The sequence below is a fragment of the uncultured Aquimarina sp. genome, assembly GCF_947492115.1.
Taxonomy (GTDB): domain Bacteria; phylum Bacteroidota; class Bacteroidia; order Flavobacteriales; family Flavobacteriaceae; genus Aquimarina.
This window is the reverse complement of record NZ_CANLMM010000001.1, coordinates 57,672-173,014: the sequence shown is the minus strand read 5'-3', so window position 1 is coordinate 173,014 and position 115,343 is coordinate 57,672. Positions and strand designations below refer to the sequence as shown.

The following is a 115,343-nucleotide window of genomic DNA, read 5'->3' as shown; positions in this document are numbered from 1 at the left end:
ATGCTTATACGCATATCGAAGAGACGCTGTTCGTATCATAAAAACATTTTGTCAAAAGTAGAGAAATTATATTAACGCAACAACGTTGCAATTATAAAAATAGTAGTATATTTGCCGGGATTTAAATGTGCACCTCAGTTGAAATTATTAGATATACAAAATAACTCAGACAAACTAGGTATATTGGCTAGTAGCCTCTGCCTGATACACTGTATCGCTACTCCTTTTTTATTTCTAGCGCATACTGCTTCACACGTAGCAGATCATCATGGTTCTAAACCTTTATGGTGGAAAAGTTTGGACTTTATTTTTTTAGCATTATCATTTATAGCTGTATACCGATCTACCCAGACCACTAGCAGACCTATCATGAAATATCTTTTTTGGAGCTTATGGGGTATTTTATTTGCTAGTATACTTAATGAAAAACTCGAACTCATTCACTTAGGAGAAAGTATAATATATGTGGTAACACTTTCTTTGGTCGCTTTGCATTTTTATAATCAAAAATATTGCAAATGCGACAATGAAAAATGTTGTGAAAACTAATGAATATAGGATTATGAGTACAATGAACAAAGAAGAAATAGAATCTATCGGTGATGCGCACGCTTCTAGTGCTACAGAAACTCCATTGCGAGTGGATGCTTTTGACAAAAGTGATGATGAAAAAATAAAGAATATACAGCATCATTTTGCAGAAATCATGAAAGAACTGGGTCTGGACTTAACTGATGATAGTCTTTCTGGAACGCCTTATCGCTTTGCAAAAATGTACGTAAAGGAACTTTTTTACGGCCTTAATCCTGCTAATCGACCGAGAACATCAACTTTTGAAAATAAGTACGGATATCAGAAAATGCTCGTAGAGCAAAATATTAACATCGACTCTTCTTGTGAGCACCATTTTCTTCCTATAGTTGGCAATGCCCATGTAGGATATATCCCAAAAGATAAGGTAATAGGATTATCAAAAATCAATCGTTTAGTTGATTATTATTCTCATAGACCACAAGTACAGGAAAGACTATGCCTGCAGATATTAAAGGATCTACAAAAAACCTTAGGTACCGATGATGTTATTGTTGTTGTAAATGCGAAACATCTATGTGTTTCTTCTAGAGGAATCAAAGACAAAAATAGTTTTACCACTACTATCGAGTTTGGTGGCAAATTTGCTGATCCTATATACCGAAATGAATTTTTAGGAATTATAGCAAAAGGTGATAATTAATTTATAATGAAACGAATACTAAAGATATGTGGATTTTAATACATAAAATTATTGCTATGTATCTATCCGCTACTAATATTTATAAGTCACAAAATTCACAAGAAAGTAAGACATCTTTTTCTTGTGAATTTTGTGGTTTACTATATAAACCTCCTCCAATGTAATTAAACTTCAATTTCTATAGAATTAACAGTTAATTCTTATAAAATGAAAACACACACAACTCATTAACTCTATACTACTCTATACTATGCTTACAGCAATAAATCTCACCAAAATATATGGTAAGCACCAGGCTCTTAGTGATTTAAATTTATCCGTTGATAAAGGAGAAATTTTTTGTCTACTTGGTCAGAATGGTGCAGGTAAAACAACTACCATCAATCTATTCTTAGGTTTGATTGAAGCCACTAGTGGTACAGCGCAAATAAATGGGGTAACAGTAACTCCGAATAGCAATAAAACCACCCAGATGATTGCCTATATTCCTGAGGTAGTTCAACTCTATGGAAACTTATCTGGTCTAGAAAATCTTAATTTTTTCAGTAGACTCGCCGGATTTAAATATTCTAACTCTGAACTATCTAATTTTTTAGCAAAAGCTGGTCTTCAGGAAAGCGCTCATCAAAACAAACTTGCTTCTTATTCCAAAGGTATGCGCCAAAAAGTTGGTATCGCCATTGCTCTTTCCAAAAATGCGGATTACATATTTATGGATGAACCTATTTCTGGTTTAGACCCTAAAGCCACTTTAGAATTCACCAAAATATGTAAAGAACTAAGCAATGAAGGTAAAGCAATTTTTATGGCTACTCATGACATCTTTAACGCTGTTAATGTAGGTACTAAAATTGGTATCATGAAAGAAGGAAAACTAGTACATACCTCAAACACTGATGCTATCACAGCAGAAGAATTACAGGACTTATACCTAAAAACTATCTAAACGTAAAACAAATCAATTCACACAATGAAACTTTTTAAATTATTACCCAAACTATTCTTTCTGATTTGTAGTTGTGCTGCATTTGCACAGGTACAAGTAACAGGAACCATCGTCGATTCTCAAAACACACCCATCGTAGGAGCTACTATTTCTTTAGAAAGCAACGCAAATACTTTTGGAAAATTAACAGATGATTCTGGAAAATTCGAAATCGATGCTCCTTCGGGAAATTATAAAATTGAAGTACGCTATTTAGGTTTTCAAGCATATAAGAATACTATAGAAATTGGTAGCTCTTCTTCATATGATATAGGTACTATCCAATTAGAAGAAGGAACAGAACAGCTACAAACTGTAGAAGTTGTTGGACGTGTTAGAAAAGATTACAATAGTGATTATTCTTTTTCTGCCACTAAAATCGCGATCAAAAATAAAGAACTGCCACAGGTAGTAGCAGCTGTAACCAAGGAACTTATTGCCGATCGACAAGCGTTTCAATTACCAGAAGCAGTAAGAACGGTTAGTAACGTTGCTATCACTGGTTTGTATAACCATTATAACATTAGAGGTATTACACAGGCAGATGATGGACAAGTACTTAATGGTATGCGTACGCGCCAGTACTATTTTTTACAACCAATCACCTCTCACTTAGAACGTGTAGAAGTAATCAAAGGACCTTCATCTGTAACATTTTCTAGTGCTGATCCTGGTGGAACTGTAAATATGGTAACTAAGAAACCATTAACTGAAAACCGTAATGAAGTATCTGTTTCTGCAGGTAGTTTTGGAACATTAAGAGCTACTGCAGATTTTACGGGTCCTTTAAACGATTCTAAAACGTTATTATATCGTTTTAATGCAGCAATTCAGGAAGCTGATTCTTTTAGAGACATTGTAAACAACAATGCTATTTTAATTTCTCCATCTTTAAGTTATATCCCAAACGAAAGTACTTCGCTTAATGTAGAAATGATATATAATAATGCTGAAGGTAACTTAGATCGAGGTCAGCCAATTTTTGACGCTGTGGATGATAATTATGATCCAAACAGCACACCAACTACTTTAAATCCTGGTGCAATTAACGACTTCTACAAAACTAAAGAATTCATATTTATGACGAGCTTTAGTAAAAAGTTTACGAAAAACTTTGGTTTCAATGCTCAGTATATGAAACAAACTTGGGATGAAGATTTACAAGAACACAGAGCGGATGCATTCCGTCAGGCGTATGACATTAATGGAGATGTGGTTCCTAATCTTGTAGCCATGAGATACGCTGAAAGACAACAAAACTGGAATACTGATAATTTCAGTGGATTTTTTAATTACGATATAGAAAAAGGAAATATCACTAATAAAATTTTAGTAGGATATGATGCCTCCAGATGGGAAAGAAGAACCGGTGGAGCTAATAGTTCTAGAGACTATTTACTAAATGATGGATCTACAGCTAGATTTAGACCTGGGACAAGTGACCCTAATGATTTTCAGCAAACTGCAGATGGATTATTAGTTCCTGCCGTTCCACATTTAGACTTAACAAATCCTTTTAATGGAATAAGAAACACCAGTAATTATGTGCTTTCACAATTTGAAATTCCTGCAAACTTAACAACTTCTAATGGTGTTTACATTCAGAATCAATTTAAGATTGGGAGGCTTTCGGCTTTAGTCAACTTACGATATGAATGGTTTAAAGATATCTTTGATTATGAAGGTGATGAACAAGAGTTTACTACTAATGCTTTTGTACCTAGACTTGGTGTAACTTACGAGGTTACTGATGACATAAGTGTTTATACCACCTATTTAGAAGGGTTCCAACCGCATACCAATACAGTATCGTTATCCCCTTCTGCAGAAGGATTCTTTTGGTCCGCATCACCTGGTAGATTCGATCCATTAGAAAGTAGTTTAATCGAACTAGGTGCTAAAGGAGAATTTTTAAACGGAAAAATATTTGCCAACTTAGCAATCTTTAACATTACTCAAAAGAATATCTTACTTGGAGACACTTTTGATTTAGATAACTTAACCACAAGAGGAGAACAACGAAGTAGAGGTTTTGAGGCGGATATTTCGGGTTATGTATTACCAAATTTCCAATTAACTGCTTCTTATGGTTATACGGATGCTACTATTGAAGAAGATGCCATTGCAGAATTTGTAGGACAACGAATTGGAGGTGCTCCTAAGCATAATGCTAATTTTTGGGGTAGATATGATTTTACCACTACTCCACTATTAAAAGGAATAGGAATTGGTTTCGGTGCTCAATATGTAGACGAGAGATTTACTTGGTATAATCCTACTTATAATACCAGTAGAGTATTATTACCAGAATATACAGTATTTGATGGAGCGATTTATTACAAGCCAAATATCATAAATATGCAGTTAACTTTAAAAGTTAATAACATCTTTAATGACACATATTGGTTAGGTGGTCTTAGTCCAAATAGATTAGGACCTGGTGCTCCCAGAAACTTTTTGTTAACCGCAACCTATAAATTCTAAAAAGATGCAATGGGCTAATATTCGATTATTCGCAATTCACTTTTGGCGTAATGCGACTACTCCCAAAACTTTTTATGTATTGTATGCAATTTTTATACTACTAACAGCGTATTCCGCTGTTAGTGGTATAAACAACTATATCACGCAAAATGAGATTCGCCAAGAACATCAGGAAAAAGCGAGACAAAGTTGGGAAGCAAATCCAGATAAGCATCCTCATAGAATGGCACATTTTGGAACTTTTGCCTTTCGGATCCCTTCCACCTTAGGAATATTTGATTATGGATTAGAAAGTTTTACTGGGAATACGGTTTTTTTAGAAGCGCATCGACAGAATAGTGTTAATTTTTCTGAAGCTACATTTTCTACAGGAATGTTGCGATTCGGTGAGTTAAGTCTTGCTCTATTATTACAATTGGTATTACCTATTATTTTATTTTTTATTGGTTTTTCTGGAGTTGCAAGAGATAAACAGAACGGAACTTTGAAAATACTATTATCTCAAGGAGCACGCTGGAAAGAGATCCTATTTGGGAAATCTATCGGTCTTTTCATGATTTCTTTATTGTTTTTTGCTCCTATCTTATTATTGGTAATTATTGCTCTGTTCTTTTTAGAAAGTCCAATATCACAAGATTTTAGATGGTTACGCTTGATAATCATTGCGGTAAGCTATTTGGCTTTCCTATTTATTTTATCTGCTATCACTATCACAATATCGACTTCTAGTAATTCTCCTAAAAATGCTTTATTACGTTTATTAGGTATTTGGTTACTCTTGGTTATTTTATTACCAAAATCTGCACAAGCTATGGGAAATTATTGGTTTCCTACACCAAGTAAGTTAGCTTTTCAATCCGCTATTGAAAAAGAAGTTATACAAAAAGGAGATAGTCATAATCCAAATGACCCTCATTACAATGGTTTAAGAGATTCGGTATTAACCGTTCATAATGTTAGTAAAGTTACCGATCTTCCCTTTAACTATTCAGGTTTTGTCATGCGTGAAGGTGAGAAAATCACTTCGGCTCTTTACAAAAAACATCAAGCAAGATTGGTTGATATCTATAAAAGTCAAAATGATGTCACGCGATTTTCATCCTTTATCAATCCGTTTACAGCAATTAAATTAGTATCCATGACGATGTCTAGTACGGATTTTTCATCGTACATGGATTTTCAGGATAAAGCTGATAACTATCGATATACATTAGCGCAAACCATGAATGAATTACAGATGGAATATATCAGTCCAAAAAAAGAAAGTGGTTCTGAAGGAAAAACACATGTAGTAGATCACGAGCACTGGGAAGAGTTTGAAGATTTTAAACACGAGCCCATAACTTTTTCTAAATCTATGAAAGAAGCGCTTCCTGCCCTACTATCCATTATTTTTTGGACAATAGCTGCAATCGGTTTATTGGTATTCACTTCTAAAAGAGCAAGAGCCATATGACATTATATAAATTATTATTTCAGCAATGTATTCGATCCAAAGAAGTTTGGATAAGCCTTGTACTACTAATTTTATTAGGTGTTGTAGGAATTATTATTGGAGATAAACACCTTAAGAGACAACAAGATGCGATTACCGAAGTAAAAGAATACCAAGAGCAACACTTCAATCGACAGGTATCTTTGCATAATGATGATTTAGGTCTCTTATTATATTATGCCAAGTTTGCTTATATAAACTCATTAGACCCGCTGGCAGGATTATCCATTGGACAATCTGATGTTAATCCAACCGTAAAACGAATTACAATTAAAACTTTTGAGGCACAAAAATATGATACCGATCTCATAAATCCTATGAACCTGCAATCTGGTAATCTAGATCTTTCTTTTGTGATTATTTATCTTTTTCCGCTACTCGTAATTGTTCTTAGTTTTAATGTGCTTTCTGAAGAAACAGAAACAGGAACTTGGAGACTTGTTGCCATTCAATCTAGATCAAAACTTGGTTTTATTATTTCCAAGCTTCTGATTAGGTTCATCTTATTATCAGTAGTGTTAGTCATTCTTTTTACTGTAGCAAAATTAACTCTGGATCTACCATTCAGTCAACATTTCTTTTGGATGTTTAGTTTATCCTTGCTTTATGTTGTTTTTTGGTTTACCGTAAGTTTTTTCATTATAAGTTTTAAAAAATCTTCTGGATTTAACGCCCTATTACTTTTATCAGTTTGGTTAATATTAATCATCCTTGTACCAGCAGGAATAAATGCCTATGTTTCTTCTAAATACCCTTTGCCAGAAGCGTTAAGTACTGCTATAGCACAAAGAGATGGTTATCATGTAAAATGGGATACTGATAAAAAGGAAACTATAGAGAAATTTTACAAGCATTATCCTCAGTTTAAAAGCTATGGGTATCCAACAGATGGTTTTAATTGGTTATGGTACTATGCTATGCAACAAATGGGAGATGATGATTCTAAAAAACAAAGAGATGCTTTTAATGAAAAAATTAAATTGCGCGAACAAACTAGTGACCAAATTGCATCTATAATTCCAAATATGCATTTGCAATTGGCTTTTAACCAACTAGCAGGAACCAGTATGAACCAACAAATGGGATACTTAAATGCTACTGATGAATTTCATGAAAAATTACGTTTATTTTTCTATCCCAAGATATTTGAAGGCAAATATGCAGAGACTATAGATTGGAAGCAATTTGTTCCTGAATATTATACCACAAAAACGTCATTGAGCCCTATAAAAGGTATTGCTCCGTTGCTTATTGCATCGATATTGATGATATTAATTTCGATACCCATGACAAAAAAATTGTAGCTAAGATCATTCAGGTAACACGCCTACACTCATAAGTGTTTCATCTTTATTAATCGGTGGAGTACCAATCATATAAAGGATTACTCCACTTTCTGAAGCTATTATTTTTTCTAAGGTATTACCAAAAAAATCAGTTGTATAGCCCATAAGTTCTCCTTTTTTAATAAGATCACCGGCTTTTTTTTCTGTGTAAAAGAGGCCGGTTGATTTGCTTTTCAGGGTTACTCTTTTTGCAATAATTGTTGGTTTTATTTTAGATTCGGAGGATATGCCATCAAACATTTGCAAATGCTTTAATAAAGAAATCATACCATCTAAAATTCTTTTTGTTTCTACTTTACCAGGAATACCAAGTCGACCACACTCTATATCTACTGATGGGATCTTACGATGAAAAGCTTCTTGAGAACAATATATACTTGGAGTTTTCAATCTCTCTTCTTTGATATTAAAAATTATAGAATAATCAAATCCCATAGCTAACGCCATTTCTTTACCTTTTTTAGAAACTTCTGGTAGTGCTTCGCTCTGATACCAAGCATTATAAGCGCGTAAATCTTCTGGAGCATCTCCAGCATGCATATCCACAAAAAAATCAGATTTAGCTATTATATCAGTCGTAATCATATGCGCGATACGTTGAGTAATTGTTCCATTAGGATCTCCTGGGAAAGAACGGTTTAAATTTTTTCCATCCATAGGATTTACATAGGGACTTCTTCCTAAAAAAGCTGGCATATTAGCTAACTGTACTAAAATGACTGTCCCAGACAATTTTTGAGGGTCTATTTTCCTATTTAATTCTTGAGCTGCTAATATCGGAGGATATTCATATCCATGTACTCCTGCTGTTATTCCTAATACAGGTCCAGATTTTATGCCATGAAATATGGTAACAGGCACAAATGTACTATCCTTATCAGATCTTACGGGAACTTTAATATGACTTTTGGTTCCAGGAGCAATTGATTTATTTTGAAAAGAAAAAAGACTTTGTGCTAAAGCATGAATATGTAGTATTACAAGTAAACTTATGGAAAATGCTCTTTTCATAAAGATATATTTTAGCATCTAAAGGTACTGGTTTTATTGGCTAAAACTTAGAAATAAAAGCGCTCATTTTTAACATTAACAGTTAAGATAATGACCTATATACTTATAATAAAACAGAAAGATTCTCTCTATTAAAAAGAACCTTTCTTTATTAGAAAATCGAATCCAAATTGATGTATCATGTCTATTTTTTATGCTCCTTTTCCAAACATGATTAATATTACTTCTACTGCCTCATCCTTTTCATTCCACCATTTATGATTTACATTGGCAGGAATAAATACTGTATTCCCTTCAGATACCGTTATTCTTTCTCCATCGACTTCTCCTTCAATAGTACCTTTAATGGTAACTCCCAACATTGGAAACGGAGCTGCTTGTTCTCTAGCATCATCTCGTACTCGTTCGCCTGGTAAAATTCTGTACCAAGCTGTTCTTAAGCCTTTTTCATAATAAAAAATTGTAAAATTAGAACCATGTGCCTTTCTAGTGGTACTCTCTTTAAAGGGAATGATTTCAGGAAACCCTTTTGTCCAAAAATGAAAAGAAAAGGCATTAAGATTACTATCATCAATTTCTGATGGAGTAAATCCATCCATTTCTCGTACACTCATTGGTGTATAATCTCCTGCAAATGCTTTTCCTTGTGCAGTTAACGCATTGATCGTACCATTATGAATTGCTTGTAAAGTTTCAAATTCTATGGAGTATACATATGTTGGTTTTTTAGGCAAACCTTTTTCCAGAGTCACTCCCCATTTCTCTTTGATTTTCTGACCTGTAATCTCAACGGTCCAAGAGCCATAATCGGAAACTTCAATTCCAACAATTCTGCGTTCTGATGCATATCGATCTTTTGTATAATCATCTATAAAAGACCTCAAAATTAATTCGGCATCATTATCTGTAATATTGTAAGAGTGTCCAAGTCCTCCATTAGAAATTGAATTCTCGGTAGCTAGTAAATTTTGAACACCTATCAAAGATAGTACGGTAAATAAATAAGTTTTTAATGTTTTCATTTGATTAATGATTTTAAAATTACACAAGGCAAATGAATACAAAAACAACTGCAAAAATCAGTATTTATAGGGGTTTGTGGGGAAACTACAAGTTTTAGGGGTTAATTCGCAATAGATTTAAGATGTCTTCATAATACTTTTCAGAAACTGGAATTTCATCTTCGTAATCCAGAAGCTTTATAATCGTATTTCTTCGCTTATCATTTTTAATACTAAAGCAATTTATGTTCACTAAATATCTTCGGTGACAACGATAAACTGGTGATATTGGATTTACTATTTGATCTTCTATATTCTTTAGACTAGACCTAAGAACAATTTTTTTACGAAGTCCATCTTCTATTTTATGAATATCTACATAATTATCATCACTTCTTATGTATAAAATCTCATTAAGACTTAGATCTAACTGTTTTCCATTGGAAGAAGTTATGCGATACGTTTCTTTTGAAGATATAGAGGCTATACTCTGGCGATTGAAATAACTAAAAATCCCAACAACAAAAAAGGACACAATAATACCTATTCCTAAAAGTCTTCCTATCACGAGGAAATACTCGGTAAAAGTAAAATCTCTAAAACCACCCAAAAAACTCTTGTATAAGAACATTACTCCTCCGACAAAAAGTATTACCAAGGAATACCACAATAGTGCTTTGGCAATATTCCATTTTTTGAAAAAGTTATTAAAAAACTTAGGAATCAAAAACTCTATAAAAAAAATAGCAGAGGAAAAAACAACTCCCATGCTGATAGCAATAAGGTTATAGTACCAAATACCATTTTGATTAATTATATTAAATGGTTTAAAGAGAATAACGAATACACTGGCCAAAAATCCTATTAAAAATACCCAAACAATATTTCTGGTAGTCATTTTTGGTCTTGGAAAGGGAGTTCGAAATAATTTAAACATTAGAATTGCTATTTACCATTTTCCTTTCTTTTGCAACTAAGAATATATTTTGTGCCGCAATGAAGATAAACAAGAATATATTAATCTTCCAAAAATGCATATTTTAAAAACCTTTCTTTATAAAAGAACAAGCCAAATCATATAACAACAAATAAGAGAATAATTCTCCCAAAACATATAAATCATTCTTGGCATACAAGTTGATATCGCAGAGTGGTATTATAAAATAATAACATTAGAGTTCTTATTTTAAAAAAATAAATATCTTTAACCCAGTTAAAAAACCTAATTATGAAAAAACTATTACTAGTAGCTGTTCTTATGGCCACGACTGTTGCTTTTGCCCAAAAGAGAAAAGATCAAGAAGGAAGCATCAAAAATCTAAAAGGAATTTCTGAATACACACTTGTATTTAACTATGACAACCTTAAGGTTCATAAGTTCGATACTGAAGAAGAGTTCCTAAAAGATAAAATGGAAAAAAGAGAAAAGAAACATCCAGGAGAAGGAAGAGGTGAAAAATTCAAAAAATCATGGTTTGGTGATAGAGAAGAAAGATATGAGCCAAAATTTATTGAATCTTTCAACAAGCGTTTTGAAGATGGTGAAGTAAAAGTTGGAAAAGACTTTTCTAGTGCTACGCATACTATGAAGGTAAAGACAACTTGGATATATCCAGGTTACAATGTTGGTGTTTCTAGACAACCGGCAAAATTAAATGCTACTATTATTGTTTATGAAACTGCAAATCCTGATAAAATCTTATTCTCTACTAATTATATAAAAGTTCCTGGTGGAGGTGCTTTTGGTAATGACTATAACTCTGGTTATAGAATTTCTGAAGGATATGCTAAACTTGCAAAAGAACTTGCAAAATATATCAAGAAAAAGGCGAAATAAACATTTATTCGACATAAAGGAAAAGCTGTAGTAAGAGGTTACTACAGCTTTTTTTATTACAGTTTTTAATGGATATCAAAAGATAAAAGGAAAAGAACAAATAATACATTCAATTACAATTATTAATATCATTACGATTATCGATTGCGATCAGACATAGAAAAAAATATGGCTTAAAACATTTGAGTTATCACTTCTGTTATTTTAATAGCAATCTCAATTATATAATTCCGAATACATCTAAAAATTCCAAAAAAATTTAATCAAGTTGGATACAAGATATCTTTATTTAAAAAACAATCAATAAAAAAACCTGTAGCACATGCTACAGGTTTTCTTATTAGATGATCACAATTCACTACTTAATTGATCGTAGAAAATTGGATTGTTTCTGTATTTTCAGAAGTATCACCTTTCAGTACTAAAATATAGTTCATCATTGGTTGAATGTTTGCTTGTGAAGCCATATCTATAGTAAGTGTATTACAACCAGGATCTAGACTATCGGTCATTAATGGTCCTACTGCATTACCTTCCATGGTATAAATTTCGCATGTCACAGTTTGCGCTCTATCTACTTTAATATCAACATTCATTTGTCCGGTTCTGCTAACCGGTACTGGGAATGCAGTAGCCTCAAAAGCACTACTTAAACAAGGATCTGATGTTACAGATACAGTTACCGTATCTTCCACTGTACAACCGTTTTTGGTTACAGTAACACTATAAGTAGTTGTTTTCGAAGGCGAAACATTGATCGTATTTGTAGTCTCACCTGTAGACCAAAGATATGAGTCTACATCACCAGATACTGTTGCGGTTAGCGGAACTTGAATTGTTCCAAATTCTATTGTAATGTCATCTCCAGCATTCACTGAGATCTCTGTTACCATAACTGCTACCTCATCAGAAGCTTCACAACCATTTTGAGTAACTGTTACTGAATATATGGTATCCACTAAAGGAGCGACGGTAATATATCTTGTAGTTTCTCCGGTAGACCATAGATATGCATCTGCAATTCCCGCATCTAACTGAACTGTTTCTTCTACACAGATATACTGATCAGCTCCTAAATCTACGTTTGCTTCATTAACAAATACTGTTACCTCATCTGTATTTACACAGTCTGCACAATTCGAAACAGTTACTGTATAGGTAGTATCTTCTGTTGGCGATACTGTAATACTAGAAGTTGTTTCTCCAGTAGACCATAGATATTCTACACCATTGGTTTGTACATCAACACATTCTCCAATATTTATATTAAAATCTCCGAAAGAAGTAGGATCTCCTTCAATATTAAACCATCCAGAACCTCCATAAACTGCTGGAGTATATTCGAAAGTATTTGCTCCATTTCCTAGCTGAAATGCTTCTCCTCTTCTAGAGATATCATAACTTAAAGACCCATTAATTTGAGTTACAGTACCACTTAACTCTGTATAATACACCCAACCTGTTGGATCTTCTGTTTGACAAGAACTAGCTTTTGGACTTCCCACTGGTGGTACTGTCGTAAAACCTGTAAAAGTAGCATCCACCATAAAATAAGTATTGGTAGAATTATATTCAAAAACTTCTCCTTTTAAGGTTGCAGTTCCATCTGCATTCTCACTCCAAACTAAATCGACGTTTCTAAACCATAATCTCTTTCCTTGATCATTTATAAATACTACAAACTGATGATGTCTTCCCCTACAATAATCTGTGTCTTTGATACTATATCCAACACATTCTTCACACTCACCTTCTCCTGTAACTTCAGCCGTTAATGTAATTTCGTCTCCTTTACACATAAATTCATCCGTACCTGCATCTACAATCAATACTTCAACTTCTTCAATTGTAAACGTCCCTAGATCAACTGGGCAGTCTTCATTACCCCAACGTACCCATAAGTTATAATCTCCAACTTCTAAATCATTAAAACTATAAGAACCTGAATCATCTGGTACTTCAGTATATGTAAGACCTCCATCAATGGAAAATTGAATATGTGTACGATCAACAGTATCCTCAAAAACAAGTTGTATATCTCCTGTTGGATTAGTACAGTCTGCATTGGTAAGAATTACTTCGGCAACAGGCGCTTGTCTTACATGTAAATCTACGCTGTTAGAATATACATATTCTCCACACTCTTCGCTTTTTGCCGCTCTTCTATACCATAAAGAACCTGACTCAATTCTTGGTGGTAAATAGTTTATTCCGTTTGCCCCATCAATATCTTCCCAAGCTTGTCCTTGTTCTCTTTTTACCTGCCACTGATATACCACTGTTAAACCAGTTTCTTCGGCAAGGTCGGTTCCTGTTAACTCTTCTGGATCAAAAGCTTCACAGTTGATTTGCGTTTCTTCTATTTCTCCTCCATCTTCAAGCTCGTTCTTATAGGTTACTGTAACAACATCTGTTGCTTCACAATCGTTACAATTTTTAACCGTAACTGAATATTCCCCAGCTTCAGTCACAGTAATACTTGATGTATTTTCACCTGTTGACCATAAATACGTTAGATCATTTTCATCTGTAGCGATACAATCACCAAAATTAATGTTGAAATCACCTCTATCGTATGTTTGGTCAGTAGTATCAAACCATCCACAAGCACCAAATTTACCTTTTTCAGCTTCTGTTTGATTTGCTCCATTACCCATTTGGAATGCTGGTCCTCTTCTGGACAAATTAACAGACCAAGAACCATCTGTACTTTTTACTGTACCTACTAATCCTGTGTAGTATATCCAATCAGAACTATCCTCATCATTACAGATATGATCTTTTGGACTATCAGCAGGTGTATTCACTACTTTTCCAGTAAATAAGGCATCTACTTCATATGTTTTTTGTTCTAAAGTGTGATCATACACTGTTCCAGAAAGTTTAGCAGTACCATCGGCAAACTCTTCCCACTGAAGGTCTACATTAGAAAACCATCTTGGATTCGTTCCATCTGTTAACCACATCACATAATTTTCATTTCTATTACAATGATCTGTATCCAAAATAGTGTAACCAACACAATCGCTACAATTCTGGTTACCATCTACAGTAGCTGTTAAAGTTACTTCCTCGCCTTTACAAATTTCTACATCTTCTCCAGCATCTACAGTAATCGTTTGATCTTCAATAGTTACTACTCCTAAATCTACAGGACATTGATTATTCCCCCAACGTACCCAAAGATCATAACTTCCTGCTCCTAATCCTGTAAAGGAAAAGATTGCAGAATCGTCTGGTACTGTCTTATAAGTTGTACCTCCATCTTTAGAAAATTCGATATGAGTTCTTCCGTTAGTATCACCAAAAGTAAAAGTAATGCTACCGTCATTCTTTTCACAATTAGCATTCTTTACACTAACATCTACATTTGGCACTTCTTTTACATGAATATCAACTACATTAGAATATTTGTAAGTATTACATCCTTCTATTTTTACAGCTCTTCTGTACCAAACCGAACCAGAATCTCTAAATGGTGGTTGGTAATTTTTGGCATTAGCTCCTTGAATATTTTGCCATTGTCCTCCGATATTCTCTTTTATTTGCCATTGGTATTTCACATTTCTGTGATCTCCACTACTTACTGCAGTACCGATAAACTCTTCTGGCGTAAAACCACCACAGTTCCACTGTGTTTTTTCAATCTTTCCGGCATTCAATTCGCAATTATTATAATGAAGAACTTTAACCTTAAATTTCTCCCAAGAACCAATTCTTGATCTGTTACAGATCATCGGTTTCTTACCATTTTCAGAAGAAACATATTTACCATTACTTCCTTTTAAGGCAATTCTACCATTTCCTAACTTAACAACTTTAAACTTTTGCCAAGCCCAAACGTTATTTACGTTGCAATACATTCTTTTTTCTCCATTTTCTGAAGAAAGGTATTTCCCATTGTTTCCTTTTAAAGCAATTTTACCATTTCCAGCATCTACTACTACAAATTTTTCCCAAGAACCAATTCTAGTTCTATTAGCATTAATAGGTTTCTTTCCGTTCTCTGAAGAAACATATTTACCATTATTGGCAATTAATACGATTGTTGCTCCAATAGGAACATCCGTATACGTTTCAAAAGCTTCAAAAGCCTTCTCTTCATTTTTGGCTTGTGTGGATAAAGACACAAAACATAACAAGGCTAGTAATACACTAGTGATATTACGCCTTTTTGATTTGTACTTTTCTAAAGTAATTTTCATCATAAGGTTGGTTTTTGTTAATGATTTTAAGTTAGTTTGTCTTTACATAAATTATACTCTACATGTAAAAAATGAAGAGTAAAAAAATGTAATAATGAAAATTGGAAATACAGTGAAAATCTAAAAACTAAGCACTAGTTTTTAATGTTATGCTAAAGCAATAACATTATGAAGTTTAACCCCTATCCCCAGCGCAAATATTATAAATTATGATATGTCTGAGAAGAAAAAAAAACGAAAAACGTTGAATAACAGATTCCTCCTATAAAATGTTAAAATCTCTTAATAAGTGTTAAATTGTAGTATAAGACTTACTTTTCTTAAAAAGATTACATTTCATCGAAAAATATCACTCAAACATCTAACTCAAAGGTTATTATTGGACAGTCTATTCGAAAAAAAACCATCAAAACAGACTCAAATAACTACAAAAAAGAAAAAAGTGATTTGAGCTATTCAAATCACTTTTTTATCTCAAATGAGAAACCTGTATTATATTTTTACCAATTTGAAACTTCGTATTTCGCTTCCATTATATAATCTCAAAAAATATATCCCTGTTGGGTTTTTACGCATATTAAATTCGAGTTCTTGTTGTTTTGAATCTATCATTTTATCCAAAACCACTTTGCCAGAAACATCCATGATCCGGTATCTAAAATAATCATGTTCCTTAGGTAGTGTCATATATGCTTTTTCCAAAAAAGGATTTGGGTACATCACAATGTCAGTTTCTACATCAGGAACCTCTGATATTCGGTTTTGATCACATGCTCCTACTATAAAATCATGTTTAGTAGCTGCAGTGTTATTTTCTCCTCCCGTTGGAAGACTATAAGTATAGTAGAAATAAATCTGCTCTCCACTATTGGCATTGATCTGAAAAGGTACATTAGGTGTTACCAAATATCCTGGATATGGACCTGAAGTATTTGTACTATAATACAAAATACAAACTCCATCACCTACGCCATTAATCTCTGGTATAAAGGTAATCGTAGGATTAGATGTATCCGATGAAATTTCATAGCTATATTGGTTGTTAGCAGCTAATCCAGTACAGTTATCAATTGTAACTATCTCAGATTCTTTAAATTCTATATAATTCACATTTAAACCATTTGAATCGAAAACTAATCTTAACTCATGATTCCCTTCCGCAATAGTAATATCATTTACAGAAACTGTCTCATACTGTTGCCAACTTCCTGTATTAGGCACTGATATAACATCTGTAATCGCAACACCATCAAGCTCTAAATGGAACTGACCATTTCCATTAGGTGAAGCTACACGAAACTCTATATCGTAATTAGATGAAGAAGCTGTAGCAGAAATATCGTAAGCCAACCACTCGCTTGCTCGTATCCAACCAACATTATACGATCCTCCTAAAACGTCTCCTGTGTTTTCTATATCTACATCATCCTGCCGATATGCCCCTCCGGTATTCCCTGATGTAAGATCATGATACCCAACTCCTTCTCCTCCATCTTTATAATCCTCTGCTTCAATTATTCCTGGGATAATTTGATCATTATTTGGAGGAACAATAATTTCATCACCATCTGTTGTTAATAATGTATTTGCCGGAACAACAAATGAATCTATCTCTATATTATCCTTAAATACAATACATGTCTGATCTATATTCTTAGGATTATACACCACATAGGTTATCTTTCCATCTTTCTGAAAAGTACTACTTAATGGTAAACTTAGTCGATAATTTGATTGTCTTAATCCAAGGTTTTGAGAATTATGAGCATAGTAATATGTTAAGGCACTTTCATTCGAATTATGAGCGACACCATATTCTTGAGATCCTATCGCACTATCCCAAAACTCATCAAACTTACTGGTAACACCTTCTGGATCAAAAAATAGTTTAAAACCCCAACAAACATTCATCCAGTCTCCACTTAAATTCCCTAAATCACTCTCCATATTACTGATAATCGGATCTACCAAAGCATTTACTTCGTTTGTCGTTAAGAAGTCATTCCAAAAGCTATATGTTGGTGTAATCGGCAACCATTGTATACCATGAATATAAGTGTCTTGCGCACCAAAAAAAGTTCCATAAACGTATCTATTCATTTCTAAAATACCAACTATAGGTTGCTCATATCCGATTTCTTCAAATACACCACTTTCATTATACCAATAATCAGCTATGGCTCTTCCTTCCATTACGTATCCATAGGCTGCAGCATCTCTCATTTCAACATTTTCAGTTATTTCTCCTGTCATAAACATTCCGGCCCAAGACTGCATTGCTTCTGAAGTAGATTCTTGATTGTTTCCAATAGCATTTCCTAAACCATTAGCAAAAGAATGCCCCATCCAAGGACTAAAAGTTCTCAAATAAGGGAAATCTGTATCATTTCTATCCCAATTAGCATACGTTTTTATAACTTTTGTAAGCATAGGCCAATATGCATCCATTGATCCTGGTTCTGCCATTTCTAATAATGCTCCAGCATGTGCTAAATATCCATAGTGAAAATGATGATCGGTAAAAAGTCCAGAGAAAAATTCCTCATTAAACCCTACTAATGCTTTCCACGCTGGATAGTATGCATAGTAAAAAGATGTCTCCCCTGGTGTATAAGTAAGCCAATCATATGTTCTCTCTTTTGCAAAATTCAACAAATCTTGATAGTCTGGATGATTGATTTCTTTGGCAATAAGAACATATTTAATTAGTTGGACCAAATATTTTCCTCCCCAATATGTGCCATCAGCAAAATTATCTCTATCTAGGCGAGCATTATAATTATCGATCATTTCGATCAATTTAGCACGCTCATAAGGAGTTATATCACCATTATCGGTTATAGGTTCATTAAAATGTGGTAAAAGATTTGCGTTAAACTCATAATTAAAAGAAAAACTAGTTCCTTCAGCTAATTTTAATGTTCCTCTGGGTGTAGCGCTATATTCCCTATTATTAAGAAACGAAAAATTGTTTGCGTTTCCTCTATAATGATGTGGGATAAAACCTTGTAAAACATTAGGCTGATTACCGATTATATTTATTTTTTCAACATTGTAGGTGACATTTACCAGACCATTCTCGGGTTGATATTCATATGTCGCTTTTGTATCCACAGGTTTCGAAAAAGCATAATCATGTAAAAAATTTAGATCTGATATTTCTGTTAATGCCGAAAAAACAATGTACTTACCATTACTATTTACTAGTTCTAGATCTCCTTCTATCCCATTTCTTGGAATGATGCTCGTACTTTCGGTAAGGTGGACACCGTACAAATTTCCATCATATTCGATAATAAATCGATCTAAGGTTGCAGGAAAAACGAGTGGATTTCCATTAGCATCATAATAATTTCTAACACCAGTATGAATAGATTGAATAACAGCATCAAACCCATTTGGTTTTGTCCAGACAAATGGCATTCCTTGTGCTAAAGTAACATCAATGGTCTGATTACTGGTTGTACTTTGAACTTCTAAATCTACATGCCAATCAGACCAATTTATCGCTGATGTTTTGTTAGCTATAAAATCATTTCCAGTTAAAGTTACCAAGTAATCAACACTAACACCAACACTTTCATTACCTCCCCAGTCTTTTGCCGTTCTGTGACCAATTTGATATCCATTGTCATTTGCTCTTGATAATAGTGGGTATGTCCAAAGATTTCCTCCATTTCGGGCTCCATCAGCATTTTCGTTATACAAAACACTCGTCCACCAATCATTTGTAGGTATTGGCATGCCTATCATATCAGGACCAAGATCTAGTGTAGGATTTAGTGCTATACTCTGAAATGTTCCATTTTCGGGATCGTTTCCTATATATTCATGAGCAGGAGGATATTCTGCATAGGATCCTGCTCCCACGGGAATTACATTTTGGGAATAAAGCTCTGTATATGGAAATACTAGATACAGTAATCCCAATATTATTTTGGTGCATATTGTGGTTTTATTCATGAGTATGGTATTTGTGTGAATTCTAAATGAGTATGATATCTTGAGTTTTTATGTTGGTATTCATAAATATTGCATTAGAGTCTAATCTCATCAACAACTTCTTAAACAGTTTTTTTTCGATGAGATAAAGATGAATACTCCAAGAATTCGATTTTTGATAGTAAGAAAATATTAGGAGCAACTTTTAATAAAGTCGCTCCTTTTGGTAGATTAGTTTTTAACTATTTTAGAGATAAAAGGTTCTGTATTTTGACCATAAGCTTTTATGATATATACACCTTTAGCTAATGAGCTAATATCTAAATTCAATGCCGTTGCGGTTTTATCAAGTTGTTTTATGAGTACTGCTACACCTTTAATATTGTACAAGTGAATTTGAGATATTCCATTAATGTTTGATAATTCTAAAACATCATGAGCAGGATTTGGATACATGACAATATTTGTTTCTTTATCCAGAATATCTGACGTACGATTTTGATCGCAATCGCCTACTACAAAATCGTGTCTAGAAGCTGCTGTGTTATTTTCTCCTCCCGTTGGAAGACTATAAGTATAGTAGAAATAAATCTGGTCTCCACTATTGGCATTGATCTGAAAAGGTACATTAGGTGTTACAAGATATCCTGGGTATGGACCTGAAGTATTTGTACTATAATACAGTATACAAATTCCATCACCAGCGCCAGCAATCTCTGGTATAAAGGTAATCGTAGGATTAGATGTATCTGATGAAATTTCATAGCTATACTGATTGTTAGCAGCTAATCCCGTACAATTATCAATAGTAATTACCTCCGATTCTTTAAACTCTAAGTAATTCACATTTAAACCATTTGCATCAAAAACTAACCTTAACTCATGATTCCCTTCTGCAATAGTAATATCATTTACAGAAACTGTCTCATACTGTTGCCAACTTCCTGTATTAGGAACGGATATAACATCTGTAATCGCAACACCATCAAGCTCTAAATGGAACTGACCATTTCCATTAGGTGAAGCTACACGAAACTCTATATCGTAATTAGATGAGGAAGCTGTTGCGGATACATCATATGCCAACCACTCGCTTGCTCGTATCCAACCCACATTATACGATCCTCCTAAAACGTCTCCTGTGTTTTCTATATCTACATCATCCTGTCGATATGCTCCGCCGGTATTACCAGATGTAAGATCATGATAACCAACTCCTTCTCCTCCTTCTTTGTAATCCTCTGCTTCAATTATTCCAGGAAGCGTATATAATGATATATCGTTCTCTAAAACAGTAATTGTAGCAGATCCAGATACGGATCCACTAGATGCCAAAATGGTATACATACCAATATTGGAACCAGTATATAAACCATCCGAATTAATGAAACCTCCAGTAGTTGTCCAATCAACATTAGTAACAAACGGTTCTCCATTTTGATCAAATCCTTGTGCTTGAAATTGTAAGGAATCTCCCTGATATATTTCTGTAGCGCCAGAAGAAACAACAATAGAAGACAATACTGGAGTTTGCACCTCATCTTCTTTTTGTAACGATCTCAAATTATCAAAATAAAATATGTGATCACTTTCGTTATTAGGATCAAAAAGTAATACTACATTATCTATTTGTGCATCATTCACCACTAAATCGGGTGTTGCGGTTAATACAAATTCTAATGTATGCCAATTGTTTTGTGCTTGCACTACAGCTTGGTAAACACTATGTCGTCCTGTTGGATAGTTAGCTGGAGTTGCCATTGTACTTGATTCTAATTGCCAACTAATTACCGTTCCAATCGGAGCATCAGTATAAATATCCATTGCAAATCTTTTCTCTTCAGAAACATACGAACTAGCATCATTGATAAAATTTGTTTCAAAAAACAAAACATCATATAGCTCAACACCATTTCTAGCATAACTTCCTACTTGTGCTGATGAATTAATTTCGTTTCCTTCTGGGTTTTCTGAAGGAGCCTGATATACTCCTGTTGATCTGGAATCAAAAGTTAAATGATCGTTACCATCATAATCCTGAATCATTTCCGAAAAAATATATGATGCCGGTAGAGAAGTAATTCCATATCTAAAATTATCAAAATAGTAGGTATCAGAAGTATTGGAGTTTGGATCAAAAAGTATCGAAATTTCATCGACGGATAAATTAGACGTTCCTCCATCTGGTGATGCAGCATGTGTAAATGCTATGGTATGCCAAGCATTTTGTTCTGAAACTATTCCGATATACTGACTGTTTCTTCCTAATGGAAAATCGTTTTCCGATGTTACTTGATTTTCTAAACTAATAGTAATTTCTGTTCCAACTTCTGCTTCTGTGTAAACATCCATAAAGAAAATTTGATCTCCTTCTTTAAAAGGATTACTATCTGTAATGATTGATGTAGAAAAGCTTACTACATCATATTGTGACGAAGCATCTCTAACATAGCTAGCTACGTTTGCGCTATTATTTATATTATTTATATTATTTACAGAAGGGTTAGAAACATCCGCTGTATATACACCATTCTGAAAAATAGCATTTAACTCATTTACTCCATCATAATTAGCAATAATAACCTCATCTATTACTGGTACTTCTCCAGCTATCATACTTCTCATATTATCTAAATAAACAATATGATTTGTATTACTGTTAGAATCTATTAATAAAGCAAATTGATTTACTTCTAGAGCTCCAACGGTTACATCGGGTCTATCCAACAATTCAAATTCTAAGGTTTCCCACTGATTTTGGGTAGTAGATCTGGCGGCATATCGACTATGTCTTCCGATTGGCCAATCTCCAGACGATAAATTTCCATTTTCTAATTGTAAAATAAACTCAGTTCCAACCGGTGCCTCTGTATATACATCTATCCAAATAGATTTCTTTCCAGATATAAAATCTAGAGCATTTCCTATATCCGAAGATTCCATAAACAACACATCATACTGTGATCCTCCGTCTCGTTGATAGCTACCTACTAATGATGAATTGTTAGTGTTATCTGTCTCGGGATTAGTAATACTTTCTGTTAATACTCCCGAAGTAGTACTACCATAGATTAGGTTTCTATTTGATTCAAAATCTTCAAAAACAAAGTCTAAAGTTCTTGGTGGTTCTACAGTTACACTTATGCTATACTCATTACTCCCACAATTGGCGGTATTAACTGAAACTGAAACATCGCCACCAGTATTCCCCCAATTTACGGTGATCGAATTTGTACCTTGACCAGACACAATCGTGGCATCTGATGGCACTGACCAATTGTAAGAAGCACCCTCAGTTGGTGATATAGTGTATACCTTATTGGTATCACCTTGATAAACCGTATTATCTCCAGTGAGTTGTGTGTTAAAAGTTCCACTATAGACTCTTACATAATCTACCTCCATTTGTGTTGGATAATCTGATGGTGTAGGTGCTATAAATCCGGTATATGGAGTTCCTGGACCACCAACGGCTACATTAAGAATAATATACCAATCTCCTTGATTAAATGGCCACGGATCCACAGTATTAGCAGGTGTAACAGCATGATATAATTGATCATCTACATACCATCTTATTTCTGTTGGCTCCCATTCCACTGCATATTCATGAAACCCTTCCGAAAGGTCCAAACCTGCATCATATTCTCTACCATTAAATTGATGACCTCCATTATTATAATGTACAGTACCACCAATTGATTCAGGATTTTTATGTTGGGATTCCATGATGTCAATTTCTCCAGTAAAAGGCCAACTTCCATTTTCTGGAAGCATCCAGAATGCTGGCCATATGCCACCTGCCGACGGTAATTTTATACTCGCTTCATATCTTCCGTATCGTGCATTAAATTTACCAGAAGTTATTAATTTAGAAGAAGTATATTGTTTTCCTCCAAAGGATTCATTTTTAGTTGTAATTATTAAATTTCCATTTTGTACTGTTGTGTTTTCTGGTCTGTACCACTGCTCTTCTGCATTACCCCAACCACAGAGTGTAGGGCATCCATCTCCATTATCAAAACTCCATTTGGAAAGATCTACAGAAGTACCATCGAATTCATCGTTAAATATTAATTCAGAACATTGGGAATAACTAGTATTTAAGCAGCATATAAGAAAACTGCATAGTAAAATGGTTTTAAGAAATTCATTTGTTTTCATCATTAAAATGTTTTGTGTAAATAAGTTAGTTGTAAAATTTTTACATAATAATTCTATGCTATATGAATTTCTTCATATAGCTTTTCTTCTCTGCGTATTCGCATTATTATCAATAAATAATGGATACGCTAATTATGTTTTTCCCAAGTAGTCCGTGATACATAGAAACATTTAATCGGTTTCTATGATCTATTTCCAAGTGATATTAAAATATCGTAGTCTTAAATCTAGTTTTAGCTGTACAATGAATTTATACATAACTGAAACTAAGGGTAGAATAATATATATTAATCTATAAATCAGTTTTATTGCCAGATTTTGATATAATCGATTTCAAATTCTTTCGGAAAAATCGAATCGTCAACTTCTGGTCCCCCAAAATTACCACCAATTGCAAGATTAATAATTATATAAAATGGTTTATTAAAAGGCCATGTTTGATCATTTTTTATTTCTGGGGAAAATGTATAAACCAGTTGGTCATCTAAATAAAATTCTATCTTTTCGGCTGTCCAAATGCACTTATATATATGAAAACCTTCTTCAATACTATAATTAACAGTTTTCTTAGAGTTGATTGTATTTCCATGACTATCTCTAGTATGTAAAGAAGTATAAATCGTATGAGGTTCCTTACCAACATATTCTAAAATATCTATTTCTCCGCAGTCTGGCCATCCAATTTCATCAATATCTGATCCTAACATCCATACTGCAGGCCATAGACCTTGACCGGTAGGTAATTTTGCTTTTACTTCTATAGTACCATACTGAAACTCTATTTTATCCTTAGTAGTTATTCTCGTAGATTTATATACATCTCCTTTTTTAGTCGCTGTAATAATTAAATTTCCATTTTGTAGTTTGGCATTTTCTCTAGTATAGATTTGTCTTTCATTATTACCCCAACCGCATAAATCGGGACAACCGTCCCCTAGTTGATAGTTCCAAAAAGATTCATTTAACTCTGTTCCATCAAAATTTTCTTCCCAAATAATAGATTTAGAGTCTTGGCAAGACACTAGAAAAAGAGAAATAATAATATAGGTTAAGAGATTTTTCAATTTATTTAAGCTCAAAAGTTGATTTTATTGTTTTGTCAGAACTACCACCCACGAAAACTTCAAATTCTCCAGGTTCGATAATCCAAGTATTTTTATTATCGTAGAAACCAAGCGTTTCCTTATCTAATTCAAAATTTACTGTTTTCGTTTCTCCTGGTTTTAAGGAGATCATCTCGAATCCTTTCAGTTCTTTTACAGGTCTCGTAATACTTGCAAAAAGGTCTCTTATATACAATTGCACCACTTCTTTTCCTTCATAATCTCCAGTATTAGCAAGCTCAATAGACACTAATACTTTTGGATCATTATATGACTGATTTTCTGTAGTAACTTTTAAATTCGAATACTCAAAAGTTGTATAACTTAATCCATGACCAAAAGCATAGAGTGGAGAATTCTTTTGATCTGAATAATGTGACCAGAAAACAATATCTGGTGCTGGTTCCGTTGGCCGACCTGTATTTTTATAATTATAGTAAATAGGTACTTGCCCAACATTTCTAGGAAATGACATTGGTAATTTACCGCTTGGATTATAATCCCCATATAAAACTTGAGCAATAGCGTTTCCACTTTGTGTTCCTAAATGCCAAGCTTCTACAATAGCTGGTATATGTTCATCTGCCCAAGGAATGGCCAAAGGTCGTCCGTTATTTAGCACTAAAACAATATTCGTATTCACTTTATATATTGCTTCTAGTAATTCTTGTTGAACTCCTGGTAAATCTAGTTCTGTTCTGCTTCTACCTTCTCCACTTTGAAAACCAATTTCACCTAACACCATAACCACCACATCTGCATCTTTAGCAGCTTTTATGGCTTCACCAAACTCACCCTTATCAGTGGTATTAATTTTAGTTTCGGTAACAAAAGCAGTATTCCCGATAGAAACATCAGCACCTTTTGCATACTTCAAAGAGTTTCCTTTATACTGCTGCATTCCTTCTAAAACGGATATAGCTGTATTATCATCTGCCGCTATTCGCCAACTTCCTAACGGACTATTTTTATCACTTGCTAATGCACCTATTAAAGCTATTTTTTGTCCTTCTTTCTTAAGAGGAAGTAATTGATTTTCATTTTTAAGTAATACTATGGATTTTTTGGCTATATCTAGAACAGCATCATTATTTTCTGAACTACCTAATACTTCTTTTTCTCTTTTTTCATCACAATATTTATAAGGATCATCAAATAATCCTAGTTCGTACTTGACTCTAAGAATTCTTCGGGCAGTATCGTTAATCAGTTTTTCTTCTACTTTCCCTTCTTTTACTAAATCTGCAAGATGCTCTACATATAAATAGGATTCCATATCCATATCAGATCCAGCATTCGCAGCTAATTCAGCTGCTTTTTTGCCATCCTTTGCATATCCATGTGCTATCATTTCGGTAATAGAACCCCAATCGGAAACTATAAAACCTGTAAAATTCCAATCTCCTTTTAAAACATCTCTTTGCAGCATCTTATTACCCGTAGCAGGAATTCCATTAAGTTCATTAAAAGAATTCATAAAAGTCTTTACTCCTGCATCATTAGCAGCTCTAAATGGAGGAAAAACAATATTATTTAAGGTAGAAGTACCAATGTCTACGGTATTGTAATCTCTACCAGATTCTGAAAAACCATATCCTGCAAAATGTTTTGCACAAGCAGCTATCGTATAGTTAGCAGATAGATCTTCTCCCTGAAAACCTTGTACTCTGGCAACACCTATTTTAGCACCTAAAAACGGATCTTCGCCACCACCTTCCATAACTCTTCCCCATCGGGCATCTCTAGAGATATCAATCATTGGTGCAAATGTCCAATTAATTCCTGCTGCGGATGCTTCTAAGGCAGCTACCTCAGCAGACTTTTTAATTGCTTCCATATCCCAACTTGCAGACTCTGCCAAAGGAATAGGACTCATTGTTTTATATCCGTGTATGACATCAAAACCTATAATTAAAGGAATTCCTAATCTAGATTCTTCAACAGCAATTTTTTGTACAGCTCTAACATCTTTTACTCCTCGTACATTTAACATCGATCCTACCCAGCCTTTGCGTAAATGTTCATACTTCTTAGCAGCAGCTCCTTCTTTAGGTTGAGGACCTGTTAGATCCCAGAATCCATTATATTGATTCATTTGTCCTATCTTCTCTTCCAAAGTCATAATACCAAGCAGAGAATCTAGTTTTGATTCAATAGCTTGATCTAATCCTAAATAAGTATTAGGGCTAGCTCCTGTATTTAAATCCAATGTTTTTTCTGATGAAGATGTACAGCTCATTATTAATAAACTAGATAGAATCCCTATAAATATGCTACTTCTCTTTTTCATGCTCTTATATTATTGTCCTAGAGGTCATGTAGAACTCAACAACAATCATTTGTTTGTATGTCAAATTTAATTCAGACTTGTTTCGTTATAAAAGATCTAAGCCTTTTTTTCATAATCTTTGTTTATAGGAAGGCTATGTGTGGTAAATAGCCTTCCCCACAAAAAACAATTTAAAAACTAACTTTAACTTTAGTTTTACTGATAAACCCTTACATAATCAATTTCCATTGTGGATTCTACAAAAGCAGGATCAATAGTTCCTCCAAAAGTTCCTCCCATTGCTACATTTAGTATCAAAAAGAAATCGTTATTATAAAAAGGTAAATTATTAGCATATGGAAACGTATGATATACGGTACCGTCTATAGAAAAGACTATTTCCGTTGAGGACCATTCTACACTATACACATGAAAGTCATTTGATGCACCTGAAACAGTAGTTTCTTCAAAAATTGCATTTCCTGCACTATTTCCAGGAAAGTGAAGTGCACTAGAAACAACATCCTGATTATTCCCTACGTGTTCCATAATATCAATCTCACCACAATTTGGCCATCCCACTTCGTTAATATTTGCACCTAACATCCATATGGCAGGCCACGTTCCTCCACCTGTTGGTAATTTTGCTCTAACATCTACTCTACCATAGGTAAACTCAAACAAATCTTGTGTTCTTATTCTAGAGGATGTATATCCTCCATTTTCTGCTCTCGCTGTAATTTTTAGTACTCCATCTTCGACTAAAACATTAGAAGGATCATCGGTATAAGATTGAGACTCTCCATTTCCCCATCCATTATCTCCGGTTCCTAAATCATATGTCCAATTTGCTGGATTCGGAGCTCCATTAGCATCAAACTCATCTGACCATACTAAAGTATCAAATGGTGGTTCTCCTACATTTCCAGATCCAGAATCTTCTGGAACAAAAGTATGATACCATGCTAATTGTCCTCCACCAAAATCGCTAGAGACATCCTGAATTCCTCGAATACTTAGTTTGTCTGCAGTTAATTCTATTACTTCATATTCTACAGCTCCAGACCAGTAAGACATAGTGCTATTTTCTACACTAATAACTCTTTTCCCTTCTTCATTTTCGAAAATAACGAAACTACTATTCGTTGCTATCTGATCTGTAATATCTCTACATTCATCTACAAACTGAGTTGGAGTATCATTAGGGAAAAACCTCGGAATCTCTGCCCAGTTAATGAAAGTTTCGTTCGCATCGCCTGTAATTAATTCGAAAGTATAATTATCATTAGCGTCATAACTAAATACCAAAACATCATCATAGAGACATGAATTTAATTGGTTAGGCGAAGCAGAAAAGAATTCTGGAAAATCATTTGTAATCGGTCCTACTCCAAAATGTCCTCCTACACCGCGGTCCCAAACCCATCTTTTACTACCGTCTCCACCAATCATTTGTAATGTTGCTTGATCAATAAATAGCCTTACGTCCAAATCCAATTCTATCGTTTGGGAAGAAGAAGTCCCTCCTGTCCCAAAAGCTACCACGGTAATTAACACCGAATATTGACCAGATTGTGTATATCTAAATGTTTGTGATTCTCCAGGCAATGCTACTGTGGGTTCTCCATTTTGCGTAAAGAAAATATGAAAATTCAACGCGTTATCAGCCTGCGGTGTAATAGTTACGTTTCCTGTTTGTCCGTCTTCGATGATTGCATCAATCTGAAGATTAGAAGGTGGAATAATTGCACTGAGTTCCGAATCATCATCTTGACAACCTACACACATCACTAATACAATTATTATTACTATTTTTCTATAAATCTGTATCATTAGATTACCTTTTATTATCTTTTTATTTTTTCTTTCTAATCCTCTATATCAACTCTAAAAACAACTGATATTTATTTTTTTGATATAAGAGATCAAAGGCGTATTAGTCTGTATTGCCAAAATACCCCAGAACCTGCTTCAACAATTACAGACATTGTATTGGTATCTGGGAATGTAACATCATAGGTAATAGCTCCAGGAACTGCTACGTTAGGAAGCTCTCCTTGATTATTTGCCTTAGCTAAACCTATATAAGCTCCGGTTCCTGTAATTGTTACTGTTCCAGCACTTTGATCATATGTATATGTAGCAGGATTTGATCCATCATGAGGTGCAACAGGAGTACCACAAGCATCGGATCCTCCTTGCCATCCTTCAATCCAAGATTCGCCATTTAATACATTACTAAAAGTACCATCTGCACTAAAAACATATAAATCATTATAATAACATGCTCTTTCTGCAACACAGGCATCATCACAAGCAAACCAACTTGTATCTCCTGGAGCTGGCCCAACTCCCAATGCTCCCGCTTCTGGTGCTAATTTCCATACTCCTTCTATTGGCGTGGAATACGTTTCTCTAATTAATCTATATTGCCAAAACACACCTGCTCCAGACTCTATAATGACACTGATTGTATTATTATCAATAAAGGAAATATTATAGGTAATTGAAGAGGGCACTGCTACATTAGGAAGTTCTCCTTGATTATTAGCCTTTGGCAAACCGATATAAGCGCCAGTTCCATTTACTGTTAAAGTACCAGCTGCCTGATCGTAAGTATAAGTCGCTACGTTGTTTCCATCATAAGGAGCTACAGGTGTTCCACATGCATCACTTCCACCTTGCCATCCCTCGATCCAAGTTTGATCACCAAGTACATTACTAAATGTCCCATCGGTGTCAAATACATACAAGTCATCATAATAACAAGCTCTTTCAGCAACACATGCATCATCACAAGCGAACCAACTTGTATCTCCTGGAGCAGGTCCAACACCTAAAGCCCCAGCTTCTGGTGCTAGTTTCCATACTCCCTCTATACTTGCTGTCATATTTGTTGTTAAGGTAACATCATCAAATAAGTATACAGAATCATCACCTGCTACTCCAAAATCGAAGAAAATCACCACCTTTTGATATTCATTATTGGTATCAATTGCACTAAAATCAAACTCTAATTCTTCCCACTCATTAGCAACGGTATTTATAACATCAACTTCATAACCAATACTAGCATCTGTTGCATTTTCAACTTTAAGTTTTACCGTAATTCCACTTTTAGGAGCAAATACTTTTACTCTAAATAATTTATTAGTAGAAAAATCTATTGGGTTTTCTAATTGCAAAAATGTTCCTGCCCATACTTCAGCTCCTGTTGGTTTCGTTAATTGTCCAACTCTGGCACTAGTATTAATATCCAATTGATTAGGATTATCTATAACCTGTGCAGTTGCATTTCCAAAACTTGTAAATCCGTAATTAATAGTAAATGATTCAAAATCTATTGGCAATGTTACCGGATCTGTAGCTGCTGTTATGGTTACTAGTTGTGTAGTTTCTGTTGTAGCTGCTCCTGCACCTCTGGCAACTACTCTTACGGTATAATCACCAGGGTTTTCATAGGTGTGTTCAACCGTTTCACCTGGCATTATTACTGTTGGTTCCTCATTTTCAACATCACCAAAATACACATCAAACAAAGTAGCAAAATCTGCGCTAGCACTCACTCTTACTATTGCAGGATTAACAGTATCCTGATCTAAGGTTACTACCAAATTTTCTGGTGCTCTGAAAGATACTACTACTACTTGCGAAAACTCACTAGTAAGTCCAGTTGCTCCAACAGCTACTACTCTAGCAGTATATGTTCCTTCTTGATAAATATGCTCAGCAGTGCTTCCTGGTGATATTACAGTAGCTTCTTCATTATCCGTATCACCAAAATATATTTCGAAAGAAGAAGCACTTGTAGCACTTGGTGTAATCGAAACCAATCCAGTATCGTCTTGTGTAATATCAAAAACTGCATTTACATTTGTAGGTGCTGATATTCCTTCAAATGCGTAAGAAATATCATCATCATTACATCCAACAAAAATAGATGCAAGTATCGTTAGTATTGGTATAAATTTTAATAATCTCATTTTCTTATCATTTTATTTTTTTAGTATCCTGGATTTTGTTCCCATCTATTTCCTGCTAATTGTATTTCTATCAATGGTATTGGAAAAACCTCATGTTTTCCAGTAACGAAACCATCAATTTCTGTAGCCGCGCGTCCTGTTCTTACCAAATCAAAAAAGTGATGCCCTTCTCCCACTAACTCAACTCTCCTTTCTTGATAGATAGCATCTGTTAACGAAGTTCCTGTAGCAGTTACACCCGCTAGTTGTGCTCTTGTCCTTACTCTATTCAAATAGGTTTGTGCAATACCATCGTTACTTGGAGATTTTCTGTTATGTGCTTCTGCTGCCATTAATAGAACATCTGCGAAACGAATAGCTCTATAGTTATTAGGATTGGTAAGATTAGCATCTCCTGTATTCAAATCTCCCTGACGTGCAATGTATTTTCTATTATAATATCCTGTATGCTCAAAACCTGTAGAAAAAGTAGCCCCTTGTGCTGCTGCCCAAGCATCAATATCCAGGATAGCAACATCTAACCTTATATCGCCAGCTTCGAAAGTATCCACAACTTCTTGAGTAGGTATATTAAAACTAAAACCAGAATCAAATAGTGGTCCTGAATAATTTCTAATTCCATTGAAACCAACTGCTACATTCCCTTCGCTACACTGCAAACAACCAAAACCTGCTCCTTCGACATCTGTATACTGAACTTCAAAAACGGATTCTATATTATTTTCACCTTCTTGTTCAAAAATAGTATCGTAATCATCTACTAAATCATATGGCCCAGCGATTACTAAGTCTAAAACATCTGCAGCTTCACTAAACTTATCCTGAAACAAATAGACTTTACCCAGTAATGCTCTTGCAGCACCTTGTGTTACTCTACCGATTTCTGATTGAACTGCTGGTAGATTTTCTGAAGCGAATAACAAATCTTCTTCTATAAGTACATATACATCTTCTTTTGGAGAGCGATCTATTTCAGTTTCTTCTCCAAATAGAATTCTTTTATCTATCGCAAGAGGAACATCTCCAAACCATTTCACCAATTCGAAATAATAATAAGCTCTTAGAAAACGGGTTTGTGCAATCACCTCTTCTTTTCCCGGAAAATCTGTTTTATCCTGAAACTCCATGATATAATTGGCTCTATTTACTCCAGCATACATCCAATTCCAAATATCTCTTAATTGTGCATTTACAGGAGTATGTATCATATCATCTATCTCCTGTATTCCTGGTACATCTGTAGCACTTTCTCCTCCCGCCAATGTATTATCGGATGCTATCTCACCTAACATGACATTTATGTAAGTAGACTGTAATAGATCATATGCTCCAATTAAAGCACTCTGATAGTCCTCTTCGCTGTTAAAAAAGTCTTCTGAATTCTCATCTTCTGAAGCTACATCCACAAAATCATCACTACATCCCATAAGAACAGATCCTATTAATACTAGGGACATGATTAATTGTTTGTGATACTTTATCTTTTTCATGTTTGACTAAAATTTAAGATTAACACCTAATAAATATGTTCTTGGTACTGGATAAAAACCTTGGTCTATTCCTCCACCGATAGGCGCACCGGAAGATGCTGCCGGATCATACCCTTGATATTCTGTAAATGTGTATAGGTTATTTATAGAAGCATATACTCTAAACTTATCGATACCTATAGGTTGCATATATTGATCAGAAAAAGTATATCCTAATTGTATATTTTGAATTCTTAGATAAGATCCATCTTCTACGTAAAAACTTGAGAATAAATTATTAGAATTGGCACCTGTTGTTACTCTAGGAAACTCATTAGTAGATCCTTCTCCAGTCCAACGATCTAAGAACCCTGTTCTTCTGTTCACTAAGGGCTGATTACGTTCATAATTTCTGATAATATCATTACCTAATGATGCGAATGCATATGCTGTAAAGTCAATATTCTTATATTCGAAACCAATATTTAATCCCATTGTTACATCTGGGATAGGATTTCCAATATCTGTTCTATCATCTGAATTAATTTCTCCATCACCATTTACATCTACATATCTAAGATCTCCTGGTGCTGCATTTGCCTGAGTCGCATGAGCATCTACTTCTGCTTGATTCTGAAAAACACCATCGGTTTGTAATCCGAAGAAATATCCTATAGGTTTACCAGCTTCCATTCTTGATGGAGGATCCTGTCCTACTCCAAATGAACCTCCTGCGATAAAACTATTATCACTATTTACGGCTATTACTTCATTATCAATTGTCGTTAAATTGAAACTTGCATTTAATTTGAAGTTTTCAGAAAAACGATCATTATAACTAATCAGGAATTCATATCCTTTATTTTCCACAATACCTGCATTAATGATAGGAGGAGCTGATCCAGGAGCAGCTACTCCTAAAATTCCTGAAACGGGTGCAACTACCAACAAATCTTCTGTACGCTTTTTGAAATAATCAAAGGTGATATCGATTTTATTATCCCAAAATCTGGTATCAAAACCAATATCTAATGTTTTTTGTTGTTCCCACTTAATTTCTGGGTTAGAAAGTTGTCCTATTGCAGTACCAAATAATAACTCATCGTTAATTACGTAAGCTCCTTCTCCATTTAATAAAGAAACAAATCCAAAATCTCCGATTCTATCATTTCCTATAACTCCATAACTTCCTCTAATTTTTAGAAAGTTTAACCAACTACTATCATTCAGAAAGGATTCATCAGATACCACCCATCCTACTGAAGCAGAAGGAAAATATCCGAACTTATTTTTGGGACCAAATTTTGTAGAACCATCCCTACGCAAAACGGCAGAGAATAAATACTTTCCTTTATATCCGTATTGTAATCTGGTAAAATATGATAAGAGTCTACTATCAAATTCATTTCCTCCATTCTGAAAATTATTTACCACATCAGAGGCCTGAGAAATATTAGCATTTGAATAAGAATTGTCTATAATATCAAAACCTGTGAAACTTGTAAAAGTTCCCGTTGTTTTAAAAACTGACATTCCTAATAATACCTTTACATCATGATCATCTGCAAATATCTTTTCGTACTTTAAAAAGTTATCCCAAGTAAAATCTCTAAAGAAATTTTTGAATTCCGTAACGTTACTTCTATCTACATTAAATACCTTTCCTGATCCATAAAATACTTCTGGAGAAAATACTTTTCCGTCTACCTCGGAATAATTAAACTGAAACTTCGATTCTGCTGTGAAATTATTTAGAAAATCATAACGAAGACCAAATGTAGCTCCTATTCTATTTACTTGTGTCTTATTGAATGTGTTTTCTATCTGAGCTACAGGATTAATAACTTCATTTCCTAAACCTTCCGCCAATGTAAAATCTCCATTCTCGTCTCTAACAGATAAAGTTGGAGCCATATTTAAGGCATTAAACAATACCGATCCCAATGTATTTTCTAATAAAGTTTTTCTATTTGTTTGTGTAAAAATCCCGGAAGTTGTGAACTTAAAGTTTTTGGCAAAATCTAAACTATAATTTAATCGTCCTGTAAAACGATCAAAATTAGCATCAGAACCACCTACAATCCCATCTTGTGATAAATAAGAAACTCCTCCCGCATATGTAGATTTTTTTCCTCCGCCAGATAGGTTAAAATTAATATTGGAAATCGCAGCGGTTCTAAAAATTTCATCTTGCCAATCAGTACCTTCTCCCAATGCTGTAAAGTTTGGAAAAGGTGGTGTACTTCCTCCAGCTGCAAATGCTTCGTTTATAATAACCCCATATTCTGTAGCATTTAGTACGGGTAATCTTCTAGTCGTTTCTTGAAAACCCGCATAAGAATCCAATTCAAACTTTAGATCTGTATTTTTATATCCTGACTTCGTTGTTATCAGAATAACACCATTTGCGGCTCGTACTCCATAAATACCTGCTGTAGCATCTTTAAGTACATTAATACTCTCTATATCATTTGGGTTTAAAACACTTAGATCCTCTATCACATTACCATCTACCAAAATCAAAGGTCTACTATCGCCATTCGTAGAAATTCCACGTATAGAAATGGTAGAACCACTTCCTGGAGAACTTGATTGTGTGGTAATATTTACACCTGCTACTTGTCCTTGCAACGCTTGCTCTACCCTAACAGGGTTTAACTCTTCTATCGTTTCAGAACCAACTACAGAAACCGCTCCTGTAATTTCTTTTTTAGTTTGAGAACCATATCCTATAACGATTACTTGTTCTAAAGATTGACTATCTTCTTGCATGGTTACATTAATCTCAGAATTCTGTCCTACCTTTATTTCTTGAGTTGTAAAACCGATATACGAAAAAACTAATGTGCTTCCGATGGAAACATTATTTAGTGTATAGTTTCCATTAAAATCAGTAACTGCTCCATTAGATGTGTTTTTCACAATTACGTTCACACCTGGCAATTCTAAACCAGTTGCATCTTTTACCTTCCCATTAACATTAATTTCTTGAGCACTTATAACTGTTGTCAAAAAAACAACAATTAAGAAATATGCAATTTTCATAAGCTTTTTTCTTTGAATTACTCAAATTTAGCCACGAATGTTAAGAAATCATTAATAAGAAGCCACAACAAAAAACATACAGTAAAGAAGTTTTTTTTAATAATATCTTATGAATTTATCATAAAACGCAGTAAAATCAATAGCTGTTAAGGGTTCGAAGACTTTTGAAAAAAGCGGAACAAAATCTAGTTTGTATACGTACTACAACGTTAGAGTATAGGTAATGTTGAGGTGATTTTTAAGGATGTTGTAGTCTTAAATTTCTAAGATGTAGTTTACCAAACTATCTGAATGCTCTAACTCCAACTTTTTTCTTAAACGATATCGTTTAATTTCGACACTTCGCACAGAAATATTTAATAATGGTGCAATTTCTTTAGATGATAAATTGAGCCTTAAATAGGTGCAAAACCTTAAATCATGAGGCGTTAAATTCGAATGTTTGGCTTTTAGTTTTTTTAGAAAATCTTTATCCACATTATTAAAGGCCTCTTCAAAATGTCTCCAATCGTCTTTATTGTTTAAATTTCTGTCAATAATACGCTCTACATTTTTTAAACCATTAGTCTCTTGATGTGATTTTTGAAGTTCTTTTTTAATCGTATTTAAGATTTCATTCTTTTTAATAATACTCATTGTCGAAGACGCCAACTCTCTATTTTTACTTTCAATATCCTGAGTTAACTTTTCATTATTCAATTTCATTATCTCTCTCTCATTCTCTAACTGTCTAAGCTCTAACTGTTTTTTATTTTCCTCTACCAGTTTCTCTTTCTGCTTAGTATAATATCGATTATAAGCTTTATTAATAGCAAACAAAGCAGCCAAAAACAGGATTGAATATAATATAATGGCAAATACCGAAAAATACCATGGTCTATCGATAGTAAACTCATAAATCATTTCTTCAGTAGTTACATCGTTACCAATTTTAGCTCTTACAACAAATTTGTATTCTCCAAAAGGCAAATTCTCAAAAACCTTACTAGTCTCTGTTGTCCATGCACTCCAATCCTCATAAAACCCTTCTAGTTTATATTGAAACTTCGAGATGAGATATTTATCATATTCTGGGATGGTATACGAAAAAGAAATTGTATTAAGGTTTGATCTAAAAATTGGATCTTCTTGAGAAATATCTACTTTTTCAAATTCGGTATCTTTTTGTTTTACTTCTACGTTCTCCAGAATAATAGTATGATTTTCTGAGTGAACTTTAGAAATATCTAGCACGATATACCCATCTGTAGTACCCAATAAGTAAGTATCATCCTTTAGATGCAACATATTCTCATAACCTATCATTTCCTTTCGCAAAGTATACGGTATTGGTATTTTTTTAGCATCCAAATTTTCTGAAAATTGACTTTGAAAAATGTAATTCAATTCATTTTCTGCAAAACTCCAAAGCCCTCCTTTATTATCTTTTACCAATCTCCCTACATTATCTTTTTGAACACCAAAAGCTTCATTAATTATGTTGGTTTTATTAAATTTTTGTTCCTTCTTATTGTAGTGAAAGACACCTTTGTCATGAACATAGAAAAAATCATCTTTGTAGGTTATTATTCTGGAGTTCTTTCCTTTTGGTGTTAGCGTATCTTTAGATACTGTTTGTATTCTAGTAAAGTTAGTATCAAGTGTTAATTGAAAAAGTCCCTTATATTCATGATTAATCCAAAACTTATCATCATAAAATTCTAAAAATCTAGCAGAATAATCAAAGCCTTCTATTTTATGTTTAAGTCCCCAGCTGTCATTCTTTTTTTCTAAAATACTAAGCCCCGTATAATGCCCCTGTAACAACCAATTTGGATGATTTGGCAAGGTTCTAAATATCCATGTCCCTCCTACTTCACTAATCAATTTAGAACTACCTTTATTTATAAGAAAAGTACCAGCGTCGTGTCCGCAAAATAATGTGTTATCATACGTAAAAAGATTCCAGACCTGCCCATTGGTTCCTTCTACAAATTTAAACTCTTCGGTTTCATCAAGTTTTTTATAAAACAAGCCTTGATTTGTTCCTAAGTATAAATGGCCGTCAAAAATGATCGTTGTATAAACAGTTCCTATTACTCCTTTATCGTCATAAAAACTTTGTACCGCTGATTTTATATTTAAACAATTAATCCCTTTATCTAAACCTAACCAAATGTTTCCTTCTACATCCTCAAAAGATGATAAAACTGTATTATTACTTAAGCCTTTGGCTTGATTAATTTGAAAAACAATCTCTCCTTTCGGATCAAAATACATTACTCCTTTAGAAATTGTTCCCAATACAAAACCTCCATCTTTAAGTATCGTACAACTATAAACTGTGGTATTCTCTAATAGATTATCCGACGGTATTTCCCATTTATTTATATTATCACCGGAAAGAGTAAAAAATCCTTTAGTAGCAGTAAGTAAAATGATTTCATTCTGATATTTTGAAATACTAACTATTTTATCGTTTATAATTTCGGGATTATCTATAACTAGTATTGGTTTCCCTTTAACTATCTTATAGATTCCGTGTGATACATCCTGATAATAAATACTTCCATTAACATTAAATATATTGGTAATAGTAAGATTAGCATCTATAAATGAAATTTCCTCTGTATTAGTATTATAAAGATAAATTCTGTTTAATGACTGAAATAAAATCCATTCATCCTGATTAATGATATGCCAAAATTGCTCATCCTCGATAAGTTTGTCCTGAAGTTTTTTTGTTAAAGAGGAATATTCTAGTTTGCCAAAGTTATTTTTTTTCCAGTATCCAAAATCCATATAGAAGCCCGTATAAATACGATCGCCTATTACTTTTACAGATCGCATTACGGTTTCATTTGGTGTAGAATACAATTCCCAATTGGCTCCATTATATTCTAACAGTCCTTTATTATTGGCTATATAAACATACTTATTAGCAGCCTGGGAAATTGACCAATTTTGAGTTTCTGCACCATAAACTTCGGGCAAATACACCTCTATTGGAGGTAACTCCTGACCAACTATAAAAGTCGGAAGTACATAAAATAGGATTAAAAATATGCTTTTTCTAATACTCAATTAATTAAAATAGATGTAAGTAGATATCACTATTAAACATATGACAGCTCCTACCACTTTGGTATATTTCCAAGGAGTAATATCTACTTCTTTCGTATACTGCTGTTCATACGCCTCTTCTCTAGGATACAATTTACCAATAATTAACATGATAATTATATTAACCACAAAAAGAATCGCCATCACATGTAAAAAATGAGGAAGTTCTTTATTTATAAAAACGAACTCATCTAAAAGTATATAAAGCACATATAATAGTACTCCAGAAACCAAACCAACTTTAGCAGCAATAGAAGGAACCTTCTTGGTAAGATATCCCACAACAATAATTGTTAAAATAGGAATACTATAACATCCATTTATTTTCTGGAGATACGTAAAGATACTTTCTGCTTGTGCTAAAAAAGGAGCAACTAACATTGCCAATATTGCTAAAACAACACCAAAACTTTTTCCTGCTTTTACCACTTGCTTTTCACTTGCATTTTTATTGAAATATTCTTTATAGATATCTATTCCAAAAAGTGTCACGGAACTATTTAAGGCGCTATTAAAAGAACTCAAGATCGCTCCAAATAATACTGCAGCAAAGAAACCAACTAAAGAAAGAGGCAATACTCGGCTAACTAACTTTGGATAAGCTTCATCTGCAGTAGTGAGCTCTCCTTTAAAAATATGAAAAGCGATTATTCCTGGTAATACCACAATAATTGGCCCTAGTATTTTTATAAAAGATCCTAATAATAGTCCTTTTTGCCCTTCTTTTAAATTTTTTGCTCCTAATGCTCTTTGTATAATAGCCTGATTAGTTCCCCAATAAAATAACTGAACTAACATCATTCCTGTAAAAATAGTTGCAAAAGGAATTGATGATTCATTTGAACCAACTGCATTAAATTTTTCTGGATGAGATGTCATAAGAACACTAATCCCTTCAGTAATACTTCCTTCTCCTATTTCTAGTAATCCAAAAACAGGAATCATAATACCCCCTATTAATAATCCAACTGCATTAATTGTATCCGAAACTGCCACTGCTTTTAGTCCTCCAAAAATTGCATAAATGGATCCTATAATTCCAATACCGAAAACACAAATCCAAATAGATGTATCTTTAGAAACCCCCAACATTTCTGGAACATTGAACATAGTGGTGATAGCAAGAGAACCTGTGTACAATACCACCGGTAAAAAAACCACAACATATCCTGACAAAAACAGTACAGAAGTAAAAGCTTTTGTAGTTGTATCATAACGTCTTTCTAAAAATTGCGGTACTGTAGTGATTCCACCTTTAAGATATCTTGGTAATAAAAAAATAGCAGTGATCACCATAGCAATAGCAGCTAAAGTCTCCCATGCCATTACCAAAATCCCTTCTGAATAAGAAGATCCATTTAAACCTACTATCTGTTCTGTAGACAGATTGGTTAATAATAATGACCCTGCAATGACAACAGCTGTTAAACTACGTCCACCTAAAAAATAACCATCCGAAGAAGTTTCGTCTGTTTTTCTTGTAGCTAAATAAGAAATGACCGCAACTAAAAGTGTGAAACCTACAAAAGAAATGATACCCATTTTATAATTTTAATGATTTGTTAACACCATAAAAATATCAGTTATCATTTAATACTATTAAAGATTATATTAAAAAAATACGAATGTATAGTTTTTGTATAGGTCTTTTTGCGAATAAACCAATGAAATACAAATTGTTATAAATTATGCTTTCTTGTAGTGTATTGTATATCTCCAATAAGAAAAAGCACCTAAAACTGCCCATGCTATAAAACTATAATACACTGCACTCGGAGTTACAACTTGATCTCCACTTGCATAGGAATGCAACCCTTTTAAATAGAAATTCACTCCAAAATAAGTCATCAAAATCGATCCTACGGCCAAAACTGACATTAAGTTAAAGAACCACCTACCTCTTAAACCAGGAACTAATCTCATATGTATTACAAAAGCATATACCATAATACTCACTAATGCCCATGTTTCTTTAGGATCCCATCCCCAGTAACGTCCCCAACTTTCATTTGCCCACATTCCACCTAAGAAATTACCGATGGTTAACATCACTAACCCTATGGTTAAAGCCATTTCATTGATAATAGTAATCTCTTTGATTGTTAGGTCCATTCTCTTTTTGTTTGACTTTGTGGTTAATACCATCAATAAAAGCGAGAGTATTCCTAGAATTGCTCCAACAAAGAATGGTCCATAACTAGCAACTATAATAGACACATGAATTAGTACCCAATACGAATCTAATACCGGTTGTAGGTTAGCGATCGCAGGATCTGTCCAGTTCTCGTGTGCAAAAAATAGTATAATTGCAGCTACGAAAGCGGTTGCAGCTACAGTAAGATTACTTTTCTTACCAAATGCCAATCCTAAAGCCATAGTAGCCCAGGCGACATATATCATGGATTCGTAAGCATCACTCCAAGGAGCATGACCTGAAACATACCATCTAATAATTAAACCAGAAGTGTGAATCATAAAAATAAGTACGGTAATTCCTGTAAAAACCTGTATTAAGAACTTTACGAACTTATTCTTGTGGAAAAATATTCCAAAAATGATGATTAAAATGAATAAGACACTTGTTAATCCATAATAGCGATATAAAGTTCTAAAAATATCGTATTTATTAAGAGCTATTTCCGCTTGTATCTTTTCGTCTTTTGGCATTACTTCGCTTCCAAACTTATTCTGGAATGATTTAATACTTTCTATATACTGTTCTGGTTTACTATAATCTCCAGTTTTTCTTGCTTCCTGTAACGACTGTATATAGATTGGAATGATCTGTTTAGTGTATACAGAATCCATCCCCGTAAACTTATACTCATTTAATTGAGGTACAGAAACCCACTTATTACCTTCGTCATTAGGTACAGGAAAAATTCTAAGAATACCGCCACCTAGCGCTTGATTTAATAAATAAAACTTATCATGGGTTTTCAAAAAGTCTTTTTCAAAACTACTCGGCGTACTTGTACTACTTGCTTCTTCTAAGTAAGGATCTAATTTATACGATCCATCTTGCTCTACCAAGTCAATTAGAGACACTCTTCTTTCTGATTTAGAAACTCCTAAAATCTTACGTATACTATCATTTTCTCTTTGAATCTCTATAATCGGAATACTATACCATATAAATGGATTCTCTAACATGGAAACAAATACTTGATCTGCTGTTAATCCTTCATACGTATCCTTTTTGCTAAGCTTTCGAAGTAACTCGGAAGAAAATGTATTTACAGGTTTCATTCTACCACGCTCATCCTGAATAACAATACTTCCAAATTTTGCAGCATGTTCCTTGCTTACAGCATTTGCTTTAATAATAGAATCAAGTTTCGCTTTACTCGGTAGCGTTTGCAAATGATTTACATGGTCTATTTGTTCTTGAGCAAAAGAAAAACTACTGGTCACCAATGCTAGTAGGATAGCTAAATTTTTCTTTTTAGACTTTACCTTATTCAACATCTTCTCAAGATCTTTAAATCTAGATCCTCTTGTAAATAAAATTAACATGAGCCCAAGATATAATAGCATATATCCAGCATAAGTAACCTTTGTTCCCCAATAATCATGATTTACAGATAACACCGTTCCTTTTTCATCAGGATCAAAAGACGCTTGAAAAAAACGATATCCTTTATGATCTAATACATGATTCATATAAATATCATAAGGCTCCGGAGTTTTATTTTCTTCTACAATATCAACCTTGCTCATAAATGACTTATATACCTTTTGAGTTCCTGGCTGTTTCTCAGCAATGAAATCATTAAGTTTTAAAGCAAAAGGTAGCTCCAATCGCTTCGATCCATAGCTGAAATACATATCCAAACCACCAAGAGAAACTTTTTGCATATCATTAGCATATCCTTTTCCTCCTAGCAATTTCACCTCTTTTGTTTCTCCCTTAGTAGTAACATCCAAAATTAACGCATCTTGTTGTCCTTTGTCTTTTACTTCGATAGGAACCACATCGTATATCCCTGTAATTACCGGATCAGGAATTACAAACTGCATTCCTGCTGTTTGATACAATGACCGTAACATTAAGGGCTGTAGACTATCTTTAACTACCAAACCTTGTTTTTGATCAGCCATTCTCAAAAATGAACCATCAAAAGGAGATTCTATATAATACTCATCGTCCTTATAAGTGATGTTAATAGCTCCTTTTGTAGGTACATTAAAAGCTACTAAAATATTGTGTATGTTAGAAACCTCCCCTTCTTTTAAGTAATGCTCATGTCTGCTTCCATCACCTGCTTCCACGATCTTTAGATAATTATCACCTTCTTCTGTTTCTACTAAGCCCATTTCTGCGCCAGTGATATAATCTTTATAGGTTATGGTAACAGGCTGCTTGTTATAATCGGTATTTATAACAAAATGGTTATTTGTTGCTTCTGTAAGTTCTAATTGCTCAGAAAGAGGTCTTCTTCTTGGCTCTCCATTTATTTCACCGTCCAAAAAAATAGTTAGGTAAGTTCTTTCTGAAAGAAATTCTGAAGTAGTTTCTCCCTCTCTTATAGGCATCACACCTTCATAACTAATATATCTTGTGATAAAAGCTCCTAAGAGAATTAAAATAAAAGAAAGGTGTAAAAGCAATGTTGCCCACTTCTCTTTCTTATATAATTGATAACGAACAATATTCCCGCAAAAATTAATCATAAAAAAGGCCATAATTGCTTCAAACCACCAAGTATTATATATCCAAATCCTTGCTGCTGTTGTTCCATAGCCATCCTCTAAAAATGTACCCACTGCCATAGCAACAGCGAAAATTATAAACAGAATTGCCATTAATCTTGTAGAAAATAAAATACTTGCTAATCTCTTTTGCATTGTAACTTTTTTAGCTCGGCAAATTTAATGTTTTTGAAAGGATAATTGTATACGATCACATTCCTATTTTGATCCTTTTAACAGAACTATAAAACTTGTCTAATTTTTGAAGTATCTTCCTTATTTTAGCCAAATGATTACAATAGTCCTTCTTGGTGCCGGAAACGTGGCTAAACATCTTTATGAAGCCTTTTTGCCGCTAAATTTAGTAAAAGTCATACAATGTTATAACCGAAAAGGAATACCTATTCACGAAAACCAAGAAGATGTTTTCGTAACGGATAATCTGCAGAATTTAAAAAAAGCGGATTTATATATATTAGCCATAAGTGATGATGCGATTGTAGAAGTTTCTGATCAACTTCCATTTCAAAATCGGTTAGTTGTTCATACTTCTGGTAGTGTTCCGATGAAATTTATGAACGATAAGAATGTAAGAGGTGTTTTCTATCCTTTACAAACATTTAGTGCCACAAAAGAGGTAGATTTCACCAGTATTCCATTTTGTATCGAATCTGAAGAAGAAAATAAGCTTATGCTATTAAAAAATGTAGCTTCTCAACTATCAAAAAAAGTTTATGAAATAAGTTCTGATCAGCGAAACACATTACATGTTGCTGCAGTTTTTGTAAATAATTTCACCAATTATCTATTTTCTTTGGGGAATGATATATGCAAAGAAAATGATGTTCCGTTTGAAATATTACATCCGCTAATTCAAGAGACTGCGAATAAAATAACAGAAATGAATCCGGATAATGCTCAAACAGGACCTGCGATACGCAATGATATACAGACCATTAACAGGCATTTAAAGCTCTTAAACAACGACTCTCAAAAACAATTATATACCGCGCTTACAGAAGCAATACAAATAAAATATGGAAAAAAGTTATAAAGAATATTTACAGCATATTACTACATTTATTTTCGATGTAGATGGTGTTCTCACCGATGGAAATGTTATCATCAATACAGAAGGGGAATTATTAAGAACAATGAACGTCAAAGATGGTTATGCATTAAAAGCTGCTGTACGTCAAGGGTTTAATTTATGTATAATTTCTGGAGGAAAAAATGAAGGGGTTAGAAAAAGACTGGAAGGATTAGAAATCACAGATATTTATTTAGGTGCTCACCATAAAATAGAGCAGCTAAAAGAGTATATGAACAGAAAAAACATCAAGTTAGAAAATGTATTATATATGGGTGATGATATTCCGGACCTACCTGTTATGGAAATGGTAGGACTACCCACATGTCCTCAGGACGCTGTAGCCGAAGTTAAAGAAATTTCGAAATACGTTTCTTTTAAAAAAGGAGGAAAAGGATGCGTTCGAGATGTTATCGAACAAGTCCTGAAAGTTCAAGGGAAATGGATCCAAAATTACAATGCAAAAGCTTAGCCAATAGAATTGAAATTAATAATATTTAGAACTGCTCAATAAGCAAGACTATCTATGATTTTAAATTAGCCAATAGCATGATGCGTTCTTTTCTGAACCATTGAACCATCGATAATTAAAAAATTTAAAGCTGTGAAATTAGTATTCGCTACTAACAATCTCAATAAATTAAAAGAGGTACAAAAACTATTACCAAGTCATATTACGTTAATAGGACTTTCAGAAATTGGATGTACCGAAGAAATTCCAGAAACCTCTGATACTATAGAAGGTAATGCCATCCAAAAGGCTACTTATGTAAAAAAGAACTACGGATATGATTGTTTTGCCGATGATACTGGTTTAGAAATAAAGGCACTAAATGGTGATCCTGGTGTTTACTCTGCGAGATATGCGGGAGCATCTAAAGATGCTGAAGCCAATATGAAGAAAGTGCTAGAAAATCTAAAAGATAAAGATAATCGTGAAGCACAATTTAAAACGGTAATTTCATTAGTCATTGGTGAAAATATGGATACATTTACTGGTATTTGTAGAGGAAGTATTATTTCTGAAAAAAAAGGAGCTCATGGTTTTGGGTATGACCCAATTTTTCAACCAGAAGGTTACGACCAAACTTTTGCTGAGCTAACCTTAAGCGAAAAGAATTTAATTAGTCACAGAGGAAAAGCGATCAAACAACTAGTAGAATTTTTAACTAATTAATCTGCTCCGGGAAACGCAAGCATATCCCCCATGCCAACAGTAAAAAGCCAATTCCCATAGATAGCATGTTCTATGGACACTAGTGTTGTGGATTTTGTTCTTTGATACGTAAATGCAAATAATAAACCACCAATAAACGTAAGTAATTGCACTAGAAAACTTCTTAGAAAAATATGCGCTAGTGAAAATAATATGGCGTTAATAAATATGAATAACCATTTGTTCTTTAATAACGCTTCGTACCTATCGTAAAAAAAGGTTCTATAGATAATTTCTTGTGGCCATACGGACAAAAACGTATAAATAAATAGAATCATTAACCATAATCCCGGTTTCTTTAGTAAAACCGAAAATAGTTTATCTGGTGCTATCCAAAATACATAGAGGCTTGTAACAATTATTATAATGGCTAACTTTATGATTGTTTCTTTCCAAAATGGCTTCCAATTAAGTTTATTCGGTTTCTTAAGCTTTAAAAGGCCTGATCTCCGAAGATGCAAAAGTATATAGATGAAACCGACAAGCGTGATTCCAACTTTTATCAAAATATGATAATCAAATAGAAAACTAATTGGTAGCAAAACAAATAAAAAAAGTAGCTCTAAACCTCTGGCTAAAGTAGATGACATTATTTCAATTTTATACTAATTTCAGCATAAAATTCGAAACAACTTATTTTTTAACAAATAAAAAAGCCTCTGGGCAAGAGGCTTTTTTGAAACAAATCAAATTTTGGGAAAATATTTAATTACTGAGGGTAATTAAAATTAGTATTCAACAATACTTTAACAACTAAATTTAATTTATATCAATCTTAAACAACACTTCAAATATACAGGATAAGTACATATAAACCTGAAAATAAACGATAAAAAACACTAAAAATGTCGATTAAGTGCTTTTTTATATCGATTAAGTGCGGTTTTCCAGTAAATTCGCTATACATTTAGTTTGTTTCCCAATCTTTAGAAAAACATGAAAAGAGTTTATGCATAAAAAAAAGCCTCATGGGGTACGAGGCTTATTGGCTATTGGGGCGAAATAAATTTGGGGCTAAAAAGGTAGTTCGATAGGTTCTGAAGAACCTTTTTATAATGGGGTAACATTAAAACTAATTCAATAAAAACTTTAATTATTTCACACTTCAAATTTACATGATACATCAATATTTAACCGATTATTACATATCAATATTTATTAAAACATCGATAAAAAACCGTTTTTATCGATGAAAGTAATTTTTAGTATCAAAAAATCAATTTATTCCTATAAAACTTAAAAAAGACTTACGCTCATTTAACTTTGAAATATGTGCAAAAAAAAGCCTCATTTCTGAGGCTTATAATTTTCAAATTTAACTTTAGGGGGGATTAAATTTGTTGGGGACAAAAAAACGTAACAATCAATTCCAATTTTTCTCTTTCGGTATATTTTAATAAATCAATTCTCTTATTTGATATTTCAAAGGTATTTTAAATACTCATTTATCAACGAAATGATGATTCAAATATAAAACAAAATATCGACAAAAAACAAATATAATCGATAAAAAACATAATTTATTTCGATAATGAATAGAAAAGTAATTTTTATCCTGAAACAAAAAGATTACGTTGCATAAAGTATATTAATATCGTAACATTACATTCTTAAATTTTGAATACAATTTATGGACAGTCAGCAAATCAATCCTACCAATCCCCAAAACGAAGAAATTATTGAAAATAAAGAATTGAATATTTGGGAAGCTTTAATTCCAATTATTGCTTTAGTAGGAATGTTATTCTACAATGTTTACTACGCTTTCGGCGATGATGCATTAAGTGGTAGTAATCAATTTATTTTACTTTTAGGAGCTGCTGTTGCAGCTATTGTTGGTTTCTTTAATAAAGTATCCTACAAACAGATGATGGAAGAAGTAGCTAGAAATGTAAAATCTACTACAGGTGCATTGCTTATTTTGTTAATGGTAGGATCTCTGGCTGGTACATGGCTCATTAGTGGTATTATACCAACAATGATTTATTATGGTCTACAAATTCTAAGTCCTAGTATATTTTTGGCAGCTTGTGTAGTTATATGTGCAATTATATCGATTGCTACGGGAAGTTCTTGGACTACTTCAGCAACCGTAGGAATCGCTTTAATCGGAATCGGTGATACCTTAGGAATCTCTTTAGGTATGACGGCTGGAGCTGTAATCTCGGGAGCGTATTTTGGTGATAAAATGTCTCCTTTATCCGACACAACTAACCTAGCTCCTGCAATGGCAGGTGGAGAATTATTTTCTCATATAAAATATATGACCTATACGACTGTTCCTACCGTTATTGTTACGCTTATCGTATTTATTATTATTGGTTTTACTTTAAACACTTCGGGAACACCAGAGATTGATCAACAATTGCTAGCGATAGATAGTGCTTTTACCATTTCGCCATGGTTATTTATTGTACCGATAATAGTAATTGGTTTAATCATCAAAAAAACACCACCTCTTATTGCTTTATTAGCAGGAACATTGTTGGGTGGAATAGCAGCTATTATCGCGCAACCAGAAATCGTTATGAATATCGCTGGTAGTGACACCTTGAGTTTTAATTCAGCTTATATTGGCGTTATGAAAGCGATGACAGTAGATACAGCTGTAGAAACTACTAGTAAAGAATTAAACGATTTATTTACTGCAGGAGGTATGTCGGGTATGCTCGGTACCATTTGGTTAATTGTTTGTGCTATGGTATTTGGAGGTGTTATGGATGCGATCGGAGCATTAGCAAGAATTAGCAAAGCACTATTAAGTTTATTCGATTCTGTATTTGGTCTTTTTGCCAGTACTGTAGCTAGTTGTTTAGCTTTAAACCTAACCGCCTCTGATCAATATTTGGCGATCGTGGTTCCTGGTAGAATGTATGCGCAGGCTTTTAAAGATAAAGGACTTGCTCCAGAAAATTTAAGTAGAACGCTCGAAGATTCAGGAACTGTAACCTCTGTACTAGTTCCTTGGAATACTTGTGGAGCATATCAAAGTGGTGTTTTAGGAGTACCAGTCGTTGATTATTTCTTTTTTGCCATATTTAATTGGCTGAGTCCTTTTACTACATTGCTTTTTGCTGCTTTTAGAATAAAGATAAAGCAATTAAACAGTTAGTTTTGTACTAGTAAAATCGTTTTTTTTTTGAGTACATGTACCCAAAAAACATAAGGTTGTTGAGTCTATTTTTGCCCGAAAAATTAACTCAAAAACTTTAAAATGATTTTTTTAAAACAACAAAAAAAGATTGCTAAATGCATTATTGGTTCAATACTTTTATCAAGTATTTTTGCCTCCTGTGAAAACGAAAACCTTCAGGATGATTTTTTAACTGAACAGCCTTCTAACAAAGTGCTTAGTAAAGAAAAAATCAATCATTTTATTTTAGAAACTACAGACCAACAACAAAAGTCTTTTGATTGGAATATGGCTACTGAAGAAGTGCTTTGGAGTGCTATAGTGCATTCTAATTACGAGGTTATGATTGGTTACAAAAAAGATGGATGGAATGATGATGAAACCAGAGACTATATGTTTAATTACAAGAAAAGTCTTGATGAAGATATCGTAGATATAAAAGACAATATGATTACTAATATATTGGAGTCTAACCAAACTTCAACGAAAACACTAAAAGAAGAAGCAATTATAGAAGAAGCAGACAATTTATTAAGTATAACTGCTAAAATTTCAGATTTTAAAACTCTAAAAACATTACTTTCCTCTCCTAATTTAAGATATCTAGAACCTATGTATGACATTTATTATAATAGTCATACAGAAGATTATAATGCTAAAGACAGTGGAGACTTGGGATGCGGAGAAGATAATCCAAGATATGATTTAAGAGTAAATTATGATTACATCAACTTACATCCAGGCGGAAAAATGGGTTGGAATTTTAAGTACCATAAAATTAAGGAAACTTGGGATTGGGGTGGAATTACCACCAAAGGAACCGGAAAAGGAATAGGAGTTGCCATTCTGGATACTGGATTAAGCCATAGACAAGAACAACTAATTGATGGTTTTTCTCAAGGAAATCAATACATGTTTAATGAAGGATTGGTTTCTAATCGAATCATTAGATTTTCCGACCAATATGGTTCTAATGGTTCTTACCGAATTGATGATTGTGGTCACGGAACCGCTTTATCTGGAGTAATAGCATCGCCAAGAGCGAAATATGGTATTCATGGAGTGGCTTACGGATGTAACTTGTACAACTATAGAGCTAATAGTGATGTATTTATAAACGGAACCAGAGATATTACTGCAGTAGCTAACTCTTTTATTTCTGCAGCAAATACTAGTAATGTACGAATTATTAGTATGAGTATGGGTTCTGTAAGCAGATCAAGCAGAATTGCAGATGCAATAGTATATGCGTATAGAAAAGGAAAATTAATATTCTCTGCCGCAGGAACCATAGAGCTAGGAAGCTTTGTTTCTGGTCAATATCCGAATCTTGCTAATATTGTATTTCCAGCAAACATGACCGAATATAACGGAGATGTAGTGTATGGAGTAACAGGAATAAGAACTAACTATACGGCTTGTACCAAATGTGTAAAAGGTAAAAATGTTGATTTTGCAGTAGTAATGGAACAATTAAATGGTACACAAGCGCTTGCCACTGGAAAAGGTGGATTATACACAACTACTATTGGAGGATCTTCTGTAGCTACAGCAACAATGGCTGGAATTGCTGCTTTAGTATGGGGTAAAAATACCACACTTCCTAGAGCTGATTTGGTTCTTGCATTAAAACAAAAATCAGACTACCCATTTAGAACTAATCCAATCTTTGGATATGGAAAAGTAAACACCTTAGAAGCATACAAATATTTTGATCTATTTGGTGGATTAGGTTTATAAACATTATAATATCAACTACCCTTTTGTATAATGATCACGAGGGTAGTTGATTCCTACTATACTATTGGTGTTGGTTTTTTATCATTATCGATGGCTACAAACTTAAATAATCCCGAAACTGCTATCTCTCGGTCATAACTATACATTTCTTCTTTATATATATCGACTTTTACCATACAACTCGTTCTTCCTACCTCCTGAACTTTAGCAACCAATTCGATAATGGTACCTTCTGGAATTGGTTTTTCAAAATCTATCTTACCGGTAGAAATGGTAACCACTTTTTTTCTACTAAAACGAGTAGCACAAATAAATGAAACCTCATCCATAAGCTGCAGCGCAGTTCCTCCGAATAATGTTTCATAATGATTTGTTGTATTTGGAAAAACAGCTTTGAAAATTCTTGTTTCAGATTTTTGAATCAATTCTTCAATAGTATTCATATAATAGTGATATAGTTTTTTCTTATTAGTTTAATCCATAAAGATACTTCTTATAGCTGTATCTTTGCAGCATATTTTTAAAATTCTAGAATGGAAATTATAGAAAGCTTACAATGGCGCTATGCGACAAAAAAATTTGATAATACTAGAATACTAGCAGAGGAAAAAGTCAATATACTTATCAAAGCATTTAATCTTACTGCTACCTCTTATGGATTACAACCTCTAAAACTGGTCGTATTAAAGAATAAAGAATTACAGAAAGAACTTACCGCACACTCGTGGAATCAACAACAAGTTGCAGATGCATCACATGTATTTGTTATCTGTATTGAAAAAACAGTTGGGGAAACGTATATCACCAAATACTTTGATCACGTAAAAGCTATAAGAAATACTCCTGAAGAAATATTAAAACCTTTTAGAGAACAACTTATAGACTCGTTTAAAACCAAGGAGGCAGATGAAATTGCTAATTGGGCAGCTAAGCAAGCCTATTTAGCTATGGGGAATCTATTAACAGTTTGCGCAACTGAAAAAATTGATGCCTGCCCTATGGAAGGTTTTCTTCCAGAAAAGTATGATGAAATTCTAGAATTATCAAAACGAGGACTTACTTCTGTCTTGGTCTTACCAGTAGGATATCGTGCTGAAGATGATATGTTTGCTACCTTAAAAAAAGTAAGACGTACGATAGACGAAACAGTAATTGTTTTATAACCATATCCTTGGCAGGATATTTGGTATATGAAAATTATTATAATTTTGTTGTATCTAAAACTTTATAAAAATGAAAAAGATCATATCGTTTTTAATATTCATTTTTGTGATATCATCATATAGTCAGGAATCAAAATTAAACTGGTTAACCGATTTCGAAACCGCAAAGGAAGTATCAAAAGAATCCAAGAAACCTATATTAATGTATTTTACTGGTAGTGATTGGTGTGCTCCTTGCATTATGTTAGAGCAAGACTTCTTTTCTACCGAAAAGTTTAACAGACAATCACAATCCGTGGTTTTACTTAAAGTAGATATTCCCAGAAGAATGGATATTCTAACGGAAAACCAATTAAAAGCAAATAAAAAATTAGTAAAACTCTATAATAAGGAAGGTGGTTTTCCTAATATTATTGCGATGAATCATAAAGGTAAAGTAATTGACACAGAGGGTTCTTACAGTGCTTCGCTTAGAGATCCTAGTAGATACTTTGCTTTTGTTTCTAAGATTATCGATAATTACTAGTCAAAAAGATAAGATATCCTTTATATTTTCAAAACTCTTTTCGGTATTTTTGCCGAAAAGAGTTTTTAATTTTAAGACTATACCTATGCCAGGATTTGAGCTATTTGGAACTGAAGAACAAAAGGAAGTGCAAGATGTATTAGACAATGGAGTTTTAATGCGATATGGTTTTGATGGAAATAGAAATGGACACTATAAAGCGCTAGAACTAGAAAAAGATCTTGCCAAAAGAATGCAATCAAAATATGCTCAAGTAGTATCTAGCGGAACAGCTGCATTAACAGTAGCTTTAGCTTCTGCAGGTATTGGTTCTGGTGATGAAGTAATCATGCCTACTTTTACATTTGTAGCAAGTTTCGAAGCCATATTATCCGTTGGCGCTACTCCTATCCTATGTGATATAGATGATACTTTAACTTTAGATCCAGAAGCCGTCAAAGCTGCAATCACAGACAAAACTAAGGTAGTTATGCCTGTACATATGTGTGGTTCCATGGCTGACTTGAAAAAATTAAAAACCATTTGTGATGAGCATAATTTGATTCTATTAGAAGACGCATGTCAAGCTATCGGTGGAACATACGATAATAAACCACTGGGAAGTTATGGAGATTTAGGATGTTTTTCCTTTGATTATGTAAAGACGGTAACCTGCGGAGAAGGTGGTGGTTTGATCACAAACTCCAAACAATATGCAGATCATGCTCATAAATATCAAGATCATGGACATGATCATGTAGGAAACAATCGTGGAGCAGAAACACACCCTTTTCTTGGATATAACTACAGACTTTCAGAGCTTAATGCTGCAGTGGGAATTGCTCAATTAAGAAAACTGGATAGTACATTAACACTGCAAGAGAAAAACTATACCATACTTCGGAATGCTTTATCGGATATTCCAGAAGTTACATTTAGAAGAGTTCCTGAAACAGGAGTTGAAAGTTATGCTTTTCTAAATATCTTTTTACCTACTGAAAAACTGGCTAAAAAGGCGCATACTGCATTTGGAGAACATGGAGTAGATGTTTGTTTTTATTGGTATGATAACAATTGGCATTACTATAGAAAATGGGAACATCTTCTAGAACCTACTTCATTAAACAAGCTTTCTGAAGAACAGTTAGCAGGTTTACAAAAAAACAATAAATCTTTTGATGCTAGTGATGCTTGGATGGGTAGAACAATTTCTTGTCTAATTAAAGTAGGTTGGACAGAACAAGAAGTAAAAGAAAGAGCTTCAAAAATGATTGAAGCTCTAAAAAGTATTTTATAGTTGTATTTTTAGTAATTTACGTATTCTAAGATCTCTAACCCGTATCCTATCATACCCACTCGTTTTTGTTGGATGCTATTAGATATCAATCGTAATTTATGAATATTTAAATCATGTAAGATTTGTGCTCCAATTCCAAAATCTTTGGAATCCATAGCCATTTTTGGTGCTTTTACCACCTCATCACCATTTTGAGCTTCGTTTAAAGCTTTTAACCTATTTAACAGGTTAAAAGATTGACTTTCTTGATTAATAAAGACAACTGCCCCTTTTCCTTCTTTATTAATAGTGGTAAACATCGCATCTAAACGCTCATCCGCATTGTTTGTTAAAGTTCCGAGAATATCGTTGTTAAATAAAGTGGAATTTATTCTTGTTAATACAGGTTCGTTATCAGCCCAACTCCCTTTTGTTAATGCAATATGAATTTGACTGTTGGTTGTTTGCTTATAAGCTCTTAATCGATATTTCCCGAAACGTGTTACAATATCAAAATCTTCTTTCTTTTCGATAAGAGAATCGTGTTGCATGCGATATGCTACTAAATCCTCTATTGAAACTAGTTTAAGGTCATATTTTTTTGCTACTTCCACCAATTGAGGAAGACGTGCCATACTACCATCTTCATTCATGATTTCTACAATTACTCCTGCTGGTTTTAAACCTGCTAGTCTTGCAAAATCAATCGCTGCTTCTGTATGACCTGTTCTTCTAAGTACTCCTCCTTCTTTTGCTTTCAAAGGAAAAATATGTCCAGGACGTGCTAACTCGTGAGACTTAGTATTTGAATCAATTAATGACTGAATGGTCTTAGCACGATCGCTTGCGGAAATACCTGTAGTAACACCATTCCCTTTAAGATCCACAGAAATTGTGAAAGCTGTTTCCATAGGATCGGTATTATTATCCACCATCATATTCAGCTTCAAATCCTTACAACGTTGTTCTGTTATTGGAGCACAAATTAATCCTCTACCATGTGTAGCCATAAAATTGATCATTTCGGGCGTAACTTTTTCAGCTGCAGCTAGAAAATCTCCTTCATTTTCTCTGTCCTCATCATCTACTACAATAATCACCTTTCCTTGGCGAATATCATCAATAGCTTCTTGGATGGTATTTAGCTTAACCTTATTTTTTGTGTCCGTAATTTGTGACATATGAATCCGATTCTTTATTAAAAAGCAAAGGTACTTTATATAATTCTTAAATGGAAAGTATCAATGAATTATCTGACGCTATCGAGGTCTCGATTCGATCTTTTTAGATATACAAAATATGCTAATGGAAATAAAACTATTCCAACTACCAGAAAGAGTATTAAAGATGGTTGCTTTAGGAAACCTTTTAATCCAGAATAAAAACTTTTAAGGTTTATGTACGCTTTTATATGAAATACAATGTAGGTGATAGCTCCTAGTATATTAAAAGTTAGTAACATCAATTTACTATCCCCAGCTCCTTTTGAAATTAAAGTAATAATGATATTTATAAGTACTAGGAAGATAAACATTGTCAATGCTATGGAAGAGTTTTCTTTAAAATCCTTTCGAGATTTTTCTACAGCAATCATTGTATTGTTATCGATAATTACATCCAACTGTTTATCGGATACATCATTAACGCTCTTCACTTTTTCTGACTTACTACTAATTTTAGCAAAGAAATCACGAATAGGCTGCATCACAATATCAAAACTTACAAATCCTCTATCTCTTGTAGCTCTATAGGTAAGGAAGATACTCAAAGGAAAAATTATAAAAGTAGACAACCAAGAACCCACAAATGGTGGAATTCCTCCTTCTTCTGCTCCGTTCTTTGCAAATATCCCGATAAAATGATATGAAAGAAATAATACTACTCCAATAACAATAGGAAGTCCTAAACCTCCTTTTCTAATAATCGCTCCAAGCGGTGCACCTACAAAAAACAATAGTACACAAGAAATTCCTAATGCATATTTGTCGTGTAATGACATCTCATACTTATTAAGAGCTCTTTTCTTTACTTCTACAGCTCTCTTAGCTGTTTGGATTCTTCTAATTGCTCCATCTACATTAGAAAAAGCAAGATTATATATTTGTGATTTTTGTTTTATACTAAATCGTTCTTCAATTAAATCTAGTGTATCCTTTGTAGCTTTTTTTAAGGTATCTATTTTTAAGTTTCGATTCAAATCTTTAAACCCATTTCTTCTATTCACATCATCATCAGCAGATTTATACTCGGTATTAACCTGTATTGATAATGTGTCGATTTCGTTTCTAAGACCGTTTACGTTAAGCATATTATACCCCTTGCTATATTGTTGGGCATCCATATCAACATTATCCAAAGATGATAAATCTATATTTAGAACATATTGCTCAAAATGTGTTTTTGCAAAAGGTAATTTCTTTCTTTGCTTTGGAGAATTTTGCTGAATTTCATCATAGTAATTACCATCATTAAGAACCAACGTAATTAAATCCGAATCTATACTACCTTTTAATTCACCATCAGTAGCCTTAATCACCGTAAAGTTTCCAACTCTAGCAGCTTTTTTATGGATAATCACATCTTTTAAAAACTGATCATTGTCTCCATATTTTTCTGAGACTCGAATATTAATATCTCCCAAATCATTAAATTGATTGGGAGTAATTACCATAGCGGGTTTGACCTTAACTATATTCTTCCGAAGATTTACAAATTTTCTCTCTGAACTAGGAATCACAGTATTTGAAAACAAAAATGCTCCAATACCAACAAAAAATATAAATACAGATAATGTTCTCATGGCTCTTTGCAAAGATATCCCCGATGATTTCATCGCTGCAAACTCGTAGTTCTCTGCAAAATTACCAAAGATCATAATAGAAGTAAGCAAAATGGTAAGTGGCAAAACCATAGGAATTAACCTAGGTGTTGCGTAGGTTAAAAACTTAATAATTACCGAAAAATCTAAATCTTTCCCTGCTAATTCTGATATAAATAACCAGATCGTTTGCAACAAAAGAATAAACATAATAATGATAAAGAGCGGAAAAAAAGTCTTTAAAAAAGTTGTAAGAATATATCTGTCTAATATTTTCACCTATTCGTATATATAAAATATAATCCCGAATAACTTCGGGATGTTTATGATTTACTAATAATGCCTAAATATATAATTAATCTAAACGATTGATGTAATAATTAGCATACTTTGATTCATCAAAAACAAATAACGTACTCGACAACGGTTGATTTGTCTTAAAACTATTTACTGTGATTGTAATATTAGTACCATTATTTTGCATTAAAATCAATTTATAGATATGCTTTGTTTGTTTATCTATTCCTAATAATATCTCTTTAAGATCACTATTAGTATCTATTGGATTTAATTTCACAAACTGAATTTTCCTTCCTTGTACATTTTGTACAATATCCATTTTTGAAGTATATCCATCTTCATAAAACGTTAGCATTTTAGAAGGTGTAACACTAGCTTCATCTTCTGGACTTTGTGAAGAAATATTAATTTCTTCATCTTCAGGAATAATGATGTGCAATTTATTTCCATCATACATTTGCTCTGTACCCATAAGATTCAATAAATACTTCTCTCCTAATAAAGTAACATCTCCTCTAGTTTCTTGAGATACATTTTCTGCAGGATTATTTAAGGCATACTTAAATCCAATCACAATATTATCATAGCTTTTTACTTTTGCCGACACTTCATCCAAAAGCTTTTTAGCATCTTGAGCGTGTGCAGTGGCTATAAAAAGTGTTGCTATTGCTAAAAAAAATATTCTTCGTATCATTCTGTAATCTTTGTGTAGTTTAAATTTAAATCATTACTGAGTTTTACTCAGCGTCTAATAATTGTTTTAGAGCGACCAAATCCGTAACTAAAACTTGTCTCGCTTTACTTCCTTCGAATGGTCCAACAATCCCAGCAGCTTCTAATTGATCAATCAATCTTCCTGCTCTATTATATCCTAATTTTAATTTTCTTTGTAATAAAGACGCCGAACCTTGTTGTGCTGTGACAATAACTTCTGCAGCTTCATTAAAAAGCTTATCGCGATCTTTTACATCTATATCAAGACTTGTGCCACTTTCTTCTCCAGAATACTCTGGCAATATATGTGCTTCAGGATATGCTTTTTGACTACCAATATACTCGGTAATGCGTTCCACTTCTGGTGTATCTACAAAGGCACACTGTATCCTAACCAAATCATTACCTTGCGTATATAACATATCTCCTCTACCAATTAATTGATCTGCTCCTCCTGTATCTAAAATTGTTCTAGAATCAATTTTTGAGGTAACTCTAAATGCAATTCGAGCTGGGAAATTAGCTTTAATCATACCAGTAATCACATTTACCGATGGTCGTTGTGTAGCGATGATCAAATGTATTCCAATTGCTCTGGCTAATTGTGCTAATCTGGCAATTGGTGTCTCTACTTCTTTTCCTGCAGTCATGATAAGATCTGCGAACTCATCCACAACCAAAACAATGTAAGGCAGAAACTTATGTCCATTTTCTGGATTTAGTTTTCTTGCTTTAAATTTTGCATTATACTCCTTAATATTACGAACCATTGCATTTTTTAGCAAGTCATATCGAGCATCCATTTCAATACACAAAGAATTAAGTGTATTAATTACTTTATTATTATCGGTGATGATAGCTTCTTCCGCATCTGGCAGTTTAGCTAAATAGTGTCTTTCTATTTTATTAAATAAAGTAAGTTCTACTTTTTTAGGATCCACCAAAACAAACTTTACTTCTGCAGGATGTTTTTTATAAAGTAAGGAAGTTAAAATAGCATTTAGTCCAACGGATTTTCCTTGTCCTGTAGCTCCTGCCATTAATAAGTGGGGCATTTTTGCCAAATCAACAACAAAAGTCTCATTTGAAATTGTTTTCCCCAACGATAATGGTAATTCCATTTCTGCTCCTTGAAACTTAGAAGAACCTATCGCCGACCTCATAGAGACAATGGTAGATTTTTTATTAGGTACTTCTATACCAATCGTTCCTTTTCCAGGTATTGGTGCAATAATTCGAATTCCTAAAGCTGCTAACGAAAGTGCTATATCATCCTCTAAATTTTTGATTTTAGAAATACGAATACCGGCCTCTGGTACAATTTCATATAGTGTTACCGTAGGTCCTACAGTAGCCTTGATCTGAGCTATTTCTATTTTGTAGTTCTTAAGGGTCTCTACAATACGATTCTTATTTTCTTCTAATTCTCCCTGGTCTATAGTAATACCTCCATTCTGCACAGAATAATCTTTTAGTAATTCTATAGTTGGGAATTTAAAATTTCCCAGCTCTAACTTTGGATCAAACTCTCCAAAGTCTTTAACCAGCTTAGCACTAAGATTTTCTACCTCTTCCTCTTCTACCACAGCCTCTACTTCCATGGCAATATCTTCTGGATTATCTTCAGATTTTATGATTAATTTCTCTGGAATTTCATCTGACTGATTTTCAGGATTTCCGTAAAATTCATTTACCGTTGTTCTACTAGATGTATTCGTTTTATCTAAGATCTGAGTTGATTGAGTTGTATTTGTATTCGCTAAAGGTTTCTCTATCGATAAATCTTGCGTCTCGCCAATTGATAATTCCTTTTTTTCTTCATCTACTGGTTTTTCTGCTGTCTTTACTTTTTTTGCTCCATTCAATTTTTTAGCTGCCTGATAATCTTTTGTGATTTCACTTTGAGTTTTCTTTAAAGAAGCTGATATCTTTTCTGGCGTGTATCGTAAACGAACTACAATGTATACTATAGCAAAAAACGCTAGTACCAATACAGTTCCAATAAAGCCAATATAGTCCTGCATAAAATCATTTACTTCATAACCTATAACTCCAGCAAATAGACCACTTTCTTTTTGTACAAAGCCAAAAACTACAGATATCCAAAGCATTACCAAAGTTCCCCAAAACCAGAACCCTGCTAGTTTTTTCCTGTTTAAATCAAAAAATAAGTAAACTCCTGTTAGGGAAATTAAAACAGGTAATATTAAGGCTGATATTCCAAAACCTCTAAAAATAAAAAAGTCACTAACCTTTGCTCCAGAAATACTAAGCCAATTTTTTGCTGATGCCGTTCTGTCAGGAAATTGAGAAATTTCACTCTGGTCTATTTTCCAATTGAAGAAAAATGAAATAAAAGAAAAGAATAATGCAATACCTAAAAAGAACAAAAAACTTCCCAAAATAACCTTTTGTTGCCTAGACAAAGTAAGTCTTTCTTTTAGAGGAGTTTTAGTTTTTTTAGTGGTTTTTCTTTTTGTTGTTGCCTTTTTTTTTGCCATTTTTCGGATATGTTATCGCAAAAATACGAATATCTATATTGGAACGTAAAAATGGAAAAAAAATTTTCTATAACAAGTAAGGTATATAGATGACACCTCCTATAATTACTGCTGTAATCGCCGCTATAAAAACAGCTCCAGCCGCGATATCCTTAATAAAACCTATTTTATTATGAAAATCTGGATGAATAAAATCTGCGATTGCTTCTACTGTGGTATTTAATCCTTCAATACTCATAACCAATCCAATCGCAAAAGTTTGTAATATCCATTCGGTCGCGGTGATATTCATATAAAAACCTAAGGCTGTCATAATAATTGCTATGACAGCCTGTACCTGAATACTTGGTTCTGTTTTAATCAAAATCAATGCACCTTTTAGTGCATATCCACATCCTCGTATTCTGCCAAGTATAAACTTTGAGAAATTACTCATATAATGATTATGCCAATTTTTTTAGAGCATTTTCGTAATTAGGCTCTTGAGCAATCTCTGGAACTTGTTCTGTATACACCACAGTACCTTTTTCATCAAGCACTATAACCGCTCTAGAGTGCAATCCTTGTAAAGGTCCATCAACGATTTCTAAACCATAATCTTTACCAAATTTACCTTCTCTAAAATCAGATTGATTGATGACTCCTTCCAATCCTTCTGCTCCACAAAATCTTTTTTGTGCAAAAGGTAAATCTTTGGAAATACACAGTACTTTAGTATTCTCTAATTGACTAGCTTGTTGATTAAATTGTCTTACCGATGTAGCACATACATCTGTGTCTATCGAAGGAAAAACATTAAGTACTACCCTAGATCCTTCATAATCTGATAATTTTGCTACTGATAAATCAGTATTTACCAATGCGAAATCTGGAGCTTTTTCTCCTACTTTTGGAAGTTCACCACTGGTGTGTATCTCGTTTCCTCCTAATGTGATTGTAGCCATTTTTTATGTGTTTTTAACTTTAGATTTAAGCCGATTTATTTCTACTTCAAGTTTACACATTAACCAAGAAATAAAAAAATTTTTAGGGTTTTAAAGAGGATAAATGTTTTTAAAATAAACAAACCTTAATCGTCATGAGAAAAATATTATGTTAACCTTCACATTATTATTGGTTACTTATTTCTCAGATGTTCAAATTCCTAAACAAAATGTATTTTAAATCTTTCAAAAATTAAAAAAGGAAACTTAAAATTCATTAAGAATTAGGCATAAGTAATATCAAATTAAAATCTGTAAAAAAGTATTTTATAAAAAAGCCGAAACAATATTGTTTCGGCTTTTTTATAAAATATAATCGCTTGAGCACATATGATTAGGAATATTTTAAGTATCGATAGATCCCATAACTCGTTGCATAAAACCATTTAGAGCTTCCTTTTTTGGAGTACCTTCTTTAACCATTTTATTGACTTCAATGGCACCATACATATTAGAAATAAGCTCTCCTATTACATCTAGCTCCTCATCCTTTAAGGAAGGAACTTCTGTAAGTGCTTCCAAAGTTTCTATTGCTTCCACAACAAAATCCTCATCATTCTCCTCTATAAAAGACGTTAAATGTTTAATTATTGGTAACTTCATTTACTAAATCTTTTAAAACTTCAAACTTATTTGTCTGTACCTGATTCACAAAATCTCCATTTTTAAAAGTAGCAAACGTTGGCAGGTTATCTACCGTGGCCATTTTTCTGGATTCTGGATTTTTTTCTGCATCAACAATTACAAAAGTAGCATCTTCATTTTCAGAAGCTAATTTTTTAAATTTTGGCTTCATAATTCTACAATTACCGCACCATGTAGCAGAATACTGAACGATAACTTTATCATTAGCTTGTACTAATTCAGAAAGATTATCCGCTGTTAATTCTTGAATCATAATCTATTTTTTTCGTGTAAAACAGAAACTTCTCTTTACTACTTTTAGTATTTAGAGAAGTTTCTTCTAAAACTATTTTGATCTAAGTTCTTAGTGAGAAGCTAAATAAGAAGCTACTCCATCTCTATTTGCAGACATTGCTTCTTTACCTTCTTCCCAATTCGCAGGACATACTTCTCCGTTTTTCTGTACATGAGCATAAGCATCGATCAATCTTAAAAACTCTGCTACATTTCTTCCTACTGGCATATGGTTGATCCCTTCATGAAAAACAGTTCCTTCTTCATCAATTAAATATGTAGCTCTGTAGGTAACGTTATCTCCTTCTACAGTTACAACACCTGTTTCTTCATTGTACGTTTCATTAGTGATATCTAAAATTCCTAATGTACTCGCTAGGTTACGATTAGAATCTGCTAAAATAGGATATGTTACACCTTCTATACCTCCGTTGTCTTTAGAAGTGTTTAACCATGCAAAATGAACTTCAGGAGTATCACAAGAAGCACCAATTACAATTGTATTTCTTTTTTCAAATTCTACTAAAGCCTCCTGAAATGCGTGTAATTCCGTTGGACAAACAAAAGTAAAATCTTTAGGGTACCAGAATAAAAGTACCTTTTTGTTGTTATTTTTTGCCTCTTCCAATACGTTTAGTTTGAAAGTATCTCCCATTTCATTCATTGCGTCAACGTTAAGATCTGGGAATTTTTTACCTACAAATGCCATTTTTTTGTTAATTTAAAAAGTAATTAATTAATTTTTGAAGTGGCAAATATACGCTGCCTATACATATATAAAGGATACGATAATTAGATTTTTTTATATTCATATAGTTTTTTCTAATACACAAGTATCTTTCTAACAATACTTCAAAAATTCTTACAAAAAAACAAAATACCTTACATAAATTACGGATAAATTGTTCTTTTTATACGATGATTTGCACATTGTTAGATCTATTTTTGTATTTTCGCTGCATATAATTAGCCTCTAAACCAAAAAGTTGAAGAACTTTACAAAACATATAATCTATTTATTTTTTACTTGTATTTACATTGGCACAGTAGCACAATCATCTCTAGATAGAGATAGTATTCAAATCCATATAGAACAAGCAGAATTGTTCTTGGAAGAATTTAAGTATCAACAGGCTTTAGAAAAAGTACAGGTTGCTTTAAAAAGCGCTACCTACAATAACGATGATAGAAGTAGAGCAAAAATACGCTTTCTAATCGGAAAGATACATGAGCTAAATAGCCAGGATAGCGAAGCGATTACCAATTATATAACTGCTATAACCTATGCTTCTACTTCAAAAAGCAAAGAAGTACAGGCAAAAATAACTTATAATCTTGGAAAATTATATCTGAAGAATGATAACAAAGTACAGAATGGTATCAATCATCTTACAGAAAGTTCTAAAATAGCCAAAGAGATTAATGATACTACAAAAATTATTAAACCTTGGTTAACACTTGCAGAACACTATATTGATAATAGAGATTACCAAACGAGTGATAAATACCTAACAAAAGTAAGAGCATTAATAGGGTCCAATTTTGATTTAGCTCCAAGTCAAAAAATCAAATTAAGTAATTTGTTAGGAAAATATTTCCTAAGGGTACGCAGATATGAAAGAGCAGACGAACACATTGATAATGCTGTATCCTACGCTAGTAGTGAAATAAATAATATTGAAAATAACGAACTAGTAATTTCTAACTCTTATCAAGAACTTGCCACTGCATATTACACAAAACATAGAGTTTACAGGGCTAAAAAGGAATTTGAAAAAGCCATTCCGTACCTAGAAAAACATTACGAAAACCAAAAAAAATCCGAAGCAATTACCAGAAAAATAGAACTGATCAAAGCGGAGATTGAGTTCGATGTAAATCGAATGAAGGATAAGGTAAAAAAAGCTGATGAAAAGGATGCAAAAAACTATTCTAAAGAAATCAAATGGCAAATCATTACCATACTTGGAGTAGTACTAATATTAATTTCTCTAGCTTTCTTAATCAGTTCTTACAAAAACAATTTACAAAAGAAGAAGCTTAATTATGATCTTATAGAGAAAAATAAGGAGTTGGTGAACGCAAAAGAAACTGCAGAACAAGTTTCCACACTTAAATCTCAGTTTATCTCTACTGTAAGTCATGAACTAAGAACACCTCTTTATGGGGTTATTGGTCTTACTTCATTACTTATGGAAAACCCAGAAGAAAAGAAGAAAAATGAATATTTAGAATCTTTAAAATTTTCTGGGGATTATTTGCTTGCGCTGATTAATGATGTGCTTCAATTAAGTAAGATAGAAACTAATGAAGTAAAACTAGAAAAAGTTTCCTTTGATCTTAGGTCTTTAATAGAGGGAATTGTAAACTCCCTCCATTCAAAACAAAAAAACAATAACAATACTGTTCATATTGATATTGATAGAAACATTAAAACTACATTACTTGGTGATTCTGTAAGACTATCTCAGATATTGATAAATCTGATCGGTAACGCTTTAAAGTTCACTAATAATGGGAATATTTGGATCAAAGTAAAAAGCCAAGCATCTGAAGGAGATAATTACAATTTACGTTTTATCATTAAAGATGACGGTATTGGGATACCAAAAAGCAAGCAAGCTACTATTTTTGAAAACTTTGCTCAGGTAAAAAATGAGAATCAAGAATACGAAGGTACTGGTCTAGGACTAGCGATCGTGAAAAAGCTTATCCATCTGCATAAGAGTGAAATTTTTATTGATAGTGAAGAAGGTGTTGGCTCTGAATTTACGTTTGATTTAGTGTATGAAAAAGCTGTAAAAGAAAAAGACATCTCTTCTCAAACGGGAGAAAGTATCAGTATTGGAACTACCAATTTTAATATTCTTATCGTTGATGATAACAAAATCAATCAAATCGTCACTCAAAATATTCTTAAGAAAAAGGGGTATACTTGTGATCTGGCGAGCAATGGTATGAAAGCTATTGAGATGGTGAAAACAAATGCATTTGACTTAGTTCTTATGGACATAAACATGCCCGAAATGAATGGTTTAGATGCTACCACTGTTATAAGAACCTTTAATACTCATATCCCAATCATAGCACTTACAGCAGTTGAAGAAGGTGAGATTAGAGATCAAGCTTTATCAGTAGGTATGAATGATGTGATCATTAAACCTTACGATACTCAGCAATTCTTCCAAACAATCATGAAGAACATTTCCAAAGTAAAATACATCAATTAATTCTAGTTCTTTTCTTATTTATTAACTTATTCTGTTAAAGCTTATTCTCTTTAATCTTTTATATAGTATTTTTAGAGCTCAATTTAAGCTTAGAACACTAACATGAACTCAAAAGACACTGGTTTTAATACTATTTGCACCCATGTGGGCGAAATAGAAGATAAACAATTCAAAGGAGCGATTTCTCCTATTTACCTCTCTACATCTTACGCTTTTGAAGATGTAGATATTAAAAGATATCCACGCTATTTTAATACTCCAAATCAAGAAGCGCTTTGTAAAAAAATAGCAAAACTTGAAAAAGGTGAATCATCACTTATTTTCGGAAGCGGAATGGCAGCTATTAGTACTGCTTTACTTGCTTTTTTAAGCAAAGATGATCATATCGTATTACAAAGAACACTTTATGGAGGCACTGCTAATTTGGTTAATGAAGAATTTAGCAAATATGGTATTGAATACTCTTATGTCGATAGTCAGGACGTGACAGGGTTCGAAGAAAAAATCCAAGACAACACTAAAGTAATTTATATAGAAACTCCTTCTAACCCATTATTGACCATAACAGACATAAAAGCAATAGCAGCACTAGCAAAGGAAAAGGGTATTATTACGATGATAGACAATACCTTTGCTTCTCCTGTTAATCAAAACCCTATAGAATTAGGTATCGACATTGTAATTCATTCTGCTACAAAATATCTAGGAGGACATAGCGATATTCTTGCTGGAGCTGTAGTTTCTTCCGAAAAAAATATCGAACAAATTTTTCAGTTAGCTAAGAATCTTGGCGGAAGTTTAAGTGATTTTACGGTATGGATGTTAGAAAGAAGCATAAAGACTTTAGGACTTCGGGTGAGACAACAAAATAAAAATGCGAAAAAACTAGCCAAATGGTTAGAAAAACATGACGATATCCAAGCGGTATATTATCCTGGTTTAAAATCACATCCTGACTATGAAATAGCAAAAAGACAGATGAAAGGATTTGGTGGAATGCTATCATTTGAATTAAAAGAAGGATTAGATGCTAGTAAATTTCAGAAAGAACTAAAGCTTATAAAAAGTTCCATGAGTCTTGCTGGAGTAGAAAGTACCATACTCTCCCCTACACTAACTTCTCATGCTTTATTAACTGCAGAAGAAAGAAAGCACCAAGGAATAAATGATGGGTTGCTAAGGTTTAGTGTTGGTATTGAAGAAAAAGAAGATTTGATGATGGATATTGAACAAGCACTTCAAAAAATTAAAGTCTTAGAATTAGAACATTAATATGAAACTAGACATACTAGCTATTGGAGCGCATCCTGATGATGTAGAACTAAGTTGCTCAGGAACCCTTGCCAAAGAAATTGATCATGGTAAAAAAGTAGGTATTCTAGATCTTACACGTGGAGAACTCGGAACTCGAGGAACTCCAGAAACTAGAGATCAAGAAGCAAAGGATGCTGCAGAAATTCTAGGAGTAACTGTTCGAGAAAATCTAGGGTTTAGAGATGGTTTTTTTAAAAATGATGAAGCACATCAACTTGCTATTATCCAAATCATACGTAAATACCAACCAGAAATAGTGCTTTGTAATGCTATTGATGATCGTCATATAGATCATGGTAAAGGAAGCAAATTAGTTAGTGATTCGTGCTTTTTATCAGGATTACGCAAAATAGAAACATCTTTAGAAGGAACGAAGCAAGATGCTTGGAGACCTAAAAAAGTATATCACTATATCCAATGGAAAATATTGGAACCAGATTTTGTAGTAGATATCACTGGATATTTAGATAAAAAAATGGAAAGTGTAATGGCCTATAAAACTCAGTTTTATGATGCAGATAGCAAAGCGCCTTCTACTCCAATTTCTAGTAGGAATTTTATGGAAAGTATTCGCTATAGAGCTGCTGATTTAGGTAGAATCATCGGAGTAGATCATGCAGAAGGTTATACTGTAGAACGCTATGCCGCAGTAGATTCCATATTTGACCTTATATAATTTCATTTTTTTCTTTGCAGAAACAAAGAAATACCTTATTTTTGCAGCCGAAATTAAATGGTGGTTGTAGCTCAGTTGGTTAGAGCGCCTGATTGTGGTTCAGGAGGTCGTCGGTTCGAGACCGATCTTCCACCCTTTTAAAAAGAAAGACTCCGTAACTACTACGGAGTCTTTTTCGTTTTATATTACATATCGCAAGACTTAGCTTTTCCTGATTCTATTCTTTGCCAATACCATCAACAATTAATCTTTCTTCTTTATTAGCAATCTCCCAGGCTGTATAAAAAATTAGTTTAGCCCGTTTTGTCATCAGATCGTATTCTATTTTGTCTGCCGTATCCGTTGGCTCGTGATAATCCTCATGAACACCATTAAAATAAAAGATGATAGGAATATTATTCTTTGCAAAATTATAATGATCACTTCGGTAATAAAATCTATTCGGATCATCCTTAGCGTTGTAGGTATAGTCTAGGTCTAATTGAGTAAACTCCTTATTTATCTCTTCACTTAAATTATGCAACTCTGTACTCAACCTATCACTACCTATTAAATAGATATAATTATTCTTTTCTGGACTCTTATGATTTTCATCAATTCGACCAATCATATCGATATTAAGATTAGCAACAGTCTTTTCTAGTGGAAAAACTGGATTCTCGGTATAATAGCTAGATCCGTACAACCCTTTTTCCTCTCCTGTTACGTGCAAGAATAATATAGTTCTTTTAGGACCATGACCATCCTTTACTGCTTTCGCAAAAGCCTGAGCTATTTCCAAAATACTTACAGTACCTGATCCATCGTCATCAGCTCCATTATATATATTTCCATTAGAATCGACCCCTACATGATCATAATGTGCAGAAATTACTACTATTTCATCAGGCTTTTCAGTTCCTTTTATATACGCTAAAACATTTTCAGATGATTTAATTCTTCCTCTAAAATAACTTTCATCTATTTCCTGGAAATAATCTTCTCCTCCAAGTGGAGAAGGAATTCCCATTCTCATATACTGCTTTTTTAAATACTCTGCCGCCCTCTTTTGCCCAGGTTCTCCTGTATCTCTACCTTCAAATTCATCCCCTGCAAATTTGTATAAATACTTCTGAAGTTCATCTGAAGTTATTGTCTCTGCATACGATATGATATCTGCTTTTTTGTTATTACCAGGCTTGTTAGATGATTTTTGTGAGCTTCCACAGGAATATAAAAATACTAAGCCTAAAATAACGATTAAAATACTTCTCATTTATTTCTTTTTATAACACTATGCAATATACAGATTTAGCAGCAGATGATTTTATCAATGTTTTCATAAAAAAAACCTTCAAAATTTATTTAAAAAAACTTTTATAGATTTAAAAAAGGTTGTTATATTTGCACCCGCATTCAGGGAATACCTGATGAGACTAAACACTGGAGAAATGGCAGAGTGGTCGAATGCGGCAGTCTTGAAAACTGTTGAGGGTCACACCTCCGGGGGTTCGAATCCCTCTTTCTCCGCAAAAAGCCTTGTAATCATATGATTTACAAGGCTTTTGTTTTTTAGTTGACAAAATCGTTGACAGTTCTTAAGAATTTAGGATTGAGAAATACCTGATATAAACGTTTCAACGAAATTTAGGATTTTTGAAGTCACTCTTTCGGATTTTGCTTTTCGTTCTTTCAAACTTGGTCTTTGATTCATCAAATCCACAATATCATCACGTAAAGGCTTCTTTTCCGTAAATAAATAATCACCAATGACCTTTTCTAGTTTGGTGGCATCTAGGTCTTCTTTCTCGCTGAGGTCTTTTATTGCTCTCAATTTTTCTAGACTGATAAAGCTTGCAAACTCATCACTTATATCTTCAGAATCTTCAATTAGTGGTAAGTGTTGGTTTATAAACTTCTCTATAAGTTCTCGCTTGCTTCTGAGCTTTGTGTCTCCTGCAATAATATCGTAAATGGCTTTTTCCTGCTGTTCTTTATCCTCTGGTGTTGCATCCTTTAGTTTTGCTAGTAGTTTTAAAATATATGCAACATTAATCTCATCACGGTGTATTAGCTCCAGCTCAAAATCTATATCCTGAAGTATGGACACTTTTTCTTTTGCATCGTGGCTCTTTACTTTATCGTATAAATCCAGATACTTGCTTTTGTAATCTTCAAACGTTTGTTCGTTTACACTGAGGTCATCAAACGTAAACTCAGTAAATGTGCCTAGAATGTTTTTTAAACGCATTAGCTCTCTAAATGCTTTCGCAAAAGCCAGCTCTTCCTCTTCGTCCTTTAAATTGTTCACACTGTTGACTGTAGGTGCGATTTGTAACAATGCAATAAAAGCTGCGTTCATCTTCTCAACGTACTCTTCGTAGGGCTGCATTATGATTTCATCCTTAGCATTTATGTTAGAGAACAGGCTAATGGCTTCATCCGTGTTTTCTTTTAGGTTTCTAAATGCAACGATATTTCCCTGTGACTTCAGTTCGTTTAAAACCCTATTGGTTCTAGAATACGCCTGTATTAAACCGTGGTACTTTAAATTTTTGTCTACGTAAATAGTGTTGAGTGCCTTACTATCAAAACCTGTAAGAAACATATTGACCACCAGTAAAATATCTACCTGCTTGTGCTTTACTCGCTTTGCGATGTCATTGTAGTAGTTATAGAATGACCGTGAATCTTTTGTACTGTAGTTCGTACCAAACATTTTATTATAGTCACCGATAAAACCTTCTAAGTGTTCTCTCGCGTGCTGGTTTTTTTCAGCTGTTCCATATTTTGCTGATGGTTCAGCTGCCATTGAAAACTCTTCATCTGTCCATGTGTCACCAACCGCTTCACTATCTTCTTCATTTGCTTGGTACGAGAAAATCGTTGCTATGCGTAAATTGTGTTCTCCAGCTTCCTTTTTCTGTTGAAATAGGTTGTAGTACTTGATTAAGGTATCAACGTTACTCACACAAAATATTGCTGTGAACTCTCGACTGTGAGTTTTTCTATTATGGTTTGCTATGATATAGTTAGTAATAGCATCCAAACGTTCAGGTGCTTCCATTACTTCCTTCTCATCAATCGCTTCTACCTCGATATCCTGAATACCGTCTTTCTTTTTGAATGTTTGGATATACTCAACTGAGAATTTTAGTACGTTCTCGTCACGAATGGCATCAGTAATTACATACTTGTGCAAATCTTTGTTGAATAACATTGCAGTGGTACGCTTGCCGTATTCGTTCTTTCCTGCGTTTGGTTCAAAGATTGGTGTACCTGTAAAGCCAAACATCTGACTATTCTCGAAAAATCCTTTAATCGCTTCGTGTGTTTTACCAAATTGCGAACGGTGACACTCATCAAAAATGAATACGACACGCTTGTCTCTTAGCGATTCCATTTTTTTTATATGGCGTGACTTGGTGACTGCGGTATTGAGCTTCTGTATAGTAGTTACTATCAGCTTAGAATCTCCAGTTAATTGCTTTACTAATGTTGAGGTATCATTTGTACCGTCAATGCTGCCTTTACTGAAACTATTAAACTCTTTGGTAGTCTGATAATCTAAATCCTTCCTGTCTACCACAAAAACCACTTTGTGTACTTGTGGCATTTGTGTAAGTATCTGACTTGTCTTAAACGATGTCAAAGTCTTACCTGAACCAGTGGTGTGCCAGACGTAACCGTTTTTAGTTGTGGTTTTAACGGTATCAATAATGACTTCTACTGCGTAAAACTGATACGGACGTAATACCATTAAGTAACGTCCCGACTCATTCATCACAACATACTTACATATCATTTTTGATACGTGACACGGCTCTAGGAATATCTCAGAAAAGTCTGCGAGCTGTGTGATGAGTTTGTTTTTAGTATCTGTCCAGTAAAATGTTTGTTTAAACGAACGAGCTTTAATAGGACTGTTTGCGTAGTACTTCGTATTTACTCCGTTGCTTATTACAAACAACTGTATAAACTGAAACAAACCAGCACCAGCTCCAAAACTGTGACGCTCGTAGCGGTTAATCTGATTAAAGGCTTCTTTGAGTTCTAAACCTCTACGTTTAAGCTCAATTTGCACTAACGGCAAACCGTTTATCAGAATCGTAACATCGTAACGGTTCTTGTATTTTCCTTCTATAGTGACTTGCTGTGTCACCTGATACTGGTTTCTACACCAATGTATCTGGTTGATGAGTTCTATGGTTTTGTTCTCTCCCTTGTCATTTACGTAGGGTACACGGTCACGTAGAATTTTTGCACGGTCAAAAATTGACCCTTTGTTGATGTAATTAAGTATTTGCTTAAAATCTTGCTCCGATAATGTGACTTTATTATGCTTTTCTAGTTGCGCTTTTAAATTGGACAACATAGAAACCTCATCGACTAACTCGACCTTTTTGTAGCCTAGTGCAACTAGCTGTGTAACTAGGTTGTTTTCTAATATTTGTTCTGGTTGTGTTGTCATCTATTTGTATTTCCTAAATGCTTGTATGATTTGATAGATACCATAACCTATAAAAATTCGTCCTACGAAATCTAAAATGTAAAAACCTTGACTAGGACTTTCATCTACCGCTTTCATAAAATCAAATCTGTGCGTTGGGTTTAAGTATTGGACAAAGTATTGCCATTGCCATTTTGAGATGTCAGTAGTAAGCTCAAAGTTTCCTATATAGGAAAGCATCCAAGTGAAAAATAAACCTCCGATGCTTGCAGTGAATATGAATGCTAAAATGTAGGATTGACCGAACCAGTTGGATATCGCATTAAGCGACAATACTATAATATTCGATATTGGTCTGCTGAATGTATGACCGTTTACTAGCTTTTTCCAAGACTCTTTCAAAAGTGTTTTGTTTTCCATCACTCTGTATGGTACGGCATCTATAAAGTTTTTCTGAGACTCTAGTTGACTTTTGAGTATGCGGTATGTTTCCCTCTTGTTCTCAATAGGTATGATATGTCCAGTTGTAACAGCTGCATCATATATTTTCTCATACGCATCGTTATACTCAAGACTTTTGTCTGCTTCTATAGCTTTATTCGTCTCTTTATAGATTTTTCCAAATGAATTGTAGTCATCCATTTTAAAATCATAAACGCTTATTTGACCTGCAATGATGGCTAGTGATAGGTCAAACCCTTTTTCTGGATTTGTACCACGTAAAATCATTAGCTTATCAATCAAAGTATATGTAAACAGGGCATTCTCTTTAAATGTGGATGCAGAAAAGACAACAGTGCTTAAAAAATCTGTTTTGTAAAATGTAGTAGGCTTATAAAAAGTACATTTCCAAAAATCTGCTAAATCCTTGAAAGTAGTGTTACGGAAATTGACGTCACCGTGAAAGTGACAATTGCGGAATTTCACTTTACAATCTAGTGTAGACTCTTCAGCTACAATATCACCATAAAAATGGCAATCAATGAATTCAAATACAGTATTATGTAAGACCTTGCCATCATCATTAGTCATCGGTCCGCAGGTATTTAAAAGCAATTCAACGTTGAAATTAGAATCAATAATCTCTACAGATTTTTTATAAATATGGTCGTTTCTTAAAGCAGCAGTGCTATATGGTAGAGTAACACTTACGTTTATATCACAATCATTTAACTCATTGTGCCTAAACGCTGTTTCAAATTCTTCATCTGTATTTATTGGTTGCTTACTCATTCTTCTTCGTCGTTTTGCGATAGCATCCCTGCAATCATTTTAATCCGTGATATAGCAAACCCAATTTTTTCTTTACGCTCCTTAAAGCTAGGTCTTTCCTTTAAGATTTTTATAGCTTCATCAGGTAAAGGGTCTTTGTCAGTAAAAAGGTATTCAGCTATAACATTTTTAGACTCCAAGAAATTAAATTGATAATTATCAGTTAGTCCTTTCAACATCTCTAAGCGTTTAGCTGTCCAAAACGAATCTTCATTAAAATTGCTACTTAAAATTTTCAGATTTTCTTCGTCTACTTTTGATTTTGTACCCTGTTCCTCTTTCGGTTTATCTTCCTTCTCTTCTTGCAGCTCCTCTGTACTTCTTAAATATTCATCTGAATACCTATTCTCGTACTCATCATAATCATTATCATACAATACCTTACTATATGTAGCTTTAGCAATAGGAAAATCAGGCTGTGAATCATCCAACCAAGTGTTATAACCCTCTAATTTTTCACTGTAATAATCGAGTTCTCCATCACTTTCTTGGTCTATTTCAAAATAATGCTTCAACGTGTATGACACTATTAAGTTTGTCATATTCACTATCATATCAGCAAACTCTGGTGTGCTTTCAACTAATTTAGGCACTGACTTACCGTGTGAGATGTCCCCTCTTTCCGTCCTGATACTTTGCGTGATATTTATGATTTGTCCACTGGCTTGAACAAAACCACTTTCAAAATCTTCTGAGTTATCTGAAATCTTTTTTAAGGCTTCTTTAAAAAACCATTGTACGGAACGAGGATTTCTACCTGTTGTTTCTCGCTTTTCATCAAAGGTTACATCTAAATTATTGAGTATTGTTTTTGAAACTCCTTCTATGAGTGACTTACAGGTTTCTATTGCAATATCTGGATTTTCACGTCTGTTTTCCTCAATCTTTTCTATATGTAATTGATAATATTGAAAATCTGGATGACTTTTATAATGTAGTTTTATTAAATTCTTTACGTTTTCCATAACTACACAAACATTTTTTGAAGACAAGCAGTTTTGAAATCATTAATATTTTCGATTGAACTTACAATTGCCACAATTTTGGTGTCAATGTTTTCGACAAATCTTGATATTTTATTCTGCTCAGATATATCAGGATATGGAATTTTCTCATTTTGAAACTCTGAAATCCAGTAACGTTTATGCTCACCTAAAGGAAAGTTTATTCTGGACATTGCTTCAAAAACAAACTTAATATTAACAGTGTCATCTTTTTTTACAAGCATTTTCATTGCAGACGATTTTGCCTTAAATCGAAAATCTACGTACTTATAAGCTGTTGTAAAGTCATCAAAAATTATCGTAGGTAACTCTTCTTCAAAAATACCCTCAGTTTCATCTGTATATCCTAAAATGAAAGTTTTACCAGCCGTTAACACTGGTGTTTCATATTTGTCATCATACTCGGTAGAGTTCACTAAATATGGTGTAGGCTGTCGATAATCTAACACCTCCGACAATGTTTTCTCTTGCCACTCTGGAAAATCACTACCATCATCTTGCTTAAAGCGTATTTCTTGTGAAAATAGCTTTTGCATTATGCTGGTTTTGTAATCTTCTAAGGCATCTTTTTTGGCTTTGAGTAGTTTGATGCGTTTATCTATAGCTTTGAGGAAATTGGCTATTTTTTGTTGTTCTGCTGGTTCTGGTATGTATAGCGGTATTTCACCTAGTCTATTTTTAGACAAACCAAGTACTTTAGTTCCTTGTGCTATACGCATTATCTCATACCTTGCTTTGTAGGTATTCAGTAAAAATGCAAAGAAACCTTCAGCAACCTCATCATCTTCTCTTCTTGCAAGAAAAGTGTGTAAACCTGCTAAAAGGCGTTCATTGTTTGTGTTTATTACCTCGATAGCTTTTCCAATATCAGCATAATCTTCTGAAGCATCTGCAATGACTAAATCACCTTTTTGCACATAATTTTCATCATCGATGTTATCAATATTAACGTCATCATTTATGAATGGTACTTTTTCTATTGTTACGTCAAATAATAGGTCAAATTCTGTATGTATGTCTCCGTAATGAATATTCTTTACTGTTCCAGCTTCATAGTTAAGTTTATCCCTAGAAAGTGAATTTGTGGGTTTGAATGAATAATGAGAATCGAACGTTGTCTCGCCCCAATCTCCATCAAACTCAGGAAAACGCAGCTCTGGCTTTAGTTGTTCTGACATAGCGAGCTGGTTTTTTGCGTGAGGGATAGAAACGGCATCCTTTTGTGAGTATGCGAACAAAAAATATAGTGGATAGCCCGACCTGATAAGGTCACGCCCAAATAGTTGTTATACTTCATCTAAAAAGGCGTTGCGATATTTAATTCTTCACAATAGCCTGCGATTTCTTCATCTACTTCGGCTAGTTGTACATCTATATTTTTGAGTCTTGCTGTCACTTCATCTAGATTAATGATAACCTCATCTTCAAACGTATCTACATAACGAGGCATATTGAGGTTGTAATCGTTATCACGTATTTCTTGTATAGTGACTACGCTGCTGTATTTGCCCTTCTCGGTTCTATTTCGGTAGGTTTCTACAATTTCCATAACGTCCTGCTCTCGCAGTTCGTTCTGGTTCTTTACCTTTTCGTAATGGTCTTCACCACTGGCATCAATAAACATTATGGTATCATTTGCCTCACGGCATTTTTTGAGTACCAGAATACAGGTAGGAATGGATGTACCGTAAAATATATTGGCTGGTAAACCTATAACGGCATCTAGTGCGTTAAGTTCCTCGATGAGGTACTTGCGTATTACGTGTTCTGCTGCGCCACGATATAGGACACCGTGAGGCAATACACACGCCATTGTGCCATTATCTGCTAGCTGGTAATACATATGCGTTACAAATGCATAATCTGCCTTTGTGTTAGGTGCTAGCTTCCCGAACTGACTGAAACGTTCGTCTGTACTATTGAGTGGATTTTTATTCCCTTTCCAATGTGCTGAAAACGGTGGATTTGCCACAATCGCCTCAAAACGATACTCTAGGTGCTGCGGTTCTTCTAGTGTGTTTTCCTGACGTATATCAAACTGACGATAATGCACATCGTGCAGTATCATATTCATACGTGCGAGGTTGTAGGTGGTACGGTTTAATTCCTGACCGTAGAACTCGCTCACGTCTGCTTCTTTGGCTACACGTAACAGTAACGAACCCGAACCACAGGTTGGGTCATATACTGATTTTACTTTGGTTTTTCCTGTAGTTACAATTTTTGCTAGTATGGTAGATACCTGTTGAGGTGTATAGAATTCCCCAGCGGTTTTACCAGCTCCAGCTGCAAATTTACCGATTAGAAACTCATACGCATCACCTAATACATCGCTCTCGATATCTTCTAATCTAAAATCGATTTCATCTAAAGCATTGATAATCTTTACGATAATTTCGTTTCTTGCACCTACGGTACGCCCTAGCTTTGTTGAGGTTAGGTCTAAGTCTTCAAAAAGTGCTTCAAAATCATCTTGAGACTCGCTGTCCATCGTGCTTTGCTCGATATGTCTTAGGATTTCTTGAAGGTCATCAAGTATGTACGTGCTTTCTCCTTCTACCTTTGAGCTTCCTTTGCTAGCTACTGCTGCAAATAACTCTTCAGGTTTGAGGTAGTACCCTAATTTGATAAGCGACTCTTCACGGATTGCATCAAGTGTTTCAGCATCAGTTACTTGTGTGAAATCAGTAACTTCCTCACCTTCAAGTAGTTGATTTGCATAAAGCTCCTGTTTTTCAGATAGATACTTAAAAAATATGAATCCTAGTATGTAATCGCGGTAATCATCTGGATTCATTTTACCTCTTAGGAGGTTTGCTATTTCCCAGAGTTTACGCTGTAGGAGTTGTTTTTGTTCTTCTGACATTGATCGTATTTATTTTCAACGCTAAAAATACCATTTTAACACCAACTTTTACAAGAATATTTTTTCCCCAAACTATAATTTCTTCTTTTTTATTCATAAAAACAATACATAGTAAGGTTTTACCGTATACATAGATCACAGATATACATTTATATTTGTACTTTTTTATACTTAGCCATATATGAGTTTTACAGCAAAACTGCTCTTTGATGATCAAGAAATTAATATTCTTGATTTTTCATACACTTTTAAACAAGAAAGTGATTATAATGGAAACCCATCTTCCAAACCTCAATTCGCAGGGTTATCTGTGATCATAGAATCTACAAAAGATGCAGAGTTGTTAGAATGGATGGTAGATCCATTTATGTCTAAGCAACTAAAAATACGTGTAGAACCTAGAGCCCTTAACGGTAAAGGAAGAACTTTAGAGTTTATTGATGCTTGTTGTGTTGATTATGCGGAGCAATTTACTAGCGATAGTGAAAATCCAATGACCATTAATCTAAATATTACCTCAGCTGGAATGAAAGAAGGCACTGCGGAGTTCTCAGAATACTGGAGAGTCACCTACCCAAATACCGCAGCGGTTTCTAACAACGAAGAATCAGATAATCAACCAAGAATTGTAGAGTATTATATCACTGATACTAATAATAAAAGAATAGAAGAAACTGTGGTTGGAGAAACTATTTTACTAAATATTGATTCAAGAAATCTAATCGGTGAGAAATTGACAATTAATCTAGATGATCAAACGGTAGACTTTAAATACAATGGTGAAATACTATTTAATGATACCCTAACCGATTATGAAATCTCTAGTAACCTTGAAAAAATTGAACTAGAAGTAATAAAGCAACAAAACTAATGGGAACAAACACTTTTAAATTACAAGTTGCAGGAATCACTAAAACCGCTAGTATAGAGGTTGTGGAAGATATTACGTTTACGGTTCATTTTGAGCGTAAAAAAGACTATGATGGTGAATTTGGCTTTGACTGGATGCGTGAGAATTATAGTGAGATTTCTAATAATTACGAAGAACTAAAAAAAGAATACAAAGATGCTCAAATTAATGGTTCAGAATATTTCGTACCATATTTGAGTATGTTGCCAAATCAAGATGATGTTGTATTCAATTTAAAGCTAGAAGTCCTCGAAGGAAAAGCTCGTAAAGATGATATTATAAAATTTCCTGCTAAGGATGGTATAAAATTTGAACCAAATGAAATATCTCTTAAAGATTTGCAAAAGGAACAAGAAGCAGTCGATGGTGAAAAAGCCAAAGGTTATGATGGAGACGTTTCTTCTATAAGTCGAACCGAGGTAAAAGTTATTTGTGAAAATACATTAAGCCAAGATACAAGTATTGAGCTATTGGATAAGAATGATAATGTAGTTGGGGAGATTATTGTGATAAAAAATGATGAGGTTTTAGACTTATCTGTTCATTTTGTTAGAGTTAAAGGGAATGAACCAAATAATACATACAACGACCGTACTTTTAATGGATTTAATGAAAATAAAATAATTGAACTATTATCTAAGAAATCTTTAAACCAAGCATTGATAAATGTAACATTAGATAACGTTTCAGAAATAATTTTGGATGTTGAAGATTTAAAAGAAAAAGGAGTGTTGATGGATTCTGGAGGAAATATTCCTAGATTTTATGAGGAAAAACATGATTTTCGTAAAACAATAGATGAGTTATTCAAACAGCAAAATCCTAATTTTAGAGGTGCTGTATATTACTTAAGTGCAATTCCCCCTGATGGTAGACAAGGAGGACATGCAGCAGTGTATCCCAAAGAATCAGACTCAATAGTAGTTGCTCCCGATCAAATAGGTATCAATGCAAAATCAACATTTGTTCATGAGCTTGGTCACTTATTAGGTTTGTTACATTCTTTCGAAGAGGGAACTAAGGCTAAATATGACAGACTAATTGCAAGTAGAAAGGCTAAAATTGAAGAGTATCGTACTAAAGAAAACGTTAAAATTCGATATGAAGGACAAGTAATAACCAGTTCTGAATATATTGATATTTTACAAAGACAAATTGATCAATTGAATAGTATTGTAGAGAATAATGAGTTTAAATTTAAGCAATCTGGAACTGACAATTTTATGGACTATTATAATTCAAATCCTGTTGCATTCAACAAATGGCAATGGGATATAATGAGAGAAGAAATAAAACAATACCATGGTTAAAAAGATCACATTTCTTTTAATTTTAGTAGTTACGCTACAAGGATATTCTCAAAACAAATTCCCAGAGCGTTTTACTACTTTAATTGATTTTGAATTTAATGATATCGTAAGTGATACTACTAAAGGGCTACCAGATGGTAGATATTATACTAAAAAGCAACTTCCAGACGGTACAGTAGCATTCATAAAAACAATAGCGTACAAAAACAACAAAAAACATGGTGAGGCACTAACTTTTATGAAAGGACTAGGAATCATGTTTCTTGCTAATGTCACCAACTATTGCAAAGGAAAAAAAGACGGATATTACTTTGAAACTGATAACCATACGTATTCAAAACAGGGATATTACAAAAAAGACAAAAAGCACGGTTATTGGGAAATAAGTGAAAATGACACTCACGAAAATATCAACTATAAAAATGGATTAAAATCTGGTGCTTATTCTAGTGAAGACAACTTGTCTGGTATTCATATTAAAGGACAATATAAAAAGGACAAAAAAGATGGTGTTTGGATCATAAAGGATACTACTATTGAAGAAGTAACTAAAGAAGTTTATAAAAATGGTAAACTAATTTCATCAGAGGACTAAAGATGAGGTTATTATTCATAATTATCATATGTAGCCTCACTTCATGTAAAAATAATACAACAATTGATCCTCCACCAATTGAGAAAATTGAAGAGACTATTGAAATCCAAGATGATTACAAATAAATTGGTAATGAATTTATTACAGGTAAGGTTATTCATAACGATTCTACCACAACCGATTTAGTAGCTATCAAACTAACCATGAACGATTCTATATGTGTTAACTCTTATGGGAATTTTGATGGAGTTTTTTCCTTTAATTATGATAGTTCAATGATCAATGACAACAGTAATATTCAATTTGTATTCCGCGATTATGCAATTAAAAAAATCTTTTTTGTTAATTTCTTAAAGAACAAAACAATTCAACTGGATAAAAATGGTGCGTTAGTAACACATGAAGAGTACAAAAGATTTTATGAATCCATTAGAAATTGTACTAGATAAACTAAAAGTTTTCAAATTCAGCATTAATGGCGTATACCTAATCTTTCCTCAATTTCAAAATCATGTAAACTATGAAGCTCTCCAAATCCGATTTCTCCAGTCGCTAATGCTTTATCCAATCGAAAACTCCAATAAGAATTATATGATCCTCCTTTTAACCAGATATCAATAACTTGCTTATTGCAATGAAATGTATGCTCAACTTTGTGTACATAAAAATATTCAATATTGATTTTAGCTTTTAGAAATGAAAACTTTACCGTCTCCCCTTCTCTAGGAATATACTGTAAATTATCACATCTAAAAGAAGCCCAATTTTTCAGATACTCTGCATTAACATAGATTTCAATAGAAGGAAAACTAAAAATATGCCCAGTTTCGTAATCAAAAAGGTCTTCATACATTTCTTTTAATAGTTTTCTAACCTTTTGACTGGATAAACCTGTTCCAACCTCAACTTCTTTTAATGTGGGATAAGGTAAGTCATCATCATTAAAATAGTCCTTGGCGCAAATAAAATCTACCACCTCTTTATAGGTATCATCATTTTTATAGTATTCCTTTATTTGTGGTTGAATTGAAATAAGGTCAATAAGAATTCTCTTTATAGATATTTTCTGTTTCATGGTTAATAGAATTATTGTTATATCTAAAATACAGATTAACTCTAATTAATATAAACTGGTATCTATTGAATTCTGAAGGAGATACTCTAATTTAACGTCTAGTTCATAATCGGTCAAATATTCACCAGTACTTTCATTAACCCAATCCATTTTATCGATTCTATATTTCCATAATTCATAATCCCCAACTGACTGAGCGGTAGTGCTATTTTCAATCTCCATATCTTTTAGTTTAAAACCAAAACTTTTAAATAACTGACGGTGTTCAAAAGCCTTGTAAATAACATGTAGCCCTTTTGCATAAATGCTTAATCCGTTTAAATCTCCTCTCGTTCTCCTTCTCTTTTTATTGGGATCTGGATCACTTAACATTTTAGCTCCGTATTTAATAACTTCAATTAATCCCTTTTCTACATTTCTGATTTTAGATACATCTTGACCTTTCTCCGCAGCATTATATTCACCATTCTTATTCCACTCCTTCTTCCATTCCTGTTTAATATACAAAGCTGTTTGTCTATTTGGTGTAATAATATGATAATGTGGATTATACCACCTACTGGTAGCATTGAAATTACATTCTAAAGATTTAATACCTTTAATTTTCATTCCTTTCCCCCTTCTATTCCTCTTATTACATCTATCTTTAATTCTTGTGAACGCCCTTACCATCTCATCTATTCTTGGAGCCAATTGATTAGCCTTGACAGTTCTTAGCGTAAGGGTTAATAGATGAGGTTCTTCCCATTTAATTAATTCTGAATAATATTTATTTAGCAACTCAGCCTTTCTTATTCCATTGCAAGTTGAGCACCATCTGTTCTTGCATAAATCAGTATATACTTTATCCTTATAACTGATGAACTTATTTTGACAATGATAGGTATTCCAATATTTTTTTATCCAATCTTTATCATCACACTCCTTTGCTACATCAACTAATGCCATAACAAGAGCGTTGGTAATTACTTTTTTATTTGCTCTTTTTAACAATGAAGGATTATTTTTTAAATCTGTTCCGACTCCTTTAATTACAACACTTTTGGTAATATCGGTATTGTAGGCTGTCCCATCTTGTGCTAATGTATAGATATTTCTCATCTGCAAAACTCATTTGATATGGATAAAAAAAAGGTTAAGCCCTTTTGTATTTCAGCGACTTAACCTCCTTTAGAGAATCTTCTACATCAGTTCTTTTTATCAATAAGATTCTACCTACTTTTTGAGCAGGAAGAAACCCTCTTTTGATATAATTGTGTACAGATTGTTCTGATACCTTCAAAAGCTCAGCAGTTTCTTTTACGGTAAGATTTTCTGGTTTTTCTTCCTCTATTGGTTTATGCTTTATTTCCAATAAAAGACTTTCGATGTTTGACAATCTCTGATTGATTGTCTCAAATGGATTACTCATTGCTCCTGTATTTTCTGATTCAACAGGTGCAATTTATTTTTTATGCTATAGTAGTACTCTCAATAGTTACTATGTAGTAGGTACTACGAGTTTAATTCTATTAATTTAAGCTCATCTTTTGCTAATTTTAATGCTTCTTGGCAATCCTGAAGCATATTTTCAACCACGTAACTTAAATTTCGTTTTTTCTTCTTTTTCAATCTCTCATTTCTATCCAAACAAACTACGTTATATGTCGTTTGTATATTTTTCCAATTCCTATCGTACTTCTCTCCGATCTCTTTCCAAGCTTTATCTGACGGGAATGGGTTTTCTAAGAGTAACGTTTTAGTCTCACTAAGGTAAAATATACAATACGCTATATCTGTTCTGTTTGGTCTACTAGTATTTGTATTTTCGCGTTCTGGCTTTTTATTTATGAGTGGTTCTATTTCTTTTAAAAATTGTTTTTCGGTCTTGAACCATTTTTTAAGAGTCTTTATATATTCATATTTAGTCTTGTTGACAGATAAATTAATTTCATCCAGTTCCAATTTCCTATTTGCCAAGATTAAATCTAATTGAATTTTTTCAGTATTACTTAGTTTGCCATTCTCAAAAAGATAAAAACCATTAATATTTGAAATAATAGAAGATGTAGTATCGGTCAAAAACTTTATAAGACTTTCCTTAGTATGCAATTCTCTTACGGTTGTTTTCAAATAACTATTATACCTTTTTCTACTGTTGAAAATTGGTAATGTTAGTTTAAATTTCTCCTTTAAATGTTTAAAATAACTCAACTCAAATGGAAATAATTTATACCAATCGTTATAAGTGGAAAGAAGTAAATTAATGTTTTTACTCTTCTGCTCTTGATTTTCAAAGTAAGATTCTAGATAACTAATAACTTTATTTAATCTTTTATCAATTAATTTTACTGAAATATCGGTGGATCTAAGGTTACCCAGTTTAGGTTTTATCAAATGAAGTAAGCATGAAAAATAATTTCCTAATTCAAATGCAAGACCATATTTTGGAGGAAGACAGCCATAACTCAAAATACAATAATCAATATAATTCGTTATTTCTTCATACCAATTATCACTATCAATATGTTGAATTATTTGATGATAACTAAACATAATTTTATCAGCAGCCCAAAGTGGTGCATCTTCATAATCATTAATATTAAAATCATTTAATTCATTCAACTTTGAATGTCTTGTACAACAGTTTGGAAAAACATTCAATTGTTCTTTAAACTCTTTAACTAATAATTCATGATGCTTTCTGCAACTATTACAGTTTTCCAAATTGTGATCTGTTTCAGGCTTTATCACTGGATAAGGTTTTTCATAAAAACCACCAGTAAAAACAACTATACTTTCATCACAAACATCAATCTCCTCTACTTTATCAACATAAAAAGTACTTTTTACCCCTTTCATCATCTAATTCACTTTCTTTAATGGAGTTTCCTCCAGTTTCCACACAGTTTGCATAAAATCTTTCTTATCATCATTATTAGGCTTATAGTACTTATTAAACACTTCTAAGCTCCGATGTCCTGTATACCCCATAATCACCTTATCAGGTATCTTCTTATTTTTCATTATCGTAATAAAGCTTCTGCGTGCCGTATGTGATGAAATTCGCTCATACATTGGCGTGATTTGCTCCACTAGCTCCTTCCCTATTTTTATGGTCTTCTTTATTTTCTGATGATACCCCATCAACTCAAATACTTCCTTGATATAATCATTGAATTTTTGATTTGAGATTTTAGGAAGTTTGTAATCATATTTTTTTAATAGATAAAGCGAAAAGTCGTTCAATGGAATTTCCAGAGACTTATCAATATTTTTTTGATCTCTTACTTTGATAAATCCATCCTGTATATCTTTCTTTTCAATCTTAGAGTAATTACTTATTCTCATTCCTGTAGCGCAGCCAAAAACAAATAAGTCTCTTACTTTTTCTAATCTGGGATTATTTGTTAAATCGAACTGAAATACTTCTTGAACCTGATCTAATGTCAACGCCACCTCATCAGTTTGCTGAGCTTTCGGAGCTTTGAATTTTTGAAAATCTATTTTATACGTATGCCCATTTTCATTAGCCCAATACAGAAAAGTCTTTAGCAATCCTACATTTCTTCTTAAGGTATTCGCTGAATGTCTTTTCTCATTAACGCAATAGCTTACAAATGAATTATAGAAAGCATTATTTATTTGATTGAAATGTAATTTCTTACCTATGAAAGATTGATAATCCTCTAATAGCCTTTTATTGTACTCATAACGCTTGATAGTTGTTTCAGAATTTGCTTCATCTGTATAATCATTCTTCTTCATTTCCAAAAACAAATCATATACGCTGAAAAACTTATTGGATATTGCTTTAGTTCTTTTGAACTCAATATCAAATTCATCCTTAATATTAGATATAATCAATTCTCGATTAGACAACTTATAGTTACCAACTACATCAGAAAAGAAATTAGAGTACCTATCTAACTGTCGCTTAACGATTCGGAGCTTTTCTGCTTTGGTAGTTCTTCCGTTGAGGTTTTTGGGATGCTTATTTTCAAAATCCCAATCATTAGGATGTATTAATTCTCCTGTAGAGTAGACAAATTTACGTCCTTCATTCTTAAAATATGCAGAAAACAGTATTAGGGTATCCCCGTCTTTCTTAGGTTCTTTAAGATTAAATGTACTTCTCATAACTTTTCATCAGTTGACAGAATCGTTGACAGTAAAGATATGATTTAATAGTGTTTTGAGATACTATTAGTCTATAGAGTTATCCCCAAGTTATTGACAATAAAGGATTTTACAAAAATTAACTATATCAAAACATCAAAGGTTCAAATACCTCTTTCTCCGCAAGCAAAACGCTTTAACTTATTGTTGAAGCGTTTTTTGTTTTTAAAATATTTTAATTCTCCCGATTAATATCAATTATAATTCTAAAAGAAATATAGCGAAGCATATAAACTTATGAAAGAGCTAGGATTTAAGTTTTACTAAAGCAGCACACCATTGCATAAAAACAAGGTATTCGTTTGAAAATTACAGTCGTATGTACAAAGAAGGGTATCAAAAAAAGGAAAACAACATAATACCGAAAAATAAGTAAATCTAACACACGCGAAAACATCAACAACAAAAGTGGATTAAAAGCTATAAACTATCCAAGAGAAAATAATATGCTTAATATTCATTTAAAAACCAGAAACTGGTTTTCTTTCCAAAAGAAAAAGAGAATACACTAATTCATGCAGTTGATTACAACCGCTCCCACATTTTATCAGCATTTAATCTAAATGTTCCTAGATGATCAAAGCTACACTCTGTTGGAGCAATGATCGATAAAAAGGGTTCTTCATTGCTATTGCGATATAGATGATACGTTTCTCCCACGATAGGTTCAAAAGTAAACTTAGCATTATAAACTAAATTGTTATACTCAAATTGCTCCATCAATACATCATACTGCGCTTTTAGCTCATCGTATTTTGCCTTTACCTGCTTATTTACCCTGTGTACGTTTGTATTTTTCCAAGCAACCGTATCCGGAATGGTAATTGACGGTGCTCCTACATCCGTAGCATAAGGTTTTAAGGCAGCATCATACCTTTCTTCATCTTCATTATATACTACTTGGTCTGGTTTCTTATTGCTCATTAGTTCCTTTTTGAAATTTTGTTATGTGTAATTTGTTTCTGGCGAGAACATTTAAATCTACCTTCTTCAAAAGTACGTTTTTTTGAATGCTTTGTTTTTCTTCCTTGTACCCTTTTTCTCCACATTCTAAAGCTCGAAGGTTTCATTTCTCTTCGCATTAGATTAATTACTTCTTGCTCTTTTAATCCAAATTGCATAAGGATTGCATCAAATGGTGTCCTATCTTCCCAAGCCATTTCTATGATTCTGTCAATATCACGTATGGATAATTCTTTTTGCATCTACTGTTAAATTTTTCTGTTCGGTAATGTATGTTTTTTTAGGATTCGATATCCTTCTCTTTTCACCAATGCATCATCTCGCATTTTCCAGAGTGTATCGCTCGCTCTTTTCCTAGTACTATTCATTTCGACAATAGGATATGGGTAATCTTTTCCTAATTCGAAATCATGAAATTGCTGTTCTAGTGGTGGCATTTTATAAGGTTCATGTATATAAGCAATTGGCAAATTGCTCAACTCTGGAACCCATTTTTTTATAAAAACACCTTCTGGATCATGGTCAATACTATTTTTTATGGGATTGTAAATCCTAAGCGTATTAATTCCAGTTTCTCCAGCCTGCATCTGAAGCTGAGGAAAATGAATACCTGGTTCAAAATCTAAAAACATACTAGATAAGTGAGCACTCGCCTCTTGCCATGGTTGCCAAAGATTATGCGTAAAAAAAGACACTACCAACGCACGCATTCTAAAATTTATATACCCAGTTTCCTTTAAACATCTCATACAAGCATCTACAAGAGGATAACCTGTCCTTCCCTCCTTCCAGGCAGCTTTGTATTCTTCTGATATTTGTTTTTTTAATTTCCGATATCCTTTATTAATACTTTCGAACTCCATGATATCTTCCATCTCAAATTTTTGTACAAAATGAACTTGCCATTGTAATCTAGAAGTAAAGGCATCTATTTGTTTTTTACTATCAGATGTAGCTCGTTGTTGAATAGCATATTGCCATACCTGTCGGATAGATAAGTTTCCCCAAGCCAAATATGGAGATAACCTACTACAACCTTTACGAGCTAATTCTGGTTTCGAAATATGAAAGCTATAATTCTTATACCTTCCTTTAAAAAAAGAAACTAAGTATTGATATGCTTTATTGGTACCTCCTTGTTGAAAATTAGTATCTGGTACCGTATCTAGGTTCTCGATATGAAAAACTTTCTCTAATTCACCTATTTTTTCTAATGAAATAAAACTATCAGGTTTCGGATTAAATTCAAATTGAGGTTGATTCATATAATGCTCACAGTCCTCTCTCCAACTCTCTCTGTTTTTAAGACCTCTGTGAATACCATTATTGTTATTTTCCACCCATTGAATCAAGTTATTTTTGCAAAATCTTGAAAATGCTTTATCTCTTTCATATGTCTTTCTTATTCCAGTTTCTTTATGAGAAAACACCTGATCTATTTTCCAGAATTGTTGTAGTGTTCCGATTGTATGAATAACTTCAGAAGAAACACATAGCACTTTTGTATCATATACTTTTAGCTGAGTGTTTAGATCAACTATAGACTGTTTAATAAAGTTCCAATGACGTTGACTATAGTGCTTATCCTCTTTTAAAGAATTCTCAAAAACATACAACAACAACGTAGGCGAATCCGTCGCAATTGCGTTATAAACCGCCTCGTTATCTTGCAATCTAAGATCCCGTTTAAACCAAACAATATTTACATGCTCTTTATTAGTACTCATCAGGATTTTCTATTATATGATTAGCCCTGGTTTTTAATTTGTGTAATTTTTCTTTATCCATTTTATGCAAGAGATTCAACATCATGGACATACGCTGGTTATTTTTAAAATAGTCTTGCTTCTCATCTAAAAAATTCCAGTATAAAGCGTTAAAAGGACACGCATCATCCTCATGTTTCTTAGATACTTTATACTCGCATGATTTACAATAGTTACTCATTTTATTGATATAACTACCGCTGGATACATAGGGTTTGGTCGCAACCAAACCTCCATCTGCAAATTGACTCATTCCTCTAGTATTGGTAATCTCTACCCACTCGATAGCATCTATATAAATTCCAAGATACCATTGATCCACTTCATCTGGATCGATCATAGTCAATAAAGCATAGTTACCCGTAATCATTAATCGCTGAATATGATGTGCATACGAGTCATCTAAACTTTGCTGAATGGCAGAACGTAAACAATTCATTTTAGTATTCGCCGTCCAGTAAAAATCTGGTAACTTGTTTGTATTCTGAAGTTCGTTTAGGTTTTTGTAGGCTGGCATTTGACTCCAATACATTCCTCTCATATATTCTCGCCAACCTAAAATCTGCCTTACAAATCCTTCTACTTGCGAAATATCAATTTCATCTTGTCTATCTCTCCAATATTCAATAACAGTGGTGATTACTTCCTTAGGATGTAACATTTTGCTATTCATCGCAAAAGACAACCTACTGTGAAATAAATATTTTTCTTTTACATGCATTGCATCCTGATAGTCTCCGAAGTACATTAATAAGTTTTCACAGAAATAAGTAAGCAACGAAAGACATTCTTTTCGGGAAGTTGGCCAATTAAACTGTTTCGGGTCAATATTTCCAATAGTACTAACTTCACAATCATGAATTAGCTCGACAATCTTACTTAAATCCTTTTTGAAATCTTTCTGACTGGGTATTTCCGGTTTTCCATTCCATTTTTTTCTATTACTATGATCAAAGTTCCACTTACCACCTTCTGGATCTTTTTTGGTAAGCATCATGATATCATATTTCTTGCGCATATCACGATAAAAATATTCCATGATATACTGCTTTTTACCTTCAAAAAATTTAGCAAAATCAGTTCTGGAAGTCAAAAAGTGTTCCGTATCAAATACTTCAAACTCTATGGATAGTGTTTCACAAAACTCTTTTAACTGTACATCTAGTCGATACTCGTCAGGGAGTTGATATTCGAATTTAGTAATCTTATTTTCCTTTATTATCTGCTTTAAATTGCCAACTAAGTCTTGTTTATTTTTTTTATGATCGAGTTGATAATAAACAACCTGTTTCCCTTGCTCTTTTAGCCAAGAAGAAAAGTTTCGCATACTGCTAAAAAAACCAACAACTTTTTGAATATGATGCTTGGTATAATCGGTTTCTTGCCTCATTTCTGCCATAAAGTAGCAAACATCATCTTGCTCAACCTCTTTGTACCAAGAATGCTCGTAATTTAACTGGTCGCCAAGTAGTAATCGTAATATCATAGGTTAGAATAATGTAGGTTGAAGCCAAAGATTTTGAAATTTTTGTTGTGGATCGTAACGTTCGGATTGGAGTTGGATATTAAATTTTCGATCTCTGGGGTCATTACCTACTCCTGCCACATATTGCCAGTTTCCGTAGTTACTATGCACATCATAATCTATTAACGAAGATTCGAAATAAGAAGCTCCAATTCTCCAATCTAATTGTAATTCTTTTGCAAAATAAGAGGCTACGTTCTGCCTCCCTCGATTGCTCATCCATCCTGTGTGTAAAAGTTCGATCATATTTGCATTTACAAAAGGCTCTTTAGTTTCACCCTGAATCCATTGCTCAATCTTCTCTTGATTTTGAGACCAAGAATATTCTTTATGGAGTATACCGTTTCTCTTAAACAAATCATTACCATGTTTTAGGGACACATACTTGAAAAAATCTCTCCAAATCAATTCAAAAATCAGCCAATACGTGCTTTGATTCTTTTCGATCTCTTTCTCATAATCACGCACCCGATGATAAATAGTACGCGCGGAAATAGAACCATTAGCTAACCATGCGGAAAGTTTAGAACTATAATCAGTTCCCAATAAACCGTTTCTAGTTTTCTTGTAATATGAAAGCTTATGGGTTTTCCAAAAATAGGATTGTATCCTTTTTAATACTGCGCTTTCTCCTCCAAGGAAAGGAAATGCCGTTCTTGAGTCAACCTCAAAAGTTTTGAATCCTAGATCCTCCAAAACGGGTATCTTGGTTTCATTTTCTATTAAATTATCTGGTTCTAATCCTGAAATATCAACTTCACTTGCAACCTGTACATATTTTTCACATTTTTTTCTAAAGACAGTAAACACTTTGGGGACTGCCTGAATATCAAAAGGGATATCCTGTGGATCAAATAAAAACTGATCGTAAGAAGTTACCCAATCTATATCTTGACTTTTCGTTGCATTCCTTACCGTTTTGTATGTATCTGTTTCTTCTGTTGTCCACTCTTCTTGGCTATAGATTGTATTTACCTCATAATCTTCAATTAAATTAGGAATTACATCCTCAGGTTTCTTCGTATAAACTAAAAGGGAAATATTTTTTTTGAGTAGATTTTCTCGTAAATCATTCACCGACTCAATAAGAAACTTCGCACGATACTTTCCAGATTTCTTGAATCCGAATTGACCCACCTTGAATAAGCGTGGATCAAAGCAAAAGACTCCAATTACACGATCATTTTCATTAGTAGCTTTATACAAGGAGGTGTTATCAAAAACTCTTAAATCATTTCTAAACCAAACCAAACCTGTTCGTTTCATGTATTCCTTTTGTTTTTAACCTTTAACTTTATTTCTATTATTTCTACAGCGCACACTGCAATACTGCACCTCTTCCCATACTTTTTCCCATTTCTTTCTCCATGTAAATGGCCTTTCACAGACCTTACAAATTTTTGTTGGGAGATGAGATTTTTTCATATAAATATTTTGTTTAATAAAATTACAAAATACTTAAACAAAAAAATAATCAGAATGCAACTTTAACAGGATATAAGGAAATGTTTGAAAAGACTAATTAAATTTATTTTGGAGATTGAAAGAGAGTACAAATGAATATGCATGTCCAAACAACTGTTCTGAGCCAGTTGTTTCTAATCAACTTAACTATTACCTCATCATTGCCTGTATTATCTGCAATTTGATTGTGCATTGGTACAAATTGAAAAAAAGTAGAAAACCACACTAATGTCACTAACAGTATATGAAAAATATTTAGCAAAGAATAAGGTCCTAGCAACCTAATAAAGCTAATCACAATTTGCCCCAACATTAGAGGCATAACGATCATACCAATTCTGAAGGCGTAAATCCTATGCCAATTAACAAGATTATTAATGTTGTAGTATTTAAAACTAGGATAAACTATTAACTGTACAATCCATATAAGAATTACTAACCCAAAATCTAACAACAACTGAATTTCGAGAAGATTCATTTAATTAAAATCTGGCATTTCGGATACTCTTACATAAGGAAACTCTTCTATTTTATTTAGGCTGTAATAGGAATTCAACCCAGAAATACCAACAGTATCCATACTACTTAAATCAAGGTCATCGCTATGTTGAAATGTCTCCTCTGGTAGTATTAGATGATCTATTTCTCCTATCATTAAAATAGTCCCATTAATAGCTATATCAATAGATTCCACAAACCGCAAACCAATTTTTAGATTACTTTCCTTTACGAAAGGAGCCTTAAAATCATTAATAAATTCTTCTGTTAAACCACATCTGTCAAATTCTGATTCTTTACTATCCAATTTTGCCGAAGTATAATGTGCTTTTTTTACAAAAGACTTATGCACATGATTAATCGTATAACAGTTATTCTGCAGAATATTATCATAGGTGTGTCTAGGAACATCACCTACAGGCCTCATAATAAAACCCATTAACGCAGGATCGCTCCCTAAATGCACTACTGAACTAAAAATAGCCACATTACTTACGCCATCATTATTTATAGTACCAATTAGATTTGCTGGTTTGATTCCGGATACAGCATTAATTATTTTTAAACGTTTTACGCGCTCCATTGTCTTAATTTGTTCCTTTGTATAATGCATATGGATAGTTATAAAACCGAATTTTAAACCTGATTAGTTATTTAAATAATTCTGAAGTTCTGCTATTTTCTCTGGACTATTAAATGCACCTCCATAATACGTTGTTACTGTTGCAGAGGTATCATCTTTTACACCTCTAGAAGAAACACAAAGGTGTTTTGCATCAATAATTACAGCGACGTCTTCAGTTTGTAAAACTTCTCTTAGCTCCATAGCTATTTGATTTGTAAGACGTTCCTGTACTTGTGGTCTTTTTGCATAATACTGAACAATTCTATTTAATTTTGATAAACCAATAACTTTTCCTGAAGAAATATATGCAACATGAGCCGTTCCTATAATAGGAACAAAATGATGTTCACAATTAGAATAAAAAGTAATATTCTTTTCTACGAGCATTTGCTCATATTTATATTTATTATCAAATAGCGCTACTTTTGGTTTGTTTTTAGGATCTAAACCTGAGAAAATTTCTTCTATATACATTTTAGCAACACGATCAGGAGTACCTCGCAAGGAGTCATCAGTAAGATCTAATCCCATTACCTCCATTATCTCCCGAAACAAATAAGAGATCTTTTCTTTCTTCTCTTCATCTGTAATATCAAAAGCATCTTCTTTCATTGGAGTTTCCATACCTGTACTGATATGATCATCTCCAATTTCATCAATGGAAAACCCATTTAAACCATGCCCATTTGTCTCTATCAATGTTTCTACTCCTATTTTCATCTAAATTTTATAGTGTTTGTTGAAAATATAAAAGTATATATACTCATCTATTTTCAAATTAAAATTTCTTTTTCATTCAAATTTACAAAACTGTTTAACTTTTACAGCTATTTATTAAACAATAATTAACATATATTTTTATAACCTTCAAAAATTAAGAAAATCTTGTGATTCGTTTTATCTTATCCTATTCAATTTTCGTGCCTTTAATTTGTGCAGTTAAGAGTTTGTTGTATTTTTGAGCTCTGTTTTTGAATAAATTAGTATGTATTAATTTATTTTCAGAGCCCCAGATATATTTAAAACTTCCCACCTAACTTTGGTAATAATTTGTATTATTTTTGCCACTTTTGAACGCATGTATCTTTTAACCAAAAACTCTTTTAATGAAGTCTTTTAGATTTTTCTTTTTACTTTTATTTCTACTCTGCATTTCTTCCAGTTATTCTCAAGTAAGAAATGAATACCAAATTTCTTTTGATAATGCTGTACATCATGAAGCTGAGATCAGTGCTAAATTTACTAATTTAGAAAGTGGTACCATTTCGTTAAGAATGAGTAGAACATCGCCGGGAAGATACGCGCTTCATGAATTTGCTAAAAATGTTTATAATGTCAAAATAACCGACAGCAAGGGCAAAGATGTTACTGTGACGAGACCCAATCCTTACCAATGGGATGTTTCTGGACATGATGGAACTATCAACCTGTCGTATACCTTATTTGCCGATCGTGCTGATGGCACCTACTCGCAGATAAATGAAACACATGCTCATCTTAATATGCCTGCTACTTTCATGTACATTCCTACCTTAAAAGAGAGGCCAGTACAGGTAACTTATTTAGTTAGAGAAGATCTAAACTGGAAAGTTGCTACTCAACTAATTCCGTTAGGAGGAAACAAATTCTTAGCTCCTAACTTACAGTACTTTATGGATAGTCCTGCGGGAATTAGTAATCATACAGTCAAAGAATTTAAAGTTCCAGCAGCTGGTACTGAGTACACCATAAAATTAGCACTCCTACATCCAGGTACAGAAGAAGAAGCTGATCAATATTTTGAACAAATAAAGAAAATCGTAGAGCAGACTAAAGCTATTTATGGAGATTATCCGAATTTTGACTACGGAGAATATACTTTTATTGCCAGCTACATGCCTACCGTTTCGGGTGACGGAATGGAACATCGTAACTCTACAATCTTAACCAGTACTAGAAGCCTGGCAGACGGAGGAATGGAAAAAAACATTGGCACTGTAGCTCATGAATTTTTTCATGCTTGGAATGTAGAACGTATTCGCCCAATTTCTCTAGAGCCTTTTGATTTTGAAAACGTAAACATGTCTGGTGAGCTTTGGTTTGCAGAAGGATTTACAAGTTATTATACCAATTTAATACTATGTAGAGCAGGTATTATTACTCCTGATCAGTATATCGAAAGCTTGAGCAAGACCTATAATTATGTATGGAATTCTCCTGCACTTCAATACTTTAACCCTATAGAAATGAGTTATCAGGCTCCTTTTGTAGATGCAGCTACTTCTATGGATCCAACCAATAGAGAAAACACATTTGTATCCTATTATTCTTATGGAAGCATGTTAGGATTAGCTTTAGATCTTTCTCTTAGAGATAAAGATGATCTTAATTTAGATGATTACCTAAAACTTGTTTGGACAAAATATGGAAAGACAGAAATTCCATATACTATCGAAAATTTATTTTTTACTTTAAGAGAATATGCAGGAGAATCTTTTGCTGATGATTTCTTTGAAAAATATATTTTCGACAGTCAGATTCCGGATTTTAAAAAACTATTAGGTTCTGTAGCGATATACCCTAAAACCAATGCTAAGAAAGCCTATTTAGGGGTAGATGTTACTTTTGATGACAATGATAATGCCGTAGTTTCTAAATATGTAAAAAAAGGAACACCAGCATATACTGCAGGTATCGCTAAAGGAGATGTGATCGTTGCTATAGACAACAAATCATTCTCTGACCTTGGTACTTTTAACGATGTTATTAGTAAATACAAACCAGGAAAAAAGGCAACAGTTATATACAGAAGACTTGGAGAAGAGAAAAAAGCTTTGATAAGATTTGGTGTTGATCCTGAGGTGGTGATCACTCAATTTTCGAAACCAAGTAAAAAAGCCTTATTAAAACGAGAAAACTGGTTGAAAGCAAAATAATTTTCTTTTAACATATAAAACTAAAAAAGTCGACATTCTATTTGTCGACTTTTTTAGTTTCTTACTAATCCGTAGATCTTATCTTCGTGAAGCTCTGCAACGATCCAAATCAGTTCTAGCTCTATCTAACTGCTCCCTGGTTTTTTCTAAAGCTTCTTTATATTCTTCAAACTCCTGAAACTCTTTTTTCTGTTTCGCAAGCTCAGCTTTTAACTCTTTAATTTGCCTGTAAGAAGTTACTATATTTACATACATTTTATATCTATATGTTGTATCTTTTTGATCTATAGCCTCGTTCAGGTCTCCTATTTCAGATTCTAGATTTCTATTTATATAATATAAATTATCTTCTTTACCTGGACGATCTAACGAATCGATTAATTTCTCTATTTTAAACATTCCTTTAGAAAAATCTTTTTGAAATTTCGCATCTTTTTCAACAATCGCAGTGCGTTCTCTTAGCACTTCGTTTTCTTTAAGAGGTACTCTATCAAAATCAAAGAAGAAGGCAGTAACAATTAAAGCAACCGTAAATAAAAATAATAATGCAAATTTTAAAACGCTGTTTCTTCTTTCTTTACTGTTTTTTGGTTTCATTTTCTTAAAATATTATTTAAATACACATTAATCTAATAAAAAGCTTCTTCTACTTTTTACATCTGGTTTTGCTATTACTTCTTCTTTCACAAATATATTAGAATCCGATTTCTTACCAATATAATCAAGCTCATTTAATTTTTTAAATAGCGAAAGCATCAATTTTGTAAAGCTAGAAACATTATGCAACGCTTTATTAATATCGGTATGCTGATAATCTAAATCCATCATTTCAATCAACACATTTTCGAATGCCCCTTGATTTAGATCACACCAATCAGAAAGATAATTTAAAAGTTCTTCTTTACCTGTTCCCGCATATACATCCATACTATTTTTAATAACTCTTGCTAGAGACATTAATTTAGTAATCATCGTTACTGGTGGTAAATGACGATCATATAAACGGAACTCTGGCAACATTCCTCCCAAATATTGCAATGAGTTTTGAGTTAATGTTAGCACCATCGTAGCCAGTTCATTCGATTGCTTTTTTTGATAGACCTTTTGAATAATATTCATTGAATATTTCTCTATAGCGTTAAAGAAAGTATGTATCTCTGTATAAATATATCTAAGATCCTGGTGGCTCTGAATAGAAACACATGGCGGAATAAAATCTTCTGCTAAGGAGGCTACCCCATCATTAAACTCTATCTTACCTATTGTAATATGATGTTTACCAAACTCTTGTTCATTTGCTTCAGCTAAATTAATAACATGTAAACTATATTCTGGCAAAACATAAGGATGTCGTGGTGGTTCTTCTTCCGGATTAGCATCACCTACAGGCACTCTACCATAGGGATCAACACTAAGAACAATATAACATTCTTCATCTGTACTATTAATTTTATATTCAGTACTTATAATACTACCTATTTGTTCTAAAGCGGACGATATCTCAGGTGTTATATTAATAATAAAACCACCTTTAGTCACAGCAACACATCTATTAAGTTGCACTTTAATCGTATCCTGACCATCCATTGAAAAAACCATATCAACGGCTTCATCTCCTGCTAAATCTGGTAATAAACCATAATTAATTGCATTAATATCTTTCGCTCCAATAAGTTGCGAAAAATTAGTAAATGCATTATCTGCTTCAATAAAATGGTTTTTATTAATCTTCATACCGTCAATCCAGTTGACCCTATGATGATTTTTATTTGATAATTCCATCTTTGATATTTCTTAGTTATTAGAAAATACTATTCTTTCTGTAATCGATTACTATATTTTTAATACAGTTATTTTCCTCATGGGTTAACTTCAAATCCCTAATAGTAATACTTTTCCCTTTGATCTTTTCACAAAATTCTATAAACGTAGTTCTCTTTTTACGCACAATTATTGGTAAATCCAAATTACCACATAAATAGTCCTTGAAATCATTAGCCGTTAATTTTTTAGTAGAAACTAGAATCACTTTAGCCTTAAATGATTTTTCATTGATAAAAGGCGCTTTAAATTCATCGACTGGATCATCTGCTATAGGATCCTGTCCTATTGGATCATCAGGGATTGTTGATATATCTCGGACAACAATATCATCATTTCTAACCGTTTCTTTCTTCTTAGGTAATACTTCTATTGTTTTAGTGGTAGCATATTTTAATTCTCCGTTTACAATCAAAGTAATGGTCTTTTTACCAGATGTACTATAGGTATACTCTGGATTTTGCTCTTTAGAAGTTGCTCCCAACGCATCCTCAAAATTCCACTCCCAAGTAGTAGCATTAAGGGTATTATCCTGTACCTTTAATTTCTCTCCAACACGAATTCTAGGAGTAAGAATTTCAAACTTAGCTTTCTTAGATGGATCTAAAATTTCTTTTTTCTCCAATACAGAAATGGTTTTAACTTTAGGGCACTTTCCATTAACAATTAATGAAACCGTATAATCTCCAGGATTTTTATATGTATGATATGGCTTTCTTCTGGTATCTACCGTTGTACTATCCCCAAAATCCCATTTCCATTCTAATGCTCCAATTGTCATGTCCTCAAACTGAATAGGATCCCCTACTCTAACCTCGCCATCCTTAAAAGAAAAATCTATTATTTCACAAGGCGTATAGTTTACATACTTAAAAGCAAAAACAGTAGCTGTAACCAATATTGTTATTACAAAGAACAATATTACGCTTTTATCTAAATGATAATTTTTTGTGTTATTCGATGTCTTCATTAGTATCTATTTTCTTATCTAATTAACTTATTACTGTTATTTTATATGGAAAAACATTCAAAGATTGTTGTTCCAAAATTGACAAAATATTACTTTTTAGAGAATTCCACTCTACATCAGAAGTGATTTCTTCTTTATTTTCTATTAACTGCACCTCTATACAGGGAATAAGACCTTTAGAAACATGAATATCGGTTTTAAAACCCTTACCTACTTTTACTTCCTGAACTTTGGTACTGCATAACTCATAACACAATGCCTTAACATCTTCTCTTGTTACAATTCTATTTCTTGATAACAAAGCTCTTCGGTAAGCATTCAAACGCTCTTCCATTCCTAAGTTGTTTTTCCCTTGGAATGTAGATGTTAAAAACATACTCCCTTTTTGTTTTAGATCACTCCCTTGATAAATACTTAAACTATTACCAGACTTTATCTGGTTAGCATCTTCTCCATTTGTAACCCAGTACTCCACTAACAAAGTATCTTTTTTCTTGTAAGGCTTAACCGAAATATAATTAGTCTCTTCTGAAGACTTTTTCATATCCGATACCTTTTTTTCTAAAAGCGAAATATTCTGATTAAGTTCATTAATATTAGACTGTAAGAAATCATTTCCAAAAAACGAAAATGATGCACTCTCATCTTTCAACAACTCAATCAAATGAATCAAATACTCTCTTGCTTTTCTATAATCCAATTTACTTACATTATCTCTACGAATTACGTATGTTCCTTTATCATCCGCAGCCGAATCATTTTCTCTTAACCTATATTCTTTTCCTGAGGTATTGGAAATACCCTTAATATCTAAAAACAGATCTTGTGTACTAATAGGAACTATGTCTATATAATCTTTCAATTGATAGGAAATACTTTCCCATTTTCGATTCAATGCAGGAAACGCATTGAAAGTACAATATACACTCTCTAAGATAGCATCATTAATAATTCTTGGAAACTCTATTTTTATCCAACTATAATCCACTAAATCTTCATGAGTTTGCTGATCTATAAATTTAGAGAATTCTTCTGGTAAATTCCCCTTCGACCCTATAGAAATACCAGATTTAATGGAAACAAAGTGTTTTTTGTATAATTTACTTATTTTTTCTTCTATATTTCTAGTCTTATTAGGCTTATAATCAAATATTGATTCCAAATTCGTTCTGCGGAAAATATCACTATTAAAATAACCCGGAATAGATGCAAACTCTTTCTCTTCAAAGAAAAACTTCGCATTTTTTAGGTGATGGTAAAACAATTCATTTTCCTGTACATCTAACAATTCAAAATAAAATGACACATCTTTTAATGATATGTTATCCTGATCTGTTTTTATACCTAAAAATAAAGTAGATGGCGACAACCCTTTTGTATCTTTCAAAGACAAGGGACTAGCGGTTTTCCTCTTACCTTCTAATTCAAAGATCTTATCTCCACAAATCATTCGATCAATAGTAGCATCGACCAATTGATTTTTTTGAATTGGTGAAAAATATATGTTTTTTAATTCTGTACTAGCGTTTTTTGTTTTTATTTTCTTTTTAAAGTACAACAGATGTTCTGGTGTAATTGTTGTTCTTTTCTCTATAGGTTCCGCATATACAATTCCATGCGCCGGTCTAGACCCATACAATGTTTCTGGGGTCATTAACTGAATCAAACGCTCTGTGATACGGGTTTGAGAATTATCTATTTCACTAGAAATTTTTTCAATTTCTGAGGCACATGCACCTATCAAAAGAGACACAACGGGATCAAAAGAACTTTCGATTTCGTTTGGAGAAACTCCCCAAAGCGAAGCCGCTTTTTTGATCATTCTATTTTTTATCTGAACTTTATTTTCCGTACTCATAAACTCTTTTAAAACGATAATGGAGCTATATAAAATCTTTCTAAGCAAGCAAATTCTTCATTTGTTCTACTTATAACACCGTTAACTCTTATATCTACTCTCTTCTTAATTCTGTTTAAACTTCCCCTATTCTTAAATTCTTCTTGCTGGATATTAACATCAACAGTAACTCTCCTAAGTCTTCGTTCCTGAGAAGCAATACTTTCTACCAATGATTCAGAAATCGTGTTTCTTAATTTATTGGTACTCGTAAGATTGTCAAAATCCACATTCCAGATGGAACACCCAAAGGTTTCATCAAAGGTACACTCACCAAAATACGAAGTTGTGATAAGATGAATAAAACCAACTATAGATTGTTTCAAATCACAACTATCGATATCTTTATTTTTAACAATTCCAAAAGTATCTAAAGGCAGCTTATAATAAGAAGAATTCATGAATAGTAATTTGTGTGTTTAATGTACCCTAAAACCAATTGCAATTTACTAAAGATTTTATTTACTAGGGCTTGTTAATACAATAAACTAAATAAAAATACAAGAATCCCTATTTTTATGATTTTATTTTATTGTTATCCCTGTATATAGGGTAGAAAATAACCATAAGTTTTTTTATATTTGTCTAAATTTTCATTGACGCATGAATACACTTTATAAAACGTTTTTCTTATTTGTAATCATTATTGGGGCAATAAGTTGTGGAGGTTCCAAGAAAGCAGAACAAGAAGCACTTGCGCAAGCCAGAAGAGACTCTATTGCTTTAGCTAAACAAAACGCCATATTACCTATTCAGAAAAAATATGGTGCTATTTTAGGAATTGCGCCTAAAGAAGTTGATAATATCGCTCTATTTGAATTTATAGATGAATGGATGAACACGCCTTATTTACTAGGAGGAAATACTAAGAAAGGTATAGATTGTTCTTATTTTACACAGTATATATATCACGATGTTTATGGCAATTTAATTGAACGTACTGCAGATAAACAATTTAAAGCTGATGACACCAATAAGTTTAAAGGACTTCATAACTTAAAGCAGGGAGATTTGATCTTTTTTAATAATAAAGGATCAGAATTTCGAGAAATTACACACGTTGGTTTTTACCTCGGAAATGATAGATTTGTGCATTCTACATCTCGTAGAGGTAACTCAGGAGGAAACGGTGTGCAAATAAGTATTTTATCTGAACAACCTTGGAAAAGAATGTTTGTAGCTGCAGGAAAGAAACCTAAATATACTAACAACAAAACCGCACAAAACAAATAATTCCATTCATTTACACCAACTAAACGAATGAACAACGAAGAGGTACAGGTTGTCTACGAAGAACTGATTTCAACTTATCAAAATCTAAAAGCAGAAATTTTTGTTACTGAAATTTTAGAGAAGTCTAGTTTAGATCTTACAGACATTGATATATTTAACAACAGTACCTTTTCTAGGTCTTACAGACGGGATGTTATTGACATAAAACTAGACACCTATTCACGGGATAAAGATAAATTACAATTGCATTTATCCAGAAATGGTCTGTATGACACACTTCCGGAAGGTTTTTTTCACGAACCAGTAAAAGCAAAAAGTGATATTTCCTTTACGGAGCTGCATCAAAAGCAAAAAAAACAAGAAAAAGATGCTCGGTCGTTTTTTTCACCTTTAGAAAATGAGTTTTTTACACAACGTGTAAATATTGAAAAAAATGAACGACAGCTGATAAATGAATTTGCAAATTTAAAAACGGATTTTCTCTTAAAATTTTGGAATTTAGATCCAGAAATTCCTTCTGATTATAGCATAAAGTTGTTACAACTTCTTCCTTACGTACACAAAATCTCAGGTGAAATTGAACTAACAGCTTTAAGTTTAGAAAAGATAATCGAAGAAAAAGTAAGTATTACAAGAAAATATCACACATTAGAAGATGCTGAAGATGAAGACAATGATAGCAAAAACCAATTAGGTGTAGATTTAGTTTTAGAACTAAATGAAACGGTCATTTCTTACCCTTTTTGGGAAATTAATATAGGTCCGGTGGACCAAAAAAATATCGATAAGTATATAATTGGGGGAGCTACTAAGAAATTTATTAGTATCTTTTGTGACTATTTTATCCCTATGGAGATAGACACAACAATTAACGTAACATATTCGAATAAAGAAGAGACATTTGTATTAAATGAGACTAACAGTCCCAGAATGGGTCTAACCACTATGATATGAATTTAACATTACAAGCTGCAGCAGTAAATGCTGATTTTTTTAAGGTAGGAATCTTGTTATTAGCAGTTAGTGCTATATTAATGGGAGTAGTTGCTGGGTTAAAAAAACTTTTTGTTAAAAATAAAAAGAAATTCTTGCTATACATGCTAGTTGTTTTACTTGTATTTGCAGGCACAGCTTTATTAAGCAACGAAAAAGTACTTAATAATATTCCTTTGAATAGCTTTATAGGTTTTCAAATCATTTTCTTATGCCTAGGAACGCTACATGTACTAGCAATGAGGAGATTTTTCCCTAATTTATTAGATGATAATCTTACTAAATTTTGGCCCGAATTTCTGTACACAGTAGTAACAGTGTTTATTGGTTTAATCACTTTCCTATTTGTGGTAGAAATATACAAGCCTGATTACAAATATATATTTGCGGCATCTTCTCTTTGCTTTATTATACCTATAATGATAGTAAAGCTATATGAATTTGCAATTTCAATACCAGTTCCAATCTATAAAAAGTGGTTCTACCCTATCGATAAGAAAATGAAGGATCCTAAAGATGATGAATTAATCAACCCATTGGTAATTTCATTTGAATTTAACAAAGGAGAAACTACAGACGAGTTAAGTAATTTTAGACTAAAAGCACCAGAGAAAATGGAATTTGGTAAGCTTTTTTACTTCTTTATTAATGATTACAACGATAGACATCCAGAAGGTGAAATTGAGTTCTTAGATGATAAAAACAATCCTTACGGATGGATTTTTTACACCAAACCTAATTGGATGGGAATGCAATCTCATATTGACTTTACTAGAACTATTGAAGGGAATGGAATTAAGGAAAATGACGTTATTATTTGCAAAAGAGCATAAAAAATATCTGTTAAAATTTTGTTAAAAAAAGATCTCAATTTTCTCGTTGAGATCTTTTTTTTGGTAGATGAATTTCACGACAAAGTGCAAATTCCCCGAAAACAGTGTAGTCCTTTTCCTTCCAAAACAACTATTTTTAAAGCACTTAACAAAAGCATAATATACAGATTACCACATATTTTGCTATCTTTACATCGTACAAGTTACATTTATTATATTCAATTATTATTATTATTTATTAATTAAAATTTATTTATTATGTCTTTTAAAGCAAAATTAAAAGTTGGTGGAAAAGAGTATAACATTTTATCCTGCAACTATGGTTTACACCAAGAAACTGATGCAACTGGTCGTCCTTCATCCATTACTAGAGGAGGAATGATAAAAATGGAAGTAGAATCTACTGCAGATACAGGTTTATCTGATTGGATGTTCAATAATTTTGAAATGAGAAATGGTTCTATTGTATTTCTTAAAAGAGATAACGAAGCTACTCTTAAAGAGCTAACTTTTGAAAATGCTTATGCAGTTAAGTATTTTGAAAATTTTGATGCTACTGGAAAGAATCCTATGACTGAGACTTTGACTATTTCTGCACAAAAAATCGGTATTGGTAATGGTGAACACGAAAACGACTGGGTATAACTTCCCCGTTTGATATAACATTAGGTAAAGGGAGTGTTTTTCACTCCCTTTCTCATCTTACATAATCATTTCTTCTTTTTACAAATGTGTAAACAATATGGAATTGATATGTAGTTATTCATTTTAAAATTATCACTTATGTCATTTTTAGCAAAACTAGATCTTGATGGGGAAGAGATAAATATCTTGGATTGCTCATTCTCCTTTAGACAAGATACCGATTATACAGGAAGACCTTGTGCAAAACCACAAGGCGGACAAGTAAGCTTATTAATAGAATCCACCGCAAGTGCTGATTTTTTAGATTGGACGATCTCTCCTACAATTACTAAAAATTGTAAAATCACTTTTTTTAGAAGAGATAATATGTCTAGTCTTAAAAATGTAGAAGTTAAAGATGCATACTGTATTGAATATACTGAACATTTTAATGCAGAAAGCGCAAAACCTTTACAGATACATTTAGTACTTTCAGCAAAGGAGATCACAATTAAAGGTACTACATTTACCAATAATTGGCCTTCGAAAACTTAAAACTGAATTTTCTGAGTTTCATAATATCAATTATGCATAGTTTCTATATCCATATAGGGACTATCCTAATTGGTAGATGATTTTTGGTCTTTTATTTCTTTTTTTAAGTAGTAAAAGGAGTATAATTCGCGGATAAACTTACCTGATTTAAAAACGAGAGTACTTTAATGATTCTTGATAAGAGTATGTATCAATTATAAATTCGGTAACTTTATTACAATTAAATACTATTAATGATATTGATAGTACCCCTAAAAATATAATACTATGGCGTTACAGTCGAAAACACAAATATTCATTGGAGGAACAGCTATAAGTGCCTACAAAAAGTTAATGTTGCATCAACAAATTGATTCACATCATATCATGGAATTGGTCTGTAGAATGGATGTCTTAGAGAATTTCACAGGAGATATTGCCTCTCAGACTAAAGATTATCTAGGTCAGATTATTACCATTCAAATTTCTTCTTTGGGTACATTCTCTGGATATAAAGAATTTGAATTTAAGGGAGTAGTTACTTCTGTAAATAGCACTATGGGATTCCATCAACAAAATGGAGATCTAGTAACGATTAAGGCTCATAGTTGTAGTATTATTGCTGATGATGGCCCTCATTATAACTCTTTTAATGATATGGATCTTGCTTCTATTTTAAGCAACACCTTTCAGGGATACGATCAATCGAAATTAGAAACTATTTTTAGTCCATCAGATACCGAAAACATTCATTATAGTGTACAGCACCAAGAAAGTGCTTTTCAGTATGCAAGTAGATTGGCTGCTCAATATGGAGAATGGTTTTATTATAATGGTAGTGCATTGGTTTTTGGAAAACCAGAAGATGAAGATGAAGTTGTTCTTACGTACGGTCATGATCTACAAGAGTTTTCATTAGACTTAAAACCCTCATCTAATAGTTACAAATATTTTACTAATGATTATTTAACCGATGGACAGCACGAAAAGGCTACTACAGAGGTAAGTTCTGGTGTAAATGGATACAATGGTTTTACCAGTAACAAATCTGATGAAATCTTTCCGAATGAAACCAATATCTATGTAAATTCTTATAACGATCCTTCTTTAAAACAACGAATCGATGGCTATGTTGAAAAACAGAAAAAAGCCGAAGAAATAAAACAAGTTATCTTAAAAGGATCCAGTGATAATCCTGGAGTAAAACTTGGTCAACTTATAAATATTAAAAGTGACAATGGAGATTACGGAAGTTTTCGGGTGATTAAAATAACGCATACCAATACTGAAAATGGTAGATATCAAAATAATTTCGAAGCAGTTACTTCAGAATTAGACGCATATCCAAATACCAATATGATGGCATTTCCAAAAAGTGAGACTCAGGTAGCCGTTGTAAAAGAAAATAGCGATCCTGATGGTATCGGTAGAATAAGAGTTCAATTCCCTTGGCAAAAAGAAACTGGTGAGTTCACTCCTTGGTTACGAATTGTAACTCCACACGCTGGAGGAGAAAAAGGATTTCACTTCATTCCAGAAATTGATGAAGAAGTTTTAATAGGATTTGAAGGAGGAAATGCAGAAAGACCATATGTATTAGGTACTTTATATACAGGAGGAGCCAACCCAGCTGGTTGGAATACAGCAAACAATGATGTCAAAGCCTTACGAACCAGAAGTGGACACACTGTTGAACTAAACGACGCTGATGGTTCAGAGTTTATCATGATTACTGATAAAAATAGAAATATCATCCATATAGACACTGCTAATAATGATATTACCATTTCTGCCGGAGAAAATATGACATTGAATGCAAAGAATATGCAAATAAATGTAGATGAAAACTTGGATATTTCTGTTGGCAAAAACAAGAATGAAACAATTTCTGAAGATTATTTTATTAGTGCTACTAATGAAGATAGACAAATTGGAGAAACGATTAAAGTAATAAGTAGTGAATATAAGCAAGAAGCACAAGAGATAACTACAGATGCCAGTGGAGAGATTAAAACAAATGCAGGAGGTAAAATCACAATTGCTAGTGCAGAAACTGTGGAATATGGTGAATAATAGTAAACTAAAGACTATTATTTTAATTTTAATATGTACAATATCAAGTATCGGTATTGTCTCTTGCCAAAAAAACAACTCTGAGAAAGCAACAATGAAGACTTCGAAAGAAATGGAAAAATACGAATGGAGACCTACAGCATCCGCTCCAAAATATAATCCGATGCAAATTCATCAGGGTCATTTGATATTTGAAAACGGTGAAAGTATTTATATCCCTTCAGGACATACACTGCATCAAGGTTGGGGAAAAGTTGGTCCCACTCATGTGGTCGGCGAAGATTTAAAACCTATTCCTATCAGATTAGAAATTGTTTGGATTTCCTATTTAGAAAAGAAATTTTATGGAGGAAGCTTTGATCTACCTAGTAATCTTATTAATAATCTATTTAAAGAAGGGTTTATTAACCGCTTAGGTAAGAAAGATACTTATGGAGACATTAATATAGGTCTTGCTCCTGGTGGAATGATCGTAGTTTGGCTTCTAGGAGGAGGGAAAACAATTGAAGTAGCACGTTTTAATGCTTCCGAGGTTGAAGTAAGTATAAAAGAATTTGCTCCCTCCGCTGTGCTATCAATGGATGAATTCATCAATTCCGTTTTAGAAGAGGATTTTAGCGAAGAAGTTAAAGCTAAAATGAATCCAAATGCAATTCCATTTGGAAAATGGGAACATTATAGACAAAAATTTTCTTGGAAACCATCTGTCAATTTCTATGAAAAAGGAACATTACAAGAAATTCGAATGTCTTTTTATAATGGTGAAAACTTATATACTCTTGGTTCCAATAAAATCTTATCCGAATTTCAAGAATACGCAGTACCTGATGAAATAAGGTTTGAATGGGCAGATGAAAATAACAATGAATTTGGAAGTCGAATTTACTTCAATGAAGAAGAAATTCAAGAAGTTTTTCACACCTTCTTTAAAAATCCTAATCAGAAACCGGCAGAATTAACTCTTAAAATTGACAAATACAATGGCAATATTGAGTTGGCTCTACAAAACGATTCGGAAAAAATAGAAATCAAAAAAGCAAGAGTGAAGATATACGAAACTTCTAATTAAAATATTATATGGGAGGTATTGGGTTAACAGCAACATCAACAGGAGCACAAGAAACTAGCAAAAGCGTACTTAGCGGAGTTAATGTACAAACAGCTCCTGTACACGTAGGCAACGCAGAATATGAGGAACTGACTCCAGAAGAAAGCGTAAATATTACCGCAGCTGTCTTTTTTGACGGAACTGCAAATAATAGAGAAAACACCAATATTCGTTTAGAATACGAAAAAATGAAACGTGGAGAACCACATGATGAAGAGCTCGTAAGAAAATATCGGGATTTCTGGTGGGGAACTCCTTGGAGCCCTAATAAAACGGGGAGTTATGACAATGATCATTCTAATATTTCGCGATTAGAACCAGCCTACGAGCCTGTAGATGAAGAAAAAGTTAAAAAATTTTCAATTTATATAGAAGGAATAGGTACAGAAAATGAAGGCTATGATTCTAAAATAGGAATGGGACTCGGAACCGGATCTACTGGTGTTCGAGCAAAAGTAAAAAAAGGATGTGAAGAAGTTGCGAATAAAATCGAAAGAACAGGTGAAAAAGACATCAATGTTCTTACTATCGAAACTTATGGATTTAGTAGAGGAGCCGCAGCAGCAAGAAACTTTATTCATGAGATAACTCAAAGAAAAGGTCAGGTAAAAGAAATAATTACCACTGGTTCTGGAGAATATGCTCCAGTATCAACTACGATCATTTATTACGATGTTGACAATGGTGCTCTAGGAGAATTTTTACAGCAAAAAGGTATCAAAGTAAAGATGATAGCAATCCATTTTGCAGGTTTATTCGATACTGTTGCTTCATTAGGATTAGCACATGGAAATAATACCGCCGAACTTAAGTTAAATGCAGTGAAGAAATCGCAACACACCTTGCAATTAGCAGCTGCGGATGAACACAGAAGTAATTTTAGACTTACCGATATTCGAAGTACTGGTAACAGAGGTGTAGAAAAATATCTTCCAGGAGTACATTCTGATATTGGAGGTGGTTATGTCCACAATGCAGATGAAGAGCTAAGACTAGATTACACATTAACCAATCTCGAAGATCTAAGAGCAGAAAGAGAATTTTTAATTGAACAAGGCTGGTATAAACCAAATGAAATCACAGTTAGTGATTTTTGGGGAACTCTCACAGGAGATAGAAAAGGATTGAGTAATCGATATAGTTATATTCCACTTCAGATTATGGCAAAATTCTCTAAAAACAAAAATGTAAGTATATTAACCGGTAAAGTTAATAGAGAATACCCTATTCCATCCGAGTTGAGCACTACCAAAACTATATTAGAGGAATACGTTTTTAATGACGGAGTTCCAATGTCTTACAACAATCCAGAACATCACATGCTATTAAGAACACTAAGAAACCGTTATTTCCATTTCTCAGCGCATTATAGCAGTATTGGTATGGGACCAAATAGAGTAAATGGAAATAGACAACGTGTAACCCAAGCTGGATAATAAATATTTCTACATGCCAAGAACCCTGCCCCATACCGATCAAATTATCAAACTCAATGGAGAAAGAACAACTCGTTCCTATACTTCAGAGGTAGTGAACATCATTGAGCAAGGAAATAACACATCGCATACAGCAGTAGGAATAGAGTTTGACTTTACTTTTTTTGGATTGGATCAGGAAGGCTTACTGAATTTCAGAATAGAAGTAAAAAAGCGAGTACTATTAAATGAAAAGTTTAGTGTAATTCGTAAAGTGGATAAATCACAAAGAATTGCGTTAAAGGTTGCCGCTATTAATGATGTTTTGGAAATAAAACTGGACAAAAGTTTTAAATTCAATAGGGTTGTTAACACTAAAGAGATAAGACAAAAGTGGAAAGAAGTTAAGGTGGATTTGTTAGAAGAGTTCCCGGACTTATTAAAAATGACAAGCGACTTTGATTGGCAATTGCAAGAAGACAATATCCAACAAGTATTTTTAGAAGATAATTTCTATCAGTTCTTTTTTTCCAATATTTTTTATCAAGAATTCAAAGACAAACAATTAGCAGATCAACCTAAAGTTGCTGCTAATGCTGTAGGCAATATCAATATCCCAATTATTGAACAAAAGAAAATTACTAAACAAGACGTTGGTTTCACGAAAGTAACGATTACTTCAGAAGCCGAAATGAATATAGAAGACAAAAAGTTTCCTTTACCCAAACTAAATAATTTCCTAGGCAAATTGCCAACGAAACCAGGAGATAAACATACGCTGGATTTAGAATATAAAGGTTCCTATAAAGTGAAACCTCAGATGGGTTTAGTCACAAGAGGAAAATTAGCATATTCTTTTGAAGTAAAGGATTTGTACAAGAAATCAACTACCATAACCTTTAATTTAGAAAAAGATGAGTAGTAAAATATATGTGTTAGATGGAGCTTTACTAGAATGTAATCAAGGTTTTGTACCTGCAAAATTGCTAGTAACGCAAAATCAAAAGGTAAAAATTCAAGGCAAGTTTAAGGCCACAGATATGGATACGCAAGTACCTGCCACCTTTGGTCAGTGTAAATTAAAACCTACCAGTGGTGGATATTTACCTTGCATACCTGCTTTACAAAAATGGACAAAAACTACGAAAACTTCTACACTTGGTGGAAGTAAAAAGTTCTTATACGAAGACTCTGAATGTATGTGCGGTACAGGTGGCAAAGTTACCATCATGCAACCTATGCAAATTAATACAGGAGGTAATGCTAGCGAAAAGTTCAAGGAGATAGCAATGACCATTCCTGGTGCTATGATGGGTAATGACAAAGCTCCTAAGGTTGTAGAGAGCTATTGGATGGATGCAGCGGGAAAAGAGAAAATAGACCGCATGAATTATGGTGAAAAAGCAACTATGTTTGTACAAACCGAAAACATGGAGGTTGGTGAGAATGTGGAAGTTCGAGTGAAAGCTAAAAACGGAAATGAAATTAAAGATGGTAAAAGCGAATTGCTCTATTCCGGTAAGGTAAAAGCAGATGGTACAGTTTCTCTGGATTTAGTATCCATTGACAAACCTCAAAATGCGCAAAACACCAATTCAAATACTACCACTAGTCCTGCAAATAATGTTTATAGAAGCGCGGCTAATGAAAGTTCATCAGAAAAAATAATTTTGGAAACTGGAGTGGTTAACAAGGGTAATCGTATTAATGAAAATGGTAAGATTATAATTGTAAATTCTAAAGGAAAGCGCGCCTATGATTGGATATATGCCGACGCACCTAGTGAAAGTACCATGAAAAAAAACGGAATGTCAGGTTATGACATTACCAATATTAATCTTACTAAGTCCTACCCTACTGCCATGTTAAAAACAGAAATGAAAGCTGTTTTATGGAGTTTTTCTGATATAGAAGATGGGTTTGGAAAAAATGGTAGAGATCTTGCCAATCATTTTTTTACTGGACAAGGAAGTAATTTCATCTTTGATAATAATTCTAATCCCGTTAGAGAAATCAAAGACTCAAGCCAGTTTAAGGAATTTATACCAAAACTAGAACAGGAGTTAGTAGATCAGTATAAAAAAAATAATTACGTTACTAAAAACCCTCAAAAAGTATATAATTTTAGCACTAGTCTCCCCTATTATAGTGCTTTGCAAGGAGTAAACCCGAATGTTAATGAAGTTGCAACTTTTGTGGGTGGAATTCAAGGATGCCTTGCTAATTATGAAATATACGATCAAGATGGTGAAATCGGTGCAACAATCACAAACCTATCTTTCTTCGACACCTTTGGTGCTGGATGGGAAGATGGAGGAGCCGATGGAATGGCAAAACAATGGATACCTGGTTTGGTAGCGATGTTTTGTCTTCAACATTTTAAAAACGTTGATGATAAAAGCAAATTCCAACCGTTTGCAATTATGTTAAATATTGAGTTATGATGAGATTTAGTTATGCAATCATATCGATGTTGATGTTTTTATGTTCTTGTAAATCACAAAAACATGAAATGGAAATTAGATATACTTCCCTTAATGATTATGACGCGAATTATATATTTAATTTACAAAATAATACAGAAGCTCTAAAAAAGATTCATGAATTTGCTAAGGAAGAAATAAAAGCACAAAAACACTTTGTCGATTCTTTAAAAGCATCTAGTTATATGGATAGTTTACCAAAAACCTATAAAGATCATCAATATGGCACTTCATTATCCTTAACAGCATCAGACATATCCTTATATGTGCCACCTAAATCAATGGATCGTGTGCAAGATGAAGAAATGGTAATTAGATATGAATTAGATGAAGAAAATTTTACTATTAAAAATATTGATATCGGCAATAAGTATCATTCCCAAACTTATGACATTAAAGAAACCAACAAAACTGATCAATGTCTCTTACAAATCAGTACGGGTGAACTTACCTTAGATGTTTTATATCAGATCTTTGAAAAAATACATAAAATACAATATCACCGTCAAAAAGACCTCTTCACCTATCAAGTTTTTGATAGTAAAAATAACCATGTGCTGGATATCACTTATAAAGATAAAGGTACATCTCTTTTGCTAAACTATATATAAAGATGCTATGAGTACAAAAGAATTAGAAATAGTTATCGATACTATCACTGCGGCAAACAGAAGGTTTACCTATAATGAAACATTGACACTAGAAAACGTCGAAGAACCTGAGGTGATCAATGCTTATTTTGCTGAGAAAAAAACAGAAGATGTTGAGGAGGCAGCGGGTACTTACACTTATAAGTTTGCAGGTACTTCTACGAATACGAAAGGTGATGCCCAAAAGAATAAGATTGCGTCCATTATCTTAAAGAAAATAAACGCTGCTAAAAAAAATAATAAACAGTATACCACTCAAGCATTGGTTAAGGCCAAATTAACTGCTGACTCCTATAAAAAAGATAGTACCATTACAGTAGACCTAAAAAAAACTGTAGAAAAAACATCATATCCTAAAATTAGTAAAGCTCCAATGGGATATGAAGTTTATTTGATTGTGGAAACTAAAAATTTAAAAGATAAAAAAGTTAATCTTAAGATTCATGAAAAAGAAAGTGATCTCAAACTATTAAAAACCAAAGATGATATCTTACCTGTTCTTGTTTTTGCTAAAAAAGAAGATACTAGTACAGAAACAGAAGCAGCCGACTGGATTGAGATTGATGTAAAAGAAGAAAATGGTAAAAAAGAAAATAGTGCTGTTGTTTTACATAAAGAAGATAAAGGTGATAAGATTGAAGTAGGCATCAAAAAAATACAATTACGCCCTAAAGAGGATGAAATCAAAACAGAAGGAGAAGACGCACATAAAAGTTTTGAAGGTTGGCAAGAAGCCTTATATATCCGCGAAGACGAAACTGAGGAAGGAAAAAAAGCAATAGAAGATGCAAAAGCATTGGCTGAAACTCGCAAAAATGAAACTTTTATTACTTTAACAAGAGATGCAGAAGCTGATAAAAAAGAAAATAAAAAGAGCTTTCCTAAAAAGATAAGTGGACCCAAAACCGTTAGCATAGGTAAAGATGCTGTATATACCTTAGATATATACAACACAGCTGCTACAGAAGACGATAAGAAAAATATCCGTTGGTCTTTTTATATTCAGGGAAGTGCCAAAGCTACAACAGCGGATAAAGAAAAAACATATATCGATGCAAAAAGCAAATCAGGTTGGTATACCTATGCGAAATCAGAAATTGTAAATAATAAAAATCAATTAACGTTAGTTTTTGATAAAGCACTAGTAGGTAAAAAAGTACAAATTGAAGCATTTAGAGGATCCCCAGATTTAAACAATGCCAAAGATTATGTAAGAACAACAACCGTGCAAGAGACACCAGAACCTAAAATCTCTAAGCGCGAAACAACTTCTCTTTGGCTTACAACACAATGTGAAAGTGTTGAAAATGCCGGAGAAATGATTGATAAAGAGTTTAAGAATTATTTTAAGCTTGAAACTCCTGGGTTATTATTCCCATTTAGAAGTATTCCATTAAATCATCCTGATGGATTTAAAAACAATAGTTACAAAGTTTGGAACTATCGATTGCATGAAACAAAAGCTCCTACCTTTGGATATAAGAGAAATCCAGGAATGAGAATTCACGCCGCCAGAGATTTGTATTATGAAGTAAACGAACCAATATATGCCATATTTGATGGAGTTGTAAAACGAAAAAAATTATTCTATTTAGACACTTGGGTTATTGAAATAGAACATGATTTTGAATATAAAAAAGGTCATAAACTAATGGTTAGATATGGTGAAGTCAATAAAAACAATATTCTTGTCAACGTTGGTGATAAGGTAAAACGAGGGCAACAGATAGCCGAAATTGGATTGCTATATAATAGTAAGAAAAAGACCTATGTGGTTCAACCTTCTCCGGATAAAAGAGGAATGTTACATATTGAAATGTATACAGGAGAAGAAAGCGGACCGTTATCCGATTCGAATGTTAAATACAGTGATATGCTTTATGCAAAATCCACAAATTATTCAACTGGAAGGTCCTTTAAAAGAAGAAAAGATTTATTCGACCCTTTAGCACTTTTGGATAAAATGTATATCAATTCTAAGAAAGAAGGATTAATGAAATAAAAAGTTATGAAGAAAGTTATTTTAGCATTATCACTATTATTCATTTCCTGTAAAAACAATCAACAACCTAATATCCAAAATAGTCAGGTGATTGTTAAGCAAACCAATGAAAATATAGAACAAACTATCACCGCTAATCAAGATAATTTTTCTATAGATGAACTTATAGATCAAAGGTTAATTGGTATGGAAGCAAATGAAGATGATAAAGAAAATGATCCTTACAAAAAATATTCGGTCGACTTTACTGGAGCATGTTATTCAAGTGACCTTTGTGTAATAGAAGTAAATAAAAATAAATTAACTATTACTAATTATTATGATCCAAAAATAAAAGTGGAAATTAACATTAAAAATATTATATCCGAAGAGAAAAAACTTATTCTTAAATTAGAAAATGACAGCTTAACGCAACTTATTCTTACAAAGTTTATAAAAGACCTCTATTTATATAAAATAGAATTCAAAGGGAGTATTTCTGAAGATATTCGCATGAGTAAATACCTTGCGAATGAGACTATTATTTCCAAGTTTGGAGGAATTGATTGTGGTGATTTCGATGGCTAATAATTCACAAATAAAAGTTGATGAAAACAATACATATCGCACTATTTTTAATCGCATTACTTTCAACTGTTTGTGAAAGCAATATAACTCCTATACCAACTGATTCCTTAATAAAAGGAGATGCCATTTTGTTTCAACAACCTGAAGAGGAATATTTATCAGAACCTTTATTTATAAATGATAAATATCCGTTAGAAGGAGAAATAGTAGTTCTAAAATCTTTTATTGGAAAACCTAATACTGTGCAAAAGCAAATAGATGATTGTGGAGCTATTCTAGAAGACTCTGATGAAATATGGAAGTACTTACATTGAGAAATTGAAGTCTCAAAAACTGAATATGCATTCAGGAAAATAGATGTAGAGCTTTCGAACTTTACCATTAAACATAAGAAGGTTATTTTTTCAAAAAATTATACATTGTTAAATTTCAAAGAAGATTTTCCTGTGTCTTTTTTAAAAAATAAGGATGATCAGAAAAATGGGATCATTACTATTCTTATGAAGACTCATCCCCTATCTGATGATATCTATATCTTTACCTTTCATAACAAAAAATTAAAAGAACTCCGTTATTTCTTTCCATGCTAATCATTACTTTTTTAACATCAAAGGATCTTAGATTATCCAAGGTGAAAAAACAATACAATGTATTTAAAAAAGTAGTGTGCAAAAAGAATATCTTAGTGATATGAATAGGACTCGAATTTTTAAAACACTTATAATAACTTCAATATCAGCATCAACTATAATTTCTGGATGTAAAAAAGGCACACAACAAAGTAATTCAACAGGTACCGATAAACCAACAGCTCGTTTAGAAATATATGTAGATAGAGGGGCTTTTGAGTATGATAGTTTTAGTTTAAGAGATACCGTACTTACTTATCATCCATCCAAAGAAGGTTTTGAAAAAGATAGTACTTACTCCAAAAAAATAGTAAAACATATTTCCAAAAAACAAAAAGATAGTTTATTTGCTTATATCATTACACATAACGTATTGAACAGTTCAGATCACTACAGTAATGAAACAACAGATAATAGTCTTTTGGAAATTACTATTATACAAAACCAAAAGACCAAAAGAATATCCTGCGACGATTTTCAAAGAGGTTGCCCAGATAAAATTCAATACTTCGAGGAATTATTTATCCAATGGATAGAAGTAGATTTAAGACGAAAACTATTACCTGGATAGAATGTAATCCCATCTCCACTCTATCATTATTTATCCCATATATTATACCCAAATACTATTTTCTTCTCAAAAAAGGGTAACAATTTTATGACCATTTGTATCTAATAACAAAGACGTAATGTCATGGGGAAAAACACCCATTTTTATGTAAGAAAACGTAAAAATAACGTAGGTAACTACATCACTCATAAAAAATTAAGTATTTTTATATGAGAATAGTTAGGTACTATTTTTGATAACATAAAGAAGTCTATTATACGGTTCGATGTATCAATTTCTCCCCCAAATCGATTGAACCGTCTAAAATGTTAACTCAGTATACCAATCGTATACTAATATATAAACACGATAAAGAAAATTTCGTTAGTAGTATTATAGAATACAACCAACATAAATAACTAAATCATGGCGCTGCAATCAAACACTCAAATTTTCATAGGAGGAACTCCTATTAAAGCTTACAAAAGATTAATGCTTCATCAAGAGATTGATGCCCATCACGTTCTGGAACTAATCTGTAGAATGGATGTATTAGAAGGTGTTTCAGGAGAAATTGCTTCGGAGAGCAAAAATTACCTGGGAGAAATTATAACTATTAAAATAGCCTCTTTAGATACCGCT

90 protein-coding genes and 2 tRNA genes (2 of these 92 cut by a window edge) are annotated in these 115,343 nt (G+C 33.1%); 41 read left to right on the top strand and 51 right to left on the bottom strand.

The features are described from left to right. Positions 1-39, bottom strand: the start of a protein-coding gene (locus Q1A73_RS00715; protein ID WP_299600408.1) for an ATP-binding cassette domain-containing protein. Its footprint begins 594 nt before the window's first position; 39 of the gene's 633 nt are visible here — the first part of the coding sequence; it begins with the start codon at positions 37-39; its stop codon lies off the left edge, out of view. Between the two features lie 72 nt (positions 40-111). Between Q1A73_RS00715 and Q1A73_RS00710 the strand changes: the two genes are divergently transcribed. The 6 genes from Q1A73_RS00710 (at position 112) to Q1A73_RS00685 (ending at position 7,502) form a co-directional block, all read left to right on the top strand. Further along, complete coding sequence (locus Q1A73_RS00710) at positions 112-549, top strand: MerC domain-containing protein (RefSeq protein ID WP_299600406.1); 438 nt, start codon at positions 112-114, stop codon at positions 547-549. A gap of 22 nt (positions 550-571) precedes the next feature. Next, positions 572-1,234: a GTP cyclohydrolase I FolE gene (gene folE / locus Q1A73_RS00705; RefSeq protein ID WP_299602571.1), complete on the top strand. Its 663-nt coding sequence runs from the start codon at positions 572-574 to the stop codon at positions 1,232-1,234. Between the two features lie 250 nt (positions 1,235-1,484). After that, on the top strand, positions 1,485-2,180 hold the full coding sequence (locus Q1A73_RS00700; protein WP_299600403.1) for an ATP-binding cassette domain-containing protein: 696 nt from the start codon (positions 1,485-1,487) through the stop codon (positions 2,178-2,180). 24 nt (positions 2,181-2,204) lie between these two features. Beyond that, positions 2,205-4,703 (top strand): TonB-dependent receptor, encoded by a 2,499-nt coding sequence (locus Q1A73_RS00695; RefSeq protein WP_299600400.1) that lies wholly within the window; start codon positions 2,205-2,207, stop codon positions 4,701-4,703. 4 nt (positions 4,704-4,707) lie between these two features. Then, positions 4,708-6,159, top strand: a complete 1,452-nt coding sequence (locus tag Q1A73_RS00690) for a DUF3526 domain-containing protein (protein ID WP_299600397.1) — start codon at positions 4,708-4,710, stop codon at positions 6,157-6,159. After that, positions 6,156-7,502 carry a DUF3526 domain-containing protein gene (locus Q1A73_RS00685; RefSeq protein WP_299600394.1) on the top strand — a complete coding sequence of 449 codons (1,347 nt, stop codon included), beginning with the start codon at positions 6,156-6,158 and terminating at the stop codon, positions 7,500-7,502. Before Q1A73_RS00690 ends, Q1A73_RS00685 begins: the two co-directional genes overlap by 4 nt. 6 nt (positions 7,503-7,508) lie before the next feature. On the opposite strand, the gene Q1A73_RS00680 is transcribed toward Q1A73_RS00685, so the two are convergent. The 3 genes from Q1A73_RS00680 to Q1A73_RS00670 form a co-directional block, all read right to left on the bottom strand. Continuing rightward, a complete protein-coding gene (locus Q1A73_RS00680; RefSeq protein ID WP_299600391.1) occupies positions 7,509-8,555 on the bottom strand; it encodes a M14 family metallopeptidase in 1,047 nt (348 codons plus the stop codon). A 191-nt stretch (positions 8,556-8,746) separates the two neighbouring features. Then, on the bottom strand, positions 8,747-9,577 hold the full coding sequence (locus tag Q1A73_RS00675; protein ID WP_299600388.1) for a cupin domain-containing protein: 831 nt from the start codon (positions 9,575-9,577) through the stop codon (positions 8,747-8,749). A gap of 94 nt (positions 9,578-9,671) precedes the next feature. Next, positions 9,672-10,493, bottom strand: coding sequence for a LytTR family DNA-binding domain-containing protein (locus Q1A73_RS00670; RefSeq protein ID WP_299600386.1), 822 nt, complete (start codon positions 10,491-10,493; stop codon positions 9,672-9,674). A 291-nt stretch (positions 10,494-10,784) separates the two neighbouring features. On the opposite strand from Q1A73_RS00670, the gene Q1A73_RS00665 reads away from it, so the two are divergent. After that, positions 10,785-11,393, top strand: a complete 609-nt coding sequence (locus Q1A73_RS00665) for a hypothetical protein (protein WP_299600384.1) — start codon at positions 10,785-10,787, stop codon at positions 11,391-11,393. A gap of 362 nt (positions 11,394-11,755) precedes the next feature. On the opposite strand, the gene Q1A73_RS00660 is transcribed toward Q1A73_RS00665, so the two are convergent. From Q1A73_RS00660 to ccsA, 12 genes are all read right to left on the bottom strand, one after another. Continuing rightward, a complete protein-coding gene (locus tag Q1A73_RS00660) occupies positions 11,756-15,601 on the bottom strand; it encodes a hypothetical protein (protein ID WP_299600382.1) in 3,846 nt (1,281 codons plus the stop codon). A 489-nt stretch (positions 15,602-16,090) separates the two neighbouring features. Further along, complete coding sequence (locus tag Q1A73_RS00655) at positions 16,091-19,561, bottom strand: glycosyl hydrolase (RefSeq protein WP_299600379.1); 3,471 nt, start codon at positions 19,559-19,561, stop codon at positions 16,091-16,093. 210 nt (positions 19,562-19,771) lie between these two features. After that, entirely contained in the window at positions 19,772-23,704 is a 3,933-nt protein-coding gene (locus Q1A73_RS00650; protein ID WP_299600375.1) for a family 16 glycosylhydrolase, read from the bottom strand. Between the two features lie 305 nt (positions 23,705-24,009). Next, the gene (locus Q1A73_RS00645) at positions 24,010-24,768 is read right to left on the bottom strand and encodes a glycoside hydrolase family 16 protein (protein ID WP_299600372.1); all 759 of its coding nucleotides are present in this window, start codon (positions 24,766-24,768) and stop codon (positions 24,010-24,012) included. Between the two features lies 1 nt (position 24,769). Next, on the bottom strand, positions 24,770-27,097 hold the full coding sequence (gene bglX, locus Q1A73_RS00640; RefSeq protein WP_299600369.1) for a beta-glucosidase BglX: 2,328 nt from the start codon (positions 27,095-27,097) through the stop codon (positions 24,770-24,772). Between the two features lie 195 nt (positions 27,098-27,292). Next, positions 27,293-28,909 carry a glycoside hydrolase family 16 protein gene (locus tag Q1A73_RS00635; protein ID WP_299600366.1) on the bottom strand — a complete coding sequence of 539 codons (1,617 nt, stop codon included), beginning with the start codon at positions 28,907-28,909 and terminating at the stop codon, positions 27,293-27,295. A gap of 92 nt (positions 28,910-29,001) precedes the next feature. After that, positions 29,002-31,059: a PKD domain-containing protein gene (locus tag Q1A73_RS00630; RefSeq protein WP_299600363.1), complete on the bottom strand. Its 2,058-nt coding sequence runs from the start codon at positions 31,057-31,059 to the stop codon at positions 29,002-29,004. A gap of 20 nt (positions 31,060-31,079) precedes the next feature. After that, positions 31,080-32,516, bottom strand: a complete 1,437-nt coding sequence (locus Q1A73_RS00625) for a RagB/SusD family nutrient uptake outer membrane protein (protein ID WP_299600361.1) — start codon at positions 32,514-32,516, stop codon at positions 31,080-31,082. Between the two features lie 39 nt (positions 32,517-32,555). Continuing rightward, positions 32,556-35,573, bottom strand: coding sequence for a TonB-dependent receptor (locus Q1A73_RS00620; RefSeq protein WP_299600358.1), 3,018 nt, complete (start codon positions 35,571-35,573; stop codon positions 32,556-32,558). Positions 35,574-35,828: 255 nt separating this feature from the next. Beyond that, entirely contained in the window at positions 35,829-38,636 is a 2,808-nt protein-coding gene (locus tag Q1A73_RS00615; protein ID WP_299600355.1) for a LuxR family transcriptional regulator, read from the bottom strand. Next, the gene (locus tag Q1A73_RS00610) at positions 38,637-40,217 is read right to left on the bottom strand and encodes a solute:sodium symporter family transporter (protein ID WP_299600352.1); all 1,581 of its coding nucleotides are present in this window, start codon (positions 40,215-40,217) and stop codon (positions 38,637-38,639) included. Between the two features lie 144 nt (positions 40,218-40,361). Next, positions 40,362-43,523, bottom strand: coding sequence for a cytochrome c biogenesis protein CcsA (gene ccsA / locus Q1A73_RS00605; protein ID WP_299600349.1), 3,162 nt, complete (start codon positions 43,521-43,523; stop codon positions 40,362-40,364). A gap of 133 nt (positions 43,524-43,656) precedes the next feature. On the opposite strand from ccsA, the gene Q1A73_RS00600 reads away from it, so the two are divergent. The 3 genes from Q1A73_RS00600 to Q1A73_RS00590 all read left to right on the top strand — a co-directional run bounded on the left by Q1A73_RS00600 (position 43,657) and on the right by Q1A73_RS00590 (position 45,634). Next, positions 43,657-44,421, top strand: coding sequence for a DUF2520 domain-containing protein (locus tag Q1A73_RS00600; RefSeq protein ID WP_299600346.1), 765 nt, complete (start codon positions 43,657-43,659; stop codon positions 44,419-44,421). After that, entirely contained in the window at positions 44,405-44,929 is a 525-nt protein-coding gene (locus Q1A73_RS00595; protein ID WP_299600343.1) for an HAD family hydrolase, read from the top strand. Before Q1A73_RS00600 ends, Q1A73_RS00595 begins: the two co-directional genes overlap by 17 nt. A 132-nt stretch (positions 44,930-45,061) precedes the next feature. Beyond that, positions 45,062-45,634: a non-canonical purine NTP diphosphatase gene (locus Q1A73_RS00590; RefSeq protein ID WP_299600341.1), complete on the top strand. Its 573-nt coding sequence runs from the start codon at positions 45,062-45,064 to the stop codon at positions 45,632-45,634. On the opposite strand, the gene Q1A73_RS00585 is transcribed toward Q1A73_RS00590, so the two are convergent. Then, positions 45,631-46,263 carry a CPBP family intramembrane glutamic endopeptidase gene (locus Q1A73_RS00585; protein WP_299600339.1) on the bottom strand — a complete coding sequence of 211 codons (633 nt, stop codon included), beginning with the start codon at positions 46,261-46,263 and terminating at the stop codon, positions 45,631-45,633. The two genes, Q1A73_RS00590 and Q1A73_RS00585, sit on opposite strands and share 4 nt — an antisense overlap. A 1,040-nt stretch (positions 46,264-47,303) precedes the next feature. On the opposite strand from Q1A73_RS00585, the gene nhaC reads away from it, so the two are divergent. Both nhaC and Q1A73_RS00575 read left to right on the top strand, forming a co-directional pair. Continuing rightward, positions 47,304-48,785, top strand: a complete 1,482-nt coding sequence (gene nhaC / locus Q1A73_RS00580; RefSeq protein ID WP_299600337.1) for a Na+/H+ antiporter NhaC — start codon at positions 47,304-47,306, stop codon at positions 48,783-48,785. A 102-nt stretch (positions 48,786-48,887) separates the two neighbouring features. Beyond that, positions 48,888-50,546 (top strand): S8/S53 family peptidase, encoded by a 1,659-nt coding sequence (locus Q1A73_RS00575; protein WP_299600335.1) that lies wholly within the window; start codon positions 48,888-48,890, stop codon positions 50,544-50,546. A 56-nt stretch (positions 50,547-50,602) separates the two neighbouring features. Here the strand turns inward: Q1A73_RS00575 and Q1A73_RS00570 are convergent, their stop codons facing one another. Then, positions 50,603-50,989, bottom strand: a complete 387-nt coding sequence (locus Q1A73_RS00570; protein ID WP_299600333.1) for an acyl-CoA thioesterase — start codon at positions 50,987-50,989, stop codon at positions 50,603-50,605. 90 nt (positions 50,990-51,079) lie between these two features. On the opposite strand from Q1A73_RS00570, the gene Q1A73_RS00565 reads away from it, so the two are divergent. From Q1A73_RS00565 to Q1A73_RS00555, 3 genes are all read left to right on the top strand, one after another. Continuing rightward, positions 51,080-51,709, top strand: a complete 630-nt coding sequence (locus tag Q1A73_RS00565; protein WP_299600331.1) for an NAD(P)H-dependent oxidoreductase — start codon at positions 51,080-51,082, stop codon at positions 51,707-51,709. Positions 51,710-51,779: 70 nt separating this feature from the next. Next, entirely contained in the window at positions 51,780-52,235 is a 456-nt protein-coding gene (locus Q1A73_RS00560; protein ID WP_299600329.1) for a thioredoxin family protein, read from the top strand. 85 nt (positions 52,236-52,320) lie between these two features. Next, a complete protein-coding gene (locus Q1A73_RS00555) occupies positions 52,321-53,511 on the top strand; it encodes a DegT/DnrJ/EryC1/StrS family aminotransferase (RefSeq protein ID WP_299600327.1) in 1,191 nt (396 codons plus the stop codon). Positions 53,512-53,519: 8 nt separating this feature from the next. On the opposite strand, the gene ribB is transcribed toward Q1A73_RS00555, so the two are convergent. From ribB to Q1A73_RS00510, 9 genes are all read right to left on the bottom strand, one after another. Continuing rightward, positions 53,520-54,671, bottom strand: a complete 1,152-nt coding sequence (gene ribB, locus Q1A73_RS00550) for a 3,4-dihydroxy-2-butanone-4-phosphate synthase (protein WP_299600325.1) — start codon at positions 54,669-54,671, stop codon at positions 53,520-53,522. Positions 54,672-54,739: 68 nt separating this feature from the next. Beyond that, positions 54,740-56,587 carry an LptF/LptG family permease gene (locus Q1A73_RS00545; protein ID WP_366141405.1) on the bottom strand — a complete coding sequence of 616 codons (1,848 nt, stop codon included), beginning with the start codon at positions 56,585-56,587 and terminating at the stop codon, positions 54,740-54,742. A gap of 76 nt (positions 56,588-56,663) precedes the next feature. Continuing rightward, positions 56,664-57,302, bottom strand: a complete 639-nt coding sequence (locus Q1A73_RS00540; RefSeq protein WP_299600323.1) for an outer membrane lipoprotein carrier protein LolA — start codon at positions 57,300-57,302, stop codon at positions 56,664-56,666. A 43-nt stretch (positions 57,303-57,345) separates the two neighbouring features. Then, a complete protein-coding gene (locus tag Q1A73_RS00535; RefSeq protein WP_299600321.1) occupies positions 57,346-59,823 on the bottom strand; it encodes a DNA translocase FtsK in 2,478 nt (825 codons plus the stop codon). 67 nt (positions 59,824-59,890) lie between these two features. Further along, on the bottom strand, positions 59,891-60,259 hold the full coding sequence (locus tag Q1A73_RS00530) for a diacylglycerol kinase family protein (protein ID WP_299600319.1): 369 nt from the start codon (positions 60,257-60,259) through the stop codon (positions 59,891-59,893). 7 nt (positions 60,260-60,266) lie between these two features. After that, positions 60,267-60,767, bottom strand: coding sequence for a thiol peroxidase (tpx, locus tag Q1A73_RS00525; RefSeq protein ID WP_299600316.1), 501 nt, complete (start codon positions 60,765-60,767; stop codon positions 60,267-60,269). A 384-nt stretch (positions 60,768-61,151) separates the two neighbouring features. Then, positions 61,152-61,409: a hypothetical protein gene (locus tag Q1A73_RS00520; protein WP_299600312.1), complete on the bottom strand. Its 258-nt coding sequence runs from the start codon at positions 61,407-61,409 to the stop codon at positions 61,152-61,154. After that, positions 61,390-61,704: a thioredoxin family protein gene (locus Q1A73_RS00515; RefSeq protein WP_299600308.1), complete on the bottom strand. Its 315-nt coding sequence runs from the start codon at positions 61,702-61,704 to the stop codon at positions 61,390-61,392. The genes Q1A73_RS00520 and Q1A73_RS00515 overlap by 20 nt, the downstream gene beginning before the upstream one ends. A 90-nt stretch (positions 61,705-61,794) precedes the next feature. Beyond that, positions 61,795-62,433: a peroxiredoxin gene (locus Q1A73_RS00510; RefSeq protein ID WP_299600304.1), complete on the bottom strand. Its 639-nt coding sequence runs from the start codon at positions 62,431-62,433 to the stop codon at positions 61,795-61,797. Between the two features lie 277 nt (positions 62,434-62,710). Between Q1A73_RS00510 and Q1A73_RS00505 the strand changes: the two genes are divergently transcribed. The 4 genes from Q1A73_RS00505 (at position 62,711) to Q1A73_RS00490 (ending at position 67,079) form a co-directional block, all read left to right on the top strand. Further along, positions 62,711-64,954 carry a response regulator gene (locus Q1A73_RS00505; protein ID WP_299600301.1) on the top strand — a complete coding sequence of 748 codons (2,244 nt, stop codon included), beginning with the start codon at positions 62,711-62,713 and terminating at the stop codon, positions 64,952-64,954. A 102-nt stretch (positions 64,955-65,056) separates the two neighbouring features. Continuing rightward, entirely contained in the window at positions 65,057-66,226 is a 1,170-nt protein-coding gene (locus Q1A73_RS00500; protein ID WP_299600298.1) for a PLP-dependent aspartate aminotransferase family protein, read from the top strand. A gap of 1 nt (position 66,227) precedes the next feature. Then, on the top strand, positions 66,228-66,944 hold the full coding sequence (gene bshB1 / locus Q1A73_RS00495) for a bacillithiol biosynthesis deacetylase BshB1 (RefSeq protein WP_299600296.1): 717 nt from the start codon (positions 66,228-66,230) through the stop codon (positions 66,942-66,944). Positions 66,945-67,003: 59 nt separating this feature from the next. Then, a tRNA-His gene (locus Q1A73_RS00490) sits at positions 67,004-67,079 on the top strand. 82 nt (positions 67,080-67,161) lie between these two features. Here Q1A73_RS00490 and Q1A73_RS00485 read toward each other — a convergent pair. Further along, positions 67,162-68,199 carry a M28 family metallopeptidase gene (locus Q1A73_RS00485; RefSeq protein WP_299600293.1) on the bottom strand — a complete coding sequence of 346 codons (1,038 nt, stop codon included), beginning with the start codon at positions 68,197-68,199 and terminating at the stop codon, positions 67,162-67,164. Between the two features lie 169 nt (positions 68,200-68,368). Here Q1A73_RS00485 and Q1A73_RS00480 point away from each other — a divergent pair. Beyond that, positions 68,369-68,453 (top strand) — tRNA-Ser (locus Q1A73_RS00480). Positions 68,454-68,529: 76 nt separating this feature from the next. Here the strand turns inward: Q1A73_RS00480 and Q1A73_RS00475 are convergent. The 5 genes from Q1A73_RS00475 to Q1A73_RS00455 all read right to left on the bottom strand — a co-directional run bounded on the left by Q1A73_RS00475 (position 68,530) and on the right by Q1A73_RS00455 (position 76,515). Then, a complete protein-coding gene (locus Q1A73_RS00475) occupies positions 68,530-71,394 on the bottom strand; it encodes a type I restriction endonuclease subunit R (protein ID WP_299600291.1) in 2,865 nt (954 codons plus the stop codon). Beyond that, positions 71,395-72,606: a pentapeptide repeat-containing protein gene (locus Q1A73_RS00470; RefSeq protein ID WP_299600289.1), complete on the bottom strand. Its 1,212-nt coding sequence runs from the start codon at positions 72,604-72,606 to the stop codon at positions 71,395-71,397. Next, positions 72,603-73,610: a hypothetical protein gene (locus tag Q1A73_RS00465; protein ID WP_299600287.1), complete on the bottom strand. Its 1,008-nt coding sequence runs from the start codon at positions 73,608-73,610 to the stop codon at positions 72,603-72,605. The genes Q1A73_RS00470 and Q1A73_RS00465 overlap by 4 nt, the downstream gene beginning before the upstream one ends. Before the next feature lie 2 nt (positions 73,611-73,612). Beyond that, complete coding sequence (locus tag Q1A73_RS00460) at positions 73,613-74,827, bottom strand: restriction endonuclease subunit S (RefSeq protein ID WP_299600285.1); 1,215 nt, start codon at positions 74,825-74,827, stop codon at positions 73,613-73,615. 119 nt (positions 74,828-74,946) lie between these two features. Beyond that, complete coding sequence (locus Q1A73_RS00455; RefSeq protein WP_299600283.1) at positions 74,947-76,515, bottom strand: type I restriction-modification system subunit M; 1,569 nt, start codon at positions 76,513-76,515, stop codon at positions 74,947-74,949. A gap of 181 nt (positions 76,516-76,696) precedes the next feature. Between Q1A73_RS00455 and tssD (Q1A73_RS00450) the strand changes: the two genes are divergently transcribed. The 4 genes from tssD (Q1A73_RS00450) (at position 76,697) to Q1A73_RS00435 (ending at position 79,779) form a co-directional block, all read left to right on the top strand. Then, positions 76,697-77,386, top strand: coding sequence for a type VI secretion system tube protein TssD (gene tssD / locus Q1A73_RS00450; protein WP_299600280.1), 690 nt, complete (start codon positions 76,697-76,699; stop codon positions 77,384-77,386). Further along, complete coding sequence (locus Q1A73_RS00445) at positions 77,386-78,735, top strand: hypothetical protein (protein WP_299600277.1); 1,350 nt, start codon at positions 77,386-77,388, stop codon at positions 78,733-78,735. Before tssD (Q1A73_RS00450) ends, Q1A73_RS00445 begins: the two co-directional genes overlap by 1 nt. Further along, positions 78,728-79,330 carry a hypothetical protein gene (locus tag Q1A73_RS00440; RefSeq protein ID WP_299600275.1) on the top strand — a complete coding sequence of 201 codons (603 nt, stop codon included), beginning with the start codon at positions 78,728-78,730 and terminating at the stop codon, positions 79,328-79,330. Before Q1A73_RS00445 ends, Q1A73_RS00440 begins: the two co-directional genes overlap by 8 nt. 203 nt (positions 79,331-79,533) lie before the next feature. Then, positions 79,534-79,779, top strand: a complete 246-nt coding sequence (locus Q1A73_RS00435; RefSeq protein WP_299600272.1) for a hypothetical protein — start codon at positions 79,534-79,536, stop codon at positions 79,777-79,779. Positions 79,780-79,802: 23 nt separating this feature from the next. On the opposite strand, the gene Q1A73_RS00430 is transcribed toward Q1A73_RS00435, so the two are convergent. From Q1A73_RS00430 to folE (Q1A73_RS00370), 13 genes are all read right to left on the bottom strand, one after another. Continuing rightward, positions 79,803-80,405 (bottom strand): hypothetical protein, encoded by a 603-nt coding sequence (locus Q1A73_RS00430; RefSeq protein WP_299600269.1) that lies wholly within the window; start codon positions 80,403-80,405, stop codon positions 79,803-79,805. 45 nt (positions 80,406-80,450) lie between these two features. Further along, complete coding sequence (locus tag Q1A73_RS00425; protein WP_299600266.1) at positions 80,451-81,506, bottom strand: protein rep; 1,056 nt, start codon at positions 81,504-81,506, stop codon at positions 80,451-80,453. A 34-nt stretch (positions 81,507-81,540) separates the two neighbouring features. After that, on the bottom strand, positions 81,541-81,816 hold the full coding sequence (locus Q1A73_RS00420) for a helix-turn-helix domain-containing protein (protein WP_299600263.1): 276 nt from the start codon (positions 81,814-81,816) through the stop codon (positions 81,541-81,543). Between the two features lie 83 nt (positions 81,817-81,899). Further along, complete coding sequence (locus Q1A73_RS00415; protein ID WP_299600261.1) at positions 81,900-83,249, bottom strand: hypothetical protein; 1,350 nt, start codon at positions 83,247-83,249, stop codon at positions 81,900-81,902. After that, positions 83,250-84,524 (bottom strand): tyrosine-type recombinase/integrase, encoded by a 1,275-nt coding sequence (locus Q1A73_RS00410; RefSeq protein ID WP_299600259.1) that lies wholly within the window; start codon positions 84,522-84,524, stop codon positions 83,250-83,252. A 564-nt stretch (positions 84,525-85,088) separates the two neighbouring features. Next, on the bottom strand, positions 85,089-85,487 hold the full coding sequence (locus Q1A73_RS00405) for a DUF2452 domain-containing protein (RefSeq protein WP_299600256.1): 399 nt from the start codon (positions 85,485-85,487) through the stop codon (positions 85,089-85,091). Then, complete coding sequence (locus Q1A73_RS00400; RefSeq protein ID WP_299600253.1) at positions 85,487-85,768, bottom strand: TIGR03643 family protein; 282 nt, start codon at positions 85,766-85,768, stop codon at positions 85,487-85,489. Before Q1A73_RS00400 ends, Q1A73_RS00405 begins: the two co-directional genes overlap by 1 nt. Before the next feature lie 6 nt (positions 85,769-85,774). Next, positions 85,775-87,253: an FAD-binding domain-containing protein gene (locus Q1A73_RS00395; RefSeq protein WP_299600251.1), complete on the bottom strand. Its 1,479-nt coding sequence runs from the start codon at positions 87,251-87,253 to the stop codon at positions 85,775-85,777. Beyond that, a complete protein-coding gene (locus tag Q1A73_RS00390) occupies positions 87,243-88,778 on the bottom strand; it encodes a cryptochrome/photolyase family protein (protein WP_299600248.1) in 1,536 nt (511 codons plus the stop codon). Before Q1A73_RS00390 ends, Q1A73_RS00395 begins: the two co-directional genes overlap by 11 nt. Positions 88,779-88,781: 3 nt before the next feature. After that, positions 88,782-90,083: a DASH family cryptochrome gene (locus tag Q1A73_RS00385; RefSeq protein WP_299600245.1), complete on the bottom strand. Its 1,302-nt coding sequence runs from the start codon at positions 90,081-90,083 to the stop codon at positions 88,782-88,784. A 15-nt stretch (positions 90,084-90,098) separates the two neighbouring features. Further along, positions 90,099-90,242, bottom strand: coding sequence for a DUF2256 domain-containing protein (locus Q1A73_RS00380; protein WP_299600242.1), 144 nt, complete (start codon positions 90,240-90,242; stop codon positions 90,099-90,101). Positions 90,243-90,759: 517 nt separating this feature from the next. Beyond that, entirely contained in the window at positions 90,760-91,392 is a 633-nt protein-coding gene (locus tag Q1A73_RS00375) for a flavin reductase (protein WP_299600240.1), read from the bottom strand. Positions 91,393-91,425: 33 nt separating this feature from the next. After that, a complete protein-coding gene (folE, locus tag Q1A73_RS00370; protein ID WP_299600238.1) occupies positions 91,426-92,124 on the bottom strand; it encodes a GTP cyclohydrolase I FolE in 699 nt (232 codons plus the stop codon). Positions 92,125-92,510: 386 nt separating this feature from the next. On the opposite strand from folE (Q1A73_RS00370), the gene Q1A73_RS00365 reads away from it, so the two are divergent. After that, the gene (locus Q1A73_RS00365) at positions 92,511-94,319 is read left to right on the top strand and encodes a PDZ domain-containing protein (RefSeq protein WP_299600236.1); all 1,809 of its coding nucleotides are present in this window, start codon (positions 92,511-92,513) and stop codon (positions 94,317-94,319) included. Positions 94,320-94,397: 78 nt separating this feature from the next. Here the strand turns inward: Q1A73_RS00365 and tssO are convergent, their stop codons facing one another. From tssO to Q1A73_RS00340, 5 genes are read right to left on the bottom strand one after another with little or no spacing between them, the layout of a single operon-like run. Beyond that, on the bottom strand, positions 94,398-94,916 hold the full coding sequence (gene tssO / locus Q1A73_RS00360) for a type VI secretion system TssO (RefSeq protein WP_299600234.1): 519 nt from the start codon (positions 94,914-94,916) through the stop codon (positions 94,398-94,400). A gap of 27 nt (positions 94,917-94,943) precedes the next feature. Continuing rightward, positions 94,944-96,101: a hypothetical protein gene (locus Q1A73_RS00355; RefSeq protein ID WP_299600232.1), complete on the bottom strand. Its 1,158-nt coding sequence runs from the start codon at positions 96,099-96,101 to the stop codon at positions 94,944-94,946. A 19-nt stretch (positions 96,102-96,120) separates the two neighbouring features. Next, positions 96,121-97,110, bottom strand: a complete 990-nt coding sequence (locus Q1A73_RS00350) for a PKD domain-containing protein (RefSeq protein ID WP_299600230.1) — start codon at positions 97,108-97,110, stop codon at positions 96,121-96,123. A gap of 22 nt (positions 97,111-97,132) precedes the next feature. Next, positions 97,133-98,968, bottom strand: coding sequence for a type VI secretion system baseplate subunit TssF (locus tag Q1A73_RS00345; RefSeq protein ID WP_299600227.1), 1,836 nt, complete (start codon positions 98,966-98,968; stop codon positions 97,133-97,135). 8 nt (positions 98,969-98,976) lie between these two features. Next, positions 98,977-99,408 carry a GPW/gp25 family protein gene (locus Q1A73_RS00340; protein ID WP_299600225.1) on the bottom strand — a complete coding sequence of 144 codons (432 nt, stop codon included), beginning with the start codon at positions 99,406-99,408 and terminating at the stop codon, positions 98,977-98,979. Positions 99,409-99,610: 202 nt separating this feature from the next. Between Q1A73_RS00340 and Q1A73_RS00335 the strand changes: the two genes are divergently transcribed. The 16 genes from Q1A73_RS00335 to Q1A73_RS00260 all read left to right on the top strand — a co-directional run. Then, positions 99,611-100,240, top strand: a complete 630-nt coding sequence (locus Q1A73_RS00335; protein WP_299600223.1) for a C40 family peptidase — start codon at positions 99,611-99,613, stop codon at positions 100,238-100,240. 27 nt (positions 100,241-100,267) lie between these two features. Beyond that, on the top strand, positions 100,268-101,194 hold the full coding sequence (locus Q1A73_RS00330; protein ID WP_299600221.1) for a hypothetical protein: 927 nt from the start codon (positions 100,268-100,270) through the stop codon (positions 101,192-101,194). Further along, the gene (locus Q1A73_RS00325) at positions 101,191-102,066 is read left to right on the top strand and encodes a TssN family type VI secretion system protein (protein ID WP_299600218.1); all 876 of its coding nucleotides are present in this window, start codon (positions 101,191-101,193) and stop codon (positions 102,064-102,066) included. Before Q1A73_RS00330 ends, Q1A73_RS00325 begins: the two co-directional genes overlap by 4 nt. Before the next feature lie 258 nt (positions 102,067-102,324). Beyond that, a complete protein-coding gene (tssD, locus tag Q1A73_RS00320; protein ID WP_299600215.1) occupies positions 102,325-102,711 on the top strand; it encodes a type VI secretion system tube protein TssD in 387 nt (128 codons plus the stop codon). A 138-nt stretch (positions 102,712-102,849) separates the two neighbouring features. After that, entirely contained in the window at positions 102,850-103,245 is a 396-nt protein-coding gene (tssD, locus tag Q1A73_RS00315; RefSeq protein ID WP_299600212.1) for a type VI secretion system tube protein TssD, read from the top strand. Between the two features lie 267 nt (positions 103,246-103,512). After that, positions 103,513-105,297, top strand: a complete 1,785-nt coding sequence (locus Q1A73_RS00310; RefSeq protein ID WP_299600210.1) for a phage baseplate assembly protein V — start codon at positions 103,513-103,515, stop codon at positions 105,295-105,297. Between the two features lie 94 nt (positions 105,298-105,391). Next, positions 105,392-106,366, top strand: coding sequence for a DUF2931 family protein (locus Q1A73_RS00305; RefSeq protein ID WP_299600207.1), 975 nt, complete (start codon positions 105,392-105,394; stop codon positions 106,364-106,366). Positions 106,367-106,374: 8 nt separating this feature from the next. After that, a complete protein-coding gene (locus tag Q1A73_RS00300) occupies positions 106,375-107,841 on the top strand; it encodes a DUF2235 domain-containing protein (protein ID WP_299600205.1) in 1,467 nt (488 codons plus the stop codon). Between the two features lie 13 nt (positions 107,842-107,854). Further along, a complete protein-coding gene (locus Q1A73_RS00295; RefSeq protein WP_299600203.1) occupies positions 107,855-108,742 on the top strand; it encodes a hypothetical protein in 888 nt (295 codons plus the stop codon). Then, the gene (locus Q1A73_RS00290) at positions 108,735-110,264 is read left to right on the top strand and encodes a DUF4280 domain-containing protein (RefSeq protein ID WP_299600201.1); all 1,530 of its coding nucleotides are present in this window, start codon (positions 108,735-108,737) and stop codon (positions 110,262-110,264) included. The genes Q1A73_RS00295 and Q1A73_RS00290 overlap by 8 nt, the downstream gene beginning before the upstream one ends. A 68-nt stretch (positions 110,265-110,332) precedes the next feature. Continuing rightward, a complete protein-coding gene (locus Q1A73_RS00285) occupies positions 110,333-110,914 on the top strand; it encodes a hypothetical protein (RefSeq protein ID WP_299600199.1) in 582 nt (193 codons plus the stop codon). Between the two features lie 7 nt (positions 110,915-110,921). Continuing rightward, on the top strand, positions 110,922-112,955 hold the full coding sequence (locus Q1A73_RS00280) for a M23 family metallopeptidase (RefSeq protein ID WP_299600197.1): 2,034 nt from the start codon (positions 110,922-110,924) through the stop codon (positions 112,953-112,955). A 6-nt stretch (positions 112,956-112,961) separates the two neighbouring features. Continuing rightward, positions 112,962-113,522 carry a hypothetical protein gene (locus tag Q1A73_RS00275; RefSeq protein WP_299600195.1) on the top strand — a complete coding sequence of 187 codons (561 nt, stop codon included), beginning with the start codon at positions 112,962-112,964 and terminating at the stop codon, positions 113,520-113,522. A gap of 20 nt (positions 113,523-113,542) precedes the next feature. After that, positions 113,543-113,836: a hypothetical protein gene (locus Q1A73_RS00270; RefSeq protein WP_299600192.1), complete on the top strand. Its 294-nt coding sequence runs from the start codon at positions 113,543-113,545 to the stop codon at positions 113,834-113,836. A gap of 352 nt (positions 113,837-114,188) precedes the next feature. Continuing rightward, positions 114,189-114,722 (top strand): hypothetical protein, encoded by a 534-nt coding sequence (locus Q1A73_RS00265; RefSeq protein WP_299600190.1) that lies wholly within the window; start codon positions 114,189-114,191, stop codon positions 114,720-114,722. Between the two features lie 405 nt (positions 114,723-115,127). Continuing rightward, positions 115,128-115,343 carry the start of a phage baseplate assembly protein V gene (locus Q1A73_RS00260; protein WP_299600187.1) on the top strand. The gene runs 1,572 nt beyond the window's last position, so the window shows 216 of its 1,788 coding nt (coding positions 1-216); the start codon lies at positions 115,128-115,130; its stop codon lies off the right edge, out of view.

Bases quoted from the DNA above. Each gene is read 5' to 3' on its own strand.
- tssO (WP_299600234.1), bottom strand. From the start codon at position 94,916: ATGAAACCAAAAAACAGTAAAGAAAGAAGAAACAGCGTTTTAAAATTT.
- Q1A73_RS00540 (WP_299600323.1), bottom strand. From the start codon at position 57,302: ATGATACGAAGAATATTTTTTTTAGCAATAGCAACACTTTTTATAGCC.
- Q1A73_RS00290 (WP_299600201.1), top strand. From the start codon at position 108,735: ATGAGTAGTAAAATATATGTGTTAGATGGAGCTTTACTAGAATGTAAT.
- Q1A73_RS00285 (WP_299600199.1), top strand. From the start codon at position 110,333: ATGGAAATTAGATATACTTCCCTTAATGATTATGACGCGAATTATATA.
- Q1A73_RS00515 (WP_299600308.1), bottom strand. From the start codon at position 61,704: ATGATTCAAGAATTAACAGCGGATAATCTTTCTGAATTAGTACAAGCT.
- Q1A73_RS00305 (WP_299600207.1), top strand. From the start codon at position 105,392: ATGAAGACTTCGAAAGAAATGGAAAAATACGAATGGAGACCTACAGCA.
- folE (WP_299600238.1), bottom strand. From the start codon at position 92,124: ATGAAAATAGGAGTAGAAACATTGATAGAGACAAATGGGCATGGTTTA.
- Q1A73_RS00620 (WP_299600358.1), bottom strand. From the start codon at position 35,573: ATGAAAATTGCATATTTCTTAATTGTTGTTTTTTTGACAACAGTTATA.
- Q1A73_RS00535 (WP_299600321.1), bottom strand. From the start codon at position 59,823: ATGGCAAAAAAAAAGGCAACAACAAAAAGAAAAACCACTAAAAAAACT.
- Q1A73_RS00650 (WP_299600375.1), bottom strand. From the start codon at position 23,704: ATGAAAACAAATGAATTTCTTAAAACCATTTTACTATGCAGTTTTCTT.
- Q1A73_RS00470 (WP_299600289.1), bottom strand. From the start codon at position 72,606: ATGAGTAAGCAACCAATAAATACAGATGAAGAATTTGAAACAGCGTTT.
- Q1A73_RS00280 (WP_299600197.1), top strand. From the start codon at position 110,922: ATGAGTACAAAAGAATTAGAAATAGTTATCGATACTATCACTGCGGCA.
- Q1A73_RS00570 (WP_299600333.1), bottom strand. From the start codon at position 50,989: ATGAATACTATTGAAGAATTGATTCAAAAATCTGAAACAAGAATTTTC.
- Q1A73_RS00420 (WP_299600263.1), bottom strand. From the start codon at position 81,816: ATGAGTAATCCATTTGAGACAATCAATCAGAGATTGTCAAACATCGAA.
- tpx (WP_299600316.1), bottom strand. From the start codon at position 60,767: ATGGCTACAATCACATTAGGAGGAAACGAGATACACACCAGTGGTGAA.
- Q1A73_RS00670 (WP_299600386.1), bottom strand. From the start codon at position 10,493: ATGTTTAAATTATTTCGAACTCCCTTTCCAAGACCAAAAATGACTACC.
- Q1A73_RS00365 (WP_299600236.1), top strand. From the start codon at position 92,511: ATGAAGTCTTTTAGATTTTTCTTTTTACTTTTATTTCTACTCTGCATT.
- Q1A73_RS00685 (WP_299600394.1), top strand. From the start codon at position 6,156: ATGACATTATATAAATTATTATTTCAGCAATGTATTCGATCCAAAGAA.
- Q1A73_RS00355 (WP_299600232.1), bottom strand. From the start codon at position 96,101: ATGGAATTATCAAATAAAAATCATCATAGGGTCAACTGGATTGACGGT.
- Q1A73_RS00395 (WP_299600251.1), bottom strand. From the start codon at position 87,253: ATGAGTACTAATAAAGAGCATGTAAATATTGTTTGGTTTAAACGGGAT.
- Q1A73_RS00295 (WP_299600203.1), top strand. From the start codon at position 107,855: ATGCCAAGAACCCTGCCCCATACCGATCAAATTATCAAACTCAATGGA.
- Q1A73_RS00555 (WP_299600327.1), top strand. From the start codon at position 52,321: ATGCCAGGATTTGAGCTATTTGGAACTGAAGAACAAAAGGAAGTGCAA.
- Q1A73_RS00465 (WP_299600287.1), bottom strand. From the start codon at position 73,610: ATGGAAAACGTAAAGAATTTAATAAAACTACATTATAAAAGTCATCCA.
- Q1A73_RS00665 (WP_299600384.1), top strand. From the start codon at position 10,785: ATGAAAAAACTATTACTAGTAGCTGTTCTTATGGCCACGACTGTTGCT.
- Q1A73_RS00635 (WP_299600366.1), bottom strand. From the start codon at position 28,909: ATGATACAGATTTATAGAAAAATAGTAATAATAATTGTATTAGTGATG.
- Q1A73_RS00445 (WP_299600277.1), top strand. From the start codon at position 77,386: ATGGGAACAAACACTTTTAAATTACAAGTTGCAGGAATCACTAAAACC.
- Q1A73_RS00655 (WP_299600379.1), bottom strand. From the start codon at position 19,561: ATGAATAAAACCACAATATGCACCAAAATAATATTGGGATTACTGTAT.
- Q1A73_RS00565 (WP_299600331.1), top strand. From the start codon at position 51,080: ATGGAAATTATAGAAAGCTTACAATGGCGCTATGCGACAAAAAAATTT.
- Q1A73_RS00275 (WP_299600195.1), top strand. From the start codon at position 112,962: ATGAAGAAAGTTATTTTAGCATTATCACTATTATTCATTTCCTGTAAA.
- Q1A73_RS00520 (WP_299600312.1), bottom strand. From the start codon at position 61,409: ATGAAGTTACCAATAATTAAACATTTAACGTCTTTTATAGAGGAGAAT.
- Q1A73_RS00455 (WP_299600283.1), bottom strand. From the start codon at position 76,515: ATGTCAGAAGAACAAAAACAACTCCTACAGCGTAAACTCTGGGAAATA.
- Q1A73_RS00310 (WP_299600210.1), top strand. From the start codon at position 103,513: ATGGCGTTACAGTCGAAAACACAAATATTCATTGGAGGAACAGCTATA.
- Q1A73_RS00300 (WP_299600205.1), top strand. From the start codon at position 106,375: ATGGGAGGTATTGGGTTAACAGCAACATCAACAGGAGCACAAGAAACT.
- folE (WP_299602571.1), top strand. From the start codon at position 572: ATGAACAAAGAAGAAATAGAATCTATCGGTGATGCGCACGCTTCTAGT.
- tssD (WP_299600215.1), top strand. From the start codon at position 102,325: ATGTCTTTTAAAGCAAAATTAAAAGTTGGTGGAAAAGAGTATAACATT.
- Q1A73_RS00595 (WP_299600343.1), top strand. From the start codon at position 44,405: ATGGAAAAAAGTTATAAAGAATATTTACAGCATATTACTACATTTATT.
- Q1A73_RS00680 (WP_299600391.1), bottom strand. From the start codon at position 8,555: ATGAAAAGAGCATTTTCCATAAGTTTACTTGTAATACTACATATTCAT.
- Q1A73_RS00690 (WP_299600397.1), top strand. From the start codon at position 4,708: ATGCAATGGGCTAATATTCGATTATTCGCAATTCACTTTTGGCGTAAT.
- Q1A73_RS00460 (WP_299600285.1), bottom strand. From the start codon at position 74,827: ATGTCAGAACAACTAAAGCCAGAGCTGCGTTTTCCTGAGTTTGATGGA.
- Q1A73_RS00440 (WP_299600275.1), top strand. From the start codon at position 78,728: ATGGTTAAAAAGATCACATTTCTTTTAATTTTAGTAGTTACGCTACAA.
- Q1A73_RS00380 (WP_299600242.1), bottom strand. From the start codon at position 90,242: ATGAAAAAATCTCATCTCCCAACAAAAATTTGTAAGGTCTGTGAAAGG.
- Q1A73_RS00600 (WP_299600346.1), top strand. From the start codon at position 43,657: ATGATTACAATAGTCCTTCTTGGTGCCGGAAACGTGGCTAAACATCTT.
- Q1A73_RS00375 (WP_299600240.1), bottom strand. From the start codon at position 91,392: ATGCATTATACAAAGGAACAAATTAAGACAATGGAGCGCGTAAAACGT.
- Q1A73_RS00610 (WP_299600352.1), bottom strand. From the start codon at position 40,217: ATGGGTATCATTTCTTTTGTAGGTTTCACACTTTTAGTTGCGGTCATT.
- Q1A73_RS00325 (WP_299600218.1), top strand. From the start codon at position 101,191: ATGAATTTAACATTACAAGCTGCAGCAGTAAATGCTGATTTTTTTAAG.
- Q1A73_RS00415 (WP_299600261.1), bottom strand. From the start codon at position 83,249: ATGATGAAAGGGGTAAAAAGTACTTTTTATGTTGATAAAGTAGAGGAG.
- Q1A73_RS00630 (WP_299600363.1), bottom strand. From the start codon at position 31,059: ATGAGATTATTAAAATTTATACCAATACTAACGATACTTGCATCTATT.
- Q1A73_RS00500 (WP_299600298.1), top strand. From the start codon at position 65,057: ATGAACTCAAAAGACACTGGTTTTAATACTATTTGCACCCATGTGGGC.
- Q1A73_RS00350 (WP_299600230.1), bottom strand. From the start codon at position 97,110: ATGAAGACATCGAATAACACAAAAAATTATCATTTAGATAAAAGCGTA.
- Q1A73_RS00530 (WP_299600319.1), bottom strand. From the start codon at position 60,259: ATGAGTAATTTCTCAAAGTTTATACTTGGCAGAATACGAGGATGTGGA.
- nhaC (WP_299600337.1), top strand. From the start codon at position 47,304: ATGGACAGTCAGCAAATCAATCCTACCAATCCCCAAAACGAAGAAATT.
- ribB (WP_299600325.1), bottom strand. From the start codon at position 54,671: ATGTCACAAATTACGGACACAAAAAATAAGGTTAAGCTAAATACCATC.
- Q1A73_RS00390 (WP_299600248.1), bottom strand. From the start codon at position 88,778: ATGATATTACGATTACTACTTGGCGACCAGTTAAATTACGAGCATTCT.
- ccsA (WP_299600349.1), bottom strand. From the start codon at position 43,523: ATGCAAAAGAGATTAGCAAGTATTTTATTTTCTACAAGATTAATGGCA.
- Q1A73_RS00430 (WP_299600269.1), bottom strand. From the start codon at position 80,405: ATGAAACAGAAAATATCTATAAAGAGAATTCTTATTGACCTTATTTCA.
- tssD (WP_299600212.1), top strand. From the start codon at position 102,850: ATGTCATTTTTAGCAAAACTAGATCTTGATGGGGAAGAGATAAATATC.
- Q1A73_RS00675 (WP_299600388.1), bottom strand. From the start codon at position 9,577: ATGAAAACATTAAAAACTTATTTATTTACCGTACTATCTTTGATAGGT.
- Q1A73_RS00345 (WP_299600227.1), bottom strand. From the start codon at position 98,968: ATGAGTACGGAAAATAAAGTTCAGATAAAAAATAGAATGATCAAAAAA.
- Q1A73_RS00340 (WP_299600225.1), bottom strand. From the start codon at position 99,408: ATGAATTCTTCTTATTATAAGCTGCCTTTAGATACTTTTGGAATTGTT.
- Q1A73_RS00330 (WP_299600221.1), top strand. From the start codon at position 100,268: ATGAACAACGAAGAGGTACAGGTTGTCTACGAAGAACTGATTTCAACT.
- Q1A73_RS00435 (WP_299600272.1), top strand. From the start codon at position 79,534: ATGAACGATTCTATATGTGTTAACTCTTATGGGAATTTTGATGGAGTT.
- Q1A73_RS00695 (WP_299600400.1), top strand. From the start codon at position 2,205: ATGAAACTTTTTAAATTATTACCCAAACTATTCTTTCTGATTTGTAGT.
- Q1A73_RS00575 (WP_299600335.1), top strand. From the start codon at position 48,888: ATGATTTTTTTAAAACAACAAAAAAAGATTGCTAAATGCATTATTGGT.
- Q1A73_RS00660 (WP_299600382.1), bottom strand. From the start codon at position 15,601: ATGATGAAAATTACTTTAGAAAAGTACAAATCAAAAAGGCGTAATATC.
- Q1A73_RS00385 (WP_299600245.1), bottom strand. From the start codon at position 90,083: ATGAAACGAACAGGTTTGGTTTGGTTTAGAAATGATTTAAGAGTTTTT.
- Q1A73_RS00405 (WP_299600256.1), bottom strand. From the start codon at position 85,487: ATGAGCAATAAGAAACCAGACCAAGTAGTATATAATGAAGATGAAGAA.
- Q1A73_RS00410 (WP_299600259.1), bottom strand. From the start codon at position 84,524: ATGAGAAGTACATTTAATCTTAAAGAACCTAAGAAAGACGGGGATACC.
- tssD (WP_299600280.1), top strand. From the start codon at position 76,697: ATGAGTTTTACAGCAAAACTGCTCTTTGATGATCAAGAAATTAATATT.
- Q1A73_RS00625 (WP_299600361.1), bottom strand. From the start codon at position 32,516: ATGTCCCTAGTATTAATAGGATCTGTTCTTATGGGATGTAGTGATGAT.
- Q1A73_RS00700 (WP_299600403.1), top strand. From the start codon at position 1,485: ATGCTTACAGCAATAAATCTCACCAAAATATATGGTAAGCACCAGGCT.
- Q1A73_RS00475 (WP_299600291.1), bottom strand. From the start codon at position 71,394: ATGACAACACAACCAGAACAAATATTAGAAAACAACCTAGTTACACAG.
- Q1A73_RS00400 (WP_299600253.1), bottom strand. From the start codon at position 85,768: ATGCAAAAAGAATTATCCATACGTGATATTGACAGAATCATAGAAATG.
- Q1A73_RS00425 (WP_299600266.1), bottom strand. From the start codon at position 81,506: ATGAGAAATATCTATACATTAGCACAAGATGGGACAGCCTACAATACC.
- Q1A73_RS00270 (WP_299600192.1), top strand. From the start codon at position 113,543: ATGAAAACAATACATATCGCACTATTTTTAATCGCATTACTTTCAACT.
- Q1A73_RS00485 (WP_299600293.1), bottom strand. From the start codon at position 68,199: ATGAGAAGTATTTTAATCGTTATTTTAGGCTTAGTATTTTTATATTCC.
- Q1A73_RS00560 (WP_299600329.1), top strand. From the start codon at position 51,780: ATGAAAAAGATCATATCGTTTTTAATATTCATTTTTGTGATATCATCA.
- Q1A73_RS00510 (WP_299600304.1), bottom strand. From the start codon at position 62,433: ATGGCATTTGTAGGTAAAAAATTCCCAGATCTTAACGTTGACGCAATG.
- bglX (WP_299600369.1), bottom strand. From the start codon at position 27,097: ATGAAAAAGAGAAGTAGCATATTTATAGGGATTCTATCTAGTTTATTA.
- bshB1 (WP_299600296.1), top strand. From the start codon at position 66,228: ATGAAACTAGACATACTAGCTATTGGAGCGCATCCTGATGATGTAGAA.
- Q1A73_RS00335 (WP_299600223.1), top strand. From the start codon at position 99,611: ATGAATACACTTTATAAAACGTTTTTCTTATTTGTAATCATTATTGGG.
- Q1A73_RS00585 (WP_299600339.1), bottom strand. From the start codon at position 46,263: ATGTCATCTACTTTAGCCAGAGGTTTAGAGCTACTTTTTTTATTTGTT.